This is a genomic window from Stenotrophomonas maltophilia group sp. SKK55 (assembly GCF_057179845.1).
On sequence record NZ_JBXUHP010000059.1, the window covers coordinates 506,616 to 618,557 of the forward strand.

Consider the following 111,942-nt stretch of genomic DNA (forward strand, 5'->3'; position numbering starts at 1 on the left):
CTTTTCCGTCTTAAGGGTGCCCATGAAGCTCTCTGCAACTGCATTGGGCCAGCATTTGCGAAGCGGCTCATGCTTTGGACCAATCCGCAGGACTGCAGAAGCTGGAGAAGCTCATTGCCCCAATCCTGCCCGCCGCGATCCGAAAAGGGAATCAATGCAGGCAGTCGCGAACGGAGGGCCCAGGCGTTGGCAAAGCTACGAGTACCAGTTCCCGGTCATTTGCTCGGAGACAGCGCAGCCCCGCAACTGCAGGGCCCGGACATTGATGACCACGGCCAGATTGCAGCCGTCGGCAAGTTCAGTGCTGAGCTTCGTTGTGTTGGTGGCCGTCGTTGTGGACATATTGGGCACCCCGGTACGGAGAAGGGCGCAGCTAAGCCGGGGTAGTTGGGAAGCGTCCTCGCGCACTTGCTGGTGCGCCGCGGTTCGATCCGGGGCGAAGGAGCGGAGAGCGCGAGAAGGGTGAGGTGAATCCGGATGCTAGTGCGAACGATTTGCATTTGGTATTATTTAACGCGAAATTAACGCCGCCGCAGCTGCCGCCTAGGGCGCACTTCCTACCGTAGGCCCTCCAATGTCCAAGATCACCCTTACCTCCCGAGTGCCCATGCGCACCCTGTTGTCCACTTCCGTTGCCCTGATGCTGGCGTTGCCGCTGGTGGGGCACGCTGAAGATTCATCACCGCAGACACCCGATGGCAGTGCCACCACGCTGGATGCCGTGCGGGTCAACGCTTATCGAACGACCACCCACACCTCCGGCGCGACCAAGACCGATACCCCTGTTGCCGAAATGGCCAAATCGGTTTCGGTCATTGCCCGCGAGGAGCTCGACGCCCGCGGCGTGCAGAACCTCAACGAGGCAATGCGCTACGTGGCCGGCGTTGTCCTGGAAAGCGGCGGCATCGACAACCGGGTCGACGACTTCCGCATCCGTGGCTTCGATGCCGGCAGCTGGAGCAACAACGTCACCATCGACGGCATGCGGGCGCCGCAGGGTGGCCAGTGGAACCGGACCATGGTGGACAGCTGGAACCTGGAGCGCGTCGAGGTGCTGAAGGGGCCGTCGGCCGTGATGTATGGCCAGGTGGCTCCGGGTGGCATGGTCAACCAAGTCAGCAAGACCCCGACCCCCGACCAGCAGCAGGTGCTGCAGTTGGGCCTGGACGGGAACGGTCAGTACAGCAGCGCGTTCGATGTGGGCGCAGCGTCGGACGACAAGCGCCATCTGGGTCGTCTGGTGGGCCTGTATCGCGACGGTGATACGCAGATCAAGCACACCCAGCAGGAGCATTGGTTCCTGGCTCCCAGCTATACCTTCCAGATCGCCGAGCGCACCCGTCTGACGGTGTTGGGCCTCTATCAGCGCGACGACGGCGGCTCGACCTACCAGTTCCTGCCGATGGACGGAACGCTCAAGGCCACCCCCTATGGGCGCATGAAGAACAGGACCTTCATTGGCGAACCGAACTGGAACACCTACGACCGCACGATCTGGACGGCCGGCTGGCTGTTCGAGCATGCCTTCAATGAGAACTGGACCCTGAGCCAGGGCGCTCGCCACACCAACGTTGAATCGACCTTCCGCACCGTAGTGACCAATGGCGGCCTGAACCCGGACGGACGCACCCAGAAGCGGCGCGCCACCTGGGGCGAGGGCGACTCCCAAGGCGACACGATCGACACCCGCATTACCGGCAAGTTCCAGACCGGCTCGGCCGAACACACGCTGCTGGTGGGTGTGGACTGGCAGAAGGCCGATTGGGATGCGGCGCGCGGTGCGATGCGTGATCCGGCGCCGATCGACATCTTCAATCCCATCTACACCGGCTATGTTCCGGTCACCAACAGCATCAGTTATTCCGGTGGCGTGAACCGCCAGACCGGCGCCTATCTGCAGGACCAGATCGCGCTGGACAAGTGGCGCTTCACCGTGGGTGGCCGTTATGACTGGACCAAGGACGATACCTGGACGCAGTCGTACACCGTCGCCACGGACCGCTACGGCGCACGCACGCCCAGCCGCATCAAGAACGAAGCCTTCAGCGGCAACGCGGGCATCCTGTTCGTGGCTGACAACGGCCTGACCCCGTATCTGAGCTACGCCGAGTCGTTCCAGCCGGCCGGCAGCACGGCTACCCAGTCCTTCGACCGGGCGCCCTTCGACCCGATCACCGGCAAGCAGTGGGAAGTGGGCGTGAAATATCAGCCGTCTGGATTCGATGGCCTGATCACGCTTTCGGCCTACGATCTGCGCCAGCAGAACATCCTGACCAACGATCCGGATCCTAGCCACAACACCTGTGGCACCACCGGGTCCAGCCAGTGCCAGGTGCAGGATGGCGAAGGTCGCGTGCGCGGCGTTGAACTGGAAGGCCGCATCACCCCGCTGGATGGATTCAGCGTGATCGGCGCCGCATCCTGGATGGACTCGGAAGTCACCAAGAGCAACAACGGCTATCAGGGCAAGCAGTTGGCGATGGTCCCGGACTGGACTGCCGCGCTGTGGGGCGACTACACCTTCCAGGGCGGGGCACTCGCAGGCCTGAGCCTTGCCGCAGGCGTCCGCTATAACGGCGAAAGCTACGGTGACAGCGCCAACGTCTACCTGATTCCGTCCTACACGATGTGGGATGCGGCCATCCGTTACGACGTGGGCGCGATCGGAAGCGTCGGCACGCAGTTCGCGCTCAACGTCAGCAACCTGACCGACAAGCGTTTCGTGACCACGTGCAGCGGTGTCTCCTCGTGCTTCTTCGGCACGGGACGTACCGTCACGGCCACCGCCCGGTTCACCTGGTAACCCTTCTGCCCCGTGACCGGCCAGCCAGGTCACGGGGCTTTCGTATGAGACTTCCACAATGTCAGTCGTGATAGCGTTGCTGGCTTCAGCCACGGGTGTGGCTGGGGCATGGCTGTTCTATCTGGCGTCACCGAAGCAGCAGTGGCGGCGCGCCGGACCTTGGCCTGTCCGCGGGAAATGGATTCCCGGCAGCACCTTGTCGCTGGTCTCGCTGGCGTTGTTCCTGTCTTTGATGGGAAGCGGTGCGGCCTTCTTCACCTGGTTGACGATCCTGATGCTGGTCTGGTCGGCCGCGCCCTTCCTGGGTGTCTGGCGCGCACGAAAGCGTGGAGGTGCCCATGGCCAGCCCTGACAAGCTGCAGAGCCGGCACTGGTTCGGAAAGACCTGCGCCGGCGTACTGCTGGGCTTCGGGCTCTCCCTGGCCTTGTCCGGCCTCTTTGCCTGGTTCGGGCCCGGCGGCATTGATGGCGGCGGTGGCAAAGCCCAGTTCAACATGTGGCTGGTTGCGCTGCTGTGGGCACCCATCCTGTCATTCGTTTTCCTTTTCCGTAGCAGCGCACGCGCCTGGCTGTGGCTGGGCGCTGCCAACGCTGTGGCCTTTGGCGCGCTCTGGCTGGCGCGAAGCCATCTGGGCTGAGACCTCACATGAAAATCCGCAACGACATCATCAAGGTCTACAAGGACGTGCACATCTGGGTCGGCATCCTTGCTGGCCTGATGCTGTTCGTTGCCTTCTATGCCGGCTCGATCACCATGTTCGAGAAGCCGCTGGAGCGATGGGCCACACCGCCTTCAACACTGTCTGCACCCGTGCCGATGGCACGCGCGCCGGACCTGTTGGTGGCCGTGCTGAAGGCGCACCCCGAGGCGGCGAAGAACTACAGCGTGATGGTGCAGACCTCGCCGGAGGCACCTGCCCGGGTGATCTGGCGAGTACGTGGCGACAAGCCGCGGCAGTTCACCGAATTTGGCGCAAGCTTCGACGCGAAGGGGCGGCTTCAGGTGGAGCAGCTGCGCAAGGCGCCCGTGGCGCAGCTTGTTGATACGCTGCACCAGTTTGTCGGCCTGCCGTTCCCGGATGCGGTTTCGCGCCCCATCATGGGCATCATTGCGCTGATGTATGCCGTGGCATTGATCTCCGGCGTCATCGTGCTGCTGCCAACGCTGGTGAAAGACTTCTTCGCCGTAAGGGTAGGCAGGAACATCAAGCGCATGTGGCTGGATGTGCACAACGCGCTGGGCATTGTCAGCCTGCCGTTCCACCTGATCATGGCTGTGACCTGCGTGGTATTCGCGTTCCACGATCAGATCTACGACATCCAGGACAAGGTGGTTTACCCCAACGGCATCCAATGGGGCGAGGAGCATGACGCCGGGCCCGCTCCGGGCGCCCAGCCTCTGCCTGCGCCGGCACTGCTGGAAAAGGTAGAGGCACAGCTGCCAGGTTTCGAGGTCTACAGCCTGGGCTTCCAGCAGAAGGGCAGTGTGGTCGAGGGGCGGGTCACCGGCCTGGATATCCGCTACGGCACCCGCGCCCGCACCTACATGAGCACTCATCTGGATCCTTACACCGGCGAGGTGGATGCGCATGATCTCCCCGGCCACATGGGCGGTTGGGATACGGCGGTCAATGCCTTCTTCATGCTTCACTTCGGCAGCTTTGGCGGAAACCCAGTGCGCTGGATGTACCTGCTGCTTGGGCTTGGCGGCGCGATCGTGTTCTACACCGGCAACCTGCTATGGATCGAGTCACGGCGCAAGAAGCAGCGCGATGCCAACCTGCCGGAGCAGAAGCGATCCACCCGGGTGCTGGGATCTCTGACCATCGGAGTGTCCCTAGGCTGTGTCATCGGCGTCTCGGCAACACTGGCCGCTACCAAGTGGCTCCCTGGGCTGGTTGCCAATGTCCCGGCATGGCACGAAGGCATCTACTATGTGGCCTTCCTGCTGGCAGTGGCCTGGGCATTCCTGCGTGGGGCCGCGCGCTCCGCTTATGAGCTGCTGTACGTTGGCGCGATAGTGACGGCACTGATCCCGGTCGGCAGCCTTGCGGCTTTGGCCGGCGTCCCCGGCACCTGGAACCATTCAAGTGCGGGGGTGGCGGTGGACGCGACCGCGTTTGTCGCTGCTGCCATTCTCTGGCAACTGGCGAGGCAATCCAGGAAGCGCGCAAAGGTCGGCCACAAGGACAGCGTTTGGGCCATCGAAGGGAATTCGCCCTAGGGCAGGGCGCGATCAAGTGACCGAGGATTAGATCGGCCTTCGGAACTATCTCCGAGGAGGGCAGGGTCGTTCTGCGGCCGCGTCAATCTGCTCAGCAACGAACTTGAGGCCTTGGCGTAGTCCATCGAGGTAGTCGTTGGTCGCTTCTCTACGCTCGTCGGCATGGCTCTCCACGACCATCGGAATCAGTTGCGCCCACGCGGCGCGCAAGGCCGCGGGATTGGAAGCGCTGGAGACAACCGCCCGCATGGCGCATTCCAATGCCCTGGTTCGGCCATCGGACTTTGCAATACGGCGCTCGCACTCCCTTACACGCAGCTCCAGCACCAGGAACGCGTCTTCCCCTCGCTTGAACATGGCTCCACTCCCCGTGGCGGGGGCCGACAGGCCCCTGTCACGATTGTCGCGCCAGACGATGGAAAATGTGAACCACGTCTCGTTCAGCTTCGGGGGTGACGGATATCTGATGGACAGGCAATCAGGCGGGCGTTGCTGATTGCTTGGCGCTTACCGCAGACGGGGCAGGACAACACGGTTCCCCCTTTGACATGCTCCATCTCTTGCTCGTTCCACACGCCGGCTGCCCCGCAGGCAGTGCAGGTGGCTTCAATCTGCAGGGCACGGGCCAAGCCACCCTCTGCGCCAAGCCTATAGGTGAGATCAGTGATCTTGAATATGCCGGTGTGACTCATCGGGGCATCGAAGTAGGTCTATTGCGGAAAGATACGGCTAAGGAGATATCGGGAACGTGGGCGTGATGTTGAGGCGCCGTAGCGCCGCCGCCTACTCGCTGCCCTGTGAGCTGAATTCCTCAAGCCTGGCACGACTGACCGACTGGTGGTTCCCGCAGCCAGGGCAGTCGAGAGCTGCAGCACCATTGAGGTCAACCAGTCCATGCCCGGGGGTCGCTCTGAACTGCCGTGAGCATTTCAAGCAGGAGCAATCAATGCGGGTTACCTGAAGCAAGGTGCCATCTGCACGGGTCACTCCTTCGACGCTTGTTACATAGAACTGTCCGATGTCGCGCATGAAGATGAACGAAGTCCTGAACGTGGGGCGCCCATAATGCGGCTTGCTCGGGCGTTAGGTTCGTTGATGGGAGCAGCAGATTCTGAAGAGTTAAGAATGCGCATCCCGGCCCCTACTTGTGCCGAGTGGTAGAGTGTGAATAGGTGCCGATGTGGCCCTCTTTCAAGGCAAAGACCATGCCCATTCGGGCCGTTGTATACGCAAGCGAAGCAGTTGAAGGTCTTTCGATTGATCAGCTGGAAGCGCTCGTAGCCGATGCTGCGAGGTTCAACAAAGTTGCAGGCGTGACGGGAGTTCTGCTGTACGACGGAGCTAGATTCGTGCAGTACTTTGAAGGCCCGGAAGATGGGGTCGCCAGCGTCTATGAGCGCGTGCTGCAATCGACGAGCCACACGGGCGTCGTAGAACTGGCGAGAGGCCGCGTATCTACGAGGCAGTTCCCCTACTGGTCAATGCATCGGCTTCCCGCCGATCAGCTGCTCGTGGGCAAGCTGGCAAGGGCCGATTGGTCGCGCTTCAAGAAGAGTGAGCCTGAGGAAATTGCTGGATCGGTGTGGGGAATTGATGTGCTGGCCGCAGCTGTAGCCCCCTACGTGCAGGCCGCATAGGTTCGACTCAGATCCGATCTCGACGATGCCCTTTCGGGGCGTCAACAGCGATGGGTGTGAACACCATCAACCGTTCGGTTGCACTGAGTGGGGAAGGCTCGTGCATGTAACAGTGGTCTTTCGTCTTGCTGCGCCATTCCTCGGCGCGGGTACATAGTGGAACAGGAGCCATTCACGGGTCAGTGAATGGCTCGTCGCCATTGTGTGATTTGGCCAGGACAGCGGCGGCTTCAGCCGGGACAGGCATGCCGTATAGCCATCCTTGGCCTACTGCAGAAGGCGCGATCTGCTGCAGCAATGCATCCTGCTCTGCAGTCTCCACTCCTTCCACGATCACCTCCAGGCCGAGCTGGCGAGCGATCTGGTATATGCCCGGCAACACCGGGCGCAAGGGTGATTCCTCGGTGATGGCCGATACGAACATGCGGTCAATCTTGATACCGATGAAGGGGGACTGGGCAAAGTGTGAGAAGTTGGAGCTGCCAGTTCCGAAGTCATCAATGAGGAATCGGAATCCCAATGCTGCCAACGCTGCCATGTGTGCGGTTACGCCAGGGCAGACCAGTTCCTCACGTTCGGTGATCTCGATCCTGACCTGATCCGGTAGAACACCGGCCTGCTGCGTGACGCTTACGACGAAACGAACAGTGTCCTCCGAAGCCATGTCAACGGGCTCAGCGTTTATGCTCAGGTATGGTGCATTCTCGCCGGCGAGGGCCGGTGCCATCTCTCTCAGCGCCTTCGACAGTACGTACCGGAAAAGATCTGAACTCAGGCCAAGTTGGCGGGCCATTGGTACGAAGATGCCAGGAGATATTTCGCCTTCGCCAACTGGGCTCCAGCGGCTTAGCACTTCGAACCCGACAAGGTGCCTATCCACAACGGTGTATAGAGGCTGATACACCAACTCGATCTCGTTTCGGCGCATGGCAAGGCTGAAGCGCTGCTGGAGCGTCTGCCTTGCGGTCCTGTTTCGACGAATTAGGAGGTACGAGAAGGTAATGCCAAGCGCGGCACCTATGCCGATGATGGTGTAGAGCAGAGAGGGGGCAAGGTCCCAGATGCCCCGCCGGGGCCGTGATACGAATGCACAGACGTTTGCCTTGTTGCTGCATCGGCTCAGCCGTATGCGGGATGATGTGGCTTCACTGGCGTCCGCTGCAGGCTCCACACTCCGGAACACATAGGAGCGATCACGCGTTTCGACAGTGAATGTGCTGGTTCTCGCCGGGTCCAAGCCATCGAAGGACGAGGGCGATGACACCGTGAATGTCCGGCCCTGGGCGATCAGGTTGGTGCCTCCGTAAGGCGAGCCAACGAGATCGGACGTATTCCATAGCTTGGTATCGCCCGATGAATAGTGCGGCGCAGGAAGCTTGAACGGAACGATCCTTCCCCAAAGCGCACTGCACAGCAGGTGATCATCCTGGATCCGGCCCACGTCACTCATATAACTGGAATCGAAAGCGACTTCCTTGAGTGCTCGAATGTCGGCGTCGGAACACAACGCGAAGGTAGACCTTAGCGCCGCGTCTGAAGCGACCCTTCTTGCCTGCGAGACAGTCTCTGCCCGGACCACGACGGCTTCAGCAATGGTCTCTGTGGACTCGCTGTCCTCCACGTAAAGAACGGCCTGGGCGACGATCAGCATCGCTAGCATGGACAGAGCTACAGGCCCTAGAATTGTCAACAGGAATCGAGTGCGGTTGCTGGTGGCGGTCAATCGGCTCCCCCTTGAACGGAACTGCCTCCGGCGCTGAATCAGAATCGCATTGCTGCTTAAGATGTATCGGCACTCTGTCACAGAACTGCAGAGATGCTTTGAAGAGCGCGGGGGCATGTATCGCTTACGAGGGCATCCCGCCGCAGTGGCCCGGGTAGAGCCGAGCCATAATCTGCCAAACATCGCGCGAGTCGCTTGCCATGGACAGCAGCGCTGTCATCAGCAGTAGAGAGCCAGTTGCCGGAGCGGGGAGGGGTAAGAAGACCAGGAAGCCTTACAGTATTGTCATGGCAAATCCTATGGCGACTCTCCAGCCAAAGGTGTCCACTTTGATGTTGCGGCGCACACAGAAGAGCACGGCCCAGCTAGTCCCATCCGGCTATAGGTCGCCAGCGCAACTCGACGCACACTTCCCCCCGTAGAGGCCGACGGGAGGGCGTGATATGAGTCTGCATGCGGGGAAGCTGCGCGGGCTGGCAGTGCTTCTGATCCTGCTGAATCCATTGCTTGCCGGCGCGGTGCCAGCGGCGCCGCCTGCACTGGCACCCGAGGTGGTTCCGCTGTGGCCGCAGGACCACTGGCAGCAACGCGCGCGTGGACCGGAACGGACCGGCGTCGAAGGCAGCGCGAAGGGCGCGGTCTCGGGAATCAGCGACGCGCGCATGGAGATCTACCGACCGCTGAAACCGAACGGAACAGCCGTGGTGATCTTCGGCGGCGGGGGTTACTTCCGCATCCAGATCGGCAGCGCCGCCAAGCCGACCGCGCAGTGGCTGCAATCGCTGGGTGTCACCGCAGCCGTGGTGTACTACCGGCTGCCTGCCGATGGATGGGCACCGGTTTCGCCGTTCCAGGATGGCCAGCGCGCCATGCGGCTGCTGCGCGCGCAGGCCGCAAGCCTGCGGGTTGATCCGGAGCGCATCGGCGCATTGGGCTTTTCCGCCGGCGGCAATCTCGCCGGGATCGTTGCCACGCGCTTCGATGCGCCGTTGTATCCGCCGGTGGATGCAGCCGACCAGCTGTCCGCGCGTCCGGACTTCCTTGGCATGATCTATCCGGTCGTTTCAATGCGCGCGCCGCTGGACCACACCCGGTCGAAGCGGGAACTGGCCAGCCAAGGCGACGCGCAGCAGGCCTATTCGGTCGAACAACACGTCCGCAAGGACATGCCGCCGGTGTTCCTGGCCCAGGCCGTGGACGATCGCACCGTCGATGTCGGCCACAGCGTGGCGATGTACCAGGCCACGCATGCGGCAGGCATTCCGGTGGAGCTGCATCTGTTCGAAGCCGGAGGCCATAGCTGGGGGCTGGGCAAGCCCGGAACATTGGTGGCGCAGTGGCCGCGGCTTTTTGCCAACTGGGCGCGCAGCCACGGCTACCTCGGGCCGCCGCTTGCGCGGCTGCAGCCGCACGATGCCAGCGCGATACCCGCCGCTGCAGCTCAGCTTGACGATGATGGCGCGGGCGACTGAGCCGCGCACCGTATTTCATTCGGGAGAACTGCATGAATTCACTGAATCGTGCCGCGCTTGGCGCGGCTGCCGGCGGCTGCCTGTTGCTGGCCTCCCCCTCTGTGCTGGCCGCGGCTGGCGATACCGAAGCCGGATTGCGTGCGCAGGTGCAGCAGCAGGCAAAGCAACTGCGCGAGCAGGCATCACTGCTGGAGCAGCTGAGCGCACGCCTGGCTGCACTGGAGGGGACCGCTCAAAGTACCGGCGCGGCACCCAGCAGCGGTGCGGGCGTCGATGCGCAGCTGGCTGCGGCCATCGCTGACACCCGCCAGGACGACATGGCCATTCTGCAGGCACAGGTGGCACAGCTCGCCGCAACCGGTGGAGGAGGGGGTGGCAATGTGCGCTGGCGCAAGGGCGGCCCTGAGTTCCGCAGCAGTGATGGCCAGTTCACCTTCCACCCCCGCGGCCGGGTGATGGTCGATTTCAGCAGTACCCACGGATCCGCGTTCGACGCACGCAACATCACCGGCACCGACCTGGCCAGCGGCCGCCTCGGTGCCGAAGGCCGGATGGGACCGCTGGGTTACAAGATCGATGCGGACTTTGCGGGCAACGATGTCTCGCTGAAGGACACCTATCTGTCCTGGGACACGCGGGTGAGTGGCCTGCCAACGGAAATCTACGTGGGCAACAAGCTCAAGGACCGTGGCCTCGATGGCAGCACCAGCGGCGTCAATACGCCTTTCATGCAGCGCAATGCGGTGGCGTCGGTCGGAGCCCAGCAGAGCGGGTACTACGGGCTGGGCGTCACCACGAAGGTGATCGGTGATGGCTGGCACGCCAGTGTGGCGGTGACCGGCGACGATATCGGCAATGACAGCACGGCCAGCGACACCGTTGCGTATCTGCTGCGCGCACACTGGAACCCACTACGCGGGCAGGCAGGCTTCGTGCATCTGGGGGGCTGGTACTGGTACGAGAATCTCGGCCAGGACGTGGGCAGCATCAACAAGACCTCTCCGATCGCGCTGGGCTGGAACGGCAACGTGCGCGTGTCGGCCAGCTCCATCGCCAACGTCACCGACAACCGCGCCTGGGGGCTGGAGCTGGGCGGAGTGTATGGTCCGGTCTGGGCCTTCGCCGAACAAACCACCCGCACCATCGAGTCACGTACGGTCGACTCGGTCGACCAGCGGGCGACATCGATCTACGCAGGCTGGCTGATCACCGGCGAGCGCCCCGGATTCAGCAGCCGCTCCGGGGTATGGGGCACCACACGGGTATTGCGCCCGGTGCAGGAAGGTGGCGTTGGCGCCTTCGAGCTGGCTGCGCGTTATGACCGCTACGACTTTCTCGATGCGGCCCGGGGCGGCGAGGGCACCGCATGGACGCTCGGGGTGAACTGGTACCTCAACAACTGGTCGCGCCTGATGCTGAACTATGTTCACTGGAAGACCGACAACAAGGTCGGCAACGCCCAGGGGCCTGATTCCGGCAATACCATGGGCGTGCGAGCGCAGGTTTCGTTCTGATGTGGATGGGTCAGCAGGGTCATGGCTGCGACTGAAGGGCTTCCAGCACCCTGCAATCGGCTACGCGGCCGCCCGGGCAATTGCCGATCATCCGCTTCAGTTTGCCCTGCAGCGCCTGCAGGTCGCGAATCCGGCGTGTGATGTCGGCGATATGCGCCTTCACCACGTCATCCACTGAACTGCACTCGTGCTCGCGCTGTTCACCAAAGGCAATCAACTCGCGGATCTGCTCGATGGAGAAGCCCAGTTCCCGCGCCCGGCGAACGAACGACAGGCGCCTCTGGTCCTGGGCGCCGTAGTAGCGGTAGTTGCCCACGGACCGTAGCGGCGGCTGCAGCAGGCCGATATTTTCGTAGTAACGGATGGTTTCGGCCTTGCTGCCGGTCTCGCGGGCCAGCTGGCCGATGGTTAGGTGGTTGGACATGGGCTTGACCTTGTAGTGGCTACAGGGTTGATAACGATGGTCCGAACCTTTCTCAAGCCAGGCCACAGCTTGGCGGGAGTCATCCATGGACCACTGCTGCGGCCACAAGCGCCAGGAACTGGAAGCCTTGGCTCTCCATAGTGCGCAGCGACGCGTACTAGTGGCGGTGCTCGTCATCAATCTGGTGATGTTCCTCATCGAGTTCCGCGCGGGCATCGTGGCGCGCTCCAGTACTCTGCAGGCTGATGCGGTGGATATGCTGGGTGACGCAATCGTATAGGGCCTGAGCCTGTGGGCGGTGAACCGGGGGGCGCGTTGGGAAGCTGGCGCAGTCCTCGCCAAGGGGCTACTGATCCTGGCCTTTTTTGTCTTCATCGTGGTGGAGGTGGTCAGCAAGCTGGTCCACGGCGTGCCGCCTTCCAGCGGCTTGATGCTGGGGTTCGGAGCCATCGCGCTGATGGCCAATCTGGTGTGCCTGACATTGCTGTGGCGGTTCCGCGCGCTCAACATCAACATGAAAAGCACCTTCGAGTGCTCCCGCAATGATGTCGCAGCCAACTTCGGTGTACTAGTGGCTGCCGTTGTCGTTGCGCTGACCGGACGCGGCTGGCCGGACATCGTAGCTGGCGCGGTGATCGCCCTGCTATTCATCAAATCTGCACTGGAAGTGATTGGAGAAGCATGGCCCGCGTGTCGTACAACGACGAAGGAGTGACGCGAGGGTAGTAAAGGTTGAAGCCCTCGCGCCATTTTAATGCTCGCCGCTGAGCGAGAGCGGACGTTGCCGGCCTCGTTGAGCCCTACGCTTTGGGTGCCTAGGGCATATTGCACTCGGCGCCGATCTGCTCAGTGAGAACTGTAAGGGATTGCTGAAATGCGGCCGCAAATTCCTGGCCGCCGTCTCTCTCGTGACTTTGAGCGATCGAGGGGAGCAATCTGGTCCACGTGTCGAGCAGAACCCCCGGATCTTGGTGTGTTAGAAACGAAACCCGCAGCGCATACTCCATTGCCTTTAGGTAGCCGCGGTGCATCTCAAGCACGGCCTCGCATGCACGGAGGCGATCAAGGATTTCTGTGATTTCGGAGGTCATGGCAGTCTGGACAGGAAGGGGAGTGGAAGGCGATAGTCTGCGAACATCTAAGCGAGCCCGCTATGAGCATCCTCAACCTTCTGCTCACTCGTGACCACCTTGTCGTCGCAGTGGATACCCTTGCAGAGGACGCGATCACAGGGGCACATTCCGCAGGGGCAAAGCTGCTGCTGATCCCTCAGCACAACCTAATGCTTGCTACGCGAGGTTCTACGCAATTCTTCCTCCGAATTTATGAACTGGTACTCCAGGCCAGCTTCCGGGCAGATTTCACAATGGAACAGCTATCTGCTGAGTTGGGGCTGGTGGTGGACCAGCTGTGGCCGAACTACGAGAGGGCGGCCGTCGAGGCGGGATTACCGATCGAGCAGCTCGGAACCGAGTTGGTGCTTGGTGGCTGGTCGCCGAAGAACCGTCGGATGATGGCAACGGCATATGCCAAAAATGACAGCCAGCGACCTTGCGTGGTCCAGTCGATCGGGGGGCAGCTGGCGTCGCCAGGCGAACCGCTCCGAGCCGTAACGCCCAGCATGGCCCAGACGGATCTCCTGGCCCATGCGCGTTTGCAGGCCAGCTACCTCAACGAGCAGTTGGGGAGGCAGGTGGCAGGAGGGCGGCTGCTCGTTGGATTCCTGCAGAAAGGGCAGGCCGTACTCAAGGATTTGGGAGGGATTTAGGTAGTGGCACCGCACTGGCTCGGGCTGCGATCCGGTCCTGCCTCACCCCATCTCTGCCGGAATCGTGGAACTGACCTCCAATGAAATAGTTGAGGTAACTCCTGGCGCGACCGATGTGCGGCCGGGAATGCGTTCCAAGTTAAGTCGTGACGCTAAGGGCATTTGGCCGCAGTGGCAGGCCTCACCCAGGCATGAGTCTAGGTAAAACCCCTTAATCGTATCGACCATCAGCAGTCAGACTCACGGGGCCGCCTATTCGGCCGAAAAATCGGGCAAAACAGCAATGGCAAACATCGCAACTTCGATCCACATCGAAAACAATGACTTGCTCTCTCTGTGCGAAGATTTCTATAGAAGCCTCGACCAGGTAGCCAAAGTTGCAATTGGCAGCACATACACGCAAGAACTTTTGTCGCTGGTCGAACTCAGCGGGTTCGCTAGGCTAAGCGACGATTTTCCTGATGGCTACACAACCATCATAAGCGCTGATGACCTCAGTGCGTATCTTCGAGGCGGAGAGTATGGCGAGATGGTACGCAGGCAGTGCGTTGTAAGCATCTGCGCATGCACAGAGGCTTTCGTAAGCTCGCTGTTCCCAATCATGGGGCTAGAAGAGTCAGATGGAGAAAGGTATGGCGAGTTCGCAAAGGAATTTAATGTTGATGTGCAAAACGGCAACAAGGTGCTCAGGAAGATCTATTACATCTACAAGCATCTCAAGCCGGCACTAAAGTTTGAAACGTCCAACTGGGAAACTACGCAGTGCCCACGCATGTTGGACGAGATGTTTACGATTCGGCACACCATAGTCCATTTCGGCGGGATGGTGAAAAAGCCGGCGCACCGCGAAAGAATTGGCAGGTTATTTAGGCCCGATGGCGACGAATTGTCGCTCAGCCCGAATTCAATTGACGACTTCATTCATCGTGCGACCATAAACCTTCATGGCCTTATAAGAAAAGTTGATGCATACATCACTCATATCAACAAGAATGAATGACAAAATGCTCAACTGGGCGCAAGTTCCGCTTCACGATTATTGCACGCCAGAAGTGCGGGCGTGACGGCGTTGCTCTAGAGGTGGCGAGCAGTCATGTCCGTAAGATCGCATAGGCAATTCGATGCCGAAGCCATAGCCTTGGTGCCTGTCTCAGTCAGTGCGACTGACCGGGGCTATAGTGAATGACGCTAGGGGCGCCCGATATGGCGCGGCACATTAGTGACTCAAGCAATGGGGCAGAAGGCATGAGGAGTCATGAGCACGTCCTGCTGGACGGGATCAGTCGAGCGAAGATCGGCCGTTACTTGGGGACTGCGGCAGCCGCCATTTCAGCGGGCATTGTCTACTTGGTCCTGCGGGTGATCGATCTGGCCGCAAGGTACGGCCTACCTGCGCACCTGACGCCCTCGGTAATGGCGCTCATCGGTGCGGGGGCCGTGTACCTGATCCTCTATTGGCTATTCGACCGCCACCTCTGGCGAATTCCTTGGCTGTCACGGCTGCTGAAAGTCCCCGATCTGCAGGGGCAGTGGCGCTGCGAGGGGACTTCGTATGGCGGGGCGGACGATGCGTCGGCGCGAGACTGGACCGGTACGGTGTCTATTGCCCAGAGCTGGGATCGATTACGAATTCGCTTGACCACCGAGCAATCCGGGTCCGATAGCGTGGTCGCGGCACTGATGCACGATGAAGCTGGTGGCTACCGGTTGTTTTATAACTATCGCAATGATGCGCGTATCGATCAACCTAATCTTGCCAATCACGTAGGCTTCTGCGACATGACTGTCAGCGCGGACCAACAGCAGGCCGAAGGTGACTATTTCAATGGTCGAGGGCGTGCGACCTACGGTCGAATGCGCTGGAGGCGCCAATCATGACCGCAATCGATCATCGGCTCCAGAAGCTGCGCGCCCGGCGATCGGGTGCTGACCGCTCCGCCGCAGTTGCCGCGGATCAACAGGTCGAGATCCTCCGCAAGCAGCTCTTGGGGGAGGCCTATGAGCGGCGGGCCGGGGGCAAACCATCCACCCGCTACGCCTTGGGCGCCATGCAGGAGGTCGATCCCGACTACACGCGCATCAGCGTCGAGACCGCCAGCCGGGTCGAGAACCAACTGCGACAGCGGTTGGCGGCCGAAGGACTCGGCACCACCTATCGTTTGCAGGGTTCGGTGCCATTAAATGTGCATATTCGGGGCGTCAGCGATGTGGATCTGCTGACGATTGGGCTGGGTTCGTTGTATTACGCGCCAGGCGGTGTTCGGGCCCAGCGCGGAGCTTACTCCCCGCCGGTTCGCGACACCCTGCTGTTGCTGCGCGATCTACGTCGCACGAGCGAGTCTGCCTTGCGCGCCGCCTTTCCGGCAGTCGACGTAGATGCGACCAATGCAAAGGCCGTCAAGCTCAGCGGCGGCTCGCTAGCTCGTCCTGTCGATGTCGTCCCTGCGGTGTGGTGGGATACGTTGCAGTACCAGCTTAGTGGACTGGAATACGATCGTGGCGTCTCTATCTACCACAAGTTCGACCACGTTACGATCGACAACTTGCCATTTCTCCATATTAAGCGGGTGTCAGACCGAGATATTGTGGCGTTCGGCGGCCTCCGCAAAGCGATCCGGCTATGCAAGAACGTCAAAGCCGACGCAGAAGAGGAGGGCACGATGATCGGCTTATCCAGCTTTGAGATCGCCGGCTTGCTCTATCACGCGGACCTGGCCGCACTGCGCGCCGGCGCGCAATGGGAGCTGGCAATCCTGACGGAGGCGCAACGGCACTTGGATTGGTGCTATCACAATCCCACCGAGGCTCAAGCGCTGATGACGCCCGATGGTTCGCGGCGCATCCTGGATACGCCCGAGAAAGCTGCCGCGCTGTGGCGACTATCAATGGAGATGGACAAGCTGTTGCGGCAGGTGGCGCGGGAACAGGATTCGACCCTGTACATGCAGGAATCCCCCAGCCTGGAGAACAGTCGACGCGCGGTGGAGCATGTGATCGTCCAATAGGAATTGCGCGCCCCAGTCGTAGTGGCATCGAGGACCAAGGGCCGGCCCGCGACTATCAAGCAGGCCCGCGGCCGCGTTGGTGTTGACGGCGCCGGCCCGGAGGTGGTCGACCGCTGACCGCAGCCCATGGTCGGTCATGGTCATCAAGGCGGGCGGGACGATGCCCTGACGGGCAGGGCGGCTTTCGCCGCGACTGCCAAGGCAGTCAATCCGAAGTTGACTTTATTGAGCGTTCCAGCATTCGGGCCGCCGGATTCGTTTCGGCTGCACCGGCTTGATAGTAGCCAATTACACTCACCACCGATCGGTGATCGGTCATTGCCATGATGGCTGGCAGGGCAATTCCTTGCCTAGCACCTTCCGTCACGAAACCCGATCGTAGGCTGTGACCGCCAAAGCTCCCCACCAACCCGGCAGCGCGTGCGCGATTCTGGATGATGGTGGCCACCGACTTCGGTGACAAGCCGGCCCCAACTTTCCCGCGTGTTAATTGGCGGAAGAGGGCACCCTCCTGCAGTCCAGCCGCTTCGATCCAGGTGCGAAGCGCTTCGGCCGGTGGACCTAACAAGGGCTTGTCCGGCGAGCCGCCTGCTTTGACGCCCTCCTGAAGCGTTTTACCGACATCCAGGTGGTAGAGGTACCCGCCGTCGATCGGCGCAAGCTTGCTCAAGGCGGCATGGGCCGTCTCGCTCCGCCGGCGCCCACCACTGGCGAAGGCAAAGTAGAGCAGGGCACGATCACGTTTCCCAACAAGATCGTCCTCACAGGTCGCAATCATCGCCATCAATTCGGTCGCAGTGATCGCCGTCTTCTTGCTCGGCCGCTCGCCGCGCTTATGTGCGGCGCGACGGCCCTTGGCCAACAGCTGCCGAACCTCGCTGCTTTCGCAGGGATTGGCCAGCTTGAGCAATTGATGGGCGCTGGAGAGCACCGCAACGCGGTGGACGATGGTCGACAGCTTGAGCGGTCCTTGGCGCTGCTTGAATTTGCCTTCTACCAAAAGCGCATCCAGTGTCGGCGGCAGCTCCCAGGTCAGGGCGTCGCCTGAGCGCCGGGCCAGATGATCGATGATGAACTGGATCACGCAAGACGCGTCGACCGGCATGGCGATGACCACTCCGTAGCGGCCTTGGTACCAGGCCGCCCAGTAGCGCAATGCGGTGGCGTAACTGCGCGTGGTGTTGGCCGAGGCCGCTTCGGCGAAGACTTCGCGTACCGCGTCCGCCGAGGACTGCGAGAGCTGCGCCACGGTCGGTTTGGCAGGAGCCGCGGTGGTCAGAGTTGGCAGGAGGTCGCTCATAAGTGATTGAAAATATAGCGCAAAAATCTCCCGAGTTCCGATAAATATATCTTATCGGAACCATCAAAGAATAGGGCGGGGCAGCCATTTTCGCGACGTGTATCACACTTGCTATGATCGCGCCGACACACTGAGTGTCACACTCGAAGGATCGAAATGGCCGTCTATGTAGTGACCTGGAACTTGAACCGCGAAGCGAACTACGAAGCAAAGCGGACAGCGTTTCTGAACCACCTGAATCGGCACGAAAACGTCGCCGATCCCGGCCTTGAGACCGTGCGATGGATCTCAACGAGCCTATCCGCCGACGCTCTATGCACCGATCTCAGGCAGCGTCTTGATGGGAACGACCGGATCTTTGTCACCCATGTCTACACAGGCAGCCACCAAGGCTACCTATCCAACACGACCTGGGCATGGATCAATCAGCGGCTGTGACCCTGAGGGACGTATTCAGTGGCGCCTCCCAAGGCACCACTATGGTCCTCGCCACAGCTGGAACTATCGCGATCCCGGCAAAAGAAGATGCTGGCCTTGGAGACTGCCGTAGCGTGACGTACATCTGCCATCAGTCATGCAGCCCCGAGCCCGCCATCGGACAAACTCAAAATCAAAGAGCGCGCCCCTGCAGATCTCGGTTTAATCAGGGCAGGAAGCGCGGGCCTGCAGGCCCAGATTAGCCGCACGCGGAGCGGCGCGCGATTTGCCAAGGCTTGCTCCCCCAGCGCCCAGAATCACCGATACGCAGACCGCGATCTTCGCCGGTGGCACAAGGGTTCACTCGCAGGTTAAATTGAGCAACCACCAACCGAGACTCTTGGGGCAACTTGTCTGCCGTTCGATCAAATCTGGGGCATCAGTTTCGTAGCTTCGTCGAATTAGGGGCGCCTTGATGGGAGTTCCGTCAAATGTGGGGCGACTTTCCGTAGAAAATGGGGCGACTTTTCGTAGTAGGTGGGGCGACTTCTCCCCGTCAATCAGATACGGTGGTGCGGGTCGAACTCAATCATGCCGCGATCTCATCCTTGGCCGGGGTCCCAGGGCGCAGGCAAGAGCCGAGCCAGAGGCCCAGCCATTGCCACGCGGAAGAGACGAAGGCTCGGATTCGGCCTGCCCAACATTTCGCATAATGTATATTATGTTCAAGATGCTGCGGGTGTGGCTGGCACGGCTCTTGCCTCGCCCCCTGTCCCTGTTGCGGCATGGAGCCTGATTGTGCGTGATCGGAACCTAACCGGCCCTTGGGCCGGTTTTTCGTTTAAGGCTGGACGACTGGTCACGCCCGAAGGCCGCGAACTGGAACCGCAGGATCTGGCATGGCTGTCGCTCACTGCTGCCCAGGCGCAGGAATGGCGCCGGATGATGGAGGCCGGCCGCGCGATCGGCAAGCCCCGGAAACCCTTGTCCTTCAACGCCGCCAGCGTGGTGAACCTCTCCGATGCCTTGGCACATCGCCGGGAAAAGCGGTCATCGGTGGCGATGGCTGGCCCCGACGCCGAGCCACCTGCGGCAGTCCTGCAGGTACCGGGGCCGAGACCTCGCCAGCGCGTGTAAGGCGCTTCCGTAGGGGCGCTGCCCCTACACCCCGGTGAGAATCGTTCCCACCGGCCAAACGCTACTTGCAGGCCGACCACACCATATCATCCATGCGGCGGCCGACCATGTAAGGCCGGTTGGAGCCGTACATGCGAAAAACACGCTCGCGCTCGGCCTTGGCGGCTTCGCACGCGTCCGGGTCCCTGTACTGGGAAATACTATGAAGACGAGCGCCGCCACCGCCATTCCGATAAACAGGCTGCGTTGGTGCAGACCGAGGCGCGATAGACGCTGAATTCTGCTGTCGAATGGCGTCGAGGCGGCGCTCATTCTCAATAACGCCCTCAGATCGAGGCGCGACCTCCACGGCCCACGTCTTGGCCGCCTCACCATTGGCGCACGGCGTTGACTGGTATTCGATCACGGCCTTGCTGACGCACTTGTAAATCTGCTGTGCGGCCGCAGGCGCGGCGAATGCACACAGCAGCAATCCGGCTGCAATCCTTGTGAACATGGCTTCCCCCTGATGCTGGGCGAAGCTTACCGCCTCGGCAGCGGCCGTGTCCTGGCTTTAGCGTCGGCTATACCGGTTGAACGCCCGATCCATCCATCGGGCCACCCAGTAATGCACATCAAGGTATTGGCGCAGGTTCATGGCGGCAGTATAAGCGCCACCAGCCCGAGGCAGGCAAGATGCCCCACGTAGTAGCCGTAGAACGCCCAGCGGCCACGCGGGACCAGCCACGCCACACGGGAAAGGCCCAGCGCCACCGGAATCGCCGCCAGCGCCCACTGGTTGCCGTTGAACCAGCAGATCGCGGCGAACGCCGGGACCAGTAGCCCGTACTGCCGCCGCCGGAAGGCCAGCCATGCCAGCAATACGAACCCTACCCCGGCCCATTGGTAATCCACGAATGCCGGCAGCACCACCGCGGCGAATGCCAGGAAAACCCACTTACGCTGGCCGGCTGCATAGATAGCAGCGGCACACAGGGCGAAGGTGAGCAGGATGTTCAACGGCAACCAGTACCCGAACGCCAAAGCATGCACGGGCTGCGCGATCAGGCCCCACATGCCGAGCCTGCGAACCGACTTCACCGCATCGGCGCCGGGCTGGGCGAGGTTGTAGGCCATCACCAGCGCGAACAGGGGAAATGCCACCCTGCCCGCCTCGCTAAGACCTGGCACATAGCCACCGTAGATGACCTTGGCAACGTGGTCGCACGTCATGAGAACCACGGCCAGCCACTTCATTACCTCGCGTGCGCTGCTGGTCATAGCTTGTTCGGCCCCGCCGCCGTGGTCATGTAACTGGTCGTCGCGTGAGGCGGTGATTCCGGGAATGTGCCCATAGCCCGCTCAACGTGCTGCAAGGCCACCCCGCCAGCCTCCTCGCGGATTCGCCGCGCTTCCTGCTGATAGTGCGCCGACTGCTGTAGGTCGTTCATGCGCCGGGCCTCCGCCTGATTGGTATCAAGGAAGGGCTCGTACTGCCCATTCACCGCGATCATGCGGCACTGCTCCTGATCCATCACGTACGTGGTGCCCTGCTCCGTCTTGCAGCTGCAACGCCCGATCTGATGGTCGCCGTTGGCATCGAGCCCATCGCCGGACGCCATGCAGTAGACCCGAGGCGGCTGATTGGTGGGAATCGACAGGCTGTCATACGCGGGTGCAGTCCACGGCTGGCCCTGAATTCGCGGCGTCACCCATGCCACGTAGTCGCTACTCCGGGTGACCGCCGGGGGTGCGGCTTGCGGCGCGGCTGCGACCGTCGCTCCCGCTCCGTTCTCCGCCGCTTGCTGCGCCTCTGCCTTGGGTTGCCCCGTTTCGAGCTCCCCCGATAGCTGGGCATGAACGCGATTCACGGACCACCATGCGCCTACGATGACCGCAAGCAACAACGCTGCCGCTGCCGGGTAATACCAGGGAATGGCCTTCTCGCTGGTATCCATTACGGTGGACTCATAGAGCCCCATCGGACGCTTGGGTAGCTTGACCCGCTTCAAGATCAGCGGGTGGCCCTTCTCCGGGTTCTTTTCGTAACGGTCGAAGATACGGAGATGCGCGAACGGCAAGCCGAATCGACGGCGCACATGCACGTGCCGCTCGATAAGGTCCTGCACGAAGTCGTCGCACTGTCGGTCAGGCGACTGGCTAACGAAGATGAAGTCCAAGCCGCGATGGCGATGCTTTGCCAGCTGCTCGACGTGATGAGGCACAGCGGAGCCGGGCCGACGCTTAGGCAACATGCCATGTTCGTATGCCTCATCGACCACGCACACCGCGCCATCGGGAAGGAAGTTGGGCCAGTCGCAGAACTGCTCCGGCGTCATCGGCAGCATGCGTGCTTCGTCGTGCTTGAAACCGCGCACGTTGCACACGTAGACCAAACGGCCCTCGTTACGGAAATCGATCGCGTGATCGATCGCATGCAGCGTTTTACCGTGTCCAGGCTGGCCCGTATACCAGTAGATCATTCCTTGGTCACTCCCAGCTGTTGAGCCTGCGCAGTGGGCATCGGAATGATCTTGAACATGAAGCGCACAGACAGCGCTGACAGGATCATGCTCATGAACACATCGAAGCCAACAGCGCCGATGAAGTTGTGCGCCCAATCCGGCAAGCCGCTGAAGTAGTCAGAGATAGCCGAACGCAGCTGCGGAAGGAGCTGGTTGACCGAAACCAAGGTAATACCGGCCGTTGAAAGGGCCTTGGTCACGATGCGCCCAATGCCACCAAAAAGGACGGTCCAGACAAGGTTCACGGCACGCGTGATCCATTCCCATATAGAACCCATCACGAATCTCCAAACACGATGCGGAATGAAATGAACATGCCAAGCAGAAGCATCACGGTGCGCAACGCTGAGATCAGCGGACACCACCACGTCTGGCCGTCAAGGGGGACCGTACCAAACCTGCCGAAGTCAATGGTTCCAAGCTGCGGGCAACTGCCGCCGCCGAAGCCAGTCTTGTCAATGAGCTTGTCGTCAAACTTCCATGTCCACTTGCCGGGGCCGTCCACGTCTTCCGCGCCCTGATGAGGGTCGCCGCCGGTGCCCTCGCCCGACCCGGGCTTCCCGGCGCACAGCTGTGCACGCTGCGCACGAAGCTGATTGGCCTGTATCGAGTCGCCCTCGACCGAGAAAGCCGCCTCGCAGTTGCCAACATCGCCTGTGACCTTGGCGGAGTTTGCCTTTTCAGTGGCACACCGCGTCGCCCAGGTCTGCATTGCAATCATGCCGAGAATTGGATCACCGCTGGTCGTAGGCGGTGCCCCGCAGTCGCCGCCGCCACTAGCACTATTACCGTTGCCCTCGCCCTCTTCACCATTCCCGTTGCTGCCGCCAGCCCCGGGGCCGGAGCCATCGCCGGGCGTGGGCTGGTTGCCATTGGGCGTGCCCTGATTGTTGTAGTTCTGCGTATTGGTGGTGTTACCGTTATTGTTGTTCGTGATGTTCGTGGTGCCACCACTAGGCTTCCAGTCCTCGCCAGGGCGATTGGTAGGCGGATTCGGCGGCGTGTTCGGCGCGCTGATGCTCGCAGCCTCAGTGCGCGGGTTGTTCGTTGCGGTGTGGCCTTTCTCGTTCGCCGTGTCACTCGCACAGGTCCGGAAGCCACTTGCAGTAGAGATGCAGGTTCTATCCTTTGACTTGCACACGGTGTAGCTGCCGGACTGATGGCAGTACTCATCCTTCTTTTCAGGCTTGGGCTGCGTATCGTCGGGGGTGCAGACCCCTCCGGTTGCTTTCCAGGTGCCAGACCGAATCGCAATAGCGTTCGGATTGTTGTTCTCGCGCAATGAGAAATTGACGGAAGGATCAAGGTTTGGTTGAACCTTGCAACCATTGTCACAGACGCCGCCGCTGTAAATGGTGCCGTTGATCATTCCCGCTTGACCATCAACGCGAGAAGAGCAAAGGCCCTTGTAGTAGAACCCTCCACGGGAGTACACGCCTCGCGGAGTGCCATCTGCAGCAAGACCACGATATGACAGGGTGTACATGCCTGTGGCAGAAGTGCCCGTAGTGCAGCTACGAGTAGTGACCTGAACGATATTTGAGTTCTCTGACAAAGGGTCGAATGCCATGCAGGCCAAATAGAAGGTCGGCAGGGATTCGTGAGAAAAACAGCCGAATCGTCTCTAACACCATGATTCAACGAGGAAACACCCCTCGACGTCAGGCAGTTCGTGGATTACAGACCTAGGCTTGATTGAACCAGAAGCCGCGTGACACAGGCATTCCTGGAGTACTGCTCAGGCACGCGTGCCCTTCTTGAATATTGGATTCAAGAGTTTCCACGCTCCTGACCCAACGGAAACCTTCAAGAAGGCTCTGACCGTCGCCTGATCCATTGCAGTAGTTCCTCGTGCGGGATCGTACGTCCAGCGTCGACGTCGGCCATACCCTCGCGGGTCCGCCGTTCCTTCTCTTCCTCGGTCAATCCCGGAAGGAGTGCTAGTAGCTTATCTTCAGGGCTCATAGGCCGATGAGCTGTGCTCAAGTTGGCTTGATTCTCGTGAAAAAATATGGGCAGGATCTGGGGATCATCCAAGCCCGCCGGCAAAGGCAGCGATACGTCGTGGACCGCCAAGTCGATGATGACGTCCAAATCTGAGCATAAGGGCTGTATGGCGGTGGTCACCAGACGAGCCGCCCGCTCGGCGAAAGCCAGGTCCACCACCAGCCAGATCAACAGACCGGGAGGCTGTTCGACGCCCCCTGACGAGTGAGTTTCCAGGAGATAGGCCGACGAGACGAAGTCGGCGTGCTCAAGGCTGCCGCTGATGGCCGGAGCGAGCCAAGCCGGCGCGGCCTGGGCAGGTCTCACCGCGAACTCCGCCGGCGCCAGACGTTCCACCCTGGCCAGAAAGCCCGTATCCAACAATGTCGCAACCTCTTCCGGGTACAGGACAACGCCGCCGTAGTTGGGATTGAGCATCAACGTCGCGCCGCGAGTACCGGTTAGCAGCTCACGGCCTGAAACTCCCAGAATTCTGACAGCAGACGAGCTGGCCGCCTGCGCCTTGTCGAGCGAGGTAAAGAAAGGGATCGCATCGAAACCGTCAGGATGGCGGAACTGGACCAGCCGCAGTGTCTGCGCGTCGTCCGAGATGGGCGCATGCACGTACACGATCGCATCCATCAGTCGCTTGAAGAATGCGCGTTCCTCGGCCGCACTGTCGCGGGCCCGTTCAAAGGAAGCCTCCAGCGCTGTCTCCGCAGACGTAGTCCCTCTTCCACGCGGCCTGCTCGGTTGCTTCATGGTCAGATGCGATGAGGGCCAAGCGGGTACCCGGAGAACCAATCCGCCTCGATCTCGCTGCTCAGGTAGGGTCGTACGAAGGCCGACTGGGTCAGCGCTCGCAGCCGCTCTTCGTGCTCAGCAATCGCCTCGATGTCGCTGACGGTTGGATAGTGCCGCAGCAGTCAATATGCCTCTTGCCGCACCTCTTTAGGCACGGCTTGGCTGGCCGCTAGCTGCCTGAGGAACGCGCCCGCCTGCAGCACATTGCGGGTGCGCTCAGATGGCATCGTCATGACATCAAGAATGACTAGCACTAAGGAATGCTTAGCTTATCGCGTTTGTGGCCGGCCAGGGCACGGTGCAACTACAGACCTTGCGATTCCTGTATTAATGTAATATAATCAATAACTTAATTCGCATAAGTGAGCGTTATGTCCATGGAGTGAGGGCCAATAGGAACGAGCAGGTAGCCTGAGCCTTCCCATGATGGGAAGGTCAACAACGCGGGACGGATTACCACTCAACTTGCCTGTCGTTTGACCTTCCCACCGTGGGAAGGCTCATCGTCACGCCGTCGGCAAACCGCCGATGCTTTTGGAGGGTTGTCCATGAATCTCGTTGTTGAAGGTATGACCTGTGGTCACTGTGTCCGAACGGTCACCCAAGCCATTCAGGCCCTTGACCCCCACGCCCAGGTGGACGTCGATCTGGGCAGTGGCGTGGTCAAGATCGAGGGCCTGCTTGCCGTAGAACAGGCGGTTGAGGCTATCCAGCGGCAAGGCTATGTGATCGCTGCGGTGCTCCCTTCTGAGGCTGGTACGCCGGCCGCCCCGGCCGTCGCATCCTCCTGCTGCGGCGGATGCCACCGCTGAGTCCGCGCGAGGGCTTGATCCTGATCAATGACAGTCGGCCCCAAGAGGGCTAGACTGGCCATCATGAGAGCTCGCACGTCCCCTGCCCTGATCTGCCCAGCGTCCGCAGGCGCTGCTTCGGGCGTGCGGGAGCTGTCATGGTGAGGCTGCTGAGGCGATGGCGGCGACCCCGTTCTCGTGCCCGACTGGCATGGCTGGGACTGTGGGCGCTGCTGCTGCAGCAACTCGCGCTGGTGGCTTACGCCTGTCCGCTGGAATCGGTGGAAGCTGGACAAGCGACCCTGATGGTCGGTTGCGAAGAGATGTCCACGCCGGATCCCGATGCTCCGGCGTTGTGCGACCAGCATTGCCAGCGCGATCACATCGCCACGGCCGATGCGAAGGCCCCTCAAGTGCCTTACCAGCCCGCGCTGGCCGCCTTCGCGCTGGTGCAGGCTCTGTTGCCACCGGTACACGCGCAGTTGTATCGGGATGTTCCGGTGTGCGTGTCCGATCCGCCTCCCCTGCAGCGCTTCTGTAGCCTGCTGATTTAAGCCCCCTCCTGGATTGACCCGTGCTCGTGCTGCATGCGTTGCAGCGCGCTCGTTGTCGTTTCCCGGAGGTCTTATGGAGATGTCTTTCTTCTTGCGTGCAAGGCGCAAGATGGCGTGTGGGTTCGTGTTTGCCCTGGCGCTCAGTGGTCCTGTGCTGGCGGCATCGCCCGCTATCCCGATCAGCTACACAGAAGCCCTACAACGGGCGCTTGCTAACGCCCCAACCCTGCAGGTGCGCCGATCGCAGATCGATGCCAGTACCGAAGAAGCCGCGCGTGCTGGCGCGCTTCCCGACCCACGTTTGATCGTGGGGCTGGCGAACTGGCCCGTCAGCGGACCCGATGCCTTCAGCTTGCGGGCCGATGAGATGACCACCCAGCAAATCGGTCTGATGCAGGAGTTTCCTGCGCGTGCGAAACGACGTGCCGAGCACGCGTTGGCGCAAGCGACGCTGGCGCAAGCGCGCTCACTGTCGATGGCCGAACAGCAGATGGTGGCCCAAGCGGCCGCGCTGGCCTGGATCGAGCTGTGGAGTACGCAGCAAGCCGTAGATGCGTTGGAAGGTCTGCGCGAGCCGGCCCGTATAGCCGAGCGTGCGGCGCGTGCTCGCTTGGCAGGCGGCACGGCCGGGGCCAGTGATGTGCTTGCCGCCCAGGCCGCCCTACTGCAGTTGGACAATCGCCTGGAGCAGGTACATGCGGAGCACGCCGCCGCGCAGGCCGGCCTGGCGCGGTGGTTGGGTATTGCACCAGAGGCGATCTTGGCCAGTGGTGCGGCACCGGATTTTTCGCAGTTGCCATTGGAGCCCACCCAACTGCTGGCCAAACTGGACCAACACACGCCACTACTGGGCTGGGAGGCACGCGAGAGCTTAGCCCAGGCCCAGGTGGATGCGGCCGTGGCCGAAACCCGCCCGGATTGGAGTGTGGAGCTCACCTACGGACGTCGCGAGCGCGCACCCGACGGCATGGCGCGCAGCGACATGCTCATGGTGGAAGTGGGTGTGGGCCTGCCGCTGTTCCAGAAGAACCGCCAAGCACGAGGCATCGCGGCACGGCGGGCCGAGCTGGAGGCGGTGTCCGCAGAGCGCGATGAGGCCCGGCGCATCCAAGCCGAGTCGGTGCAACGCGCGATAGCGCGATGGCGCGGGTTAACCGGCCAGTTGGAGCGCCAGAACACGCAGAGCCTGCCTTTGGCGCGCGATCGTGCACGCACGGCGTTGGCCGCCTACGGCGCCGGTGCCGACCTGCAGCCGTGGCTGGAAGCGCGGCGCGATGAGATCGAATTGCACCTGGAGAACGCCCGTCTGCTGGGCGAACAGGGCCGTGCCTGGGCGGCACTGGCCTATCTGCTACCCCATGAGGAGAACACGCCATGAGCCCGACCAAGACGCGTCTCACACAGCTCGCCGTGGCCCTCGGGTTGCTGGCGCTCGGCTTTGCCGGCGGCTACGCCTGGATGACTCGAACCTCTGATACCACCCCGCCCCCCGGCACGAGCGTCGCAGATCAAGCACGCAAGGTGCTGTACTGGTACGACCCCATGGCGCCGGAGCAGCGATTCGACAAGCCGGGCAAATCTCCGTTCATGGATATGGAGTTGCTGCCCAAATACGCAGATGAGGCCATAGGGGGCGGAACGCAGATCGATCCGCGCCTGCAGCAGAACGTGGGCATACGCACTCAGGAAGTGACGGTAGAGTTACTAGGGACTGCCGTACGCGTGCCGGGCACACTGACGTGGGATCTGACCCAGGAAAGCGTGATCAGTGCGCGCATGGAAGGCTTGATCACCCACGTGCAGGTAAAGGCGCCGTTTACCGAGGTTCGTCGTGGTCAAACGCTGGCCACCGTGCAGGCCCCGGCATGGAACGCGGCCATCGCCGAAGCACATGCCCTGAGCCAAGCTCAGTCCGCGGGCGCGCGTGAGCTGCAGGGTGCGGCGCAACAACGGTTGCGTTCGTTGGGTGTTCCTTCTGGCGCCTCGGCCAGAAGTGGCGTCGTGCTTAGCGCAGACCACAGTGGTGTCGTGACCGAGATCCTGGCACGCGAGGGACAGACGGTGATGCCCGGTACGCCACTGTTCAAGATCAATGGGCTGGACACGTTGTGGCTGGAGGCCTCGGTACCCCAGGCAGCGCTGGGCACCTTGCGGCCGGGGACCTCAGTGCAGGCCACGGTCAGTGCCTGGCCGGCAGAGCGCTTTGCCGGACAGATCCAGGCGTTGCTTCCCCAGGTCGACATGGCTAGTCGCACGCAGCGGGCGCGAATTGTGCTGCGCAACCCGCAGCGTCGGCTGGTGCCGGGCATGTTCGCCGAGGTTCTGGTGCAGCCCGACGCCGAGCAGGCCCTGCCAGTCGTTCCCACGGAGGCGCTGATCGCCACCGGGCGGGACAGCCGGGTCATCGTGCAGGATCCGGACGGGAGCTTCCGGCCAGTGCGGGTGAGTGTGGGACGTAGCGTGCAAGGGCGCACGCAGATCGTGGCAGGCTTGGCCGGTGGTGAACGCGTGGTCGTCTCGGGTCAGTTCTTGCTCGACTCCGAAGCCAGTCTCTCCGGTGCGTTGGAGCGCCTGGGTGCTGCACAACCGACACGCCCTGCCAGCGCATCAGGTGTGCACGAGCGCCATGACGCCGGGCACGAACCACGCACTGTCGTGCCGTCACCGTCCAGACAGCCGGCGCCTGTCGCGCCAGACACCTCCACCTCTACGCCGCCGCGCTGCCCGGTGCAGTACTGGTATGACCCGATGGTGCCGGAGAAGCATTTCGACAAGCCGGGCAAGTCACCGTTCATGGATATGCAGTTGGTACCCAAGTTCGGCCCCGCCGCAGCCGCTGATTGCCAGGCAAGCGAGGTCATGTCCGAAGCGATGGAGGGCACACCATGATCGCGCGCCTGATCCATGCTTGCATCGCCAATCGCGTGCTGGTGCTGGTTGCCGCCGCGCTGCTGGCGGTGGTCGGTATCTGGTCGGTAAAGAACACGCCGCTGGATGCGCTGCCGGACCTGTCCGATACCCAGGTCATCATCCGCACGCAATGGGCGGGGCAAACCCCGCGCATCATCGAAGACCAGGTCACCTACCCGTTGGCCACCACGATGTTGTCCGTGCCGGGCGTGAAGGCGGTACGCGGCTTCTCCTTCTTCGGTGATTCATTCGTCTACATCCTGTTTGACGATGCCACTGATCTTTACTGGGCGCGCTCTCGAGTGCTCGAGTACTTGAGCCAGGTACGCGATCGACTTCCGCCGAATGTGAATCCGGCGCTGGGTCCTGATGCGACAGGACTGGGCTGGATCTACCAGTACGCCTTGGTGGATCGGACAGGTCAACGTGATGTGGGGCAGCTGCGTGCGTTGCAGGACTGGTTTCTTCGTTATGAGCTAAAAACCGTGCCGGACGTGGCTGAAGTAGCCAGTGTGGGCGGTGCGGTGCGCGCCTGGCAGATCCAGCCCGATCCGCAGGCGTTGGCGGCCCGTGGACTGACGGTGGCCGAGCTCATCGAGGCGGTGGATGCGGCCAACGGCGCTACCGGGGGCTCGGTGATCGAACAAGGCGAAGCCGAACTGATGGTGCGCAGCGAAGGCTACCTGCGCACACAGGAGGCGTTCGAACAGGTGCCGGTAACCGGCAACGACGGCATCCCCGTCCTGCTCGGCGAGGTGGCCACGATCAGTCGCGGGCCGGTCTTCCGTCGTGGTATCGCAGAGTTGGATGGTCAAGGTGAGGTGGCCGGCGGCGTGATCGTCCTGCGGACCGGCAAGGATGCCTTGGGGGCCATTCGGAACGTCAAAGCGCGACTGCAGGCGTTGCAATCCAGCTTGCCCGAGGGCGTGGAAGTGGTGCCGGTGTACGACCGCTCCGAGCTGATCCAGGATGCGGTACGCAACCTCACCCACAAGCTTGGCGAAGAGTTTCTGGTCGTAGCGCTGGTATGCCTGCTGTTCCTGTGGCACCTACGCTCGGCGTTGGTGGCCGTCATCACCCTGCCTTTGGGTATCCTGGCGGCCTTCATCGTGATGCACGCCCAGGGGATCTCCGCCAACTTGCTGTCATTAGGCGGCATCGCCATCGCCATTGGTGCGATGGTCGATGCAGCGGTGGTGATGATCGAAAATGCACACAAGCATCTGGAGCACTGGCGGGAGGCGCACGGCCGGGAACCTCAGGGTGAGGAGCGCTGGCAGCTGATGGCCCGCTCGGCGGCCGAGGTCGGACCGGCCCTGTTCGCCAGCTTGCTGGTCATCACCCTGTCTTTCGTGCCGGTTTTTGCCCTGCAGGCGCAGGAAGGGCGATTGTTCTCGCCTCTGGCCTACACCAAGACCTACGCGATGGCCGCCGCAGCAGGGTTGTCGGTGACCTTGATCCCCGTCTTGATGGGCTACCTGATCCGCGGCCGCATCCGCCCGGAACAGCAGAACCCCATCAATCGCATCCTGATCGCTGGCTATCGGCCCATCCTGCTGTGGGTCCTCAAACATCCCGGTGTCACCTTGCTGCTCAGCGGCCTGCTGCTAGTGCTCACCTTGATCCCCTTTAGCCGGTTGGGCAGTGAGTTCATGCCGCCCTTGGAAGAAGGCAGCCTGTTGTACATGCCCACGGCCCTGCCCGGCCTGTCCGCCGACAAGGCCCGTCAGTTGCTCCAGCTCTCGGGCCGGATGATCAAGACCGTACCGGAGGTTGAGCACGTGTTCGGCAAGGCGGGCCGTGCCGAAAGTGCGACCGATCCGGCACCGATCGAAATGTTTGAGACCACCGTGACCTTCAAGCCGCGGGATCAATGGCGCCCGGGCATGACCCCCCAGAAGCTACGCCAGGAGTTGGACGCAGCGGTCAAGATTCCCGGTCTGACCAACCTATGGGTCCCGCCCATTCGCAATCGCATCGATATGTTGGCCACCGGCATCAAGAGCCCGATTGGGATCAAGGTCTCCGGACCCGATGTGGAGCAGATCGAGCGCCTGAGCCAGCAGATCGAGCAGGTGGCCAAGACTGTGCCCGGCGTGAGTTCGGCACTGGCCGAACGCGTCACGGGTGGGCGCTATGTCGATGTACAGGTGCGCCCGGAAATCGCTGCACGTTACGGATTCACTCAAGGCCAACTCCAGCAACTGATTGCCACGGTCGTTGGCGGTGATCCAATCGGGGAAACGATCGAGGGGCGCGAACGCTATCCCATCGTCTTGCGCTACCCCCGTGGCCAGCGTGACTCGTTGCAGGCCTTGCAGGATCTGCCGCTGATCGCGCCAGGCGGTGTGCAACTGACCTTGAGCCAGGTGGCGGAGCTGTCAATCAGCCCAGGCCCGCCGATGCTCAAGAGCGATAACGGCCGGTTGGTGGGCTACATCTACGTGGATGTGGCCGATCGCGACTTGGGATCGGTGGTCCAGGACCTGCAAGCCGCGGTGCAGACCCAGGTGAGTTTGCCTGCCGGCTATGGTCTGGCGTGGTCGGGGCAGTACGAGTATCTGCAACGGGCTTTGGCACGCCTGCAATGGGTGGTGCCCGCGGCGTTGGCGATCATCTTCCTGGTCATCTGGATGGTGTTTCGCCGGCTTAGCGATGTATCCATCATCCTGCTCAGCTTGCCCTTGGCGTTGGTGGGCGGTTTCTGGTTGATCTGGGGGCTGGGCCATGCGATTTCGGTGGCCAGCATGATCGGATTCATCGCCCTGGGCGGCGTTGCGGCTGAGTTCGGCGTCATCATGCTGCTGTACCTGCGTCATGCCTGGGAGCAGCGCTTGGCCAGCGGTGCGCCGGAAGATGTGTCTACCCTGCAAGAGGCTATCTACGAAGGCGCCGTGCAACGGGTGCGCCCGAAGGCGATGACGGTAGCCGTCATCCTGGCCGGGTTGTTTCCGCTTTTCGTCGGTGCCGGTGCCGGCTCGGAGGTCATGCAACGTATCGCCGCGCCGATGCTGGGTGGCATGCTCACCGCACCGGTGCTCTCTATGGTGGTGATTCCCGCAGCGTTCTATCTAGTGCGGCGACGTGGATTGCGCGCGGCGCGGGGCGACCAATGAGAGACAGACTGAGCACTTGAGGTAAGTCCCCACAAAAAGACGCCAGTCATGGAAGAAGTCATGACTGGCGTCAAAGGGGAGAGTACCGCCTACATGCTTACTTATCAGTGCCCGGCGTGCGGGGAAATCTCAAAGCTCAGCGACGCCCGATCCGACACAAAATCCAAACCCTTTTGTGTAGAGGGCACCATGTGATTGGTGTGGATGTACCAGGTCTTGGCGGTGGTCACCTGGAAACTGGCTTGGCCTTGGGCATCGGTGCGCAGGAGCGTAGCGCTACCGTGCCCACCCTTGACCGGTGCGTCAGCACGATGACCGACGTACACGCGTAGGTTGGGCACTGGCGTGCCCTGCTGCAGCACCTGGAACGACAGCTGTTCGCCGACCTTCACGCTTCCAGGATTGCGGGCCAAGCGGATCTCCAGCGGATAGCCCAGCGAGGCAGCGAAATCGTCGGTCAGTTTTGTGCCCACCTGTCCAATGGTACGAGCATGCTTGGTATAGCTATAGGTGACCCCTTTGGGAAACTTGCTCGCATCATAGGTGGCCAGGGTATCGGGCAAGTCTTCCAACTCCAGGTACTTGCCGAACTCGCTGGCCGTACGCGTGCTGGTGGAGGCCATCGTCGAGACCCCCAGCAGATAGGTGCCCTCGCCCGCCGGATGCACGGTGAGCTGGCTCTGCTTGCCGACCTCTTTCCAACTGGCCAAGTCCGGTGCAGCCTTAGCGCCGCCCTGACTCAGCGAAACGTCCTGTAGACGCGCTCGGGTGACTGCACCTGCACTTTCATCGAAGGTGCCATTGTTCACCAACGCTGTGTTCGCCTCGCCCGCTGCGGTGCCAGGCTTGGAGAAAGCGACAAACAGGTCGTGCGCACCGGCACTGCCGGCCACAGCGAACAGCAGTAGTGTGGCGGATAGTTGCGTGTTTCTCATGATGTGTAGCTCCTCGTGATCGTGGCTTACCAGTGGTAACCAAAGCGGACATTCCAGCGACGACCCAGCAAGTCGTACGTCATGGTGTCGGTGTCGGTGTTGGGGTTGTTCTTCACGAACGGCGCCTTCTTATCGAGCACTTTTTCAACGCCGGCGGAGATATCCCACTTCTTCTTGATGCCGTAGCTCAGTTGCAGGCTGTGGTACACCACGCTGGACACATGCGAGCCGATCGTGTCGGGCACGGCGATGATGTCGTCCGCGCTGCCGATGTACTGCGCCGAATAGACGCCGGTCCAACGGTTCTTGCCCATACGCAGTGAGCCCAAGCCACGCCACTGGGTGTAGCTACCCAAGCCGCTGGTGATCTTGCCGGCGTACTCAATGGTGGTGGCCCCGGGCGTGAGCGCCCCCAACCCACGCGGGGTGAGTCTGGAGGTCCTGGAAGCCCTGCTGGATCTGGTCATGGCCTCGGGCAAGGTACGTGTGGTCGACGTGGCGGAACTGTGTCCGCCCCTGGATCCGGATCAAGCCACCGCACGTGTGGCCGCGCGTTTGATCCACCGAATGGTCAGTGCGCAGGCTCAGTGAAGTGATATCGGCTGGCAAAAGGCAGTGAGCTAATGGGAACGCTCAGCCAGCAACTGCTTCATTTGCGCGATCTCCTGTGTCTGCGAGGTAATAATGTCCTGGCAGAGCTTCACCAACTCAGGATCCTTCAGACGATTCTCCTCACACATCAGGATGGCGCCAGCGTGGTGGGGAATCATCGAACGGATGAACTGTTTGTCAGTGACCGCTGCTTGAGTGCGAATGCCCCACCAGCAGAACAGCATGAACGCCACCGTCAGACCAGCCAGAATCAGATTGCGTCGGCGATCGGGGTACATGCTGGACATTAGCCACAGCTCGATCAGCAGCATGGGAGCGGCCATCAGGCCCGCCATGTAGAACTGGTTCACGTTGTTATAGACGTTAGCCCACTGATCGACCATTGCGTACATCAATGCGTACATGGCCACGAAAGACAGGCCCATCATCAACAACAGGCGGCCGTAATGGCCTTGATGCCCTTGTTGTGCCTGGTGGGCAGGTTGGTGTGAGGCGTGCGGTTTTGCGTGCTGGGACTGCGGGTCTTGCGCGTTTTCGTGCGTACCGTGCGAAGAGGACATAACAATCTCCGTGGGAATGGCAGAACGGCGGAAGAACCCGGGAACTGTTGGAACAGCTCCCGGGCTGAGAACACTTACATACCCTTGCCGGCAGCGAATTCCTGCGGGCTCAGCTTGCCATCTTTGTTGCTATCGAGCATGCCAAAGTGCGGCGCCAGCTTGTGCTTGGCCAGTTCTTCCTTGGACAGCGAGCCGTCCTTGTTGGCATCGAGCTTGGTGAAATCGGCATCGGCCGCCGCCGGCTTGTGCTGACCGTGGTCGGTGGTGGGCGTGGTGGTCTGGCCGCCGGCGAAGGCCGCGCCCGCCATCAGGAACAAGGCCATCATCGAGAGGGAGGCATAATGCTTCATTGCAGTACTCCTTGTGGGATATGAGCCATCAGTGACAGGAATGGCCGCGCGCAGGCTCATCGGCGCGGTCAGGGTGGGGGGTGGCAACAACGGTGGAGCCGGACAAACGCAGGGCATTGGTGACCACCGAAACCGAGCTCAGGCTCATGGCCAGGGCCGCCATCATCGGACTGAGCAAAAGGCCGAAGCTGGGATACAGCAAGCCGGCGGCGATAGGCACGCCGATGGCGTTGTAGACGAAGGCGAAGCCCAGGTTCTGCTTCATATTGGCCACCGTCAAAGACGAGATGGCACGGGCTTGCACGATGCGCCTCAAATCACCCTTGACCAGGGTGAGCTGGGCGCTGGACATGGCCACATCCGTGCCCGTCCCCATCGCGATGCCCACATCGGCTGCCGCCAGGGCCGGCGCATCGTTGATGCCATCGCCAGCCATGGCCACGCGACGACCCTGGGCTTTGAGTTGCTGGACCAGGTCGGCCTTGTCCTGCGGCTTGACGCCACCACGCACATCCTCGATGCCCAGCGTGCGCCCCACGGCCTCGGCCGTCGCCTGTGCGTCACCGGAGGCCATCACCACGTGCAGGCCATCGGCACGTAGCAGGTTCAAGGCAGGCAAGGTCGTGGCTTTGATGGGATCAGCCACCGCAATGGCGCCGGCCAACCGACCATTGACCGCCAGGAACATCACGCTAGCGCCTTCTTTCCGAAGACGCTCGGCGCTGCTTTGCAAAGGTGCTACATCGGCGCCAACCGACGCCATCAGGCTTTGGTTGCCGAGCACGACATCCTGATCGGACACGCGCCCGCGGACGCCTTGGCCGGTGAGCGAATCAAAATCTTGGGCGGCCACCAGGTTCAAGCCACGTCGCTGGGCTTCAGCCACGATGGCCTCGGCCAAGGGGTGCTCACTGCCCTGCTCCAAGCTGCCGGCCAAACAAAGGATCTGATCGGCGTCGAAGCCGGCGTTGGAGAGCGTGTCGCGAAAGGCTGGACGCCCCTCGGTCAACGTACCGGTCTTGTCCACGATCAACGTGTCGATCAGACGTAGCTGCTCGATCGCCTGAGCATCGCGGAACAGGACCCCGACCTGCGCAGCGCGGCCAGTGGCGACCATGATCGACATGGGGGTAGCCAAACCCAAGGCACACGGGCAAGCAATGATCAGAACCGATACGGCATTGAGGACGGCAAAGGTCCAGGACGGTTCGGGTCCAAACAGACCCCATCCGAAGAACGTGAGCACCGCCGTGGCCAGCACGGCCAGGACAAACCAGTACGCCACCTTGTCCGCCATACGCTGCATCGGCGCGCGGGAGCGCTGGGCTTGGGCTACCAACTGCACAATCTGCGCCAGTACCGTCCCGGATCCGACTTTGTCCGCCCGGATGACTAAGGCGCCCGTCCCGTTGAGCGTGGCGCCTATAACGTGATCACCGACAGCCTTCTCCACCGGAATGGGTTCACCGGTCAGCATCGACTCATCGACACTGGCGCGGCCTTCGATGACTTCCCCATCGACCGGCACCTTCTCGCCCGGTCGTACGCGAAGCAGATCACCCACGTGCACGTGATCCAGCGCAACGTCCTCTTCGCCCCCATCGGGTTTGACGCGGCGAGCCGTCTTGGGCGCCAATCCCAGCAGGGACTTGATGGCCGCCGAGGTTTTGGAACGCGCCCGCAGTTCCAGCAGCTGTCCGAGCAGGGTGAGCGAGACGATGACCGCTGCCGCCTCGAAGTAGACCCCTACCCGTCCATGCTCGCGGAAAGAGTCCGGAAACAGGTCCGGTGCCACGGTGGCCACCACGCTGTAGCCAAACGCGGCGGCCACGCCGATGCCGATCAGCGTCCACATGTTGGGGCTGCGATTGCCGATGGACTGTAGGCAGCGCTCAAAGAAAGGCCACCCCGCCCAGAGCACCACCGGGGCGCTCAGCACGAGCTCAATCCAGGTGCGCGCCTGCGTGGACAAGCCGGGCAGACGGTGTCCCAGCATGGCCAAGACCAGGACGATCAACGTCAAAGGCAACGTCCACCAGAACCTTCGGGTGAAATCGCGTAACTCTGGATTGTCGTCCTCCTCCAGCGAGGGCATCTCCGGCTCCAGCGCCATGCCGCAGATCGGACAGGTGCCGGGACCTGGCTGACGAATCTGCGGATGCATCGGGCAGGTGTAGACCGTGGCGTGGGTACCGCTGGGTTGGGCCACCGCTGCTGGGGCGGTCACTTCAACTTGCTGGGGAGCATCGTCCGTATAGCGGACGGGATTGGTGATGACCCGTCCATCCGCAGCCTCGACAGGGGCTGCGCCTGCAGAATGGTGATGGTCATGGGACGACGGTGAGTTCATGCCGATGCTCGCTTTAGTGGGGATGGACTGCCAAGGCAGTGTGCCATTGCGGGTTACACAGCTATTCGGGGCTGAGCGTCCCGAGCACTGAAACAACAATCAGGATCAAGATGGCCAGCGCGGCCTCAGCCGTAACACTCTGCCGCAAAGCCCGCACCTCCTGCGCGGGATCTCCGCTGGTCAGCGCTCGTTCCAAGCGCGGCACCAGCGTCCATCGGTGCAGCGCTCCCAAACCCAGCATTCCAGCGAACAGGGCCAGTTTGAAAAGCAGCAACTTCCCGTAGGTGCTCTGGAACAGGGCCGAAAACGACCACGCGGTGAGATCCCCGTAGTGCGCGATGCCGGACACGATGAGCGCACCAACGAAGATCGTTCCCAGCGTCGAAAAACCATGCAGAAAGTCATGCGTTGATCGCAGACGCCCGCTGCCGTTCGTCTCTTTGCCGCGCAGCAGCATGGCAAGGAACATCAGGACCGCTGCGATCCAGCCGCCTGCCGCGAGAAGATGGACGATGCCTGCAGCAAGCCGGACCGCGCCTGCCAAGCCCTCGCCAGCGGCGGCGTGGCCGTTCCATGCCAGCGAAGCGAGTGCGCCGCCCGCCAGCATCGCCCCCAGCGGGAAGGCGGTCTCCACCTTCCCGCGGCGACGATGCCATCCGAGCACGAACATCAGGGCGACCAGCAGCGCGCCTCTCGCCATGGCTGCCCGGCCCGCGGACGTCTCGAGCAGATACCAGCCAAGCGATGCGCGATCAACCTCGGCAAGCGGCATTCCCATGATGCCCGCGGTCTTGAAGACGACATCGAGCCCGGTGAGCACGAGACCGGCTACGGCACCCGCCAATAGAACGCCCATGAGTGACCACCCGGCCAAGGCGTCGGCGAGTGCCGATCGACGCGACCCGTACCAACCGAAGAGTGGAACCCCGAAAAGAACCATGATGACAAGGTATTCCAAGAATCTCAGTGCATAAGCCGACAGGTCGAACATTCGCGACTCCTCAGCGCACCGTGAAGCTGAAGCTGCCCGGCATGGGGTGGTTGTCACCACCGACGGCGCGGTATTCCACGGTATAGACGCCCGGAGCCAGCGGTCCAGGCAACTTGGCACGCAGGGTCTTGCCGTTGTTGACGATCTCGGTCGTGAAATTCTCGATCGGCATGGTGGAACTGCCGTGCTTCATGAGCAACTTGAGACGCGACGCCCGCGGAATCAATGTCTCGTTGAACACGAGATCGATCTGGCCTGGCGAGGCCACCACCGCATTTGCCGCCGGTGTGGACTGCTGCAGCGCGGCGTGGGCGTGCGCGACCTGCAGCGAAAACTGCCCGGCCGCGATTGCGAGGACGAGCGCGAAGGAGCGAATGACGTTGGACGACTTCATATGGATAAATCCTCATTGGAATGTGATGCAAAGCCCGTTCGGGAGGGGCCGCGCTGTGTTCGATGCGACAAGCGTTAGATGTCGGACTGTCACTGAAACCACGATTTGTCGGATTTTCTTGATACTTCCGCTTTCGCGAGACGAGGATCCCACCGGCTCAGGCGGGATCCTCGACGCATTACGCTGCCATGGCGCTGCAGCTTTCCGCGCAGCGGCGACAAACTTCGGCGCAGCGCGTCATCTCAGGGTCGTTCATGGCGTCGCATGCATCGGCGCACTGGCGGCAGATCTCCGCGCAGGCACCGCAAACCACGTCGTGAACGCTGGCACCGCGCAGCATCGCGTCGGCACTGGTTGCGCAGGTATCGGCACACGTCGCCAACAGGGCGATGTGCTCCGGGGCCGCGTGAACACCTCCTTTGGTCAGGCAGTAGTTGATGGTCTCCAGGCAGATCGCATGGCATTGCGTGCAGTTGTCGATGCACTCGTTCATGGCCTGGGGCCGGTGTGCTGCGGAATGGTGAGTCATGTAGTTCTCCTTCTTCCTCGCGGGCGAGAATCGGCGCGCCCGCAACACCGTCCCCTGTTGCTGCGACGGATCAGTGCTGTGCGAACGGTTCAGTGGTTCCGTCGCGATGTATCAGCTCGACCGTGAACGGCTGCTGGCGTCCCTCCGGGACCTCCATGCCCGGAGAACCAAGCGGCATCCCTGGGAGGACCAGGCCGCGTGCGTTCGGCTTTTCTTCGAGGAGACGCTTGATGTCCGCGGCCGGAACGTGGCCTTCGATGACGTATCCGCCGATCTCGGCCGTGTGGCAGGAGCCCTTTGCATAGGGGACACCCAACCGCTCCTTGACCAGACCCAGGTCATCCATGTCGTGCACATCCACGGTGAATCCCGCCTTCTGCACGTGGTCGATCCAGACACCGCAGCACCCGCAGGTCGGGGTCTTGTGGACGGTCATGCGTGGCAGGGCTGCTGGAGTCGCGTCGGCTGATTGGACGACAACCTGTGCGGAGGGCGAGGTTGTGGGTTGCGCGGATGAAGCATCCTGGGTGCAAGCACCCAGACCAGCCACGGCAAGGACCACAAAAGTCAGACGGTGCAATGTGAGCGTAGTCATTTCAATCTCTCGACTCAGCGCTTGGTCCGCGAGGACCAGTGGATGTGGACGATCCGCCAGCCGTCCGCGGTCTCCTTCAGCACCATCGTCTCGTCGCTCTGGACGGTCAGTGGCTGGCCGTCCTTCTGGGCATGCAACTCGCTTTCGGTTCCGACCCACGCGAACTCGCCAGCGGCTCGTGCGCGCTGACGGAGCAGCTGGCGATGGGCGCCCTTGAGGAACGCCGCATCGCTGACTGCGTGATGGCCCATGTATTCCTCGCGGCTGCGTTCGGCGCCCCCGGACTCGAGGATGAGAACGTCGGCAGCGAGCAGGGCTTCGACCGTGGCCAGATCGCCGCTAGACAGGGCCCTGTTGAAACGCTCCGCTACGGCGACCGCGGCCTCTGCAGTGACTGGGACGTCGACGTCCGCAGATGCCGCGGCAGCGGGGTGATGTGCGTGCGGCTGTGTCGCCTGCGCCATTGCGGGGGACACGACGGCCAGTGCCAGTGCGAGGGTGAACGAGATTGCTGTTGCGTTCATTGCGTGGGCTCCAAGGAGATCAATGGGGGTGCGCATGGCCGTCATCGGCCACGGGCGTGTGTGGTGCAGGGTGCGACTCCACCTTGCCGTCGGGATGGCCGTGGCTCACCAACCCGACTTCCGTGTCGCTGGGTGTCGGGCCGTGGTGATCGTCGTCCACGCCCGGCGGGTGCGCATGCGGCATGGAGTTGTTGCCCGGCTCGAATAAGGCAGGGTGATCCTCGGCCTTTTCGTCGTCATGGTGGCCTTGCGTCTCGCCGCCGCCATGCGAATGGCCCTCGCTGCTGTCGACAAGTTCCTTGTACGCAGTCGCGTCCAGCGTGGGCAACTTCTGCAGGAAGGCCGACATGTTCCATATGAACTCATCGTCCATGCTGCCGCCCCAAGCGGGCATGCCGCTGGCCTTGATGCCGTGCTTGATCACCCAGAACGCCTCAGCTGGAGCGACCGGCTGTTTGCTTAGGTTCGGTGGCGCGGGGTACAGGCCCTTGCTCATCTCGGTGGCCGCCGCGTCTGGTGAAAGATGGCAGGTCACGCACATGGCGTTGTAGTTGCCCGCACCCTGGCGGATACGCTCAGGATCATCAAGGTTCGTGGGTAGCTGAAGCTTGGCGGCGCGCACCTCAATGGAACGCTCGCGCGCCGTTTCAAGTAGCGCATACACCGGGCGACTATGCGGATCGTCGGCGGCCACGTTGTACACGCCCAGAGAGAGCGTGGCGGTTGCGACCACCGCAACCAATGCCACGCCGGCACCGAGCCATACCCACATCTTTTTGTTGGATTTCATTGTCAGTTCCCCTTAGAACCAGGTACGAAGGCCGATGACCAAGCGCGTGTCTTCAAAGGACTCGCCATGCTCGCGTCGCATGTCTGCGGTATTGCCAAACGCGCGCTCGTACACCACGCCGATGTAGGGAGCGAACTTTCGGGTGAACTCATAGCGAAGTCGTAGCCCCGCCTCAGCGGCACTCAGACCCGAACCTATCCCGCGCAATGGATCGTTCTTGCCATAGGCGGTGACTTCCACCAGCGGCTGCAAGATCAGCCGGTTGGTTAGCAGCAATTCGTACTCGGCCTCGACATTGGCGGCAGTCTGGCCCCCTTCGCCGAGATAGGCTGTGGCGGACACTTCGAACTTCATCGGCGCCAAGCCCTGTACACCGATAGCGGCGAAGTTCTGCGATGCCCCAGGCTTGAAGTCATGACGCACACCGGCCACCACATCCCACCACGTGGAGATACTGCGGCCGTAAAGCACTTCCAGATCAGCCGACTCGGTCTGACCATCCGTGCGTTCGCCTTCACTGCGGAGCCAGACGCGATTGAGGTCCGTACCGATCCAGCCCTGGCCCTCCCAGCCCAGCCCGGTGCCCGGATCGGCATCCCAGGTTTCCAGGCGATTGAGCAGCACGTAGCTCTTGATCGAGTTGTCATGCACCGGATGCGCGTGTTCCGGCGCGATGGCCGCCTTGCGATCCGCGTCCGTCACCGCGGGAATCGGGGTGCGCGGCTGCGTTGGCGCTGCAGGCCCGTGTCCCATCTGACTGTGGTCCATGCCCTCCATCGATTGCATTCCCGCTTCTGGTGTAGCGGGCGCGGGCGAATCATGGCCCATCTGCGAATGGTCCATCCCCTGCATCGCAGGCGTGGCCGTGCCGGAGGTGTCGGCTGCAGCGGGCTGTGCCATCTGACTGTGATCCATGCCCTGCATCGACTGCGCCTGCGCTGTGGGCGCCGCAGGTGTGCTCGCGGGCGAGCCGTGCCCCATCTGCGAATGGTCCATGCCCTGCATGGCAGGCTCGGCTGCGTTAGCCTGCGGCTCGGCGTGGCCCATCGCCGCATGATCGATCGTCGCTTCGCTCGTCTTGGCCGGTGTTGCAGGCTTTTGGGCTGGCGCAGGTTTTGATGTCGGTGCCTGATGTGCAGAGTGATCCTGAGTCTGGGTCTGCGCGCCCTGCTCCATCTGCATGGAGCCGTGCTGCATAGATTGGGCGCTGGCCGCATTGGCCAGGGCCAGCGAGATAGCCGTCAGCGCAGTCAGGGTGGTATCGCGTCTATTGATGTTCATTCGTCGACCCTCACCGTGCGCATCATTCCGGCTTCCATGTGATAAAGCAGGTGGCAATGGAACGCCCAGCTGCCCAACGCATCGGCACGCACGCGATACGTGCGTCGGCTACCTGGCGGCATATCCACCGTGTGCTTGCGCACCATGAAGTTGCCGTTGTCGTCCTCCACGTCACTCCACATGCCGTGCAAATGGATGGGATGGGTCATCATCGTGTCGTTAACCAATACGATGCGCATACGCTCGCCGTAGTTCAGCCGCAGCGGCTCGACATCGGAAAACTTCTGACCGTTGAAGCCCCAGGAGAATTTCTCCATGTGTCCGGTCAGATGCAGCTCGATCTCGCGACCGGGGTCGCGTCCGTCAGGGTCTTCAAAGGTGCTCTTGAGCATGGAATACGTCAGCACATGACGGCCGTTATCGCGCAGGCCATTGCCCGGATCATCCAAGCGCGAACTCACGCTCATGGCTTGGTTGTCCAACAGGGGATTGTTGGTCTCGCTAGCAGGGTGTGATTGCATGCCCCCGTGCTGCATGCCTGCCATGGCACCATCGCCGGCGGCGGGCATCGCATGGCCTGCATGGGCCGAGGTCGCGTTACCGCTGACAGATGGGGTCATGCCAGGCATGCCCATGGCCGCACCACAGCCGCCTTCCATGCCCTTGCTGCCGCCAGACATATCCATCGACCCATGATCCATGCCCATGTCTGCCATCGTCAGCAGCGGCCGGGGATCCACAGACGGAACGGGCGCGCGTAATCCTTCGCGCACAGCGAGCGTGCCGCTGATGTAGCCGGTGCGACCGGAGTCTTGGGCAAAGATGGTGAATGCGTCCTGCCCGGAGGGCTCCACGATCACATCGAAGGTTTCTGCTACCGCGATGCGGAACTCGTCGACGGAAACCGGATGGACATACAAGCCATCTGCCGCCACCACGGTCATCTTCAGCCCCGGAATACGCACATCGAAGTACGTCATGGCAGAGCCATTGATGAAACGCAGGCGCACCTTCTCGCCACTGCGGAACAAACCGGTCCAGTTGCCCAGTGAGGTCGTGCCGTTCATCAGGTAGGTGTAGGTGTTGGCGTTGACGTCGGACAGGTCCGTGGGCGTCATCCGCATCACGCCCCACATCTTGCGATCTTCCAACGTGGCCGACAGGCCGTTGCGCTTCACATCGCGCGCAAAATCGCCGACCGTGCGCTTGTAGTAATTGTCATGGCCCGGCATCTTCTTCAAACGATCGAACAGGGCCGTCGGGTCCAGGTCTGTCCAATCGCTCAGCATCACGACGTAGTCGCGATCGAAACTGAAGGGCTCCGGCTCCAATGGGTCGATGACGATCGGGCCATAGAGCCCGGCTTGTTCCTGGAACCCTGAGTGGCTGTGGTACCAGTAGGTTCCGCCCTGATGCAGGGTGAACCGGTAGTGGTAGGTCTCACCACGTCCGATACCGTCAAAGCTCAGACCCGGCACGCCGTCCATGTTGGCCGGCAAAATGATGCCGTGCCAATGGATGGAGGTGTCCGCGCCATGGATGGAGTTAGCGGGCAATGCATTAGAGACGCGCAAGTTGACCGTGGTGCCTTCCCGCCACCGCAGCAACGGCGCCGGAACGGACCCGTTGACCGTGATCGCGGTGCGGGTCTTGCCGGTGAAGTTCATCGGCGTCTCGCCAATGGTCAGGTCAAACTCAGTGCCCGATAGTACGTTGGGTTGTCCCGGCCCCTTGAGCGCCCAACTGGCTTTGGGCCAGAAACCTAATCCTGCGACTGCGCCTCCCAAGGCCAAGCCTTGGACAAATCGCCGCCGCGAAGGCAGCAGCGGTCCACCGCGTGGACCACGAAAATCATCATGCGACATGAAAATGCTCCAAGCGTCGTGTTGCCACCGGCGGGCGGTGGTACAGAGCGGGCGGCTGGCCTAAACAGGCATGCAAGCCACACCAACGGCGCCATTGCGGCGCCTAGGGACGCTTAGCCGATCGGTGGTCGGATCAGATGAGGCAAGGCAGGTGCCGCATGCCCTAGGGGCAGCGGCATGACATCCAGGCCCAAGGCCAGTTGCACCGAAACATGCAGGCGCGCAGGAAGTGCGCTCGCGCAAGCGTGTACGCAGGCGCACCGGCACGCAGAAGACTTGCAACAGTCGGGACCGGCATGGTCGCCATGCCCAGTGCCAGCCTTTTCAATCGATGTGGCATCGGGATGATGCTCAGCACTGTGATGGGCGAAGCAGTCTTCGTCGACTTGCACCGCGGCAGCCACTTCGCTGGCCTGCTCTTCCATGACCGGGTTCATACTGACGGACGCAAACGCCGACCACGCGCCGTTAAGCACGAGCATGGCGATCAGGAACAGTCGCAGTAGAAGTGAGGAGGCTGACACGGGCGACATGGTATATCACTTGAGACAAGGCGCGTGTGTATCGGTCGTGAACAAAATCTCAAGTAAGCCTGAGATGTCGCGACTTGTCAGTCGCACTAGCCGCGGACACTGCAGCTCCCTCCAGAAGCGCCCAAAGGGCGGGTTGAGGCGAAGAGTTGCCCATAGGGCGAGCGCTTGTTCGGTTTACTTCTCGGGCGTGGCCTCGATCAGCTTCACCAACTCGCGCTTCTGCTGCTTGCTTAGCGAGCCCCAGCGCAGGAGCAACTTGGCCAGCAGATCATCGTCGGTGTAAAGGAAGGCGGCGGGGATCCCCAACGCTTGGGCCAACCGCTCAGCAATCTCCAGCATGGGCTCGTGCTTGCCACGCTCGTACTGGTTGATTCGGGGGCTGGCCACGTGAGGATCCAGACCGGCCCGGATGCCCAACTCCTTCTGCGACAAACCCGTGTGCAGGCGGGCTTGTTTGAGGCGTCGAGCGAAGGTCGGTGTTGAGTCGACGGACAAAGTCACGCGCGCACCCCATGGAGACCCCATAAGGATGGCGGATGTACCCTGCCTTGCATACTAAGATATTCTTAGCTTTGAGGCAACCGGCGACACCGGTAGCGCCGCCCCCCCCCCCCCCCCCAGGAGCCACGCCGCTCCCTCATCCCCGGAAACCGCATGCCCGGAACCTCGTCAATGACGCCATCTGGGGTCGCCAGCATCGAGGAGTTGGGCCTTCGTGGCACCCTTTTCCTAGCCGCACTGTTAGCCGCGCAGCTACGACGCCTACCGGTGGCGCCCACACGCCGCTCCACCTTGCTGGTGCTGGACACGCTGCGAGACTTGGCCTTGATCCAAGTTCCCTGGCCAGCGGATCGATGGCAGATCCGCCCCGATGCCGAGGTCACGCCCATCGAAGATCTGCAATGGGCTTTCGCCTGGTCTACCCACGAGCGCAGGCACCTGCTCCCGGTGCTGGAAGACCAACTCGGCGATATGGCACACGATGTAGACTTGGCGGACGCGAAACTGGAGCTGTGGGATGAACTTGCACTCTGGGAGACCGAGCAGTTTCTGGAGCAGCAATTGCTCAAACATCACTTCGACCCAGGCTGGGCACGTGATGTGGGGTTCGTCTTTCAATCCGGACCGCGGGGCTTGCCGATCGCGCGGTGGCGTTACTGCTGCTGGGCGGCGGTACGCCAAGGTGCCTCGGTGGCGATGCGTCTTGGCGTGCACGACAGCGCCCATGTGCGGGAAGCCATCTTTCAGGAGGTCCAGAAGCGCCTGCGCTACCTGATGACCAGTTCGCCCGAGCAAGGCATGTTCAAGCCCTATCATTTGGCACCGGAGTCCTCAGTAGCCAAACTGTTTGTAGATTGGGTCGTCCCTATGGAATGGGCGTACTGGACAGGTGAGCGCCACCCCAGCCGCTAGCAGACAAACGAGCAGCCTCGTCAGTCGGCTCCCCCATCTTGCGCATGGCCGCGCCGAGTTTTCTTCACCGCATTTTGTGCTGGCGTCAGTTGATTCAGTAGAGGCTCTAGCGCTTCAAGACGTGCATTGGCACGCAACGCATCGGCTTCAGCGCTCTCGCGGCGCTCACGCTCCCGCGCAAGGGTGTCTTGAACTTGAGCTAGCTCGTTGCGCATGGTATCCAAGGTCTTGGCGTCAGTCTTCCAGCGCTCCTGCAGTGCCAAATAGTCCGTCGCGGTCTGGCGCAACGCCACGACCTCGCTGTGTTGGCCTTCGTGGGCCTGTCGTAGCTGGGCAAGCTCACGCTCAATCCGCCCGTGGCGCTCCAGCCATTGACCATTGTCGCGGTTCAGCACCAACAGCTCCTGATTCTTCGCGCCCAAGGCTTCATTGGCCTGACGTAAGGCTACTTGCAGCTCTTGGACCTGATGCTCGTGACGGCGAAGCTCTTGCTCACGCTGCTCTTTGGTTGAAGTGCGGTAGTGCTCAAGCGCTTCCCGGGCATGGGCATGCTTGTCCTCCAGAGAACGCGTATGCGCCTCATGATCAGCCAGCCGCACCGTCATGCCAGCGATGCGCTCGTTCAACTGGGCGATTTCCGCGATCCTGTCACCTAGATTCTGTTGAAGGAGGGCGTGAGCAGCTTGCTCTTGGTGCAGGCTTGCTTCGGTGCGCTGCAGCCGACTGCTCAAGGCGGCAGCCTCCTCTTGGGCACCGGAAAGCGCCTGTTGCCGACTGTGGAGCTCAGCCTGATGGCGCTCACGCTCCTGGGTGAGGATGGCCTCTGCTTCCTCCTGGAGCCGCGAGGCCAAGCGCGCAACCAAGTCCTGCAAAGCATCACTAACGGCTACCGTCCTCGCCGGACCGCCGCCTTCCTCTCCTTCCAGTTCACGCAAGTAGCGGTGGATCGTGGTCTTGGAGCCCGTGTTGCCCAAGGCCACTCGCACCGCGTCGACTGACGGCTTCTTGCGTTGGGCCAGCAGCGCGTCGCGCGCCTTCTGGACGTCACTCTTATAGAGTCCTGCGCGCGCCATCGTGCCACCTCACTTTATTTCGTAATGTATTACATACCATGTAATTACATACTATTAAAGCAGGTAGACGACCGCTCGTCGGCGAAAATAGTTATACGGGATAATATTGAATTATCCCGCGTAAGGCGGATTCTGACCCTTCCCCGCGTCCCAAGCAGTACGAAACCGCCCAGGGCCGGCGATCGCTGGGTAGTATGGCCCAGAGCGGAAAGGAGGCCAGCCAGGGTGCAGGCAGGCTCCGCCACCGAGCCCGTTGGCCATCAAAGGACTGTGCATGCCGATCGAACGTATCGTCATCGACAACTTCAAGTCGTTTCGCCATCTGGACCTGCCCCTCAATGCCCACATGAACCTGGTGGTGGGCGACAACGAGGTCGGTAAATCCACCCTGCTGGAGGCCATCCACGCGGTGGTCACCGGCCAGCTGCATGGGCGCAATCTTGCCTACGAGCTCACGCCCTACCTGTTCCACCAGCCCATGGTGCAGGAGTACTTGGGAGCGCTTGCCACGGGCACGCCGGCCTCGCCGCCACGGATCTCCATCGAAGCCTATTTGGGCGCCGACGCCGCGCTGGCGTCGTTACGCGGCACCAACAACTCCCTGCGTCTGGATACCGCCGGCATCCGGCTGCTGGTCGAGCTCAACGACGACTACCGCGAGGAGTTCAACGCCTACCTGCAGCAGCACCAGGGCGCGGTCAGCCTGCCGGTGGAGTACTACACGGTGCGCTGGTACTCCTTCGCCAACAATGGCGTCACCGCCCGTAGTATTCCGTTCGACTCGACCATCATCGACACGCACGGCATCAAGACCTTGTCCGGTGCCGATCGCTATATCGCCGGCATCATCGAGCAGGCACTGACGCCTGCGCAGCGCGTCTCGCTGTCGCTGAGCTTCCGCCGCATGCGGCAGAGCTTTTCCGAAGAAGCGGATGTGGCAGCGATCAATGCCTACTTGACCGAGCACACCGGGGACATCAGCCACAGGGCATTGACGGTAGGCGTGGACACATCGCCGCGCTCAACGTGGGAAACCAGCCTGTCACCCTACCTGGATGAGCTCCCGTTCACCCAGGCCGGCAAGGGCGAGCAAAGCGCGGTGAAGATGAAGCTGGCGATGCACGCGGCCGGCGCGGCTCACGTGCTGCTGATCGAGGAGCCGGAGAACCATCTGTCCTATTCCAGCATGACCCAGCTGATCGACAAGATTGCGGCCCTCTCCACCGCCCAGCAGGTGATCATCGCCACCCACAGCAGCTTCGTGTTGAACAAGCTGGGCGTGGACAACGTGATCCTGTTCAGCGCGCAAGGCCAGATGAAGCTGGACCAGCTGCCCAGCGATACCCACGACTATTTCATGAAGCTGCCGGGCCACGACACGCTGCGGTTGATCCTGGCCAAGCAGGCGATCCTGGTGGAAGGCCCTTCCGACGAACTGATCGTGCAGCGTGCCTACAGTGACCATCACGGCGTGGCGCCGATGGCTCACGGCGTAGACATCATTTCGGTCAAGTCGTTGGCATTCAAACGCTTCTTGCAGATTGCCGATCGACTGAGGATTCAGGCCAAGGTGATCACCGACAACGACGGTGATATCGCAGTTGTGCAAGAGCGCTATGCCGAGCACATCAACGCGATCTATTACGATTCCGACGAGAGCGCCCCTTCGCTGGAAGAGCAGCTGATCAAAGCCAACTCGCTGGCCGAACTCAATACCGTGCTGGGCAAGGCCTTTGCCGATGAGGTGGCGCTGCTCAAGTACATGAAGGGCCATAAGACCGATACGGCCTTGGCGATTTTCAATAGCCCGCACTCGATCAGGTTCCCGGACTATGTCCAGCGTGCCATCACCTAACCGGGTCCTGCTCTCGGCAGCCGGCTCGGGCAAGACCACGTTGCTGGTCCGGCAGGCCTTGGAGCGACCTGGGCGCCGCATCGCGATTGTCACCTACACGCTGGAAAACCTGGAAGAGATCCGGCGCTCGTTTGAGGCCCACGCAGGCGCGGTCCCCGCGCATGTCACCTTGCACAGCTGGTATGGCTTTCTGCTGCGCCAGTGCATTCGCCCGTACCAAGCTGCGCTTTGCCCTGAGCCTCGCATCGAGACCATCCTGTTCGTAGAAGGTGTCACCAACAACCGCGCCCCACGCACCCAGGTGGCGCGCCACTACCTGGCGGGCAACCGGATGTATTCGGACCGAGCGGCCGATTTCGCTGTGCGCTGCGATGAGCTGACCCAAGGCCAGGTCGTGGCGCGATTGGCGGCGATGTACGACGAGCTCTACATCGACGAAGTCCAGGATCTGGCCGGCTTTGATCTGGATCTGGTCGAACGGCTGTTGAAGAGCGAGATTGCCATCACGTTGGTAGGCGATACGCGCCAAGCCACGTATGCCACCAACTATGCGCAAAGGTACAGCCAATACCGTGGTCCGAATCTGGCAGCGCTGTTTCAGATTTGGGAGGCCGACGGCTTATGCCGGCTGGATCACCGCCTCACCAGTCTGCGCTGCGTCCAGGCCCTGTGCGATATGGCTGACACGCTCTATCCGCAGATGCCGCGGACCCAATCAGGCAATGGCGAGGTCACCGGACACGATGGCATCTACCTCGTCGCTCCAGGGGATGTGGCCGCGTACATGCAGGAGTTCGCCCCCACCGTGCTCCGGCATGACCGGCGGCAGGCGTGCGACGGACTGCCGGCGGTGAACTTTGGGCAGTGCAAGGGCCGCACCTACAGTCGGGTCCTCATCTTTCCGAACGGGCCGTTGACGCAGTACCTGCGCACGGCCGATGCAGCGCGTATCACCGCGCCGCCGAAATACTACGTGGCCTTCACCCGGGCGCGGCAAAGCGTGGCCTTTGTGTATGCCGGCGCGTGCGCGTTGCCGGGTCATCAGCTCTATGCGCCTGCCAGCGCAGACGCATAGAGCCAGGGGCTGCGATCACATCTTCTTTAACGGCGCCGCGGTGGGCGGCGGCGGTACCGGGCCCGGGTCGTTGAAACACAGCATGATCTGATCGATGCCGAATTGATCGGCCAGGACCTGGGCAATCACAGCATGCACCAGGTCCAGGTCGACCGAGGGCGCCGCGACCGTGATGGTGGCCGCGATCGCACGGCCATGCTCACCGGCGACCAGGCGCAGGTCGTCCACCGCTTTCACGCCCGGGTCGGTAAACATCGCCGCACGGACCTGTTCCAGGTTGAGCTCGTTCATAGGGACTCCAAAGCAGTGCTACCGGCGCGGGGAGCTCGGTCGCGATGCAGCCAACGATAGAGCACCGGCAGCACCAACAAGGTCAATGCGGTGGATGAGACGATGCCGCCGATGACGACAGTGGCCAGCGGCCGCTGCACTTCCGAGCCAGCACCGACATTCAAGGCCATGGGTAGGAAGCCCAGCGAGGCTACCAGGGCGGTCATCAACACCGGTCGCAGGCGTCCAAGGGCGCCGTCGCGCACAGCGTCGTCTAGCGGATCGCCCTGTTCGCGCAGACGGCGGATGAAGGCGATCATGACCAGCCCGTTGAGTACGGCCACGCCCGACAGCGCGATGAAGCCCACACCGGCAGAGATCGACAACGGAATCCCGCGCAGAGCCAGTGCCAGCACACCGCCGGTCAGCGCCAGCGGCACGCCACTGAACACAATGGCCGCATCCTTGGCCGAGCCGAAGGCCATGAATAGCAGAGCGAAGATCAACGCCAGTGTCACCGGAACGACCACGCCCAGGCGTTGGGTGGCCGAGATCAGCTGCTCGAAGGTGCCGCCGTAATCGATCCAGTAGCCCTCTGGAAGCGCGGCATCCTGGCCGATGCGTGTGCGCAACTCGCCGACGAACCCGCCCAGATCGCGCTCGCGCACGTTGGCGGTGATCACCACGCGGCGCTTGCCGTTCTCGCGGTTGATCTGATTGGGCCCGCGCTCTACCTGGATCTTCGCCACTTCCCGCAGCGGCACCGTGCGAGGCCCCCCATTGGCGCCGGCGGCCAGACGGCTGGACTCATCGACACTGGTGCTTGCCGGCAGCGGAATGGGCAGATCTGCCAGCACAGCGGGGTCTTGGCGCTGCGCTTCGGGCAGGCGCACGACCAGGTCGAAGCGGCGGTCGCCCTCGATCAACTGGCCGGCAACACTGCCCCCAATGGCGGTGGCCACCGTTTCCTGCACATCGCCCGGGTTCAGGCCATACCGTGCCAATGCCGCCGGATCTGGCGTGATGGTCAGCAGCGGCAGGCCGGAGACCTGCTCGGCCTTGACGTCTTCGGCGCCGGGGACGCTACGCATGACCCGCTCGACCCGGCTGGCCAGGCGCGTCAACTGGTCAAGGTTGTCGCCGTAGACCTTGACCGCCACGTCCGAACGGACGCCGGAGATCAACTCGTTGGTGCGCATCTGGATGGGCTGGGTGAACTCGTAGTTGCTGCCCGGGATTTCCTTGGCCGCCGCCTCCAGCTCTTCCACCAGCTCGGCCTTGGGCTTGCGCGGGTCGGGCCACTGGTCGCGGGGCTTGAGCATCAGGAAGGTGTCGGCCATCGACGGCGGCATAGGATCGGTGGCCACCTCGGCGGTGCCGATCTTTGAGAAGATGTTGGCCACCTCCGGGAACTGGGCCAGGCGCTTCTCCAGCGTTTCCTGCATGGCCACCGACTGCTCCAAGCTGGTGCCGGGAATACGCATGGGCTGCAAGGTGATGTCGCCCTCATCCAGGCTCGGCACGAACTCCGAACCCAAGCGGGTGGCCAGCACGCCACAGCCCACCACCAGCACGGCCGCGCCGGCCAGCACCACCACGCGCCGACGCAGGGCCCAATCCAGCAGCGGCGTATAACGGGCACGCGACCAGCGCATCAGGCGGTTGTCGTGCTCAGCCACACGGCCGCGCAGGAAGCTGGCGATCGCCGCCGGCACGAAGGTCAGCGACAACACCATGGCGCCGGTCAGGGCCAGCACCACCGTGATCGCCATCGGGTGGAACATTTTTCCTTCTACCCCGGACAGCGCGAAGATCGGCAGGTAGACCGCGGCGATGATGCCCAGGCCAAACAAGCTGGGACGGATCACCTCGGCGGTGGCCGAGGCGGTCAGGTCATAGCGCTCTTCATCGTTGAGCTGGCGGCCCAGCGCGTGCTGCGCCTCGCCGAACCGGCGCAGACAGTTCTCGATGATGATCACCGCCCCGTCCACGATCAGGCCGAAGTCCAGCGCGCCCAGGCTCATCAGGTTGCCCGACACGCCGCCACGCACCATGCCGATGATGGTGAACAGCATCGCCAACGGGATCACCGCCGCGGTGATCAACGAGGCGCGCACATTGCCCAGCAGCAGGAACAGCACCACCACCACCAGCAGCGCGCCCTCGATCAGGTTCTTGGACACCGTGCCGATGGTGCGATCCACCAGTGCGGTGCGGTCATAGACGGCCTTGGCATGGACGCCGGCAGGCAGGCTGGCGTTGGCGGCATCCAGCTTGGCCGCGGCCGCCTGGGAGACTTCCCGGCTGTTGGCGCCGAACAACATGAAGGCGGTACCGACCACGACCTCGTGGCCATTCTGGGTGGCCGCGCCCGTGCGCAGCTCCTTGCCTTCGCCCACGCTAGCGACGTCGCGCACCCGAATGGGCACGCCATCGCGCCGGTCCAGCACGATGTTGCCGATTGCCTCCAGATTGGCTAGCTGGCCCGGCACGCGCACCAGGAACTGCTGTCCGTTGCGCTCGATGTAGCCGGCGCCGATGTTCTGGTTGTTGCGCATGACCGCGGCGACCACGTCGTTCAACGTGAAGCCCAGCGCCACCAACTGAGCTGGATCGGGAGTGATGTGGATCTGCCGCTCGAAGCCGCCGATGGTGTTGACCTCGGTGACGCCGGGCGTGGTGCGCAGCTGCGGCCGGATCACCCAGTCCTGCAGGGTGCGCAGGTCCGTGGCCGTGTACGGGGTGCCGTCGGGCTTGCGAGCGTTGGGCTCGGCCTCCACGGTGTACATGAAGATCTCGCCCAACCCGGTGGAGATCGGCCCCATTTCCGGGTCCAACCCTTCGGGAAGCTGGGAGGCGATCTGCTGCAGGCGCTCGGCGACCTGCTGGCGGGCAAAGTACAGGTCGGTGCCGTCCTTGAAGACGACGGTGACCTGCGAAAGCCCGTAGCGCGACAGCGAGCGGCTGTAGTCCAGCTTGGGCAGACCGGCCATGGCCGTTTCGATGGCAAAGGTGACCCGTTGTTCGGCCTCCAGCGGCGAGTAACCCGGGGCCTGGGTGTTGATCTGGACCTGGACGTTGGTGATGTCGGGTGTGGCGTCAATGGAAAGGTGACGGTAGCTCCACACGCCCAGCGCAACCAGCGCAGCGGTGAGCACTAGCGTCAGCCAGCGATGGCGGATGGACAGCCCAATGAGGCGTTCGAGCATGGCGGGCCTCATTCTTCTTCCACGGTGGACTTTTCGATGTCGGCCTTGATCAGGAAGCTTTGGGCCACCACCACCTGTTCACCGGCCTTGAGGCCTTCCAGCACTTCGGCGCGTTCGGCGTCGCGGCGCCCCAGCTTCACCGGCCGGGTGTGGTAGGTTTCGCCCTGCTGCACGTAGACCACGTCCTGGTCTTCTGCGGTCTGCAGCGCCGTGATCGGCACCACCAACGCTGCCGATTGGCGATCCACGGTGACCCGCGCCTTGACCGCCGACCCCGGCCGCCACAGGCCATCGGTGTTGGCCACCGTGCCGCGCGCAATGGTGCTTTGGCTGGCGGTGGCGGTGCCGGGCAGGACGCGCTCCAAGGTGGTCTGTGCGGTGACGCCATCGCTCAAGCGGGTAACCGTCACCGGCACGCCAGCACCGATGTGCTGGGCGTCGGCGCCGAAGATGTGCAGGTCCACCCACAGCGTGGACAGGTCGGCGACCTCAAACAGCGGCGCGCCCTCAGCGGCGGCCATGCCTACGGCGGCCGTGCGCGCCATGACCACGCCACTGATCGGCGCGGTGACGGTATAGGTGGTCAGGCTCAGGTTGCTCTCTACCGTGGCCAGTGCCTGGCCGGCCCGTACCTGATCACCCACGCCCGCACGCACGGAGCGGACCGGTCCGGGGAAGCGTGCCGTGACCTGCGCGATGCGACCGTCAATCGGGGTCAACAGCCCTTGCACCTCATGCTCGTCAGCAATCTCACCGGGGCCTGCCGGTGCGACCTGGATACCCGCTGCCTGCGCAGCTTTGGCGGCAATCTTGGTTTCCAGCGGCGCTTCCTCGTGCTCGCCGTGCTCTTCGCCCTCAGCGGCGGCGCCGCCTTCGGACGCTTCGTTGGGGGCCGACGCGTTGCAGGCGGCCAGCATCATCAGGGCCATGCCCAGTGCGGTCCAGGAAAAGCGATTCATGGGGTCTCTCCGGTGGAAGCAGCCGCCGGCGGCGCGACAAGCGCCTGGCCGGTCAGGCGTTGAATTTCGATCAGGGCGCGCTGCGCATCGAGCGCCACGTCCAGCTGCTGCTGGGCCATGGCCGTGCGTTCGGACTGCAGCTGTGCCCATTCCAGGTAGCTGATCGCGCCGGCGCGATAGGCGCGCTCGGCGGCCTGCTCAGCCCGGGCCAACTTCGGCAGCACCTCGCCTTGCAGCCGTGCCACCTCGGCCTGCGCCACGGTGTAGCGACCATGGGCTTCGACCAGCGTGGAATACAGCGACAGGCCCTTGGCCTCGCGCTCGACCGTCAGAACCTCCAGCTCGGCTTCGCCGGCGCGGATCTCCGGCTGCGCGCGGCTGCGGCTGCCCAGTGGCATGGACAGGCTGGCCACCAGCGCGGTGTCGTCAGTCTCCTGCAGGCGGCGCACGCCCAGCTGCCACGACAAGTCCGGCGAGGCCGCCGAACGCGCCAGCTGCAGTCGTGCCTGCGCGATCCGGCGGGCATCGGCAAACTGCGCCAACTCGGGAGTGCGCTCCAATTCCTCGGCCAGCGACTGCATGGACGCGATCGCCGGCAGGGTCATGGGATCCGCCGCGGCCACCTCGAAGCTCGGAGCACGTTCGCCCCAGAGGGCAGCAAGGTGCTGCCGGGCGGCAATGCGCTGCTGCTCGGCCCGATCACGGGTCAATTCTGCTCTCGCCAGTGCTGCTTGTGCGGTGAGCATCACCGATTCGGGAGACGCGCCAGCCTGCAGGCGCTGCCGGGCAGCGGCGACGGTCCGCTGGCGCTGGCCGACATCCATGTTCGCCAGGCTGCGTTGCCGGTCGGCACCGACAACGGCCAAATAGCGCTGCGCCGTCTCGGCGAGCAGGTCCAGCCGCCCGGTCTCGCGCTGCACGGCCAGTGCATCAATCCGGCTTTGGGCCAAGGTGCGGCGGGCGTCGAGCTTGCCGCCGCGCTCCAGGACCGAGCTCAGGCTCAAGGTCAACTCCGCGCTGTCCAGGCCACGGGCCGCGCCCGTGCCCAGCGCATTTTCAACCTCCGCCCCCAACGTCCACGGTGGCCGCTGCACGGCCTGGTCGCGCTCGGCAGCGAGCACCGTGGCTCGCGCATCGACCAGGCGCAGCTCGGGGTGGGTTTGGGCCACGCGTGCAAACGCGTCGTCCAAGGTCATCAGCTCTTCTGCTGTCGCCGGCGTTGCCGCCGCGCTCAACAGTAGCCACGCGGCCAGGGCCGCCAATCGCACATGCATGAAGTACTCCAGAATTTTCGATAGCCAACAGGGATCCGGCGCACGCCGGCGCGCATCACCCTGCGATCGGCGGCCGGAACGGCGCGAGCAGGTGCTCATGCCGATATCTGTCCGCATGGGCTGTCGCCGACGGCCAATGCCGGCCGATATGAGCAATGGCCAACACTATTTCTGGAGCCGGCGCGGCCTGGCTACAGCACAGCACCAGCTGCTGTAGCCGGTGCAGCGCGGCGTCTACGCCACGCTCGGAAGCTGGTGATGCCACTGCCGGGTCATGGTCGGCCGCGGCCAGATGGGTTTGAGCATGGAGCTCGCCAACCACTGCCAGCACCGGCTGCGTCACAAGGCCCACGGCCAAGTGCGCCAGCAGCAGCCAGCGCAGGCCACAGCTCAGCCGGCCAAGCGCTGTCATGCAGGCGTTTTGCGCGCGTCGGCACGCGCCCGGCGAGCATCACCCAAGATCTCGAAAGCCTCCTTGATCACATACAGGCCGATCAGGGCGCCGATCACGAAATCCGGGTAGGGGCTGGCCAGCCACCACACCAACAGGCCGGCCAGAATCACCCCAACGTTGGCCACCACATCGGCGCGGGTAAACAGCCAGGTCGCTCGCAGATGCACTTCGCCAGACTTCAAGGGGGCGAGCATACGGAGCACCTTCAGGTTCACGGCCAGCGAGACCAGAGCGGTACCGATCATCCAACCGCTGACCGGCTCGGCGCCGTACATCACCCGGCGGCCGACTTCGACCAGCACGCCTACGCCCAGCACCAGCAGCACGCTGCCACTGACCCACGCGGCGTTGGCCTTGAAGCGCGCCGTGCGCCCGATAGCGACCAGGCCAATGGCATAGGCGGTGGCGTCAGACAGCATGTCCAGCGCGTCAGCCAGCAGCCCGGTGGAATGGGCAATCCAGCCGGCAATGCCGCCGATCACGGCCATCGCTGCATTCAGGACCAAGGCGATCCAGAGGATGCGTCGCTCCTCCTTGTTCTTGGCTTCGTGGTGGCACCCGCAATCACTCATGTCTTGGTCCTCTGCTGTGTTGTTTCATTGCTTGTTTGCGCCTGGCTGTCTACGCACACCGGAACGGGCATTGGCGAGGAACCCCACGATGGCGGCGGTGCCTACCAATACCTGCGCCAGCAGCGACTGCCAGGTGGGATACAGGCCGATCCACTCGATGCGCGGCAACGCGAGCGGTGTTTGAGAGATCCAGCCCGCTTCCTGCAACGCGGCCACGCCTTTACCGATCAGGATGACCGCCATCACCGCGATGAGAATCGAGCTGATCGAAAAGAACCGGCCAATCGGCAGCCGCCTGCTCATGCGCAGCATCCAGTACGCCACCGCAGCCAACACCGCGATTCCCGCCACCAGGCCTGCGAGGATGGCGGTGGACGCCTGATCGCTCCACATCGCGATGTAGAACAAGATCGTCTCAAACACCTCGCGGTACACCGCGACAAAGGCCAGCATGAACAGGAAAACAGCCGAGCGCCGTGTCAGCGCAGTCGTCAGCTTGGCGTGCAGGTACTCCTGCCACCGCCCTGCAAGCCTCTTTTGGTGCATCCAGATGCCTACGCTGAGCAGGACAGCGGCAGCGAACAAGGCCGAGACGCCCTCAGTGACTTCCTGGTTCGCACCGCTGATATCAACAAAGTAAGTGGCCACTGCCCAGGTAGCTGCGCCTGCCAACAACGCGCAGATCCAACCCGCATGCACATACGGCAACACATCAGACCGCTCGGCTTTACGCAAGAACGCCACGATACCAATCACGATCAGCAGCGCTTCCAGTCCTTCGCGTACCAAGATGGTAAAGCTGCCTAGAAACGCGGTGCTGGCGCCTATTCGGGTGTCCTGCAGCGCCACGTCCGCGCGATCAAACAGCTGGGCAATTTGCGCTGCCTGCCCGGCAACGTCAGCCGCGGGCGCATGCTGATCCAGCTGCGCGCGGTAGCCTGCCATGGCCGTCTCGATCTCTCGCAGCAATGACGGATTGCGCGTGGCCAGCGTGGGTTCAAGCGGCTCTACACCATCCAGATAGGACGAGAGCGCAAGCTTTTTGGCTTGAGCCAGGTCCTCATCAGCGTAAGCGCGCTGGCTGGCGGCCAGTCGCTGCCGCGCCACCGCAAAGCGATCGGCTCCTGGTACCGCTTCGTTTACTGCCTGTGGCTGCGAACGCAGGTAGGCGATGATCGCGTTTGCCTGATCGGCGGGCATCGTGGTGGCAAGATCGGCCTCTCGCGTGCGTGTCAGCGCTTCGAGCGAGGGAATGTGCGTATGGGCCTCGGCACTGGTGCGCCATAACGCCTCACCTTGAGCCTTGGCTTGCGAGGAGTACCCCAAGCTGCCCACATAGAATGCCAACGCCCAGCGATCACTTTCTGACAGCCCAGAGAAGCTGACCATGCCGGTACCCGGCACACCCTGGGAAATGACCTCGTACAACGACAGCGGCGTTCGCTGCGCGGCGCGAGTGGCATCGGTGAACGCGATCGGCGGCGGACTTAACGCTTGCGCGGCGGGGCCATCACCGTGACCTGTGGGGCCGTGACAGGCCGCGCACTGCTGGCTGTAGATGGACGCGGCCTGGGAGGTCTTCGGCGCGCTCGCCGGAACAGCGCCGATCGGGTAGCGGGCCAACAGCGTCGTGCCGAGCCCGCGCGCCAACGTTGCCACTTGCGCCGGGTCGGCCTTCTCTGCCACCGCCTGGACCAGGCGGTCGGCCTGGGCCGTCAGCTCCTGCTGGTTCTGGCCACCGGGCAATGCTGCCAGCTGACTGCGCACGGCGCCGGCAAACTCGCTCATTTCGGCGTATTCGTTGGGGGCAATTACGCGACCGGCCTGGACCGCGCCGGGGTAGTCGACCGCGATGTAATCGAGCATCTGCCAGGTTTGGCGCAGGTCTGCTGCGGCAGGCTCCGCCTGAGCAGAAGCGGGCAGAACCCAGCCGATCAGCAAGGCAATCAGGCAGTAGCGAATCAAGGCGATGGGCAGTGGCATGGTCGTCACATGCAGCGCCGCGGCCGGAGTGGCGGCGGATACGGGTTCAGCGTAAAGTCCGTAGCTACTACGGAGTCAAGCGTACTACGAATGAAAATCAGTGAGGCTGCCGACGCCAGCGGATGCCACTTGGAGACGATTCGCTATTACGAGCGGATCGGGTTGCTGCCGCGCCCGGGGCGCACGGGCAACGGCTACCGGGTCTATGGCCCGGCCGACATCGAGCGGCTGCGCTTCATTGCGCGTGGCCGGGACCTGGGCTTCAGCCTGGAGGAGGTCCGCAGCCTGCTGCAGCTGGCCGGCGATGAGGAGCTTTCGTGCGGGGACGTGGACCGGTTGGCCCGCAGCCATCTGGCCGACGTGCGCGCCCGCATGGCCGACCTGCAGCGCATGGCCAGCGAGCTGGAACGGGTGATTGCCAGTTGCCATGGCGGGCAGCGGGCGGAATGCACCATCCTGTCGACGCTGCGCCAGACGACCTCGGTGGAGGCCACGCGCCAGTGACCGAACTGGACCGCTACCTCGATGCGGCCACGCGCCAGAACACGGTGCGCAGCTATGCGTCGGCGCTGCGGCACTTCGAGGTTGAATGGCAAGGCCACCTCCCAGCGACACCTGACAGCGTGGCCCGGTACCTGGCCGCTTATGCGCAGACCTTGGCGACCAGCACCCTCCGCCAACGTCTGGCGGCCATCGCCTCTTGGCACCGCGACCACGGCTTTGTCGACCCGACCCGATCGCCGCTGGTGCGCAAGGTGCTCAAAGGCATCCAGACCCTGCACCCGGGCCAGGTCAAGCAAGCCGCGCCGCTCCAGATTCGGCGGCTGGTCGAGCTCGATGACTGGCTGGCCGCGGCGATCGCTGCGGCACATGCCCGGGGCGATGGGCCGGCGGCGCTGCGCCATCAACGAGACCGAGCGCTGGTGCTGCTCGGGTTCTGGCGGGGATTCCGTGGCGATGAACTGCTGCGTCTGGACGTGGCCCATCTCACGCTGGTGCCGGGACAGGGGATGACCTGCTTCTTGCCACGCAGCAAGGGTGATCGCCAGGCAGCCGGCGTCACCTACAAGGTGCCGGCGCTGTCGCGGTTATGTCCGGTGGAGGCGACCCAGGCGTGGCTGCAGGCGGCCGACCTGCAAGAAGGGCCGGTGTTTCGGGCAGTCAACCAATGGGGCCAGGTGAGCGCCGAAGGCCTGCATCCCAACAGCTTGGTGCGCCTGCTGCGCGAGTTGCTGACCAGTGCCGGCTTTGCCGATGCGGGGCTCCACAGCAGCCATTCGTTGCGCCGCGGCTTTGCCAGCTGGGCCAACGACCAAGGCTGGGACATGAAGGCCTTGATGGAGTACGTGGGCTGGCGCGATGTGCAGTCGGCCATGCGTTACCTGGACGGGCGTGACCCGTTTGCCCGGGACCGCATTGAAGCAAGCCTGCCCAGTCCAACCGTGCCGGTACCGGCGATGGCACTGCCGGCGCCGGAGGGCAAATCGGCCCTGCAGCTGCGCCTGCGCATGGTGCTGACCCCGTTTGCTCGCACGGGCCGCGGCGCGGCCAAGGCCCGAGGCCGAATTGAAGAGATCTGCTTGGCCCCGTTCCAGGCTGTGCGCCTGAACACCGCCAGCAGCGAGTACCAGTTGACTGCTCCCACCGATCCCGAAAGGGATCTGGATGAAATCCTGGCCACGTTGCTCGATGACATGCACCGCATGGCCGATACGCACCAGTGCTTCCTGGAAGCGTCGCTCAGTACAGACGACGGCCGGCACTGGGACTGATCCCCCTCACACCCTCCGGATCCAATGGCTACCCTTCACGAGACCGCCTACCCGCGACTGAAGCCTGATCCCACCGCCAAGGAACTGGAGGAGATCTATACCCCGACCGCCGCTGAGATTGCATTCGCCAAGCAGCTGACCACCCAGCCGGGTCCGCAGCTGGCGGTACTGATTCATCTCAAGCTCTTCCAACGCTTGGGCTACTTCACGCTGTTGGCCGACGTACCCGAGCGGATCCGGAAGCACATCGCCAAGGCCGCCCGACTCGGGCGCGTATTGGACACCGACCAGCTCGAACGCTACGACGCTTCCGGCAGCCAGCGCCGGCATATGCCGCAGCTTCGGCAATTCATCGGGGTACGTCCCCTGGATAAATCGGGCTTGGCTTGGCTGGACACAGTGGCCACCGGAGCAGCCCAGACCAAGCACACCATCCCGGACATCGTGAACGTCCTGCTCGAAGAGCTGGTGCACCATCGCTACGAACTGCCCGGTTTCCGCACTCTGGAGCTGGCCGCCATCGGCGCCCGTGAGCGGGTCAATCTGGGCTACTACCGCAGCATCAGCCACGCGCTGACGCCTGCCACGCGCACGCTCATCGACGAACTGCTGCGCGCACCGGAAGGGTCCAGGTTCACCGGCTGGCAATCACTCAAGCGCGAGCCCGGCCGGCCCACCAACAAGGAAGTTCGGTTCTACCTGCAGCACATCCGCATGCTGCAGCAGTTGGCCGACCAGCTGCCTCCCATCGATGTGCCGGTGCCCAAGCTCAAGCAGTTCCGTGCAATGGCTCGGGCCTATGACGCCAGCGAGCTGGCCGAACTGGCTCCGGACAAGCGCTATGCGCTGGCCACCATCTTCATTCGCGCCCAGCATGCCAAGACACTGGATGATGCAGCCGAGTTGTTCATCAAGCAGGTGCGCGGGCTGGAGAACACGGCCCAGCAGAAATTGCTGGCCTACCAGCTCGAACATGCCAAACGGGCCGACTTCCTCATCGGCCAGCTCAAGGAAATCCTGCAGGCCTATCAGCTAGACGGCAGCGATAGTCAGCGCGTGGATGCCATCGACAACAGCCTGGAAGCGGAAGTGTCGACCTTGCTGGCCGAATGCGAAGAACATATGGCCTACGCCGGGAAGAACTACCTGCCTTTCATGCTGCAGCCCTATGGCGCGGTCAGGCCGCTGCTGTTCAATGGGCTGGAGCTGATGAAACTTCGGGCGACCAGCCACGACGCCGGCATGGAGCCGCTGATCGCAGCGGTGCTCTCGCTGCGCAACCAGCGCCGTGAGCTGATCGAGGTCGCCTCCCTCGGTTTGGACCCGGAAAAGGACTTTGACTGGATGTCCAAGCTCTGGTGTCAGCACGTGTTCGGCAAGCGGGCCAGTGCAGCCGGCGCCGGCTGGATGCACCGTAAGTACTTCGAGCTGGCCGTGCTGGTGCAGGTCAAGGACGAACTGAAGTCCGGAGATCTCTTCATTCCCAGCAGCGAACGGTTTGATGACTACCGTGAGCAGCTGGTCGATGAAGCCACCTTGGCCCAGGAACTGGAAGCCTACGGCCAGGTGTCAGGCCTGCCCACCGACGCCGAGTCTTTCGTGGCGGGATTACGTGCACAACTGACCTCCCTGGCCGATGAGGTCGACGCGCGTTTCCCGGAGAACGTACATGCGGACATCCTGGATGGGCGCCTGGTGCTGCGGAAGGGGCAACGCGCCGAAGTCTCCAGCGCGATTACCACGGTGGATCGCCTCATCGCCGAACGGCTTCCAGAATCCAGCATCGTCGATGTCCTGATCGATGCCAGCCAATGGCTGGATCTGCACCGTTTCTTCCGCCCGATCGCCGGCACCGAGAGCCAGGTCGAAGATCTGCCCCGACGTGTGATCACCACGCTATTCTGCTATGGCTGCAACCTGGGGCCGACGCAGACGGCGCGGTCGATCAAGGGCTTCAGCCGGCGCCAAGTCGCTTGGCTCAACCTGAAATACGTGACCGAGGATGTGCTTGAGAAGGCCATCGTGGAGGTCATCAATACCTACAACAAATTCGACCTGCCTGGCTATTGGGGCAGCGGCAAGAGCGCATCAGCTGATGGCACGAAGTGGAGCGTCTACGAGGACAACCTGCTGTCGGAGTATCACATCCGCTACGGCGGCTACGGTGGCATCGGCTACTACCACGTGTCCGACAAATACGTAGCGCTGTTCAGCCACTTCATTCCCTGTGGCGTGCACGAGGGCATCTACATCCTCGACGGTCTGTTGGCCAACACTTCCGACATCCAGCCTGAGATCGTCCATGGCGACACGCAGGCCCAAAGCTATCCGGTCTTCGGCCTGGCCCACATGCTGGGCATCCAGCTGATGCCCCGGATCCGGAACATCAAGGACCTGACATTCTTTCGGCCCGAACCGGGTAGGGCTTATAAGAACATCCAGGCACTGTTCGGGGACAGCATCGACTGGCAACTGATCGCCACCCATCTCCACGACATGCTGCGGGTGGTGATCTCAATCCGATTGGGCAAGATCACCGCGTCCTCGATCCTGCGCCGGCTGGGCACCTACAGCCGGAAGAACAAGCTGTACTTCGCCTTCCGGGAACTTGGCAAGGCCGTTCGAACGCTGTTCTTGCTGCGCTACATTGATGACAATGAGATCCGCAAAACGATCCATGCTGCCACCAACAAGAGCGAGGAATACAACGGCTTCGTGAAATGGGTGTTCTTTGGCAGCCAGGGGATCATTGCTGAGAACGTCCAACACGAGCAGCGCAAGATCATCAAGTACAGCCAGCTGGTGGCCAACATGATCATCCTCCACAACGTGGAAGGCATGAGCCGGACCTTGGCCGAGATGAGGAAGGAGGGGATTGAACTGACGCCCGAGATCCTGGCCGGCCTGTCGCCTTATCGGACCAGCCACATCAATCGCTTCGGCGACTACCACCTGGATCTTGAAAGGGAAGTGGCGCCGCTGAGCTACACAGCCAAGGTGCTTGAACAGACCCCATAGATGGGGAGAACCTGATCGAGAGACGAGCAATCAACTTTGAAATTCAGTCGCTTAGGCAGCTTTTGGCCCTGTACGTAATGATTCCCTGCCGACCCTCATCGAAGGCAGCACCGTGGACATTCCGGCCGCCGAAGCCGTGGCCGAAGTCGCGGGCGTACGACTGGCGGGCACGGCCAGCGCCCATGGCGAACTGAAGGCCGGCAGCCCCAGCCAGGCACAGCTGGCTGTCCGGCTGCCACGATTCACTGCTCGGCCAACCGATGCCAAGGACGTGCGCCTGTTCGACGGCCGTGATCTGGCCCTGGACCTGACCGGTGATGGTCGCCTGCAGGAGCTGCGCAAGGGTGTCCGCGCGCACCTGCGCTTCAGCCAAGCAACGATTCCCGACCTGGCCGCCTACAACCGCTACCTGGACTCGCCGCAGGTGCGACTGCTCCGTGGCACCGGCAGCCTGAGCGGCGATGCCACGCTCGACACCGATGGACGCGTCGGCCACGGCACTGCCCGGCTGCTGGGGCGCAATGCCAGCGCCAAGGTGGCAGGGCTGGACATGGGCGGCGACGTCGACGTGAAGGCAACGCTGCGCCGCGGTGACTTCAATCAGCGTCATTTCGATCTGTCCGGCACCACCGTCGAGCTGCGCAATGTGCAGGTGGCGGATACAGAGCAAACAAGCGCATGGAAAGGCCGCGTGGCCTTCAGGCGTGGCCGCATCGACGCGCAGTCGCCCTTCCAGGTCGATGCCGCCACGGATCTGGATCTCAGCGATGCCCGCCCGTTGCTTGCACTGTTCGCAGAGCGTACCGACTACCCGCGCTGGACCCTGTCGCTGTTGGATTCCGGCCAGGTGCAGGCCCGGGCGACGCTGCGCTGGCGCCCGGGCCATCTGATCATCGATGGATTGCAGGCCGAGAACGATCGGCTTTCGGTACGCGCGCGGCTGGATCTGCTCGACCAGCGCAAGCGCGGTGATCTCTACCTGCGCTGGGGGCTGCTGGGTGCGGGCATCGAGCTGGACGGTGACCAGCGCCAATGGCACCTGGCCAGGGCACGCGAGTGGTTTGACCAGCGACCTTCCCTGTTGCCAGCGAGCCAGGGAGCCGGTGCCGTCGGCTCTTCAGATTGAAGGCCGACAGCCTGCATCCATTCGCGGCCCCTGTGCGTAGACAGGCCGCATACGTATCAAGGAGCTGCACGGTATGAAGCGGAGTTCACAGGTTTCCGGACTTCTGGGATGGGTGGCGATCACCTTCGTTGCGGCAAGCCTGGGGGCGTGGGCGTCCACATCCGCGGCAAGCTTCTACGCCAGCCTTGCCCTCCCCGCATGGGCACCACCGGCCAGCGTCTTTGGCCCGGTGTGGACACTGCTCTACGCCATGATGGCGGTTGCCGCGTGGCTGGTCTGGCGCGAACGCGGTTGGCGCGGCGCACGGCCCGCGCTGCTGCTCTATCTGGTGCAGCTGGCCGTCAACGCGCTATGGAGCTGGCTGTTCTTCGGCTGGAAGCTGGGCGCGCTTGCCTTCGCCGACATTCTTGTATTGATCGTGTTGGTGTGCGCGACGATCGTCATGTTCGCGCGCATCCGCCGGCTTGCGGCGGTGCTGCTGCTTCCTTACCTTGCCTGGATTTCGTTCGCCTCGGCGCTCAACTTCGCCGTCTGGCGGGCCAATCCCGGGCTGCTGTGATCTCTGCTGCTCACGCCTGGGTCACGGCCTGCGGGCGCCAGGTCCGCAGCAGGGCCGGCTTGAACGCCTGCTGCCCGCAACCGGTGGGGCACCGCACTACCCGCGCCGCGGTATGGCTGACCAGGCCCTGCCCTTCTTCTGCCTTGAAGATCGTCTCGCAGGAAAGGCAACGCGCTACCAGCGAGTACAGGTGCAGCAGCCGGCCGCTGGCGGGATCCTGTAGTGCATCCACATCCAGCAGTTCAAATTGGCAGCTGTCAGGGAGCATGCGGTACTCGGGCGCGGATGCGGTCTGCAGGTTCACGGGCGTGGCATCTGTTGGAAGTGCAGTCACCGTAGGGCAGTCCCTGTCTAGCCGGCGTGCAGCGCAGATGTGCTGGCCGCGAAACCTGCACCGGCCTCCGCATCGAAATCTGCTAGGGTGCGCGCCGATGCCTACATCCATATTGCCAGCACAGCCCGATCACCCCATTGCCCTCAGCGCCGCCCTGAAAGCGCACACCCGAACGGCCCACGATCGCCTCGACCAGCACCTGTTGCAGCAACACATCTTCGCGTCGCGCCAGCGTTACCTCTGCTTCCTGCGCGTGCAATGGCACTTCCATAGCGCCGTTGCGCCGCTGTACCGGATGCAGGATCCGGGCGCGACCCGCTTGCCGCTGATCGAGGAGGATCTTCGCGACCTCGGCGCTTCCATCCCGGTACCCCATGCCTGGCAACCGCAGCCTCAAGCATTCTCGAAAGCGACCGTTCTGGGCTGGCGCTACGTGGCGGAGGGCTCGACGCTGGGAGCGTCCGTGCTGTTGAAGATGGCCGCTGCGTTGCAGCTTCATGCCGGGTACGGGGCGCGCCACCTGCGCCCTTCCAACCTCGGTGTGGCCGAGTACTGGAGACGCGAGCGGGAGGAGCTGGATGCGCTCGTTTTAAGTGGCCAGGAGCGCGCACAGGCATGCAGGGGCGCGACAGACGCCTTCCAGTTCATCCGTCGCTGCGTAGATGAAGAATTCAGGTTTGAATGAAAGCCCCTTCACATTCACGTGGTGGTATGCGGCGGCACGCTTTTGCTTCACCATCCATGCACACCGGATGCAGTGCTGGGCTGTTCCAGCCATCCACGAATCATGAGTCCCGCCCTTGACGCCTCCTGCCGAATCCGTGCACGACACTGCCTTGTCCCGTTGCGCGCGCGAACCGATCCACACCCCCGGCGCGATCCAGCCCTACGGTGTGCTTCTGGTCGTTGAACCGCAGTCCCTGCAGGTACGCGAGCGCGCCATCAGCCACCCCGGGCTGCTGAAACAGTTCGGCGAACCGTTGATGAAGCACGTCAGTGAGGTGCTGGGCGGCGTGCTGGCACCGTTCCAAGGCGCGTTGCAACAGGCGACGGTGGGCAGCAGCGCGCATGTCGGTGCCGTGCACCTGGATGGGCACGGCCGCCATCAGCTGCTGGTGCACCGCTCCGCCACGGACCTTCTGGTTGAGCTGGAAGCACCGGTTCCCGGCCAGCCCGGCTCGCTGGAAGAACTGTATCCAGCCATCCGCGAGCTGATGACCGGCATTGAATCGGCAGCGACGGTGGAAGACCTGTGCAGGCTTGCGGCCGCGCACATGCGGCGGCTCACCGGCTTTGACCGCACCCTGGTCTATCAATTCGATGCCGGCTGGAATGGCATCGTGGTGGCCGAAGATGGCAATGGCCTGTTGCCATCCTACCTCGACCTGCGCTTCCCGGAGTCGGACATTCCCGCACAGGCCCGCGAACTCTACCGCCGGAACCGGGTGCGCCTGATCGCGGACAACAACTACACCCCTGCCCCGCTGATGCGGGCCGAAGACCACCGCGAGGCGCCACCGACCGACCTGAGCCTGGCTGTGCTGCGCAGCGTGTCCCCCGTGCATCTTCAGTACATGCGCAACATGGGGACCGGGGCGTCGATGTCGGTGTCACTTGTACATGAGGGGCGGTTGTGGGGCCTGATGTCCTGCCATACCGTGCAGCCACGCCGCCTGCCCTACCACGTGCGTACCGCCTGCGAGTTCATGGGCCAGATCCTGTCGCTGCAGATCGCGCTGAAGGAGCGCGCCCGTGCAATCGAAGAGCGCGTGGCCCGGCGTTCGGTGCTGGTCAAGCTCTTGGCACGCATGGCCGGTGATGAGGACTTCATGGCTGCACTGCGCCACGACGAGGCCAGCCTGCTGTCGCTGACCGGCGCGGCCGGTGCGGCCATCGTACACAAGGGCGACTGCATGCGCGTGGGTGAGTGCCCACCGGCCAGCGACGTGCTGGCCCTGGCCGATTGGCTGGCTACCCGGCAGGCCGGGCAGGAAACCTACTGCACCGACCACCTTGCCGCCCACTGGTCGCCTGCCGCACACCTGGCCGATGTAGCCAGCGGCCTGCTGGCAGTGTCCATTTCGCAGCTGCATGACAGCTACCTGATGTGGTTCCGGCCGGAGGTGGTGCGAACCGTGCGCTGGGGGGGAGACCCCCGCAAGACCGCAGCGCCCGGCGTGGCACTGTCCCCGCGGAGCTCCTTCGATGCCTGGAAAGAGACCGTGCGGCAGCGCAGCCTGCCGTGGAATGATGCTGATTGCGATGCGGCGCACGAGATGCGCACAGCCATCGTCGATATCGTGCTGCGCAAGGCCGAGGAGATGGCGGAGCTGAACGAGCAGCTCCTGCGCAGCAACAAGGAACTGGAGGCCTTTTCCTATTCGGTCAGCCACGACCTGCGCGCCCCCTTCCGCCACATCGTGGGCTATTCGGAGCTGCTTGGCAGCTCGGCGGGCGAACGCCTCAACGAGACCGAGCGCCGCTTCCTGGATACGATCGTCGATTCGGCAAAGTCCGCCGGCACACTGGTGGACGACCTGCTCAGCTTCTCGCAGATGGGACGCTCCACGCTGGGGCGGGTGCGTCTGGACATGGCTGCGCTGGCCGAGGACGTGCGCCGGAGCCTGGCGCTGGATTACGACGGCCGCGACGTGCAGTGGACGCTCGCGCCGCTGCCGGAGGTGGAAGCCGACCCGACGATGCTTCGTCTGGTCTGGCAGAACCTGCTGGCCAACGCGATCAAGTTCACCCGCGAGCGCGAGCACGCGATGATCGAGATTGGGCACGACCGCAGCGACGACGAAGATCACTTCTTCGTGCGCGACAACGGCTGCGGCTTCGACATGCGTTACGTCGACAAGCTGTTCGGTGTGTTCCAGCGCCTGCACCACGTGGAAGAATTCGAAGGCACCGGCATCGGTCTGGCCAACGTACGCCGCATCATCGGCCGCCATGGCGGCCGTACCTGGGCCGAGGGCGAGCCCGGCAAGGGCGCCACCATTCACTTCACCCTACCCCGCTCCACAGGAGAACACCCATGAGGGACCTGCGGCCGATCCTCCTGGTGGAGGACAGCCCCAAGGATGCAGAGCTGACGATGGCCGCGCTTGCGCGCTGCCAGCTGCTCAACGATGTCATCCATGTACGCGACGGCGCCGAAGCGCTGGACTACCTGCGCTGCGAAGGCAAGTTTGCCGGCGCCATGCACGGCGGTCCGGTGGTGGTGCTGCTGGACCTCAAGCTGCCCAAGGTCAATGGCCTTGAAGTACTGGAACAGGTACGCGGCGATGCGAATCTGAGCAGCACGCCGGTGGTGATGCTGACCTCCTCGCGCGAAGAGCAGGACCTGGTGCGCAGTTACGAACTGGGCGTCAACGCATTCGTGGTCAAGCCGGTCGACTTCAAGGAATTCTTCGACGCAATCCAGGGCCTGGGCATGTTCTGGGGCATCACCAACCAGCCGCCACCGCATCGGCCCAACGGTTCGGGGCAGCGCAATGCGTGATGGATCGCGCCGCAGCGAGCGCCTGCGCATCCTCATGCTGGAGGACAGCGCGCTTGATGCGGAGCTGATCAGCGCCCAGCTGCAGCGTGCCGGCCTCGATTTCGAGGCCGAGCGCCTGTGGACCCGCAACGCGTTCATCGAGGCCATCGAAAACCGCCCGTTCGACGTGATCCTCGCCGATCATGTCCTGCCAGGCTTCGATGGTGACGCAGCACTTGCCCTGGCGCGCGAGCGCGTGCCGCAGACGCCTTTCATCTTTGTTTCCGGCACCCTGACCGAGGAACTGGCGGTACAGGCACTCACGCGCGGTGCCCGCGACTACGTGGTGAAGCAACGCCTGCAACGCTTGCCCGATGCGATCCGACGCGCCCGCCAGGAGGCGCACGAGCGTACCCAGCTGGCCAATGCGCAGGCCGCGCTGAACGAAAGCCAGGCCCAGCTGCAGATGGTGACCGATGCCGTCCCGGCGCTGATCGCCCAGTTGGACAAGGACCATCGCTACCGGTTTGCCAACAAGGCGTTCCTGGACTGGCATGGATTCAGCCTTGCAGAACTGCTGGGTCGGCCGGCTCGGGATGTCAGCGGCATTTCTGCCTTCGAGCACGCCCTGCCCAGCCTGGAACGGGTACTGCAGGGCGAGCGCACCCGCTTCCAGGTCGAACTGATCCATCGCAGCGGCGAATCACGATTCGTGCAGATGGACTGCGTGCCTGAGCATGCCGCCGATGGCAGCGTGGCCGGGTATATCTGCCTGGGCAGCGACGTCTCGCTGCTGAAACAGGCCGAGCTGGCCCTGCGCGAAGACAACCAGCTGCTCGAGCAGCAGGTACAGGCACGCACGGCCGAGTTGCGCGCCAGCAAGCGGCGCCTGCAGGCGATCTTCGAATCCAGTTTCCAGCACCAGGTGCTGCTGGATCTGTCCGGACGCGTGGTCGATGCCAATGACGCGTCACTGGCCGCGGTGCTGGCAGACAAGAAGGACGTCGTTGGCCAACGCTTCGCCGAATCGGTCTGGTTCGGCACCACCGAGGGCATGGCAGCGCTGATCGATCGGGCCGTGGCCGCAGCGGTACAGGGCCGCAGTTCACTGCATGCGCTGGAACTGGAACTCCCGACCGGGCGGCGCAGCTTTGATTTCTCGTTCCGTCCACTACTCGATACGGAGGGCGTGGTCACCGCTGTGGTCTCCGAGGCCGTGGAAACCACCGCGCGCGTGCACGCTGAGCATGCCCTGCGCCAGTCGCAGAAAATCGAGGCGGTCGGCCAGCTCACCGGCGGCATCGCACATGATTTCAACAACATCCTGACGGTCATCTCAGGCAACGTCGAGCACGCCATGCTGCTCAGCGAGCGCGCGGGCGAACCCGGAGCGATGGTGAGCCGTGCGCTGGACAATGCACTGAAGGGTGTCGGCCGTGCCGCCAGCCTGACCCAGCGCCTGCTGGCGTTTGCCCGCCGCCAGCCGCTGCGCAGCCAGGCCGCCAACCTCAACGAGCGCTTGCTGGACATGCACGACATGCTGCAGCGTGCGCTGGGTGAGCTGGTGCAGTTGGAGATCCGCAGCGCCGAGGACATCTGGTGCGTCGAGATCGACGTCAGCCAGCTGGAGGCCTCTGTACTGAACCTGGCGGTGAATGCCCGCGATGCGATGCCGCACGGCGGCAGGCTGGTGATCGAGGTCGACAACAGCCACCTCGACCACGACTACGCCGCACTGTTCCCGGACGCAACGCCGGGCGAGTACGTGATGCTGCGGGTGCGTGACAACGGCCACGGCATGGACGCGGCGACGCTTGCCCGGGTCTTCGAACCCTTCTTCACTACCAAGCAGGTTGGCCGTGGCACCGGCCTGGGCCTATCGATGGTGCATGGCTTCGTCAAGCAGTCCGGGGGCCACGTGCTGATCGATTCGGTGGAAGGCGGCGGCACCAGCATCACCATGATGTTCCCGCGCTCACCGCTGGCCCTGCCCTCCGAAGCGCGCACCCCGCAGACCGGCCTGGCGGGCTACTCGCCGCGCGAGGAAACCATCCTGGTGACCGAGGACAACGACGATGTCCGCGCCTACACGGTGGATGCACTGCGGCTGCTGGGCTACCGGGTATTGGAAGCCCACGACGGCCCCTCCGCGCTGCGGCTGCTGGAACGCCCTGATACCAAGGTGGACCTGCTGTTCTCTGACGTGGTGATGCCCGGCATGTCGGGCTGGGAGCTGGTGCGTGAAGTCCGTGAGCGCTGGCCGGAAGTTGCCGTCCTGTTCACGTCGGGCTATCCGCGCGACCACGACCAGGTGGGCAGCAAGGGCCGGGCCGTTGCGCTGCTGCCGAAGCCGTTTACCCGCAGTGACCTGGCGACTGCGGTGCGCACCGCGCTGGAGGCGATGCCACACTGAGATCAGGACGCCGGATCGCGCGCGCCAGCGGCGATCCGATTGATGTCCGCGCATTCCACCGTGCCCGGCGGATGCTCCCTGGCGGCCAAGGCAACCATCGCCTGGCCCAGCGCCAGATTGCTCGTCACCAGCGAAGGCGCAACCGCGCCGGCCAGTTTCATCAATGGCGCACCGCCCCAGTACAGCGGCTTCAGCAGTGCATGACGGGTGCCGGTACCCGGGACCGGGCGAACGCCTCCGGGGCGCAGCATCACCGTGCGCACCGGCAGGGCCTGCAATGCCACTTCGGTCTCGCCCTTGACCCTCAGCGGCATTACCCGGCTCTGCGGATCCGCACCCGCACCGGATACATATAGAAAGCGCCCCTCGGGATTCGCCGCCGCCCAGGCGCGTGCGACCGCCAGCGTGATGTCCAGGGTCACGCGTCGATACTCGGCCTCTGCTGTGCCGACCGGTGGCGCACCGGCACAGTAGAAGCATGCGTCGAAGCCTGCCAGTTGCTCATGCCGGCCTTGCATATGCAGAAAATCGGGGACGATCAGTTCGCTGCCAGGCCCGTTCAGGCTGCCCGGCCTGCGCACCAGGGCAGTCAGGTGGGCCACCTGCGGCGAGCGCTGGCAGGCCAGCGCAACACCCTGCCCCACCAGGCCCGCAGCACCGGTCAACAGAATCCTCAACGCACCTTTCCCGGTCATGGTCGCACCACGCTAGAGTTTCACGAAACGCTGGATCTTCCGCGCCAACCAGCCACTGAACACCAACGGCGCGTCCAGCGCTGACACGCAGACGCAGGGAACACCGGGTGCAGTTACCGGTTGATGCTCCACCTCCTCGTCCAGGTCCGCCACGTCGCCCGGCGCGAACAGCCCCAGCGCGTCGTTGTACGAGCCTCGAAGGATCTGGGTCAGTTCGCTGCGGCCATGGCTGTGCATCGGCAGGCACTTGCCCGGGGCAATCTTCAGCATGATCAGCGAGGGCATCTGCTCAGCCCTGATGCAGTGCACGCCGGGCGCCATCCAGCGCCAGCGCAGGGCACTGAGCGAAGCGCCGAAGTAAGGATGCAACGAGGCGGGCAGATGGTCCGGATCGGCCTCGGGCCGCTCCCTCGGCACCGGGCGCCTGGTTCCGGTGATGGCGCTCGGCGCGTCCGAGGCCAGCTGCATCAGCATGGCCTCGCGCAACTGCTCGCGACGCGCGTCGGCCGCGGGCGGTTGGGTCTGCTCCAGCAGCACCGAGCCGATCGCCTCGGCATCGCGCAGGCGCTGGCGGCAGTGGGGGCAATGCTCAAGGTGGGCACCGGCCACGATGCTCAACGGCGCCGGCAGCGCGCCGGCGGCATAGCTCATCAGCGTGGATTCGTGCAGGTGGTGATGCGGATTCACAGCGCACCTCCCACTTTGGCCTGCAGTTGCAGGAACGCACGTCGCAGGTGTGACTTTACCGTTCCAAGCGGCATGCCCAGCGCCTGGGCAATCTCGCTGTGGCTCTTCGCCTCGAAATAGGACATCCGCACCAGCCTCGCCTGCACGGCGGGCAGCTCGTTGATGCGCTGGCGAAGGCGCGCCTGGTCGGCGAACTGCTCGGCGCTGCTGCGCTCGATCATGTCCACGGCCGCGGCGTCTTCCACCGCTGCCTGCACCTGCATCCAACTGCGCTCTCGACGGATGCGGTCGATATGCAGGTTGCGCGCGATCCGGTACAGCCAGGTACTCAGCGCGCCTTGGGCCGCATCATACTCGGCCGCCCGCAACCACAGGCGCAGCAGGCACTCCTGCGCCATTTCCTCGGCCACGGCGTCGGGTGCCCCCAGGCCACGCAGATACACGCACAGCCGCGGCATGAAGTAGTCATAGATCCGCATGAAACAGTCACGGTCGCGCAGCCGCGCCACACTGTCCATGTCATCGGCCCAGTTCGTCGGCTCGCTGCTGGGCTGCTGGGAACTGGACACGGTGCGTGCGGTATCGAAGTTGAGGAGGGTGCTGGCAGCGTCAGGGTACATCTGCGTGAGCGGCGGGCAGGTGAAGGTCTGTCCTCTCTACGCGCAGGGGCGGCCATTGGATGCAGCAGGCACTGTGCATCCAAGCATCCGCGCCCGCCGTATGACCTGAGCCCCCCTACCGGATGAACACCATGCGCACTGCCTGGCTGCTGCTGTGCCTGCCCCATGCCGCGCTGGCGGCGCCCTGGCTGCGCAACGAGGGCGTGGCCACCTCGGCGCAGGGCGACCTTCTCTATCGTGAAGTGCACTGGCGGCGCGGCCCATCGGAGGGTGCCGAGCGCTGGGTGCTCTATCAGTGCCCGGATGGCCGCCCCTTCGCCCGCAAGCATCTACCGGCCAGCACCCGCCCGCAGGCCCGGGGTTATTCGCTGCAGGACAGCCGTAGCGGGCAAACCGCTGAAGTCGACGCGAGTGGCGAGTCGGTGTCGATCGCCTGGAAAGAAGATGCCGCCAGCGAGCTGCGTCAGCGTCGGCTTGAGCTGGCACCGGATGCGGTGATCGACACGGGCTTCGACGCCGCGGTGCGCCAGCATTGGCCAGCGCTGCTGCGAGGTGAACGCATCAGCCTGCCCTTCCTGGTGCCGGGGCGGCAGCGCTTCTTCCCGGTGCAGGTGCGGCGTACCGGCCCTGTTCGCTGGCAGGGCATCGACGCCCAGGCCATCGAGGTCAGTCTGGACACGTGGTACGGCGGCATCGCGCCGCGCCTGTCGCTGGTCTATGCCAGCGCCGACCGCCGCCTGCTGGAATTCCGCGGAACCAGCAACCTGCGCGATACCCGCGGCACCTACCCACAGGTCACGGTGCGCTTCAGTTCGCCGGTGGCCGAGCGGCCCGCCAGCGAATGGCAACAGGCCTGGGCGCAACCGCTGGTCGAACGCTGCAGCGTGATGCCCAAGTGAAGCCGGAATTTTCCACAGTCGGCCGCATCCATTGCGCGCACTGCTGCGTAGAGGAAGACACGACACCCGCCGAGATCCGCCATGTCCTCTGTAGCGCCCCTCCCCCGCCGACGCTGGCGCCTGCTGCGCACCCTGAAGCGCTGGGTCGACACCGGCAGCGCTGCAGACCACGCCACTGGCGAGCCCGGACGCATCGACTGGCTGCGCGCCGTACCGTTCGCGTTGATGCACCTGGCCTGCATCGCGGTGATCTGGGTAGGCATCTCGTGGACGGCAGTGATCGTCGCCGCAGCCCTCTACGCAGTGCGCATGTTTGCGATCACCGCCTTTTACCACCGCTACTTCTCGCACCGGACGTTCCAGGCATCGCGAACGGTGCAATTCGTGTTCGCGGTGATCGGCGCATCCAGCGTGCAACGTGGGCCGCTGTGGTGGGCGGCCCACCATCGCCATCACCATCGGCATGCCGACCAACCGCTGGACCCGCACTCGCCGCGCGAAGGCGGCTTCTGGCGCAGCCACATGGGCTGGTTCCTCACCCGCGAGGCATTCGCCACGGATCTATCGCGCGTGCCTGACCTGGCGCGCTTCCCCGAGCTGCGCTGGCTGGACCGCTTTGATACGGCGGTGCCGGTACTGCTGGCCGCCGCGCTGTACGCACTCGGCGCCGGCCTGGAGCGCTGGGCGCCCGGACTGCACACCTCTGGCCCGCAGTTGCTGGTGTGGGGCTTCTTCATTTCCACCGTGGTGCTGTTCCACGCCACCGTCACCATCAACTCGCTGGCCCATCGTTTTGGCCGGCGGCGCTTCGAGACCCGTGACGACAGCCGCAACAACCTCTGGCTGGCGCTGCTTACCTTCGGTGAAGGCTGGCACAACAACCACCATTTCTTCCCTGGGACCGTCCGCCAAGGGTTCCGCTGGTGGGAGATCGACCTGACCTGGTACGGGCTGCGCGCAATGGCGGCCATGGGCCTGGTGAGGGGGCTCAAGCCCATCCCCGAGTGGGTACTGGCCAAGGCGAGGTACTGACATGCGCATCGCGATCATCGGCTCCGGCATTGCCGGCCTGGCCAGTGCCTGGTGGCTGGACGGCGAACACGAAGTGACGCTGTTCGAGGCCAACGATTACCTGGGCGGACATACCCACACCCAAGACGTGCAGGTGGACGGCACGCGCATGGCGGTGGATACCGGTTTCATCGTCTTCAATCCCCTGCACTACCCACTGCTGACGGCACTGTTCGAAGAACTGGGTGTGGCCTCGCAGCCGACCACCATGAGCTTCTCCATGCACAGCGAGCGAAGTGGCGTCGAGTACAACGCCACTTCGCTGGATGGCCTGTTCTGCCAACGTCGCAATCTGGTTTCGCCACGTTTCTGGGGAATGCTGGCCGACCTGCGCCGGTTCTACCGGGATGCGCCGCTGCTGCTGGCGGAAGACGAAGGCCCGACACTGGGCCAGTACCTGCGCAGCCAGCGCTACGGCACCGCTTTCATCGACGAGCACCTGCTGCCGATGGCTTCGGCACTGTGGTCGTCACCGACCGCCACGGTCATGCAGTTCCCGGCCCGCTACCTGGCCCAGTTCATGGCCAACCACCAGATGCTGCAGATGACCGGGCGCGCCCCCTGGCGGGTGGTCAGCGGTGGCTCGGCACGCTATGTCGATGCCCTTCGCGCCCGCTGGCGGGTGCGTGAGCGGCTGGAATGCCCGGTTCACTCGGTCGAACGCATGCCGTGGGGCGCGCGCGTGCACAGCGCGGCCGGCGTGGAGGGGTTCGACGAGGTCATCCTGGCGTGCCACAGCGACCAGGCGCTTGCCCTGCTGCGTGACGCCGATCAGGTCGAACGCGAAGTACTCGGCGCCATCCGCTACCAGCCCAACGAAGCAGTACTGCATACCGATGCATCGTTGCTGCCGCGCAACCGCAAAGCATGGGCTGCATGGAATGCACACGTTCCCAGGGATCCAGGCGCGCCCTGTACGGTCAGCTATTGCATGAACCTCCTGCAGGGCCTGCCCGGTGACACCCCGCTGGTCGTGACCCTCAACCGCAGCGAGGCGATCGATCCGGCCAAGGTGCTACGCAGGCTGCACTATGCCCACCCGGTGCACGATCATGCCGCTATCCGCGCCCAGCAGCGCTGGGCAGAGCTGCAGGGCCGCCGCCACACCTGGTTCGCCGGCGCATACTGGGGCTGGGGCTTCCACGAAGACGGCATCCGCAGCGCCCGCCGCGTGGTGGACGCGATGCGCGAGTGCACCGCGCACCTTGACAGCGTTGCGCCCGGCGAGGTGGCAGCGTGAGTGCCAGCGCACTCTACTTCGGGCAGGTGATGCACCGACGGCATCATCCGCAGCCCCACGCGTTCCGCTATCCGATCGCGCAGCTGCTGCTCGATCTGGACGAGCTGGAGACCGTGTTCGCCGGGCGCTGGCTGTGGTCGGTCAATCGCCGCAACCTGGCCGAGTTCCGCCGCAGCGATTACTTCGGCAATCCCGCACAACCGCTGGCCGATGCGGTGCGCGATCATGCTGCGGCTACCCTGGGCTATCGGCCTGCCGGCCCGGTACGCCTGCTCACCCATCTTCGCTTCGGCGGGCACGTATTCAACCCGGTCAGCTTCTACTACTGCTACCAGTCCGATGGCAGCACCCTGGACTGCATCGTCGCCGAGATCACCAATACGCCCTGGAAGGAACGGCACGCCTATGTGCTGCCAGCCGCCACGGCCACCCACGAAGGCGCCTCGCTGCGCTGGCGGTTCGACAAGCGCTTCCATGTCTCGCCGTTCATGCCGATGGATTGCCACTACGACTGGCGGTTCAACCGCCCGGATGATGATCTGCGCGTGCACATGCAGGTCTGGCGCCAAGGCGTTCGCCAGTTTGATGCCACCCAGGCCATGCAGCGACACGCCCTGGACGGCCGCGGGCTGGCCCGGGTCCTGGCCTGCTATCCCTTGATGACCCTGCAGGTGATGGCCGCCATCCACTGGCACGCGCTGCGGCTGTGGCTGAAACGCAACCCCGTGCATGACCACCCTGCCCTTGCCGAGAAACCGCGATGAACTCGATGACTCCCCTGGTCGCCCTGCCACGTCCCGGCGCCTTGGATGCCTTCCTGCGCCGCCGCCTGCTGCAACAGCTTGCCCCCATGCGCGACGGCCGCCTGTGCGTGCGTGATGCACTCGGCGAAGTCTGGCTGGGCGATGCCCATGGCGAGCTGCATGTGACCGTCACCATCGATGACCCGGCGTTCTACCGCAAGGTTGCAGCGCAAGGCAGCGTGGGCGCAGGTGAAAGCTACATACAGGGGGAATGGCACTGCGATGACCTGGTGGCGCTGATCCGGCTGCTGGTACGCAATCGCGACCTGCTCGACGGCATGGAGCGCGGCCCGGCCCGCGTGGGTGGCTGGCTGCTGCGCGGCTGGAACCGCCTGCGCCGCAACAGCCGTGAAGGCAGCCGCCGCAACATTGCCGCGCACTACGACCTTGGCAACGACTTCTTTGCCCTGTTCCTGTCGCCGGACCTGATGTATTCCTCAGCCCTGTTCGACACAGAAGACGAGTCGCTGGAATCCGCCTCCCGGCGCAAGCTGGACCGCATCTGCCAGCAGCTCCAGCTCAAGCCGGGCGATCGCGTGGTGGAGATCGGCACCGGCTGGGGTGGTTTTGCGCTGCACGCCGCGCAGCACTACGGCTGCCACGTCACCACCACCACCATCTCCGCCGAGCAGCACGCGCTGGCTGCCCAGCGCGTGCAGGCAGCTGGCCTGCAGGACCAGGTCACGCTGCTGATGCAGGACTACCGCGACCTGCAGGGCCAGTTCGACAAGCTGGTGTCGATCGAGATGATCGAAGCCATCGGCGCGGAATACCTGGATACCTACATGGCCACGCTGCAGCGCCTGCTCAAGCCTGATGGCGTTGCCCTGCTGCAGGCCATCACCATCGAGGACCATCGCTACGAGCAGGCCCGGCGCAGCGTCGACTACATCAAGCGCTATGTGTTCCCCGGCAGCTTCATTCCGTCGATCAACGCGATCATGGCCGCCAAAACGCGCTCCAGCGACCTGCAGCTGATCGCCCAGCAGGACTTCGGTCACTCCTACGCGCTGACCCTGCGCGCCTGGCGCCAGCGCTTCCTCGCCCGGTTGCCCGACGTGCAGGCGCAGGGCTTCGATACGCGCTTCAGCCGCCTGTGGGAGTTCTACCTGGCCTACTGCGAGGGCGGCTTCCTGGAGCGCTCGATCGGGGTCTCCCATCTGCTGATGGCGCGCCCGGGGCATCGCCCGGGCGCCTCATCGGGCCAAGGCAGCTGAGATGCGCAGGTTCTGGCCCAATCTGCTTGGCAACCAGCTGGTCTGGCTGTGCGCCGTAGCCGGCGCCGGGCGCGGCTGGCAGTGGCCGGCGTTGCTGGCAGCCTCTCTCTACATCGGCAGCCAGCTGCTGACGTCGCCGCAACCACGGCTGGACCTTCGGTTGATGGTGTTGGCACTGGCCTGCGCATGGCTGGTCGATGCCAGCGCCGCCGCCAGCGGCACCGTGCGCTACGCCGCCGCCCCGCTGGGCTGGGTGCCGCCCCCCTGGATCATGGCGCTGTGGGCCGCGTTCGCGATGACGCTGACCACCTCAATGCGCTTCCTGCTGCGCCACCCGGCCTTGCCGGCTCTGTTCGGCCTGCTGTTGGCACCGCTGGCCTATCTCTCCGCAGCGCGCGGTTTCGATGCGGTCCGTTTCGCCACACCCACGTGGCAGGGCCTGCTGGTGTTGGGTGCGGGCTGGAGCATCGCGCTTTCGCTGCTGTGCGTCACCGCTCGTCGCGGCTCTCGCACCACCCCGCCCTCCCTGGCCGGAGCATCGTCATGATCAATCTGCTGTGGGTACTGCTGTATGCCGTGCTGGTGATGAGCTGGGGCTGGGCCTGGCAGCGCCGCCACCAGAACATCGGCGTTGTCGACGTGCTCTGGGCCAAGTGCGTGGGTGCCTCGGCCCTGCTGCTGGCGCTGCTCGGCGATGGCGCGATGTTGCCTCGGGTTGCGTTGGGCCTGCTCGGCGGCCTGTGGGGCGGCCGGTTGGCGCTGCACCTGTGGCGCCGGGTCCGTAGTGAACCCGAAGACGGGCGCTACCGTTATCTGCGCGAACACTGGCAGAGCCACCAGGGCAAGATCTTTGGCTTCTTCATGGCGCAGGCGCTGCTGGTCGTGCTGTTCGCTCTGCCCTTCGTTGCGGTGGCAGCCAATTCCCATGCCGGCCTGACACCGTGGACAGTCGCCGCAGCACTGGCCTGGCTGTTGAGCGTCGGCGGCGAGAGCCTGGCCGATCGCCAGCTCGCACGTTTCCGCGCCGACCCGGCGAACAAGGGCCGCACTTGCCGCGAGGGGCTCTGGCGTTATTCACGCCACCCCAACTACTTCTTCGAGTGGCTGCACTGGTTCACCTATGTGCTGCTCGCCGTCGGTTCCCCCCTGTGGTGGCTGGCGTGGGCCGGGCCGCTGCTGATGTATCTGTTCCTGCGCTATCTCAGCGGCATCCCCTTCACCGAGAAGCAGGCGTTGCGCAGCCGCGGCGACGACTACCGTGCCTACCAGCGCAGCACGCCGATGTTCTTTCCCTGGTTCCCCCGTTCTTCCAAGGAGCATTCCGCATGAGCGCGATCCCGTCACTGAATCCGGCTGAAGATGCGGAAACCGGGCTGATCGCCTGGGCCGAACGCGGGCTGGTTCCCGATGCGGCGCTGCGTGCCGGCATCCGGCGCCTGTGCGCGCAACGCCTGCACGAGGAATCGGCGGGAGGTATCGAGGCACAGTCCGCACGCTTCAGCCGTCGCATCGCAGAACTGACCGACAGTCCGCTCGCATTGCATACCGACGCGGCCAACCGCCAGCACTACGAAGTTCCCGCGGCGTTCTTCCAGGCCTGCCTGGGCAAGCGGCTGAAGTACAGCAGCTGCTACTACCCTACCGGGCGCGAAACGCTGGACCAGGCTGAGGAAGCGATGCTGGAACTGTATGGCCAGCGCGCCGGACTTGCCGACGGCCAGCAGATTCTCGAACTGGGCTGTGGCTGGGGTTCGCTGACCCTGTGGATGGCCGAACGCTATCGGCAGGCCAACATCACTGCGGTGTCCAACTCGCACAGCCAACGCCAGCACATCATGGCGCAGTGCCAGGCCAGGGGCCTGCACAACGTCGAGGTACTGACCTGCGACGTCAACCAGCTTGAGCTGCCCACGGCACGCTTCGATCGCTGTGTCTCGGTGGAAATGTTCGAACATGTGCGCAATTACCAGCGACTGCTGGCGCACATCGCGCAGTGGCTGAAGCCCGACGGCGCGCTGTTCGTGCACATCTTCGCCCATCGCACGCTGATGTACCCGTTCGAGACCGAGGGCGGCGACAACTGGATGGGCCGTCATTTCTTCACCGGTGGACTGATGCCGGCCGCCGACACGCTGCTGCATTTCCAGCACGACCTGCGACTCGATCAGCGCTGGCTGCTGGACGGCACCCACTACCAGCGCACCGCCGACCATTGGCTGGCCAACCAGGATGCGGCCCGCGAGGCGGTGATGCCGGTACTGGTCGCAACCTACGGCCAGGCGGCGGCGAAGATATGGTGGCAGCGCTGGCGCATGTTCTGGATGGCCTGCGCCGAGCTGTTCGGCTACGACGATGGCCAGCAGTGGCTGGTTGCCCACTATCTGTTCCGTCCCCGTTGAGGTGTGACATGCGCATGCGCTCCCTGCTTCCCCTGCTGGCCTTGAGCCTGTTCGGTTCCGGCTGCAGCTCCAGCGATACCCGTCCCCTGCCCCGCCCGCCCTCGGTGGACGTGCCGCGCTTCATGGGCGACTGGTATGTGATCGCCCACATACCCTCATGGCCGGAGCGCGAGGCCTTCGACGCGGTGGAGAGCTATGCGCTGCAGCCGGACGGGCGCATACAGACGACCTTCACCTATCGCAAGGGCAGTTTCGACGCCCCGCAGAAGTCCATGCACCCGGTTGGACGGGTCGAGAAGAACGGCAATGGCGCGATCTGGGGCATGCAGTTCATCTGGCCGATCCAGGCCGAGTACGTGATTGCCTGGCTGGACGACGACTATGGCCAGACCATCGTCGCACGCAGCAAGCGCGACTATGTCTGGTACATGGCACGTACCCCGCACGTATCGGACAGCGACTACCAGCACGCCGTGCAGCGCATCGCGGCCATGGGCTACGACACCGGCAGGCTCAGGCGCGTGCCGCAGTCGGTGCGATAGATTGCGCTACCGCCCACTACTCGGCTCGCGGGTGACCGGGCACGCCGGCGTGACGCGTCACATTGATGTCCTGCCAAAGGGTGCCGGCAGCCCTGCAACCCAGGCCAGCTGTACCCAGCGAGAGCGCGCCAGGGCACTGGGTCCCTGCGGCTTTCAACCCGACGATATGTCCCGCCCATGGATCAGCACTTATCGATGGAGCTCATCCATCGATCTTTAGGAATAGTCGTAAAAACGCAACAAATTCGATGTTCGACGCGACAGCGGCGCCAGAATGGTGGCCACGCCCATGGGCGCTGATCACCTCCCGCGCATGAATGGATTTCCTGCACCGCGCCGGCTTCGCCTGGCGCTCCTGGACGACCATGAAGTCGTCCGTCGCGGCACCGCCCTGCACCTGTCAGGCGATCTCCGGTTCGACATCGTCGCCAGCCATGGTTGCAGCGACGCGCTGATCAACAGTCTGCACCGCATGCCCGTGGATGTAGCCATCATCGATCTCACGCTCGCCCGTGGCGACCTGGGCGGCATCGAGCTGGTTTCGTTGCTGTGCCGCGAATTCCCGCGCACGTCAATGCTGGCCTTCGCCACGCTCTGCCCCACCACGAATCTCAACAGCCTGATCGATGCCGGACTCAGTGGGTTCGTCAGCAAGGCCGAACCCCTTGCGGCATTGTCCGACGCCATCGTGCGCGTCTTCCAGGGCCTGATCCGGATTCCGCCGGACGTCAGGCTGGCCGGCGATCGTGGCGAGCTCAGCCGCAACGAGCGGGAGGTACTGGAGCTGCTGCTGGAAGGCCTGACCGTATCGGAGATCGCGCTGCGCCGGCACCGCAGCATCAAGACCGTCAGCACACAGAAGGTCGCGGTGCTGCGCAAGCTGGGATTGCGCAGCGATGTGGAGATCTATGCGCTGCGTGAACGGCTGGAGTCGCCGTGAGGCGCCATGCGCCATTGCGTCCGTGCCTGCTGATCCGGGGGTTGCTGGTACTGCTTCTCCTTCCCGCCGCGTCGGCGGAAGATATCCGGTCAGCACGCTGGCTGCCGGGCAGCAGCGTGCGGGTCTCCACCGCTCCGTCCCTACGCCCCGTGCCCGCGGCGATAGCCGATCCGTCATCACCGCCGACGCTCGCCCATGGCTACGCCAACCTGGTGGCGCGTCACGCCCAACTCAGCTTCCTGGAACACCCCTATCCGACGACCGCCGCATCAATCCTCGCTGTATGTCATCACGAGGTCGACCTGGTCATGGTGTTTGGCGGCGCGAGACACCAGAAGCTGCCCTGCCCCGACCTCGCCGCGTCCAGCCGCTTCCGGGGTGGCGCCACCCTGCTGGCAGGGCGCGCCGGCGAATGGCTGCCACGGGAGATACGCGAGCTCGACGGCCGGGTGGTGGCCGTCGTTGAAGGCGGGCCCTACGCCGGCTGGCTGCGCGCGCATCATCCTCAGATCCGGCTGCAGCACCTGCCTGATCGGTACGCAGCATTGACGGCAGTTCAATCCGGCCTGGCCGACGTGGCGATTGGCCTGGAATCCACGCTGCGCCCGCTGGTTCGACGCCATTTCAACGGCAGCCTGCGCCTGCAGCCATTCGACAGCGACTTCTCCACCGACCTCTACTTGCTCGTCCGCCAGGAAGACCAGCAGCTGCTTGAACGCATCGGACAGGCGTTGCGGGAGATCACGCTGGAGGAGCATGCGAGCCTGCTCCACCTGTGGGCAGGCCAGACCCTGCCAGCGGCGGCGGGAAACGCACTGGACTGGATGCAGGCCTCGCCCCCGCGCGGCTGGCTGCTGCTGCCCCCTCTGCTGGTCGCCCTGTTGCTGTGGCCCATGACCCGTCACCTGCGGGTACGCGGCGATCGCCGCAGCGCGCAGGCCATCGGGATGATCAGTCACGAGATGCGCAATTCGGCACAGGCCGTACTGGCCTCGATCGAGCTGCTTGGACAATCGACACTGCCGAAAGGCGAGCGCGATCTGCTCGCCGCTGCCAGCAGCGCCGGCCAATCCCTGCGCGGCCTGTTGAATCGCGCACTGGACTTTTCGCGCCTCGCCAGCGGCGCTTTCAGGCCGCATGCACAAGCCTGTGATGCGACCCAGCTTTGCCGGCAGGCACTGGAGGCCATTCGGCCACAGGCGCAACAGAAAGGCCTGCAACTGCATCTTGATGCCCCGACCGAACCTTCGCCGATCATTCGGGTGGACATTGATGCGCTACGCCAGATTGCCAGCAATCTGCTGGCCAATGCGGTGAAGTTCAGTGATATCGGCGGCATCGAACTGCGCCTGCGGCTGCTTCCAGCAGCGCGGCCGCAAGAGCTGCTGCTGGAGGTGATCGACAGCGGGATCGGGATCGCGCCAGCACAGGTAGCCGAACTGTTCCAGCCTTTCCGTCAAGGCAGCGGTGGGCATCAGCGTGGCGGTAGTGGCCTCGGGCTTTCCATTGCGCGCGAGCTGGCACGTGCGATGGGGGGCGATCTGACCGTGCACAGCGTCCTCGGTCGCGGCAGCCGCTTCATCCTGCGCCTGCCGGTATGCGCTGCTGACTCTGCCGAGAGTGTCCGGGACATGCCCGTGGAGGGCACGCCACTGGCCGAGCTGCAACTGCTGCTGGTGGAGGACCACGCACTCAATCGCCACGTCATTGCCGAACAGTTGCGGCGCTGGGGCGCCGAGGTATGTGCCCTGGAAGACGCGGCCAGCGCGCTGGCCGAACAGATACGCCACCCCCGCCCAGCCGCACTGATCGACATTGGGCTGCGTGGCATCGATGGCTACGCATTGGCACGCGAACTGCGCGCCCGTAGCGGGCATCCGGTCCGCCTGATCGCCTTGTCTGCCCGCAGCGGGCGACGTCACCACGCACGTAGCCGCCGCTCGGGTTTCGACGCGGTGCTGGCCAAGCCGCTGCGCGCCGCCGAGCTGCTCGCTGCGCTGGGCATTCCGGAGCCGCAGAGCCTGGACGCGCTTGAGCAGGCGACTGAAATGGACGCGGCCTACAGCGCCGACATCTGCGATGAACTCGGCAGGATCGAGCGGATTGTCGATCATGCAGACGCATCGGCGCTCGGTCATCACGCGCACCGATTGCAGGGCGCGCTACAGATGCTGGGTCAATGCGAGCACGCCGCCATCGCGGCCGAGCTGGTCGATCTGGCGCAGGACGCCACGCCAGACTGGACCGACGCACGTCGCCTGCTGGGCGTACTGCAGGCCGGACAGGGCGCCCGCGTCGCGGGAACCCTGCCCACCCCCTTGATCACGCGGCCAGGCGCTCGACCTGGCGACGGGTCAGGTCATTGAAGCGACCCAGCGACATCAGGTGCTGATGGATCAGCGCCAACCAGCCGCTGCGGTGCCACTCGACCACGGTCGCTTCCGGCAGCGCCACGAACTTCTCCACGTCCACCACCAGGAAGCCGTTGAGATTGAACTCGCGGCCATCCGGGGTACGCACGGTGGCGTTGCGCTCAACCAGCAGGCCGTTGTCGATCAGGGCCTTGGAGAAGGCCTGGGTCTGTTCATGCTCGCGGGTGTACTGGCCGCAGAACTCCAGCGCCTGCTGCACCATGTCGGTGGCCTTGCCATCAACGAACAGCGGCTGGCCTTCTTCGCCACCCTTGACCACGCGCGGGCTCTCCTCGTCGATGCCCAGCAGGAAATCATTCTCCGCACCGGTGTCGATGAAGATGAAGGGGTGGCGGCGCAGGTAGGCGGGAATATAGGCCTCGTCTTCCCACAGGCCATCCTTGATGAACAGGTTCTGGTCGGACACGCCCACGGCAGCCATCGGAACCGCGCTCGGGCCGGCAAACAGGATCGGGAAGTGGTGCAGGGCCAGCGAGAACTCGCCCAGCACCAGCGGAATGGCATTGTTGCCGGCGGCGAACTCGAGCTTGCCCGGCAGGATGCGCAGATCGGCATGCACATCGGCCTGCAGCGGCACCGGGCGGGTATAGAACAGGGGGGCGCCGCTCGGCGCCGCTTCGGTGGTGGTGTCGCTGGTGGTGGTCATGTTGGGAACCGTTCAATCATGCGCGCCTGCCATCCCGGGCGCGCCAGCGGGAACAACCTGAATCCCGCATTATCAACAAGCTCGATGACAACGGCCACCCCACCGGCGAACTATTTCAGCTGCAGGGGGTAGCGCTGCCAGAGTACGTGGACCAGGAAACCGGCCAGCTCGGTGTCGCGGGCACTGACCGCCGCACGGATCTTGTCCAGCAGCACCATGTCACTGCAGGAACGCACGTCGGCATGGTTGGCCTGCCCTGCCCTGCGCGCACGATAGCGCGCCGCCCGCTGCGCATCGCTCATCGCGTACCCGAACTTGGGCGGACGACCGCGCTTGCGCGGCAGGGTCAGCTCCAGGGTTCCGGGGTCTTTGTCATCACGCATGAGAGGGGTGCGGGCGGCGGCGAGCAACGGGGGGTGCGCAATTTATCGTGAGGCATCACTTTAATCCAGCTTTTTCTACAGATTTGGTGCGATGCAGCGCCAATGTTGCCGTGTCGGTGCGGATCCATCCACGCATGGCGTGGATCTACTGCAGAGCTCGCGACCCGGTCACCCGGTAGATCCACGCCATGCGCGGATACGGAAACCCGGACAAAAAAATGGGAGCCCGCGAACGGGCCCCCTTGCCTTCTTCATGCCGCGCGTACTGGCTCATAGCCGTGCAGGTGCGCCTCACTGCTGGCCCGCCCCTGGCTGAGCGAACGCAGCGAGGTGGTGTACCCCACCAGCTGCGCCAGTGGCGCGAAACCACTGACCTCGGCACGACCGTCCTGGTCCTCGATGCGGGCGATGCGGCCATGGCGCCGGTTGAGGTCGCCGACCACATCACCCACCGACGCCGACGGCGAATGCACCGTCACCGCCATCACCGGCTCCAGCAGCTGCGTTCCACCCTCGGCCAGCGCCGCCTTGATCGCCTCGGCGCCTGCGCGATGGAACGCCATCTCCGAAGAGTCCTTGGCATGGGTCTGGCCATCGACAAGACTGACCTCGATGCCGACCACCGGATGACCCTGCGGACCTTCCGACAGCGCGGCACGCACGCCCTTCTCCACCGCCGCGATGAAGCTGCGCGGCACCACGCCACCGACGATGCGGTCGTTGAACACGACAAGGTCGTCGTCGCGCGGCGCCACATCCAGCACCACGTGCGCAAACTGGCCCTGGCCACCGGTCTGCTTGACCAGCCGCCCGACGACACCGGTCATCGGGCGCATCGGCGTCTCCTGGTAGGCCACGCGTGGCGCACCTACGGCCACCTCGACCTTCCATTCGCTGCGCAGGCGCTCGACCATCACTTCCAAGTGCAGCTCGCCCATGCCCCAGACCAGGGTTTCACCCGTTTCCCGGTCCGTTTCCACACGGAACGAGGGGTCTTCCTGGGCCAGGCTGGCCAGCCCCTGCGCCATCCGGATCAGGTCCGCCGCACGCGCCGGCTCCAACCGCCAGGCCAGCACCGGCGCCTGAGCCTGGATGTTCTCCAGGCGCAGCGGCTGCGCACGGCTGCTCAGCGTCTCGCCACTGACCGCATCCTTCCAGCCCAGTACCGCGACGATGTCACCGGCCACGGCCTGCTCGATGTCATGGGTCTGGTCGGCCTGCACCCGCACCAGGCGACTGACACGCCGCCCTTGCGGATGCTGCGAACTGGCCACCGCGTCGCCCACCTTCAAGGTGCCCGAGTACAGCCGCACGAAGCTCAACGCGCCGTGCTGCTGGTGGGTGATCTTGAACAGCAGGCCTGCCAGTGGACCGTCCGGATCCGGCGGCAGCATCACCTCGCCCTCATCGCTTTCGGCGCTGACAGCAGGGCGATCCAGCGGCGACGGCAGGTAATCGACCACGGCATCCAGCAGCGTCTCGATGCCCTTGTCCTTGAACGCAGCACCGGCCAGCACAGGCACGCCTGCACCTGCCAGCGTCGCCCGGCGGATTGCCGCGCGCAGCGCCCCGGCATCGATCACGCGACCTTCCAGCCAGGCATCGGCCAGTTCTTCGTCATGATCGGCCACAGCTTCGACCAGCGCATCGCGCTGGGCCTGCCATTGGGCCCGCGCCGCTTCGTCCCACGGGGTCACCGTGGTTGCGCCGTCCTCCTGCCACTGCAGCACGCGCTCATCGACCAGATCGACCCAGCCATTGAAGCCGCTTTCGCTGCCCAACGGCACGCCCAGCGCCCACGGCCGCGCGCGCAGCTTGTCCTGCAGCTGCACCAGCACGCGTTCAAACGAAGCGCCTACGCGGTCCATCTTGTTGACGAAAGCGATCAGCGGCACGTGATGGCGACGCGCCTGGCGCCACACCGTCTCGGACTGCGGCTGCACGCCATCCACGGCCGAGAACACCGCCACGGCGCCGTCGAGTACCCGCAGGGATCGCTCGACTTCGATGGCGAAGTCGATGTGGCCGGGGGTGTCGATCAGGGTCAGCCGATGCGGCGGCAGATCACGCGGTGCCCACTGCGCCTGCACGGCGGCCGCGCCAATGGTGATGCCACGTTCGCGCTCGATCGCCGAGAAGTCGGTGGTCGCATTGCCGTCGTGCACTTCGCCGACGCGATGGATCTCGCCGCTTTTCCACAGCAGGCGTTCGGTCAGCGTGGTCTTGCCGGCGTCGATGTGGGCAATGATGCCAAGGTTGCGACGGCGGGAAAGGACTTGGGTGTTCATGAGATAGGTTCCTGCAAAGCCAACTACGGGGGCCGCGCACCCCGGTTGGCGACAGGGTGCGCGGCTAGCGTTCGGTCTCGGCGATCTGGTGCATGGCACGTTCTCCTTGCGGTACGTCGGGTTAGGGAAATGAAACTGCAGAAACGAAAAGAGCGCCCCGAAGGGCGCTCTGTGGATGATCCAGCGATAGCCGCTTCAGCGGCCCTGTGGAGCTCCAGGCAGACACGCCCGTTCCGCACTTGCGCGGGTCAGGGTGAAAAACTTCAGGAGCGGCATCCGGTTCATGGGGCGCATTCTAGACCTGCCAATCTGGCGCGCAAGTGAATATTGCGCACATAAATGGAACGATGAGGCCGACAACGATCGGGGTCAGATCCCTTTGCCCCTAGCAAAGGGATCTGACCCCTGGCAGCCCTCACTTGCAGCCGTGCAGCTTGCGCGCCTCGGCCACTGTTGCAGGCTGGTCATCCCCCATCGACATCCAGCCCTTCAACGAAATCGCCGGGTCCACGTGCGGCAGCCGTGGGCCACCATGAATCACGACCTCGATCCAGCTCCCCACCGGCGCCAGCTCGGACAGGCGTGCCGCCTGATCATCCTCGGTGCTGAATGTGTCGTCCGGGCCCGCCGGCGGCGTGGTATTCACGGTTTCCGTCTTACGGGTTCGGACCCGAAGAGCACCATCCGGCAGCCGCTGACTGATCACGTCGTAGCGCTCGATACCGTATGCCCAGCTGTTCTCGCCAACACTGCGGGTCTCGCTACCGTCATCCGCCACGGTCACCACCTCGCCTGCCGGCCCGGCAACGCCCGCGACAGCCCCCAAGCCGGACATCAGTGCCTGATAGACGATCATCTGCCGCTGCTCGGTAGTCAGCGCTCCGGCCTTGAGCTTGGCGGCAGGAATCTGCAGATACGCCGCTTCACTGCACAGCACCAGCACCTGCTGGTCGTCCCAGCTCACCGACATTTCCTCGTTGGCAAAGTACTGCGTCTTCATCGACGTCACTGCGGCACCGTCGCCACTGGAATGCCGGGTTTCGATCAGCGAGGCATTCTCGGCCGCGTTGGTCAGCGAAACCTGGGAGGTCGACGCTGCATGGGCTGCGTAAACGGAAGCAATCATCGCGGCAAGCAGCACGCTGCGGGTAACGGTGCGGAACATGGCATCAGTCCATTGAAGAAAACGAAGCCGCCATGATACCCGGAGCAACCGGGCGGACTTTCGCTCAGGCCACCACCACCAGCGGCACCCCGCGCCGCGGATGCTCCAGCACCACCACGTCCTGCTGGTAGACGCGCCGCAGGTTGTCTTCGGTCAGCACCTGCAACGGCGTGCCATCGGCCGCGACCCTGCCCTGCTCCAGCAGCACGATGCGGTCGGCATAGCCCGCGGCCAGATTGAGGTCGTGCAGCACCACGATCACGCACGCACCGGCTTCGGCACAGGCACGCACGCTGCGCAGCGTGCGCTCCTGATGGCGCAGGTCCAGCGCAGCAGTGGGCTCATCCAGCAGCAGCAATGGGGTGTCCTGTGCCAGCACGCGCGCGAACGTGGTCCGGGCGGACTCGCCACCGGAGAGCTGCTGAACCTCGCGCAGGCGCAGCGCCTGCAGTTCGGCGGCATCGATGGCCGCTTCCACCCGGGCATCGTCCGTGATCGGGTCCGGCGGGTGCGGCAACCGGCCCATCGCCACCACCTCCTCCACGCTGAAGGCGAAACGCACGCCGTGCTCCTGCGGCATTACCGCGCGCTCGCGCGCCAGCGGCCCCGCCTTGTAGCTGGCCAGCGGCCTGCCCAGCAGGCTCACCTCGCCCGCATCGGCGCGCAGGTCGCCGGCCGCGACCGCCAACAGCGTGGACTTGCCCGCACCGTTCGGGCCCACCAGTGCGGTCACCGTACCTGGTTCGAACGCCAGCGAAATGCCGTGCAGGATCTCGCGTTGCTGGCGGCGCACCACCACATCGTGCAGCTTCAGCAGCACACTCATGGCACCGCCTTGCGGCGCTGCTGCAGCACCAGCCAGAGGAAGAACGGCGCACCCAGCGCGGCCGAGAACAGGCCCAGCGGAATCTCCGCGGGCGGATCCAGCGTGCGCGCGGCCGTATCCGCCACCACGATCAGCAGTGCACCAAGCAGGCCGGACAACGGCAGCAACCAGCGATGGCCGGGACCCACCAGCAGGCGCGCCACGTGCGGCACCACCAGGCCGACGAAGCTGATCGAGCCCGCAAACGCCACCGCCGCCCCGACCAGCAGCGCGCTGAACGCCACCAGTCGACGCCGCGTGCGGGTCACATCCAGCCCCAGATGCTGGGCCTGGCGCTCGCCCAGCGCCAGCATATCCAGCGGCGTTGCCAACCGTTGCAGCGCCAGCACACCGATGGCAAACAGCGGTACCACGGCGGCCACGTCGGCCCAGTTGGCACGTGCCAGCGAGCCCATCTGCCAGAACACCAGCGACTGCAGCTCACTTTCGCTTGCGATATAGGTGAGAAAACCGATCAGCGCCGAACAGAAGGCCGCCATCGCGATACCGACCAGCAGCAGCGTCGCATTGCCACTGCCCTTGCCAGGCCGCGCCAACGCATACGTCAGGCCGATCGCCAGCGCACCGCCGACGAACGCGGCCACCGGCACCAGCCAGCCCGCCGCACCGGCGGCGCCCAGCACGATGGCGGCCACCGCACCCAGTGCAGCACCCTGGCTGACACCGACGATGCCGGGGTCGGCCAGCGGGTTACCGAACAGGCCCTGCAGGCTGGCACCGGCCATCGCCAGCGACGCACCGACCATCGCGCCCAACAGGGCACGCGGTATGCGCAGCTGCCAGACCACCGCCAGATCGCGGCTGCTGACCGCCTGCGGATCGAGCAGGCCCAGCTTCACCGCCAATGCCTGCATCACCTCCAGCGGCGGCAGCCGCAGCGGGCCCACAGCGAACGAGGCCAGCACCGCACCCAGCAGTGCCAGCAACGCCACCAGCAACATTGTCCGCCCGCGACGGCGGCGCCGATCCGCCGGACTCATGCCTTGGGCAACGCCGCCAGGGCCTTGGCCAGCGCCAGTGCGCCAGCACCGGAACCGACACTGGTGTACTTCAGCTGCACATCCGGCATCACCCAGACCCGATTGGCCTGCCCAGCCGGGGTCTGCTTCAGCGTCGGGTACGCCTTCCACAGGCCTTCGGCACCGCCGAACAGCTGCAGGTCATGCTCGGTCACCAGGATCACTTCCGGTGCCGCCGCGACCACGCCCTCATTGCTCAGCTGCGAGTAGTTCTTCACCCCGGCCTCGGTACCGAGGTTGATGCCGCCCGCCAGGGCGATCAACTGCGCCGACGCGCTGTCGGCACCTGCAACAGTGGGCGAGCCGCCAGCGCCGGTTGCCGAGACGTGGATCAATCGTGGCGCATGGCCCAGGCCCTTGCCAATCGCTGCAGCCTCGTCGAGCTGACGCTGCACCTGCGTGGCCAGTGTTTGCCCCGCTTCGGCCAGCCCTAGTGCGGCGGCGACCTTGCGCACCTTGTCCGGCGCCGGCTGCAGGTCATCGATGACCACCGCCGGCTCGCCCACCTCGCGCAGCTTTTTCGCCAGCTCGGTGTGGCGGCGCAGGCTGTTGCCGAGGAACAGCGAGCCCTGCAGGCTCAGCACGCCCTCCACGCCCGTGGTGCGGTTGAACAGGAACTGGTGCGGCGCGGCCAGGCCGGCCTGCGTGGTGGTGTTGGTCGGTGCCGCGTACACCTGCTGGCCCAGGCCCAGTGCCTCGATCACTGCGATGACGTCGTCGCCCCCGGCGATGATGCGGCTGGTGTCGGCAACCTCGACGTCTGCACCATCGTCGGAATGCACCTGGGCCGGCAGCACGGCCTTCTGGCCGTGCACGGAGGGCAGTTCGGCACCGGCCACGCGCTGCCAGCCTGCCGGCAACGCGGTGTCCGCAGCGGCGGTTGCGGCGGGCGGCTCGGCGGCCTTGTGGCCATCCGACGGCGTTGACGAGCCACTGCAGGCAGACAGCGCCAGCGAAACAGCCAACGGAAGCGCACACAGGCGCAGACGGGACGCGATGTTCATGCTCGTTCTCCTTGCTGGCAGGGCGACGTGCAGGCCGCCCTGCCCTGTGACTTACTGCTTCGGGGTGATGCGGGTGATGCGGTCACCCTTCGGATCTTCGGCGCCACGCGACTTGTTCACCGCAAACACGTTGCCCTTGCCATCGGCACGCACATGGTTGGGAAGGGTGCCGCCATCGAGGTTGGCAACCACCTTGCCGTCGCCGTTCACCACGGTGACCGTACCGGCGCCGCGATTGCTGACATAGGCCAGGCCGGAGGCATCATCGAAGGCGACGTTCAGCGCGCCGGCACCGACCGGCACGTCATGCAGCACCTTGCCGGAAGCCACATCGACGATCAGCAGGTTGTCGGTGCCCTGCGAGGCCACGTACAGGCGGTTGCGTGCTGCGTCGAAGGCCACGCCCGAGGCGCTGATCGAATTGCCCAGGTCGATGACCTTGTCGACCTTGCCGCTGGCCACATCGATCACCGCCGCCTCCGGCGTGCCGATGCTGACGGTGAACAGCTTGCCACCCTTCTCGTCCAGCACCAGGCTCATCGGCGTGAACTTGCCATCATCCACGCCGGACTCCAGCGTCACCGGCGGCAGCTCCTTGAACGTCTTCGCATCGAACACCGACAGGTGGTCCTCACCCGTGGCCGAAGCGAACACCTTGCCGTGGGTGCCATCGACCACCACGTCGCGCGCATGCGGCACGGTGTCGACAGGGAACTGGTGGACCAGCGAGAGGTCCTTCTGGCGATAGACCGCAATCGAATTCTGGCGGGTATTGGTCACCCAGACATTGCCATTGATGTCATCCACGCCCACACCGTAGACCGCATAGACCGCGCCGTTGGTGCTGCCCGGCACCTGCGCCGGGGTGATCGCCCTGGTCACCTTCAGCGACTTCGGGTCCAGCTTCAGCAACTGCGACTGGGTCACCGGCGGACGGCCCACCGCCGAGGTCACGAACACCGCATTGCTGGCGGCGCTGTAAGCGGACTGGTACAGGCCCGGCACCAGCTTGTTGGACTGGGTGGCGAACTGCGCCTGGCCGGACAGCGGCAGCTGCGGCGACACGCGCAGCTTCAGCACGGTGGCCGCAGCCGGCTGGCTGGCGCGCACCACCACCGGGTGGGTGCCCGGCACCGCATCGGCCGGAATGCTCAGCTGGGTCTTGAAGTTGCCATCGGCATCGACCTCCAGCGGCTGCGTGTTGAGCACGCTGTCGCCACGCAGCAGGCTGACCTTCTGGCCCGGCACGAAGCCACGACCAACTACGTCGGCAGTGCTGCCGGGCACCACGTTCTCACCGCGCGAGACAACCTCACCCTTGAAGGTGGCGTTGGCCGGCTGGTCGAACACCGGCTGCGCGGTGGCGGTCACCGCCAGCAGCAGACCGGCGGCGAGAGAGGTAAGGCGGAAAGACGGACGGAACGACATGGCAGGCTCCTTGCACACGTAGGCCGCGCCGCGTGGCGCGGGATTCATCGGTTGCCTGGGCCGCTGCACGCCGGCAGCCTCGCCTGGGTAGTGGGGTCGCACGGCATGGCGTGCGAAGGCATTCATTCGGCGGCACTGTCCCCGCCACTGGGCGCGCCGTCGCCGGCGCTGCGGTCGGACACGCCATACAGTTCATGCAGCGCAGCGTGGAACGATGCCGGCAGCATCGGGCCGTGGCCGAGGCCATCGAACTCGCGGTACTGCACGCTCAGGCCCGGCACCCTGCCCAGCCGCTCGGACAACTGCATCGCCGCATCCGGCGTGGCACCGCCAATGCGGCGCAGGTGCGCGACTACACGTGGATTGCTCAGGTCGCGCTTGCCACGATCACCAACACGCTCGGCACCGCCCAGCATCAACCAGAGCTTTGCCGGCTGGCCATGCACGTTCTGCACGAACTGCTGTTCCGGATCACCCAGCGCCGCGCCCTGGCTCCACCACAGCGAGGGACTGGCCGCCAGATAGGACTGGAAGGCGGCGGGACGGGTGTACAGCGCATTGAGCACGAACAACCCACCCAGCGAGTGGCCCCACAGCGCCTGCTGCTGCGTATCGATGCGTGCGCGACGCTCGACCTCCGGCTTGATGCGGCGCTCGATCACATCCAGGAAAGCCGCAGCGCCGCCGCCGACGGCCTGGGTCGTGCCGCTCTCGTCGTCGGCACGGTCGATCCACGCGGTGTAGTCGCGGGTACGCGCCTTGGAATCGATGCGCAGGTCGTTGTCGTAGCCGATCAGCACCAGCACCGGCGGCGCCTTGCGCGCGGCCAGCTCGGCCAGCAGCGGCTGGTCCAGCACCATGGCCACGGCATTGCCATCCAGCGCGTACAGCACCGGGGATGGGGTCTTGCCGGCCCTGGCTGGAATCGCCAGGTTCACCCGCCAACGGCGCTGCTGGTCCGGGCTGTCCACCACGAAACGTTCAAAGCGATAGCTGGCCGCCGGCTCGTCCAGCACGGTGTGGCCGATCTTCTGCAGCGGATTGCGCTGCTGCGCATTGGCGTACGGAGTGGCCAGGAGCAGACCCATCATCAAGGCAACCATGCCGCGGGCCAGTGGACCACGGCGCAAAGGCGGGACGAAATGCTTCATCAGCGGCGGCAGGAGCGGCCGATGGCCGCCGGTTCACAGGGGACCGCAGTCTACCTTAAACGCGAATGATTATCACATCGATCAAACGTCACACTGTGTATCACGCGCGCGCATGCCCGGCTTGCGCAAGGGGCAGCACTTCCCCTATTTTGCGGCCCATCGGGGCATTGGATCGCCCCGCTTCCAGCGCAGCCATGGATGGCGGGTACTTGCCGCCATCCGGGTCGCGTTCATCTGCACACAAACACCATGGGATTGGATCCCATGATTGTGAGAACCCTTGAAGCACAACGCACTGATCGCCCTTACCCTCGGCCTGCTCGCCCCGCTCGCCGCCCACGCCGCACAGGACCTGCCAACGCTCTACCAGGCCTTTGAAGAAGCCGGCAATTCGTCACTGGGTATGGACCAACTCAACCAGACGGTGACATTCACTGCCGTTGCACTGGGCGTTTCCAGCAACCTGGCGGGCGAGCCGCTGATCGAGGCCGGCGACGACCAGGGCAATGTCCTGGCCCGACTGACCACGGACGATGAACAGCAGGCCGCCAAGCTGGGCGCACTGGAAGAAGGCGCAACCTTCACCGCCAGCTGCACGCTGCAGTTCAGCTCGGGCACCGATTACCTGTCCTTCGGCGATTGCACCATCAAGTAAAGATGAAGCCGGCAAGATGCCGGCTTCTTTTCTTTGCCTCTGTAGCGTCGAGCCATGCTCGACTCACGCAACGTCACGGCCCCGAAGGCACCGGACCATAAACGTTCTCCTGCGGCGTGCCCGGCAGCAGCGAGAAGATCATGATCACGATCCCGCCGCCTGGCACCAACGCCAACAGGAACAGCCAGCCCGACTGGTTGCAGTCATGCAGGCGGCGTACGGTCACCGCGATCAGCGGCACGATCGTGACCAGCCACATCACACATAGCAGTACCACCATGCCGATCAGGATGCCGGCCAGCGCATCGGCACTGTTGCGCAGCAGGATCGCCAGCACGCCGGCCAGCAGCATCACTGCCGTTGCGACCAGGAACAGGAACAGCTGGTACATCCAGTACTCGCGACGGTTGGCACGGCCCTCGAACTGGGCGTAACGCTTCAACGGCAGAATCATTTCCTGCACGGCATCAATCCTTGAAAAAGTAGCCGCGCAGTGTGCCAAATGAAGGCGCGCAGGACAATGTGGCGACGAACCATGCTCGAATGCCTTACCGGGGGCCTCTTCAAGCGACCCATTTGTTCCTCACGGGGCATTTGCGTCAACGCCATTTGACCAGCTCAGCAACATCACTACGCTAGGCAAATGAAGAGCATCTTTATCGCGTTACTCCTGACGTCCACACCGCCCTCAGCAGAACCCGGACACATAGAGCCCGGCTACATAATGGGCAGCCTCAAGGCAAACCCGTCTCCGATGCCTGCCGCGCTCAAAGCAATGGATGCGAAATGGGAAATGGACTACAAAACGCTGCGCCGTTTCCTGTTAAAGGCTGGATGGGTCGCGACGCCACGCGAGTATTCTCACCCTACCGTCTACGGATTTCCCGAGGTCAATTGTGGCCAAGGTTGGCAGGCGGTCTGCTCGTCCGGCTTTCACAAAGGCAAGCAGGAAGTCTTTCTCTGGCTTCATCCAACAGACACCAACCTGATCCTAATCGGCGCAGATTGACGTATCCGCCACATGCACGGGCTCAGCGACCCTTAGCGGCCCTTGCCGCCTCACGCTCGGCGCGCAGCCGATCCAGCTTTTCCTTCAACTTGATTTCCAGCCCGCGCGGCACCGGGTTGTAGTACACCCGTTCGCCCATCGCATCCGGGAAGCCGGTCTGGTCCAGCGCGATGCCACCTTCAGCATCATGGTCGTACTGGTATTCGGCGCCATAGCCCAGCTCCTTCATCAGCTTGGTTGGCGCATTGCGCAAGTGCAGGGGCACCTCTTCGGTACCGCTCTGGCGCACGTCGGCCTTGGCCTGGTTGAACGCGGCGTAGCCCGCGTTCGACTTGGCGGTGCTGGCCAGGTACAGCACCAGCTGGGCGAACGCGAGCTCGCCTTCCGGGCTACCGAGCCGCTCGTAGATGTCCCAGGCTTCCAGCGCCATGCTCTGCGCGCGCGGATCGGCCAGGCCGATGTCCTCGATGGCCATGCGGGTCAGCCGGCGCGCGAGATAGGACGGATCGCAACCGCCGTCCAGCATGCGGGTCAGCCAGTACAGCGCAGCATCGGGGTTGGAGCTGCGCACGGACTTGTGCAGCGCCGAAATCTGGTCGTAGAACTGCTCGCCGCCCTTGTCGAAGCGACGGGTACGGTCGGCCAGCACCTGGGTCAGGGTCTGCGGGGTGATGCGACCGCCCTCCCCGCCCGCCAGCTCGGCGGCGATTTCAAGAAGGGTCAGTGCGCGGCGCACGTCACCATCAGCGGCAGTGGCGATTTCCAGCAGCAGCTCGGGCGCAACCTCGATGCCCTCCTCGCCAAGGCCGCGTTCGCGGTCGCCCAGCGCACGTTCCAGCGCTTCGACGATATCGGTTGGTGATACCGCTTCCAGCACGTGCACGCGGCAACGCGACAGCAGCGCCGAGTTCAGCTCGAACGACGGATTCTCGGTGGTGGCACCGACGAACAGGATCGTGCCGCGCTCGATGTGCGGCAGGAACGCATCCTGCTGCGCCTTGTTGAAGCGGTGCACCTCGTCCACGAACAGCACGGTGCGCCGGCCCTCGGCGAAGCGCTGTGCGGCCTCTGCCAGCACCTGACGCACTTCCGGCAGCCCGGACAGCACGGCGGAGATGGCACGGAACTCGGCATCGGAGTACTCGGCCAGCAGCAGTGACAGCGTGGTCTTGCCGCAGCCCGGTGGCCCCCACAGGATCATCGAGTGCACACGTCCGGATTCGACTGCACGGCGCAATGCGCTGTCCGGCGCCAGCAGGCGCTTCTGCCCGACCATTTCGTCGAGGGTGCGCGGGCGCATGCGCTCGGCCAGCGGGCGCAGGTGCTCCCGATCAACGCTCAGCAGATCGGGGCCGGGGAAGGAAGTTGAACGATGTCTTGCCACCCGCACATTGTACCGCGACAGGGTGACGACGATTCCGGTAGTGCCGGCCGCTGGCCGGCAACCCCAGAATCTGTCGGAAATGAGCCGTAGCTGCGCAAGCACATCGTCGATAAGTCACTGATTCAACAGGAATCCATACTGGGCAGTTCCGCCTACTGTTTCCAGCGACTGAAAATTCGAGAGACCCAGCTATCCAGGACCCAAGCGTGCGCGATCCCGAATCCAATCTCCTTGAGTTCATTGCTGGCTGCGCTGTCGACGAGGACATCTACTATCTGGCTGCCGCCCTTGGCCCCGGGCATGACTACTACGACCCGGATCCCAGCCCACCCACCCGCATGTTCGTCTTTGGCCGCACCCCCAAAGAGGAGTGGTTCTACCATGACCTGCAGGACTTCCAGGTCATGTCCACAGAGCTTGTCCCAGAGGAAGAAGGCGGTCGCCCCCGTCGTGTGCTTGCGCTGGATTTCTATGGGCAGCTGGAAGATTACTCCCGTGCTGGGGCCACGATCGAGTACGTTTCGGCTGAAGGCGCCGACTTCCCCGGAGGTCTTACCCGTTTGCGACTGCTTGGCGACGCCCTTTTCTGCGCGGGCACAAGAGGACAGATCCATCATCGGGGCGACGGCGGATGGCGGCAGCTTCCAACCCAATTCGCGACTGCCTTCTGCGAGGAGGACGAAGACGAGTCGGATCTGGATGACTTCGACAGTTGGCTCGAAGATTTCGGCCACCTGCTCGAACTGGGCGATGCTCCAGCACTTCCTCGAGATCCGATGGAACGCGACGCAGAGCTTCGCCGGAGATTCGCCGATTGGCGCGCCCACATGATCCATGTCCGGGAGGATGAGCGATTCAACCAGCTACTCGCTGAGTTCCGCGTGGGCAGCGTGAACGACCTCTGCGGAACGGGCTTTGCTGACCTCTACGCAATCGGCTCCCAAGGCCTGATTGCACACTGGGATGGCTCGTGCTGGACCCTGCCCGAACAAGTCACTACTGCGGAGCTGCTTCATGCTTGCAGGACCGACCAGGGCCGCCTCGTCCTTGTAGGAATGCACGGCACCATCGTTACGGGCGACATCTCCACTGGATTCGAGTGCCTGCACCACGAGGTCGGCGAAGGCATCAACTTCAACTCTGTGTGCCAGTACAAGCAACAGGTTTACATCGGCTCGGAGAGTGGCGGCCTCTACGTGTACAGTCTAGAAACCGGCCTAGTTGAACCCTTGCTGGAAGGCATCCCCGAAGAACTGAGAGATGCAACGATTGTTGATATCAGTTCCGTCGGTAGCGTGCTGTGGGTGCTGACGCCCTGGGACCTGATTCGATTTGATGGCACCGCGTGGCAGGTGATCGTTCATCCGGACAACGGATGAGCCGGCCGCTGGCCGGCATATCCCAAGCGCCAACCAACGGTTGGCACCCATCAGAGCAGGCAGCGCCGGGCCATGCCCGGAACCCGGATTAGTTACCGATAACGTCGGTGCCCTTCGGCGGGGTGAAGCTGAAGGTGCCGGCAGCAAAGCCTGGATTGCGCTTCCAGCCACTGAAGCTGATCACGGTGCGCTGGCCAACCGCATCGGTGATTTCCATCTTGGCCAGGCCCTGCGCATTGAAGCCCAGCGCGGCGTACTGGAAGCTGGCCTCGGTCTCGCGCTTCGGCGACAGCGACAGCCACTGCAGGCCGTCGCGCTGCGCGGCCTCTTCGCTGACGTCGTACTGCTGTTCCAGCAGCGCCGGGTTGATCAGCGCGGTCAGCGGGCTGTTCTGCTCTTCCTTGCCCTGCTCGCGCACGGTGGCCTGCTCCAGATCCGGCTCGTACATCCAGACTTTTTTACCGTCGGCCACGATCAGCTGTTCGTGCGGGCGCACGTATTCCCAGCGGAACAGGCGCGGCGCCGACAGGGCCACGCGGCCACTGGTCGATTCCTTCACCTTGCCGCGGCTGTCGAACACCTGCTGGCTGAACTGTCCGTCCAGGCCCTTCAGGCCACTGGTGAAGGTCTTCAGGTCATCGCGAGCGCCAGCCCAGGCACTGCCGGCGGCGGCGCAGGCCACGGCCAGCGTGGTGGTGGCAAGGAAACGGCGGAAGCGGAAGTTCATACGGAAATCCTGTGGGCGCGGGCGCCAGGAAAGGTGGTTGCCAGTGTGCCCGGAGAAAGATGAATGGGCGATCAGGGCGACATTATGCCGCCCTGAACGTCCATCGGCGATTCAGCCGCCAGATGCCGGCAGCTTGCCGTACAGCACCTGGCCGCGGAAACCGCGACGCACTTCGCGGTACAACGCGCGGAACGCGGGGTAGTCCTGCGGCTGGCACAGCGCCTCCGGCCCACGCACCGCGTTCTGCCGCAAGCGGTGGTGCACGATCACGTCCTGGCCCTCGCGGCTCCAGTCCACCCGGTATTCGCCAGCGGCATTGGCAAAGCGCTGGCTGGCCGGAATGGCGATGATCGGCGCATTGGCCGGGAACTGCAGGCGATAGGTTTCCTCGCGCAGGCTGGCATTGCAGTAGAACGGCGTCTCGTTGGCCGGCGCCGAGGCGGTGGCGTACAAGCCACGCACCGACTCGCCACCCGGCGGGTCCGGCACGGCCATGCCGCCGGCCACGCTGAAATCGGCGTAGTCCTCGGCCTGGAACGCCATGCGGTAGCCGAACGGCCGGGTCAGGTCGACCGGCACGCCCTGGATCTGCAGCTGCCCTCGCCCATCGAAACCGGACGAGGCCATGATCTGCTCTTCAGCGCGCGCACGGTTCTGAGCGTTGAGCTGGGAGAACTGCGCACGCATGCCGATCTCGGCGTTCTCGCCAAGTTTCGGAATCGTCTCGCCGCGCAGGTTGCCGTCGGCGTCGAAGGTGAATCGCACTTCCATCGAGGTGGCATTGCGCTCCGGCGTGTTGGCCGGGGTACGCGCCAGCGTAGCATCACGGGTACGCATCACCGGCGCACCCAGGTCACCTTCCGGCAACTGCCCGAAGCGCGCCCACGCGGTGGTCGAATCCAGGTAAAGATCAAACTCGGGGATGTAGGTGATGGCGTGGTTAAAGCGGCCCAGCACCGGAATCTTCGGCAGCGTCGGGCCGCCCCCCGCACCGATCAGCACCGGCGAGCTGGCGATGCCCTTGGCCGCCAGCAGCGCCTCGAGGATCGTCACATGGTCCTTGCAGTCACCGTAGTGGTTGTCGAGGATGCTCTGCGCGCTGTTCGGCTCCAGGCCGCCGTTGCCCAGGTACACCGCCACATAGCGGATGTTCTGCGCCACCCAGCGATACAGCGCGTCAGCCTGCTCGCGGCGGTCACTGATGCCGGCGGTGATCTCATCAGCGAGCGCCTGCAGCGCCGGGGTCACCTCGGCCGCCGGGCCCGCCTTGAGCTGGTAGGCGCGCCCCATCTGCGACCAGTCACGATACGTGCTGGCCATGATGTTCGGGCCGAACTCCCAGCCCGCCGCCGACCAGTTCTGCGCCGGCATCGCCTCGCGGCGCTGGTAGCGCCAGCGCCATTGCGCCTGGCCATTCTTCACTGTCGGCCGGTCACTGCCCTGCACGCCGCGGCTGTCGACGAACATCGGCAGGTTGGCCGGCGCACTCAGGGTGACCTCGGCGTCCTCGTACTCGGTGAAGACGTTGAAGGTCTCCCACAGGCCGAAATAGCCCGGGAAGTACGGCGTGGCCTGGGTGCGGCGCACCTGGTAGTACAGGCGCGTGCCCGGGGCCAGGTTCGGGAACACGATCACCCGCACCTTGCGGTCGGCATACATCGCCGCCGAAGCGCTGGAGTAGCTCTCCTGCGTGTAGATACGGTCGGCCGGAACGTCGCGGCGCTGGCCGTCGGCAGTGATGGTGTAGGCGCCGAGCACTTCCAGCGTTTCCATCTTCTCGCTGTAGCTCAGCCGCACCTGGCTGAACTGCTCGACGGAGGCCTTGGTCTTGAGCAGGACTTCGTAGGTTTCGGTCTGCACATTGCCCGCATCGGGCCGCACCTGGTAGTCGGCGCGGTAACGGACAATGCTGAAATTATTGCTGGCTTCGGTATCGCCGCTGGTGGAAGGCGGCGCCGTGGCGGGCGCGGAGGTGGCGGTTTCTGCCAGTGCCGGGCCGGCAGCCATCAGGGCTGCCAGCCCCAGCGCCAGCGCGCTTGGTACGGGGTGAAGCATGCGTCGGTTCCTTGGACGTCGTGGGGGATACGTCGGGTCTTACTTCGGCGGCGGCGGTGCCAGCACCGTGCGGTCGCCGTTGTGCTCGGGCGGGCTGACCACGCCGGCCGCTTCCATGGCCTCGATCAGTCGCGCTGCACGGTTGTAGCCGATCTTCAGCCGGCGCTGCACGCCGGAAATCGATGCACGACGGGTCTCGGTGACCACCCGCAGCGCTTCGTCATACAACGGGTCGGACTCGTCGCCGGCCGCACTGGTCTCGGGCAGGCCAGTGGCGCCGACGACCACGCCGTCGCCCATCGTCTGCACTTCGTCCAGCACGCCGTCGACATAGTCGGCCGGGCCCATCGCCTTGAGGTGCTCGACCACGCGATGCACTTCGTCGTCGGACACGAACGCACCATGCACGCGCTCGGGCAGCGCAGTACCCGGCGGCAGGTACAGCATGTCGCCGTGGCCGAGCAGGGTCTCCGCGCCGGACTGGTCGAGAATGGTGCGCGAGTCGATCTTGGAGCTGACCTGGAAGGCGATACGGGTCGGAATGTTGGCCTTGATCAGGCCGGTGATCACATCCACCGACGGGCGCTGCGTGGCCAGGATCAGGTGGATGCCGGCCGCACGCGCCTTCTGTGCCAGGCGCGCGATCAGCTCTTCCACCTTCTTGCCGACGATCATCATCATGTCGGCGAATTCGTCGATGAAGATGACGATGAACGGCAGCGTTTCGAGCGGACGCGGTGCCTCGCCCAGCTCCGGGTTCGGCTTGAACAGCGGGTCCATCAGCGGCTGGCCGGCGTCCTGGGCTTCCTTCACCTTCTTGTTGAAGCCGGCCAGGTTGCGCACGCCCACCGCGCTCATCAGCTTGTAGCGGCGCTCCATCTCGGCCACGCACCAGCGCAGGCCGTTGGCGGCCTCCTTCATGTCGGTGACCACCGGCGCCAGCAGGTGCGGAATGCCCTGGTAGACGCTCAGCTCGAGCATCTTCGGGTCGATCATCAGCATCCGCAGGTCTTTCGGCGAGGCCTTGAACAGCAGGCTCAGCACCATCGCGTTGACCGCCACCGACTTGCCCGAACCGGTGGTACCGGCCACCAGCAGGTGCGGCATGCGCGCCAGATCGGCCACGGTCGGGCGGCCGGCGATGTCCTTGCCCAGCGCCAGGGTCAGCACGCTGGCCGACTTGTCATATTCCTTCGAGCGCAGCAGCTCGGACAGGAAGATCATCTCGCGGGTGACGTTGGGAATTTCCAGGCCGATCACCGACTTGCCCGGGATGACGTCGACCACGCGCACCGACTTCACCGACAGGCCGCGCGCGATGTCCTTGTCCAGCGAACTGATCTGGCTGACCTTGATGCCCGGTGCCGGCTCGATCTCGAAGCGGGTGATGACCGGGCCAGGGTTGGCGCCGACCACCTGCGCATCGATGCGGAAGTCCTTCAGCTTGAACTCGATCTGCCGCGACAGCGTTTCCAGCGTTTCTTCGTCGTAGCCCTTCGGCTGCGGCTTGGGATCATCCAGTAGCGCCAGCGGCGGCAGGTCGGAACCATCGCCGTTGACGCCACGGAACATCGGAATCTGGGTATCGCGCTTGGCCCGATCACTCTTCTCGATCACCGGCTCCGGACGCGGCTCGATCTTCACCGGCTCGCGCTTGGCGCGCACCTCGGCGTCGGCCTTGCGCACTTCCTGGCGCTCCTCGCGCATCACCCGGGTCTGCTTCCACTCGGTGACTTCTTCCTTCTTGCGTTCCAGCAACGGCGCCAGCGACATCACGCCACGGCCGATCTTCTCCATCACCGTAAACCAGGACAGCCCGGTGGCCAGGGTGATCGAGGCCAGCAGCAATACCAGCACGAACAGGTTCGCGCCCAGCGCGCCGAAGCCCACCGTGAGCGAATTGCCCACCAGCTTGCCGAGGATGCCGCCAGCGCTGGAGACGTCGCCACTGAACAGGCGCACGTGCAGGAAGCCGGTGCCGGCAATCAGGAAGCCGACCAGGCCAACCAGGCGCAGCGCCGGGTCCAGATCGTTGTCACCCTTGCTCTCGCGCTTGAGGCCGAACATGGCGATCCACGCCAACGCGCCGAGCACCACCGGCAACAGGAAGGCGATGTAGCCGAACAGCTGCAGCAGCACGTCGGCGATCCAGGCGCCGGCGCGGCCACCCAGGTTGTGCACTGGCGCGACCACGCTGCCGGTATGCGACCAGCCCGGATCAGTCGCTGAATAGGTGAAAAGACTGGCCGCCAGATACAGCAGGGCCGGCGCGATGGCGATCAGGCCCAGGTCGCGCCACAGGCGCTGGCGGCGTGGATTGTCGGTCGTCGCCGCCGCGGCCGTGCGACGTGACGCCTTGCTGTCGTCGGACTTGGAGCGTTCGGGGACCTGCTTCGCCACCTTAGACCATACCTTTGGAATGCGCTGTTAGTGATTGATAATAAATGAGACGGCGTCAGTTTTCAGTTATGCGACTTCTGACCGGGCCCGGACAGGGCCGAAACCACCGCTGGATGACGGCGTTCTGTTCATCGGCTTGAATCGCCCTGCCCCAGCCGCCACTCTATGACCTGCCGAGGATGCTGCGCAAACGTCGCCAGCGCCTTGCCCCATCTACCTTTTCGCGAGTTTACATGAGCACCAGCCTGCCCTCCCGCCACCAGCGCCTCGTCATCCTCGGTTCCGGACCGGCCGGCTGGACCGCCGCCGTCTACGCCGCCCGTGCCAACCTGAAGCCGGTCGTCATCACCGGCCTGCAGCAGGGTGGCCAGCTGATGACCACCACCGAGGTGGACAACTGGCCGGGTGACGCCCACGGCTTGATGGGCCCGGACCTGATGGCGCGCATGCAGGCCCACGCCGAGCGCTTCGAAACCGAGGTCATCTTCGACCATATCCACACCGCCGACCTGTCGCAGCGCCCGTTCAAGCTGATCGGCGACAGCCACGAGTACACCTGCGACGCGCTGATCATCGCCACTGGCGCCACCGCCAAGTACCTGGGCATCCCGACCGAAGAGACCTTCAAGGGCCGCGGCGTCTCCGCCTGCGCCACCTGTGACGGCTTCTTCTACCGCGACCAGGACGTGGTCGTGGTCGGCGGCGGCAACACCGCCGTGGAAGAGGCGCTGTACCTGTCCAACATCGCCCGCAAGGTCTACCTGGTCCACCGCCGCGACACCCTGAAGGCGGAAAAGATCATGCAGGACAAGCTGTTCAGGAAGGTGGCCGAGGGCAAGATCGAGACCGTCTGGCACCACCAAGTGGAGGAAGTGCTGGGCAACGACGCCGGCGTGACCGGCGTGCGCGTGAAGTCCACCCTGGACGGCAGCACCCGCGACATCGACGCCCACGGTTTCTTCGTGGCCATCGGCCACCACCCGAACACGACCCTGTTCGACGGCCAGCTGGCGATGAACAACGGCTACCTGGAAATCCGCTCGGGCCTGGGCGGCAACGCCACCCAGACCTCGGTGGAAGGCGTGTTCGCCGCCGGCGATGTGGCCGACCAGCACTACCGCCAGGCGATCACTTCGGCCGGCTTCGGCTGCATGGCCGCGCTGGACGCCGAGCGCTACCTGGACGCACAGGGCAAGGCCAGCTGAGAAGCGAACCTGCTTCTGTAGAGTCGAGCCATGCTCGACTAAGGAAAACGGGCGCGCAAGCGCCCGTTTTCGCAACCCCACTACCCGCTCCAGGCACCACTCAGGCCCGGACACAGGACTGGGTGAACGCCACCGGCGCCGCGACGACATCGTCCGCATCGCGCATCAGGACATTCCAGCGGACTGAGCCGGGCTCCGTGGAGGAGCAGCTCACTCCGAACTTCACCGGCGCATCCGGATCCTCAAAGCGGCCCTTCCACGGCGTGCAGTATCCGGGCCGATCACAATCTGCCACGACCACTTCAAGCTCCAGGGGGTACTGGGGATTGCCCGCGAAAGCCACTGTCAGCTCGCGCATCGCCTGCAGCGGAACCTCGACATCGGGGATAGGGTGGAGCATCAAAGGCTCACAAGCCTTGCCCTGTGCCCACAGGCGATAGCCCTTCTCGACGCCTTTCATGGAGGCGGTGCGGAAGACGGGATCCTGGAGGGCCTTGGCATCATCCGGATTGGTATGAAAGGCCGTCTCAACAATGATTGACGGCATCTTTGCCTCACGATTCTCCCCTTTGTTTTCAGCGTGGGGAGCTGGGGCTACCGCAAAATCGGCATACACCGGAACCGAGTGAATCAGCTCCTTCATAGAGCACAGGACGCTCTGTGCAAGGGCAGCATCCATCGGCCTACCAGGTTGCACGATCACACGAGTACCGCGCGCGGCCCCCGTGGGTTCTCCATTGCTGTGCAGATGAATCGCCACCTCAGCGCCGTGGTGGTTTGCAAGAAGCGGCCGACTATTGATGTCTTCGCGCTCCTCCCGATCCCAAAGCGTACTGCCTGCGTACGTATTCCATATCTTTGTCTCGGCCGGATACTGCTCCGCAATTGCGTAGCGCGCAGCTATGGTCCACCACTCCTCACCACTCGGCGGATGAGTCGTCCCCGTGATCTGAACGCGCGGACGGACGACAGGCATTTGGCTCCTTTGCTCGATCATCGCCTTCAGGTCTGCGGCGTACGACGGAGTCAACAGCCCCTCGGAGACGCCATTCCATTCATCCCTTGAGGTCACCCACCGGTTGTCCTTGTAGCTGTAGAAATACCCATGCCCGGCTGCGACAAATGCCATCCCGGACCCAGGCGTTCCACGCATCCGCCGCAGCGCCTCCCCCGCTTCCCGCGCCGCATCGTCCGCAGCCTTTATCTCAGGAAAGTAGTATTCGATCTCTTTCCCGTCATACAGAAAAACGACACGACTGAACGGCGCCATCTGCTCGGCCCAATGCAGTAGTCCAAAGCTGATCTCACTTCGCTGATCCTCGAACGACGGCCCGTAATCGGCAGGAAGGAAGTCCCGATCCAGCGCCACGGTCAGTACACCGTTGGCGATATCTGCTGATACCTCAACCCGGCGACTGCGAGCTTGGCCATCCACAAGACGAACGCGCTCCAGAATGTCGCGCGCCTTCTGGGTCAAGAGGATGTCGAGCCCAGTGTCCTGCTCCACCGCACGAGGAGCGTCAACGGCCTGCGCGGGGCTGATCAACAGTCCGCCGCCCAAGAGAGACAGCAGAACAGAAAGGGATCCAAGGCTAAGCTTCTGGTTCATTTTGGCTACTCCATGCAGAGAGTGAATGCACCGCTCCAGCGGCGCAGCTCACTCTGTCCTTTCGCATTCAGGCATTCCGCAACACAGCGCACACGGATGGAGAATTCAAATTTTCCTCACCACCAACCGAAACAAACCAACCCAGCCCCGCCAACACCGTTCGCGATCCACCTGGCCTATCCTTGCCAACCATGCCCTCCACCCGCTTCCTCGACTCCCTGCAGTCCATTCCCGCCACCGACTGGGACGCCCTGCACGACGGCCAGAATCCGTTTATCAGCCACGCCTTCCTTTCAGGCCTGGAACAGCACGGCTGCCTGCGCGAGGACTGGGGCTGGCAGCCCCGGCACTTCACGCTGTGGGAGGGCGAGCGCCTGATCGGCGCAATTCCGGGCTACCTGAAGACCAACTCCCACGGCGAATTCGTGTTTGACCATGCCTGGGCGAACGCCTATGCCCGCCATGGCCGCGACTACTACCCGAAGTGGCTGGGCGCGGTGCCGTACTCGCCGGTCACCGGGCCGCGCCTGCTGGCCCGTCACGATTCAGAGCGCACCACGCTGCTGTCGGCGTTGCGCGATGCACTGCCGGCACTGGCCGTGTCATCGGCCCATATCAATTTCCACACCGCAGCGGACGAGGCGCTGTTCGGCGATGACTGGCTGCTGCGCGAGGACGTGCAGTTCCAGTGGCAGAACCCGGGTGACTGGGCGACATTCGACCAGTTCCTTGGCGCGATGAACCACAAGCACCGCAAGAACATCCGCCAGGAACGGGCCAAGGTCGCCCGCCAGGGCATCACCTTCCGCGTGGTGCATGGCGACGACGCCGGCCGCGCCGATCTGCAAGCGATGTATCGCTTCTACCTGCAGACCTTCCTTGAGTACGGCAATGCCCCGGCGCTGACCGAGGCTTTCCTGCGCCATCTGGCCATTTCATTGGGGCGTGGGCTGGTGCTGTTCCTGGCCGAGCAGGAAGGCCAGCCAATCGCCGGCGCACTTTGCCTGCGCGGTGGTGACACGCTGTACGGTCGCTACTGGGGCGGCGCCACATTGCCCGGCCTGCATTTCGAAGCCTGCTACTACCAGGGCATCGAATACTGCCTGCGCGAAGGGCTGAGCCGTTTCGAGCCGGGCGCACAGGGCGAGCACAAGCTGGCGCGAGGCTTCCTGCCGACGCTGGTACGCAGCCGGCACTGGGTGGCCGACGCGGATTTCTCCGAGGCGTTGCAGGAGTGGTGCCGGCAGGAACGGCGTGATGTGCGTCGGTACCGGCAGGAGCTGCTGGGGCACAGCCCATTTCGCGCGGACGGGTGACCAGCCAACCAAGGTTGGCAGCTACCGCGGCATTCGCGCGGGGCCGCGACGACTACAATGCCGGCATGACCCGCCAGCTGCCCTGGCGCCTGGCCGATGCGCCGGACGCTGCCTTCCCTCCGGCCGAGACCGCCCTGCGCCAGCCCGACGGCCTGCTCGCCGTGGGCGGCGACCTGCATCCAGCGCGCCTGCTCAACGCCTACGCCGGCGGCATCTTTCCGTGGTTCAGCGAGGGCGAGCCGATCCTGTGGTGGTCGCCCGACCCGCGCATGGTGTTCCGCACCGATGGCGTGCACCTGTCCAGCCGCTTCCGCCGCCAGCTGCGCGGCAGCACGTGGGAGGTCACCGCCGACACCGCCTTCAGCCAGGTGATGCGCGCCTGTGCGGCGGCACCTCGGCCCGGCCAGGACGGCACCTGGATCAGCCCGGCGATGGTCGAGGCCTACAGCCAGTTGCACGACCTCGGCTTCGCCCATTCGTTCGAAGTCTGGGACCGTCAGTCGCTGGTCGGCGGCATCTACGGGGTGGCCATCGGGTCGATGTTCTTCGGCGAGAGCATGTTCAGTGGCGCCAGCGGTGGTTCCAAGATCGCGCTGGCGGCACTGGCGTCCACGATTCACGGCTGGGGCTGGGAGCTGATCGACGCCCAGGTGGAAAATCCGCACCTGCTGCGCATGGGCGCCGAACACCTGCCGCGCGCGGAATTCCTGCAGCACGTGCGCCAGGCCGTGCGCCATGACGGCCGTGAAGGACCTTGGACGCGGGCGGTGGGACGCCTGCCGGCACGGGATTTGGCAGGGGGTTAACACAAACTTTGCAAGCAGCGCCGGTCACGCGTAAAATACCGCGCCTTAGGCCCAGCGTGGCCGTTTTCTGAACCGCACAGGACTACATGTCGAAAGACGATTCCATCGAGTTCGAGGGCACCGTCAGCGAGACGCTGCCGAACACCACTTTCCGCGTTCGTCTGGAAAATGGGCACGAAATCATCGCCCACATCTCCGGCCGCATGCGCAAGAACTACATCCGCATCCTCACCGGTGACCGGGTCAAGGTTGAAATGACCCCGTACGACCTGACCAAGGGTCGTATCACCTACCGCATGAAGTAAGCGGTCGGCGCGCTGCGCCACTTCGACAAGGCCAGCCCTGGTTGCTGGCCTTTTGTCATGCCTGCAATCCGGCCCTGCCGGAGGTCATCGTGACCGAACTCACCGTGACGTCGGTCAGCCCTGCTTGCGGCAGATTCGCATCTGCATCCGTAGCGGCATCGTGGGACCCGGTCCAGTCCGGATCGCCATCCCCCTGCCCTGCCATGAACATGCTCCCGCTGACCGTTCTGCTCGTCGCCCTTGCCGTGTCCGCCAGCGCAGCGCCCGTGCACGCCGCCGACACCCTTTCCACCCCCAGTGACTGCGTCCAGCTGGGCAGCGACCAGCAACTGGTGCGCGCCGGCGCCTCGCGCAACGTCCTGCTGCGCAATGGCCAGGACCACTACGTCGTGCATTTCCAGGACGACTGCTCGGCGGCAGGCTACTCGCGGAAACTGAGCTTCGCCACGGACGGCCAGCAGGGCCTGCTGTGCGTTGCCGGCCGCAGCCAGCTGAACACCGATTCCAGCCGCTGCATCGTGTCGCAGATCGAGCCAGTCGACGAGGCAACCTTCAAGAAGAAAGCCCGCCAGCGCAGCCGCTGACGGCGCACATGACAAGGGCGGCCGAAGCCGCCCTTGTCATTTCAGGTCCGCCGAAACCGGCCGGGGGTCAGTTCATTCCACCGTGACCGGCAGCAGGCGCTCCGGTTCGGCCTGGGTTTCGACCACCAGCTCGTCGTCGCGCACATCGATGCTCACCTTGCCGCCGTTGACCAGCTTGCCGAACAGCAGCTCGTCGGCCAGCGGACGCTTGATCCTGTCCTGGATCACGCGGGCCATCGGACGCGCACCCATCAGCGGGTCGAAGCCGTGGTGGGCCAGCCAGTCGCGTGCAGTTGGCGTGGCCGACAGGCTGACGTGCTTGTCCTGCAGCAGCATTTCCAGCTCGATCAGGAACTTGTCGACCACGCGCAGGATGTGCTCGAAGCCCAGCGCCTGGAACTGCACCACCGCATCGAGGCGGTTGCGGAACTCCGGGGTGAAGCTGCGGCGGATGGTCTCCATCGCGTCGGTGGCATGGTCCTGCTTGGTGAAGCCGATCGAGCGCCGCGAGGCCTGCGCCGCGCCGGCATTGGTGGTCATCACCAGCACCACGTTCTTGAAGTTGGCCTCGCGACCGTTGGTATCGGTCAGCACGCCGCGGTCCATCACCTGCAACAGGATGTTGAAGATGTCCGGGTGCGCCTTCTCGATCTCATCCAGCAGCAGCACGCAGTGCGGCGTCTTGACGATCTTCTCGGTCAGCAGGCCACCCTGGTCGAAGCCGACGTAGCCCGGAGGGGCACCGATCAGGCGGCTGATCGAATGCGGCTCCATGTACTCGGACATGTCGAAGCGGACCAGCTCGATGCCCAGCTGCAGCGCCAGCTGCTTGGTCACCTCGGTCTTGCCGACACCGGTCGGGCCGGCGAACAGGAAGTTGCCGATCGGCTTTTCCGGATTGCCCAGGCCCGAACGGGCCAGCTTGATCGCCGAGGACAGCGTCTCGATGGCCGGGTCCTGGCCGAAGATCACCATCTTCAGGTTGCGCTCCAGATGCTGCAGCACGTCCTTGTCGGTGGCACTGACCTGCTTGGTCGGGATGCGCGCCATCTTGGCCACGATCGCCTCCACTTCCTCGACGTCGATCAGCTCCTTGCGCTGCCCTTCCGGCAGCAGGCGCTGGCGGGCACCGGCCTCGTCGATCACGTCGATGGCCTTGTCCGGCAGCAGGCGGTCGCCGATGTGCTTCACCGACAGGTCCACTGCAGCCTGCAGCGCCTCGTCGGAGTAGGTCACGCTGTGGTGCAGCTCGTACTTGGACTTCAGGCCCTGCAGGATCTCGTAGGTCTCGCCCACGGTAGGCTCGACGATATCGATCTTCTGGAAGCGGCGGGCCAGCGCCCGATCCTTCTCGAAGATGCCGCGGTATTCCTGGAAAGTGGTCGAACCGATGCAGCGCAGCTCGCCGGAGGCCAGGGCCGGCTTGATCAGGTTGGACGCATCCATGGTGCCGCCCGACGCCGAGCCGGCGCCGATGATGGTGTGGATCTCGTCGATGAACAGCACTGCGTTGGGCACCTTCTTCAGCGCGGTCAACACACCCTTCAGCCGCTTCTCGAAGTCGCCGCGGTACTTAGTGCCGGCCACCAGCGCGCCCAGGTCGAGCGAGTAGATCACCGCGTCGGCCAGCACGTCGGGTACCGAGCCCTCGACGATGCGGCGGGCCAGGCCCTCGGCGATGGCGGTCTTGCCCACGCCGGCCTCGCCCACGTACAGCGGGTTGTTCTTGCGGCGTCGGCACAGGACCTGGAT

At 64.1% G+C, this 111,942-nt stretch carries 102 protein-coding genes and 2 pseudogenes (1 of these 104 cut by a window edge); 51 read left to right on the forward strand and 53 right to left on the reverse strand.

Going from position 1 to position 111,942, the window contains the following annotated elements:
* The first annotated feature begins 607 nt into the window (after positions 1-607).
* The 5 genes from AC2A1N_RS20450 to AC2A1N_RS20470 all read left to right on the forward strand — a co-directional run bounded on the left by AC2A1N_RS20450 (position 608) and on the right by AC2A1N_RS20470 (position 6,664).
* Complete coding sequence (locus AC2A1N_RS20450) at positions 608-2,803, forward strand: TonB-dependent siderophore receptor (RefSeq protein WP_005413331.1); 2,196 nt, start codon at positions 608-610, stop codon at positions 2,801-2,803.
* A 196-nt stretch (positions 2,804-2,999) separates the two neighbouring features.
* Positions 3,000-3,155 (forward strand): hypothetical protein, encoded by a 156-nt coding sequence (locus AC2A1N_RS20455; protein WP_005413330.1) that lies wholly within the window; start codon positions 3,000-3,002, stop codon positions 3,153-3,155.
* Entirely contained in the window at positions 3,142-3,441 is a 300-nt protein-coding gene (locus AC2A1N_RS20460) for a hypothetical protein (RefSeq protein ID WP_005413329.1), read from the forward strand. Before AC2A1N_RS20455 ends, AC2A1N_RS20460 begins: the two co-directional genes overlap by 14 nt.
* A gap of 8 nt (positions 3,442-3,449) precedes the next feature.
* A complete protein-coding gene (locus tag AC2A1N_RS20465) occupies positions 3,450-5,027 on the forward strand; it encodes a PepSY-associated TM helix domain-containing protein (protein WP_005413328.1) in 1,578 nt (525 codons plus the stop codon).
* A gap of 1,205 nt (positions 5,028-6,232) precedes the next feature.
* A complete protein-coding gene (locus AC2A1N_RS20470) occupies positions 6,233-6,664 on the forward strand; it encodes a BLUF domain-containing protein (RefSeq protein WP_032966734.1) in 432 nt (143 codons plus the stop codon).
* A 172-nt stretch (positions 6,665-6,836) separates the two neighbouring features.
* Here AC2A1N_RS20470 and AC2A1N_RS20475 read toward each other — a convergent pair whose 3' ends face one another.
* Entirely contained in the window at positions 6,837-8,324 is a 1,488-nt protein-coding gene (locus AC2A1N_RS20475; RefSeq protein ID WP_232418984.1) for an EAL domain-containing protein, read from the reverse strand.
* A 506-nt stretch (positions 8,325-8,830) separates the two neighbouring features.
* On the opposite strand from AC2A1N_RS20475, the gene AC2A1N_RS20480 reads away from it, so the two are divergent.
* The gene (locus AC2A1N_RS20480; protein WP_005413325.1) at positions 8,831-9,859 is read left to right on the forward strand and encodes an alpha/beta hydrolase; all 1,029 of its coding nucleotides are present in this window, start codon (positions 8,831-8,833) and stop codon (positions 9,857-9,859) included.
* A 32-nt stretch (positions 9,860-9,891) separates the two neighbouring features.
* Positions 9,892-11,373 carry a porin gene (locus tag AC2A1N_RS20485; RefSeq protein ID WP_005413324.1) on the forward strand — a complete coding sequence of 494 codons (1,482 nt, stop codon included), beginning with the start codon at positions 9,892-9,894 and terminating at the stop codon, positions 11,371-11,373.
* Between the two features lie 19 nt (positions 11,374-11,392).
* Here the strand turns inward: AC2A1N_RS20485 and AC2A1N_RS20490 are convergent, their stop codons facing one another.
* Positions 11,393-11,884 carry a MerR family transcriptional regulator gene (locus tag AC2A1N_RS20490; RefSeq protein WP_232418982.1) on the reverse strand — a complete coding sequence of 164 codons (492 nt, stop codon included), beginning with the start codon at positions 11,882-11,884 and terminating at the stop codon, positions 11,393-11,395.
* Here AC2A1N_RS20490 and AC2A1N_RS20495 point away from each other — a divergent pair.
* The 5 genes and pseudogenes from AC2A1N_RS20495 to AC2A1N_RS20515 all read left to right on the forward strand — a co-directional run bounded on the left by AC2A1N_RS20495 (position 11,883) and on the right by AC2A1N_RS20515 (position 16,570).
* Positions 11,883-12,512, forward strand: a pseudogene (locus AC2A1N_RS20495) (cation efflux transmembrane domain-containing protein). The gene AC2A1N_RS20490 and the pseudogene AC2A1N_RS20495 sit on opposite strands and share 2 nt — an antisense overlap.
* Before the next feature lie 438 nt (positions 12,513-12,950).
* Entirely contained in the window at positions 12,951-13,565 is a 615-nt protein-coding gene (locus AC2A1N_RS20500) for a hypothetical protein (protein WP_032966728.1), read from the forward strand.
* 283 nt (positions 13,566-13,848) lie between these two features.
* Positions 13,849-14,565, forward strand: coding sequence for a hypothetical protein (locus AC2A1N_RS20505; RefSeq protein WP_484373332.1), 717 nt, complete (start codon positions 13,849-13,851; stop codon positions 14,563-14,565).
* A gap of 245 nt (positions 14,566-14,810) precedes the next feature.
* A complete protein-coding gene (locus tag AC2A1N_RS20510) occupies positions 14,811-15,443 on the forward strand; it encodes a Cap15 family cyclic dinucleotide receptor domain-containing protein (protein WP_484373334.1) in 633 nt (210 codons plus the stop codon).
* Positions 15,440-16,570 (forward strand): hypothetical protein, encoded by a 1,131-nt coding sequence (locus AC2A1N_RS20515; protein ID WP_032966722.1) that lies wholly within the window; start codon positions 15,440-15,442, stop codon positions 16,568-16,570. Before AC2A1N_RS20510 ends, AC2A1N_RS20515 begins: the two co-directional genes overlap by 4 nt.
* A 205-nt stretch (positions 16,571-16,775) precedes the next feature.
* Here AC2A1N_RS20515 and AC2A1N_RS20520 read toward each other — a convergent pair whose 3' ends face one another.
* Positions 16,776-17,870, reverse strand: a complete 1,095-nt coding sequence (locus AC2A1N_RS20520; RefSeq protein ID WP_050557867.1) for a site-specific integrase — start codon at positions 17,868-17,870, stop codon at positions 16,776-16,778.
* Positions 17,871-18,026: 156 nt separating this feature from the next.
* On the opposite strand from AC2A1N_RS20520, the gene AC2A1N_RS20525 reads away from it, so the two are divergent.
* Together AC2A1N_RS20525 and AC2A1N_RS20530 are read left to right on the forward strand one after the other, a co-directional pair.
* Positions 18,027-18,308 carry a hypothetical protein gene (locus AC2A1N_RS20525; RefSeq protein ID WP_032966721.1) on the forward strand — a complete coding sequence of 94 codons (282 nt, stop codon included), beginning with the start codon at positions 18,027-18,029 and terminating at the stop codon, positions 18,306-18,308.
* Positions 18,309-19,085: 777 nt separating this feature from the next.
* Positions 19,086-19,424 carry a DUF3653 domain-containing protein gene (locus AC2A1N_RS20530; protein ID WP_484373337.1) on the forward strand — a complete coding sequence of 113 codons (339 nt, stop codon included), beginning with the start codon at positions 19,086-19,088 and terminating at the stop codon, positions 19,422-19,424.
* Between the two features lie 61 nt (positions 19,425-19,485).
* On the opposite strand, the gene AC2A1N_RS20535 is transcribed toward AC2A1N_RS20530, so the two are convergent.
* From AC2A1N_RS20535 to AC2A1N_RS20565, 7 genes are all read right to left on the reverse strand, one after another.
* Positions 19,486-19,920 carry a DUF4124 domain-containing protein gene (locus AC2A1N_RS20535; RefSeq protein ID WP_484373339.1) on the reverse strand — a complete coding sequence of 145 codons (435 nt, stop codon included), beginning with the start codon at positions 19,918-19,920 and terminating at the stop codon, positions 19,486-19,488.
* 137 nt (positions 19,921-20,057) lie between these two features.
* Positions 20,058-20,684 carry a TraX family protein gene (locus AC2A1N_RS20540; protein ID WP_484373341.1) on the reverse strand — a complete coding sequence of 209 codons (627 nt, stop codon included), beginning with the start codon at positions 20,682-20,684 and terminating at the stop codon, positions 20,058-20,060.
* Positions 20,681-21,886, reverse strand: coding sequence for a zonular occludens toxin domain-containing protein (locus AC2A1N_RS20545; protein ID WP_484373343.1), 1,206 nt, complete (start codon positions 21,884-21,886; stop codon positions 20,681-20,683). The genes AC2A1N_RS20540 and AC2A1N_RS20545 overlap by 4 nt, the downstream gene beginning before the upstream one ends.
* Entirely contained in the window at positions 21,883-22,173 is a 291-nt protein-coding gene (locus AC2A1N_RS20550) for a DUF2523 family protein (RefSeq protein ID WP_484373345.1), read from the reverse strand. The genes AC2A1N_RS20545 and AC2A1N_RS20550 overlap by 4 nt, the downstream gene beginning before the upstream one ends.
* Before the next feature lie 32 nt (positions 22,174-22,205).
* The gene (locus tag AC2A1N_RS20555; protein ID WP_484373347.1) at positions 22,206-23,297 is read right to left on the reverse strand and encodes a hypothetical protein; all 1,092 of its coding nucleotides are present in this window, start codon (positions 23,295-23,297) and stop codon (positions 22,206-22,208) included.
* Positions 23,298-23,734: 437 nt separating this feature from the next.
* Positions 23,735-24,676, reverse strand: a complete 942-nt coding sequence (locus AC2A1N_RS20560; RefSeq protein ID WP_049401588.1) for an SseB family protein — start codon at positions 24,674-24,676, stop codon at positions 23,735-23,737.
* Between the two features lie 164 nt (positions 24,677-24,840).
* Positions 24,841-24,951: a BPSL0761 family protein gene (locus AC2A1N_RS20565; protein ID WP_311184678.1), complete on the reverse strand. Its 111-nt coding sequence runs from the start codon at positions 24,949-24,951 to the stop codon at positions 24,841-24,843.
* Positions 24,952-25,287: 336 nt separating this feature from the next.
* On the opposite strand from AC2A1N_RS20565, the gene AC2A1N_RS20570 reads away from it, so the two are divergent.
* The 5 genes from AC2A1N_RS20570 (at position 25,288) to AC2A1N_RS20590 (ending at position 32,089) form a co-directional block, all read left to right on the forward strand.
* On the forward strand, positions 25,288-25,530 hold the full coding sequence (locus AC2A1N_RS20570; RefSeq protein WP_224482004.1) for a heavy-metal-associated domain-containing protein: 243 nt from the start codon (positions 25,288-25,290) through the stop codon (positions 25,528-25,530).
* Between the two features lie 137 nt (positions 25,531-25,667).
* Positions 25,668-26,063: a hypothetical protein gene (locus AC2A1N_RS20575; protein WP_005413404.1), complete on the forward strand. Its 396-nt coding sequence runs from the start codon at positions 25,668-25,670 to the stop codon at positions 26,061-26,063.
* 73 nt (positions 26,064-26,136) lie between these two features.
* Positions 26,137-27,441 carry a TolC family protein gene (locus tag AC2A1N_RS20580; RefSeq protein WP_170935783.1) on the forward strand — a complete coding sequence of 435 codons (1,305 nt, stop codon included), beginning with the start codon at positions 26,137-26,139 and terminating at the stop codon, positions 27,439-27,441.
* Positions 27,438-28,952 (forward strand): efflux RND transporter periplasmic adaptor subunit, encoded by a 1,515-nt coding sequence (locus tag AC2A1N_RS20585; RefSeq protein WP_005413406.1) that lies wholly within the window; start codon positions 27,438-27,440, stop codon positions 28,950-28,952. Before AC2A1N_RS20580 ends, AC2A1N_RS20585 begins: the two co-directional genes overlap by 4 nt.
* Positions 28,949-32,089: an efflux RND transporter permease subunit gene (locus tag AC2A1N_RS20590; RefSeq protein WP_005413407.1), complete on the forward strand. Its 3,141-nt coding sequence runs from the start codon at positions 28,949-28,951 to the stop codon at positions 32,087-32,089. Before AC2A1N_RS20585 ends, AC2A1N_RS20590 begins: the two co-directional genes overlap by 4 nt.
* 104 nt (positions 32,090-32,193) lie before the next feature.
* Here the strand turns inward: AC2A1N_RS20590 and AC2A1N_RS20595 are convergent, their stop codons facing one another.
* Positions 32,194-33,024: a DUF4198 domain-containing protein gene (locus tag AC2A1N_RS20595; protein ID WP_049452571.1), complete on the reverse strand. Its 831-nt coding sequence runs from the start codon at positions 33,022-33,024 to the stop codon at positions 32,194-32,196.
* A gap of 26 nt (positions 33,025-33,050) precedes the next feature.
* Entirely contained in the window at positions 33,051-33,491 is a 441-nt protein-coding gene (locus tag AC2A1N_RS20600) for a TonB-dependent receptor (protein WP_229298439.1), read from the reverse strand.
* Between AC2A1N_RS20600 and AC2A1N_RS20605 the strand changes: the two genes are divergently transcribed.
* Entirely contained in the window at positions 33,409-33,615 is a 207-nt protein-coding gene (locus tag AC2A1N_RS20605) for an arginase family protein (protein WP_005413410.1), read from the forward strand. The two genes, AC2A1N_RS20600 and AC2A1N_RS20605, sit on opposite strands and share 83 nt — an antisense overlap.
* A 29-nt stretch (positions 33,616-33,644) precedes the next feature.
* Here the strand turns inward: AC2A1N_RS20605 and AC2A1N_RS20610 are convergent, their stop codons facing one another.
* The 13 genes from AC2A1N_RS20610 to AC2A1N_RS20670 form a co-directional block, all read right to left on the reverse strand.
* Entirely contained in the window at positions 33,645-34,196 is a 552-nt protein-coding gene (locus tag AC2A1N_RS20610; RefSeq protein WP_031269107.1) for a DUF305 domain-containing protein, read from the reverse strand.
* A gap of 74 nt (positions 34,197-34,270) precedes the next feature.
* On the reverse strand, positions 34,271-34,546 hold the full coding sequence (locus tag AC2A1N_RS20615; protein WP_311184594.1) for an EF-hand domain-containing protein: 276 nt from the start codon (positions 34,544-34,546) through the stop codon (positions 34,271-34,273).
* 28 nt (positions 34,547-34,574) lie between these two features.
* The gene (locus AC2A1N_RS20620) at positions 34,575-36,710 is read right to left on the reverse strand and encodes a copper-transporting P-type ATPase (protein WP_024957401.1); all 2,136 of its coding nucleotides are present in this window, start codon (positions 36,708-36,710) and stop codon (positions 34,575-34,577) included.
* Between the two features lie 247 nt (positions 36,711-36,957).
* Positions 36,958-37,887 (reverse strand): copper homeostasis membrane protein CopD, encoded by a 930-nt coding sequence (copD, locus tag AC2A1N_RS20625; protein WP_017354978.1) that lies wholly within the window; start codon positions 37,885-37,887, stop codon positions 36,958-36,960.
* 10 nt (positions 37,888-37,897) lie between these two features.
* Entirely contained in the window at positions 37,898-38,281 is a 384-nt protein-coding gene (gene copC, locus AC2A1N_RS20630; RefSeq protein ID WP_005413416.1) for a copper homeostasis periplasmic binding protein CopC, read from the reverse strand.
* Between the two features lie 178 nt (positions 38,282-38,459).
* Positions 38,460-38,810, reverse strand: a complete 351-nt coding sequence (locus AC2A1N_RS20635) for a four-helix bundle copper-binding protein (protein ID WP_012480213.1) — start codon at positions 38,808-38,810, stop codon at positions 38,460-38,462.
* 70 nt (positions 38,811-38,880) lie between these two features.
* On the reverse strand, positions 38,881-39,405 hold the full coding sequence (locus tag AC2A1N_RS20640; RefSeq protein ID WP_012480214.1) for a DUF411 domain-containing protein: 525 nt from the start codon (positions 39,403-39,405) through the stop codon (positions 38,881-38,883).
* Positions 39,406-39,419: 14 nt separating this feature from the next.
* Positions 39,420-39,929, reverse strand: a complete 510-nt coding sequence (locus AC2A1N_RS20645) for a nuclear transport factor 2 family protein (protein WP_031269112.1) — start codon at positions 39,927-39,929, stop codon at positions 39,420-39,422.
* 19 nt (positions 39,930-39,948) lie between these two features.
* Positions 39,949-40,719, reverse strand: a complete 771-nt coding sequence (locus AC2A1N_RS20650; protein WP_005413420.1) for a c-type cytochrome — start codon at positions 40,717-40,719, stop codon at positions 39,949-39,951.
* Between the two features lie 12 nt (positions 40,720-40,731).
* Positions 40,732-42,000 carry a copper-binding protein CopB gene (locus AC2A1N_RS20655; RefSeq protein ID WP_005413421.1) on the reverse strand — a complete coding sequence of 423 codons (1,269 nt, stop codon included), beginning with the start codon at positions 41,998-42,000 and terminating at the stop codon, positions 40,732-40,734.
* Positions 41,997-43,865, reverse strand: coding sequence for a copper resistance system multicopper oxidase (locus AC2A1N_RS20660; protein WP_311184595.1), 1,869 nt, complete (start codon positions 43,863-43,865; stop codon positions 41,997-41,999). Before AC2A1N_RS20660 ends, AC2A1N_RS20655 begins: the two co-directional genes overlap by 4 nt.
* Positions 43,866-43,978: 113 nt before the next feature.
* Positions 43,979-44,398: a transcriptional regulator CopL gene (gene copL, locus AC2A1N_RS20665; RefSeq protein WP_012480218.1), complete on the reverse strand. Its 420-nt coding sequence runs from the start codon at positions 44,396-44,398 to the stop codon at positions 43,979-43,981.
* A gap of 174 nt (positions 44,399-44,572) precedes the next feature.
* Positions 44,573-44,923: a helix-turn-helix domain-containing protein gene (locus tag AC2A1N_RS20670; RefSeq protein WP_043033515.1), complete on the reverse strand. Its 351-nt coding sequence runs from the start codon at positions 44,921-44,923 to the stop codon at positions 44,573-44,575.
* Between the two features lie 129 nt (positions 44,924-45,052).
* Between AC2A1N_RS20670 and AC2A1N_RS20675 the strand changes: the two genes are divergently transcribed.
* A complete protein-coding gene (locus AC2A1N_RS20675; RefSeq protein ID WP_223224790.1) occupies positions 45,053-45,811 on the forward strand; it encodes a hypothetical protein in 759 nt (252 codons plus the stop codon).
* A 20-nt stretch (positions 45,812-45,831) separates the two neighbouring features.
* Here AC2A1N_RS20675 and AC2A1N_RS20680 read toward each other — a convergent pair whose 3' ends face one another.
* Positions 45,832-46,884, reverse strand: coding sequence for a DNA-binding protein (locus AC2A1N_RS20680; RefSeq protein WP_021201903.1), 1,053 nt, complete (start codon positions 46,882-46,884; stop codon positions 45,832-45,834).
* A 274-nt stretch (positions 46,885-47,158) separates the two neighbouring features.
* Here AC2A1N_RS20680 and AC2A1N_RS20685 point away from each other — a divergent pair, with 274 nt between their 5' ends.
* Positions 47,159-48,739, forward strand: a complete 1,581-nt coding sequence (locus tag AC2A1N_RS20685; RefSeq protein ID WP_021201904.1) for an ATP-dependent nuclease — start codon at positions 47,159-47,161, stop codon at positions 48,737-48,739.
* The gene (locus AC2A1N_RS20690; RefSeq protein WP_012480224.1) at positions 48,717-49,814 is read left to right on the forward strand and encodes a UvrD-helicase domain-containing protein; all 1,098 of its coding nucleotides are present in this window, start codon (positions 48,717-48,719) and stop codon (positions 49,812-49,814) included. The genes AC2A1N_RS20685 and AC2A1N_RS20690 overlap by 23 nt, the downstream gene beginning before the upstream one ends.
* A gap of 15 nt (positions 49,815-49,829) precedes the next feature.
* Here AC2A1N_RS20690 and AC2A1N_RS20695 read toward each other — a convergent pair whose 3' ends face one another.
* From AC2A1N_RS20695 to AC2A1N_RS20725, 7 genes are read right to left on the reverse strand one after another with little or no spacing between them, the layout of a single operon-like run.
* On the reverse strand, positions 49,830-50,105 hold the full coding sequence (locus tag AC2A1N_RS20695) for a hypothetical protein (protein ID WP_019184735.1): 276 nt from the start codon (positions 50,103-50,105) through the stop codon (positions 49,830-49,832).
* On the reverse strand, positions 50,102-53,293 hold the full coding sequence (locus AC2A1N_RS20700) for an efflux RND transporter permease subunit (protein ID WP_484373358.1): 3,192 nt from the start codon (positions 53,291-53,293) through the stop codon (positions 50,102-50,104). Before AC2A1N_RS20700 ends, AC2A1N_RS20695 begins: the two co-directional genes overlap by 4 nt.
* A gap of 8 nt (positions 53,294-53,301) precedes the next feature.
* On the reverse strand, positions 53,302-54,252 hold the full coding sequence (locus AC2A1N_RS20705) for an efflux RND transporter periplasmic adaptor subunit (protein WP_021201906.1): 951 nt from the start codon (positions 54,250-54,252) through the stop codon (positions 53,302-53,304).
* Positions 54,249-55,526 carry a TolC family protein gene (locus AC2A1N_RS20710; RefSeq protein ID WP_478447025.1) on the reverse strand — a complete coding sequence of 426 codons (1,278 nt, stop codon included), beginning with the start codon at positions 55,524-55,526 and terminating at the stop codon, positions 54,249-54,251. Before AC2A1N_RS20710 ends, AC2A1N_RS20705 begins: the two co-directional genes overlap by 4 nt.
* A gap of 55 nt (positions 55,527-55,581) precedes the next feature.
* Positions 55,582-55,938 (reverse strand): hypothetical protein, encoded by a 357-nt coding sequence (locus AC2A1N_RS20715; RefSeq protein WP_012480228.1) that lies wholly within the window; start codon positions 55,936-55,938, stop codon positions 55,582-55,584.
* Complete coding sequence (locus AC2A1N_RS20720; protein WP_005413376.1) at positions 55,935-56,552, reverse strand: cation efflux transmembrane domain-containing protein; 618 nt, start codon at positions 56,550-56,552, stop codon at positions 55,935-55,937. The genes AC2A1N_RS20715 and AC2A1N_RS20720 overlap by 4 nt, the downstream gene beginning before the upstream one ends.
* A 24-nt stretch (positions 56,553-56,576) precedes the next feature.
* Positions 56,577-58,535, reverse strand: a complete 1,959-nt coding sequence (locus AC2A1N_RS20725; protein WP_484373360.1) for an FTR1 family protein — start codon at positions 58,533-58,535, stop codon at positions 56,577-56,579.
* 90 nt (positions 58,536-58,625) lie between these two features.
* Between AC2A1N_RS20725 and AC2A1N_RS20730 the strand changes: the two genes are divergently transcribed.
* The 5 genes and pseudogenes from AC2A1N_RS20730 to AC2A1N_RS20750 all read left to right on the forward strand — a co-directional run bounded on the left by AC2A1N_RS20730 (position 58,626) and on the right by AC2A1N_RS20750 (position 65,010).
* Positions 58,626-59,039, forward strand: coding sequence for a MerR family transcriptional regulator (locus tag AC2A1N_RS20730; RefSeq protein WP_012480230.1), 414 nt, complete (start codon positions 58,626-58,628; stop codon positions 59,037-59,039).
* Positions 59,036-60,307, forward strand: a complete 1,272-nt coding sequence (locus AC2A1N_RS20735) for a site-specific integrase (protein ID WP_005413373.1) — start codon at positions 59,036-59,038, stop codon at positions 60,305-60,307. Before AC2A1N_RS20730 ends, AC2A1N_RS20735 begins: the two co-directional genes overlap by 4 nt.
* A gap of 24 nt (positions 60,308-60,331) precedes the next feature.
* On the forward strand, positions 60,332-63,325 hold the full coding sequence (locus AC2A1N_RS20740; RefSeq protein WP_005413372.1) for a Tn3 family transposase: 2,994 nt from the start codon (positions 60,332-60,334) through the stop codon (positions 63,323-63,325).
* Between the two features lie 94 nt (positions 63,326-63,419).
* Positions 63,420-64,451 (forward strand): annotated as a pseudogene (locus AC2A1N_RS20745) (hypothetical protein); the annotation flags it as partial.
* Between the two features lie 73 nt (positions 64,452-64,524).
* A complete protein-coding gene (locus AC2A1N_RS20750; protein WP_154350764.1) occupies positions 64,525-65,010 on the forward strand; it encodes a TspO/MBR family protein in 486 nt (161 codons plus the stop codon).
* A gap of 10 nt (positions 65,011-65,020) precedes the next feature.
* Here the strand turns inward: AC2A1N_RS20750 and AC2A1N_RS20755 are convergent, their stop codons facing one another.
* Entirely contained in the window at positions 65,021-65,278 is a 258-nt protein-coding gene (locus AC2A1N_RS20755) for a hypothetical protein (RefSeq protein WP_278252468.1), read from the reverse strand.
* Positions 65,279-65,441: 163 nt separating this feature from the next.
* On the opposite strand from AC2A1N_RS20755, the gene AC2A1N_RS20760 reads away from it, so the two are divergent.
* The 4 genes from AC2A1N_RS20760 to AC2A1N_RS20775 all read left to right on the forward strand — a co-directional run bounded on the left by AC2A1N_RS20760 (position 65,442) and on the right by AC2A1N_RS20775 (position 71,241).
* Positions 65,442-66,029 carry a biliverdin-producing heme oxygenase gene (locus AC2A1N_RS20760; protein ID WP_484373363.1) on the forward strand — a complete coding sequence of 196 codons (588 nt, stop codon included), beginning with the start codon at positions 65,442-65,444 and terminating at the stop codon, positions 66,027-66,029.
* A gap of 115 nt (positions 66,030-66,144) precedes the next feature.
* Positions 66,145-68,385: an ATP-binding protein gene (locus AC2A1N_RS20765; RefSeq protein ID WP_331275680.1), complete on the forward strand. Its 2,241-nt coding sequence runs from the start codon at positions 66,145-66,147 to the stop codon at positions 68,383-68,385.
* Positions 68,382-68,849, forward strand: a complete 468-nt coding sequence (locus AC2A1N_RS20770; protein WP_049414761.1) for a response regulator — start codon at positions 68,382-68,384, stop codon at positions 68,847-68,849. The genes AC2A1N_RS20765 and AC2A1N_RS20770 overlap by 4 nt, the downstream gene beginning before the upstream one ends.
* Complete coding sequence (locus AC2A1N_RS20775) at positions 68,842-71,241, forward strand: hybrid sensor histidine kinase/response regulator (protein WP_242892656.1); 2,400 nt, start codon at positions 68,842-68,844, stop codon at positions 71,239-71,241. Before AC2A1N_RS20770 ends, AC2A1N_RS20775 begins: the two co-directional genes overlap by 8 nt.
* Before the next feature lie 2 nt (positions 71,242-71,243).
* On the opposite strand, the gene AC2A1N_RS20780 is transcribed toward AC2A1N_RS20775, so the two are convergent.
* From AC2A1N_RS20780 to AC2A1N_RS20790, 3 genes are read right to left on the reverse strand one after another with little or no spacing between them, the layout of a single operon-like run.
* Positions 71,244-71,936 carry an NAD-dependent epimerase/dehydratase family protein gene (locus AC2A1N_RS20780; RefSeq protein ID WP_134968277.1) on the reverse strand — a complete coding sequence of 231 codons (693 nt, stop codon included), beginning with the start codon at positions 71,934-71,936 and terminating at the stop codon, positions 71,244-71,246.
* Between the two features lie 12 nt (positions 71,937-71,948).
* Entirely contained in the window at positions 71,949-72,623 is a 675-nt protein-coding gene (locus AC2A1N_RS20785; protein WP_242892651.1) for a ChrR family anti-sigma-E factor, read from the reverse strand.
* Positions 72,620-73,243 (reverse strand): sigma-70 family RNA polymerase sigma factor, encoded by a 624-nt coding sequence (locus AC2A1N_RS20790; protein ID WP_049414756.1) that lies wholly within the window; start codon positions 73,241-73,243, stop codon positions 72,620-72,622. Before AC2A1N_RS20790 ends, AC2A1N_RS20785 begins: the two co-directional genes overlap by 4 nt.
* Positions 73,244-73,374: 131 nt before the next feature.
* Here AC2A1N_RS20790 and AC2A1N_RS20795 point away from each other — a divergent pair, with 131 nt between their 5' ends.
* From AC2A1N_RS20795 to AC2A1N_RS20845, 11 genes are all read left to right on the forward strand, one after another.
* Positions 73,375-74,142, forward strand: coding sequence for a hypothetical protein (locus AC2A1N_RS20795; protein ID WP_242892646.1), 768 nt, complete (start codon positions 73,375-73,377; stop codon positions 74,140-74,142).
* Between the two features lie 81 nt (positions 74,143-74,223).
* Positions 74,224-75,174, forward strand: a complete 951-nt coding sequence (locus tag AC2A1N_RS20800) for an acyl-CoA desaturase (protein ID WP_154350759.1) — start codon at positions 74,224-74,226, stop codon at positions 75,172-75,174.
* A gap of 1 nt (position 75,175) precedes the next feature.
* The gene (locus AC2A1N_RS20805) at positions 75,176-76,453 is read left to right on the forward strand and encodes an NAD(P)/FAD-dependent oxidoreductase (RefSeq protein ID WP_242892642.1); all 1,278 of its coding nucleotides are present in this window, start codon (positions 75,176-75,178) and stop codon (positions 76,451-76,453) included.
* A complete protein-coding gene (locus AC2A1N_RS20810; RefSeq protein ID WP_061478666.1) occupies positions 76,450-77,217 on the forward strand; it encodes a DUF1365 domain-containing protein in 768 nt (255 codons plus the stop codon). Before AC2A1N_RS20805 ends, AC2A1N_RS20810 begins: the two co-directional genes overlap by 4 nt.
* A complete protein-coding gene (locus AC2A1N_RS20815) occupies positions 77,214-78,473 on the forward strand; it encodes an SAM-dependent methyltransferase (protein ID WP_242892628.1) in 1,260 nt (419 codons plus the stop codon). Before AC2A1N_RS20810 ends, AC2A1N_RS20815 begins: the two co-directional genes overlap by 4 nt.
* Before the next feature lies 1 nt (position 78,474).
* Positions 78,475-79,020 carry a DUF2878 domain-containing protein gene (locus AC2A1N_RS20820; protein ID WP_180867940.1) on the forward strand — a complete coding sequence of 182 codons (546 nt, stop codon included), beginning with the start codon at positions 78,475-78,477 and terminating at the stop codon, positions 79,018-79,020.
* On the forward strand, positions 79,017-79,802 hold the full coding sequence (locus tag AC2A1N_RS20825) for a DUF1295 domain-containing protein (protein ID WP_088497490.1): 786 nt from the start codon (positions 79,017-79,019) through the stop codon (positions 79,800-79,802). Before AC2A1N_RS20820 ends, AC2A1N_RS20825 begins: the two co-directional genes overlap by 4 nt.
* Positions 79,799-80,872 carry an SAM-dependent methyltransferase gene (locus tag AC2A1N_RS20830; RefSeq protein WP_242892626.1) on the forward strand — a complete coding sequence of 358 codons (1,074 nt, stop codon included), beginning with the start codon at positions 79,799-79,801 and terminating at the stop codon, positions 80,870-80,872. The genes AC2A1N_RS20825 and AC2A1N_RS20830 overlap by 4 nt, the downstream gene beginning before the upstream one ends.
* Before the next feature lie 8 nt (positions 80,873-80,880).
* The gene (locus tag AC2A1N_RS20835) at positions 80,881-81,414 is read left to right on the forward strand and encodes a lipocalin family protein (protein ID WP_134968283.1); all 534 of its coding nucleotides are present in this window, start codon (positions 80,881-80,883) and stop codon (positions 81,412-81,414) included.
* 313 nt (positions 81,415-81,727) lie between these two features.
* Positions 81,728-82,354 (forward strand): response regulator transcription factor, encoded by a 627-nt coding sequence (locus tag AC2A1N_RS20840; RefSeq protein ID WP_242892624.1) that lies wholly within the window; start codon positions 81,728-81,730, stop codon positions 82,352-82,354.
* A complete protein-coding gene (locus AC2A1N_RS20845; protein WP_484373369.1) occupies positions 82,351-84,720 on the forward strand; it encodes an ATP-binding protein in 2,370 nt (789 codons plus the stop codon). The genes AC2A1N_RS20840 and AC2A1N_RS20845 overlap by 4 nt, the downstream gene beginning before the upstream one ends.
* Here the strand turns inward: AC2A1N_RS20845 and AC2A1N_RS20850 are convergent.
* From AC2A1N_RS20850 to AC2A1N_RS20890, 9 genes are all read right to left on the reverse strand, one after another.
* Positions 84,677-85,432: a SapC family protein gene (locus AC2A1N_RS20850; RefSeq protein ID WP_242892583.1), complete on the reverse strand. Its 756-nt coding sequence runs from the start codon at positions 85,430-85,432 to the stop codon at positions 84,677-84,679. The two genes, AC2A1N_RS20845 and AC2A1N_RS20850, sit on opposite strands and share 44 nt — an antisense overlap.
* Before the next feature lie 110 nt (positions 85,433-85,542).
* Positions 85,543-85,815, reverse strand: coding sequence for a hypothetical protein (locus tag AC2A1N_RS20855; protein ID WP_005409616.1), 273 nt, complete (start codon positions 85,813-85,815; stop codon positions 85,543-85,545).
* Between the two features lie 251 nt (positions 85,816-86,066).
* Positions 86,067-88,103 carry an elongation factor G gene (fusA, locus tag AC2A1N_RS20860; protein ID WP_154350753.1) on the reverse strand — a complete coding sequence of 679 codons (2,037 nt, stop codon included), beginning with the start codon at positions 88,101-88,103 and terminating at the stop codon, positions 86,067-86,069.
* 415 nt (positions 88,104-88,518) lie between these two features.
* Positions 88,519-89,268 (reverse strand): hypothetical protein, encoded by a 750-nt coding sequence (locus tag AC2A1N_RS20865; protein WP_242892580.1) that lies wholly within the window; start codon positions 89,266-89,268, stop codon positions 88,519-88,521.
* Positions 89,269-89,332: 64 nt separating this feature from the next.
* Positions 89,333-90,094: a heme ABC transporter ATP-binding protein gene (locus tag AC2A1N_RS20870; protein ID WP_061478677.1), complete on the reverse strand. Its 762-nt coding sequence runs from the start codon at positions 90,092-90,094 to the stop codon at positions 89,333-89,335.
* Positions 90,091-91,134 carry a FecCD family ABC transporter permease gene (locus AC2A1N_RS20875; RefSeq protein WP_154350752.1) on the reverse strand — a complete coding sequence of 348 codons (1,044 nt, stop codon included), beginning with the start codon at positions 91,132-91,134 and terminating at the stop codon, positions 90,091-90,093. Before AC2A1N_RS20875 ends, AC2A1N_RS20870 begins: the two co-directional genes overlap by 4 nt.
* Positions 91,131-92,177, reverse strand: a complete 1,047-nt coding sequence (locus AC2A1N_RS20880; RefSeq protein WP_242892577.1) for a heme/hemin ABC transporter substrate-binding protein — start codon at positions 92,175-92,177, stop codon at positions 91,131-91,133. Before AC2A1N_RS20880 ends, AC2A1N_RS20875 begins: the two co-directional genes overlap by 4 nt.
* A 51-nt stretch (positions 92,178-92,228) precedes the next feature.
* Positions 92,229-93,605 carry a YncE family protein gene (locus tag AC2A1N_RS20885; RefSeq protein ID WP_134970209.1) on the reverse strand — a complete coding sequence of 459 codons (1,377 nt, stop codon included), beginning with the start codon at positions 93,603-93,605 and terminating at the stop codon, positions 92,229-92,231.
* A 122-nt stretch (positions 93,606-93,727) separates the two neighbouring features.
* Positions 93,728-94,756, reverse strand: a complete 1,029-nt coding sequence (locus AC2A1N_RS20890; protein ID WP_242892569.1) for an alpha/beta hydrolase — start codon at positions 94,754-94,756, stop codon at positions 93,728-93,730.
* Positions 94,757-95,036: 280 nt separating this feature from the next.
* Here AC2A1N_RS20890 and AC2A1N_RS20895 point away from each other — a divergent pair, with 280 nt between their 5' ends.
* Positions 95,037-95,411 (forward strand): hypothetical protein, encoded by a 375-nt coding sequence (locus tag AC2A1N_RS20895; RefSeq protein ID WP_242892564.1) that lies wholly within the window; start codon positions 95,037-95,039, stop codon positions 95,409-95,411.
* Between the two features lie 73 nt (positions 95,412-95,484).
* Here AC2A1N_RS20895 and AC2A1N_RS20900 read toward each other — a convergent pair whose 3' ends face one another.
* On the reverse strand, positions 95,485-95,874 hold the full coding sequence (locus tag AC2A1N_RS20900) for a DUF805 domain-containing protein (RefSeq protein ID WP_010485830.1): 390 nt from the start codon (positions 95,872-95,874) through the stop codon (positions 95,485-95,487).
* Between the two features lie 261 nt (positions 95,875-96,135).
* Here AC2A1N_RS20900 and AC2A1N_RS20905 point away from each other — a divergent pair, with 261 nt between their 5' ends.
* A complete protein-coding gene (locus AC2A1N_RS20905) occupies positions 96,136-96,420 on the forward strand; it encodes a hypothetical protein (protein ID WP_134968258.1) in 285 nt (94 codons plus the stop codon).
* Between the two features lie 22 nt (positions 96,421-96,442).
* Here the strand turns inward: AC2A1N_RS20905 and AC2A1N_RS20910 are convergent, their stop codons facing one another.
* Positions 96,443-97,720 carry a replication-associated recombination protein A gene (locus AC2A1N_RS20910; RefSeq protein WP_227836677.1) on the reverse strand — a complete coding sequence of 426 codons (1,278 nt, stop codon included), beginning with the start codon at positions 97,718-97,720 and terminating at the stop codon, positions 96,443-96,445.
* 290 nt (positions 97,721-98,010) lie between these two features.
* On the opposite strand from AC2A1N_RS20910, the gene AC2A1N_RS20915 reads away from it, so the two are divergent.
* Positions 98,011-99,183, forward strand: coding sequence for a hypothetical protein (locus AC2A1N_RS20915; protein ID WP_242892561.1), 1,173 nt, complete (start codon positions 98,011-98,013; stop codon positions 99,181-99,183).
* Positions 99,184-99,271: 88 nt separating this feature from the next.
* On the opposite strand, the gene lolA is transcribed toward AC2A1N_RS20915, so the two are convergent.
* The 3 genes from lolA to AC2A1N_RS20930 all read right to left on the reverse strand — a co-directional run bounded on the left by lolA (position 99,272) and on the right by AC2A1N_RS20930 (position 104,365).
* On the reverse strand, positions 99,272-99,910 hold the full coding sequence (gene lolA / locus AC2A1N_RS20920; RefSeq protein WP_005413289.1) for an outer membrane lipoprotein periplasmic chaperone LolA: 639 nt from the start codon (positions 99,908-99,910) through the stop codon (positions 99,272-99,274).
* 111 nt (positions 99,911-100,021) lie between these two features.
* Complete coding sequence (locus AC2A1N_RS20925; RefSeq protein ID WP_242892559.1) at positions 100,022-101,965, reverse strand: DUF3857 domain-containing protein; 1,944 nt, start codon at positions 101,963-101,965, stop codon at positions 100,022-100,024.
* A gap of 39 nt (positions 101,966-102,004) precedes the next feature.
* Entirely contained in the window at positions 102,005-104,365 is a 2,361-nt protein-coding gene (locus tag AC2A1N_RS20930) for a DNA translocase FtsK (RefSeq protein WP_061478684.1), read from the reverse strand.
* A gap of 233 nt (positions 104,366-104,598) precedes the next feature.
* Here AC2A1N_RS20930 and trxB point away from each other — a divergent pair, with 233 nt between their 5' ends.
* A complete protein-coding gene (gene trxB / locus AC2A1N_RS20935) occupies positions 104,599-105,570 on the forward strand; it encodes a thioredoxin-disulfide reductase (RefSeq protein ID WP_005416486.1) in 972 nt (323 codons plus the stop codon).
* Between the two features lie 100 nt (positions 105,571-105,670).
* Here trxB and AC2A1N_RS20940 read toward each other — a convergent pair whose 3' ends face one another.
* Positions 105,671-107,179: an N-acetylmuramoyl-L-alanine amidase family protein gene (locus AC2A1N_RS20940; protein WP_242892557.1), complete on the reverse strand. Its 1,509-nt coding sequence runs from the start codon at positions 107,177-107,179 to the stop codon at positions 105,671-105,673.
* 191 nt (positions 107,180-107,370) lie between these two features.
* Here AC2A1N_RS20940 and AC2A1N_RS20945 point away from each other — a divergent pair, with 191 nt between their 5' ends.
* The 4 genes from AC2A1N_RS20945 (at position 107,371) to AC2A1N_RS20960 (ending at position 110,190) form a co-directional block, all read left to right on the forward strand.
* A complete protein-coding gene (locus AC2A1N_RS20945) occupies positions 107,371-108,495 on the forward strand; it encodes a GNAT family N-acetyltransferase (RefSeq protein ID WP_242892555.1) in 1,125 nt (374 codons plus the stop codon).
* 65 nt (positions 108,496-108,560) lie between these two features.
* A complete protein-coding gene (gene aat, locus AC2A1N_RS20950) occupies positions 108,561-109,301 on the forward strand; it encodes a leucyl/phenylalanyl-tRNA--protein transferase (RefSeq protein ID WP_061478734.1) in 741 nt (246 codons plus the stop codon).
* 86 nt (positions 109,302-109,387) lie between these two features.
* The gene (gene infA, locus AC2A1N_RS20955) at positions 109,388-109,606 is read left to right on the forward strand and encodes a translation initiation factor IF-1 (protein WP_005409596.1); all 219 of its coding nucleotides are present in this window, start codon (positions 109,388-109,390) and stop codon (positions 109,604-109,606) included.
* Between the two features lie 89 nt (positions 109,607-109,695).
* The gene (locus AC2A1N_RS20960; protein WP_484373377.1) at positions 109,696-110,190 is read left to right on the forward strand and encodes a hypothetical protein; all 495 of its coding nucleotides are present in this window, start codon (positions 109,696-109,698) and stop codon (positions 110,188-110,190) included.
* Positions 110,191-110,262: 72 nt separating this feature from the next.
* Here AC2A1N_RS20960 and clpA read toward each other — a convergent pair whose 3' ends face one another.
* On the reverse strand, positions 110,263-111,942 hold the 3' portion of the coding sequence (gene clpA, locus AC2A1N_RS20965; RefSeq protein WP_061478688.1) for an ATP-dependent Clp protease ATP-binding subunit ClpA. The gene runs 606 nt beyond the window's last position; 1,680 of the gene's 2,286 nt are visible here — the last part of the coding sequence; its start codon lies beyond the right edge, outside the window; its stop codon occupies positions 110,263-110,265.

What these genes read in the sequence shown, in the direction of transcription:
- AC2A1N_RS20460 (WP_005413329.1), top strand. Translation starts at nt 3,142, where the DNA reads ATGGCCAGCCCTGACAAGCTGCAGAGCCGGCACTGGTTCGGAAAGACC.
- AC2A1N_RS20760 (WP_484373363.1), top strand. Translation starts at nt 65,442, where the DNA reads ATGCCTACATCCATATTGCCAGCACAGCCCGATCACCCCATTGCCCTC.
- AC2A1N_RS20825 (WP_088497490.1), top strand. Translation starts at nt 79,017, where the DNA reads ATGATCAATCTGCTGTGGGTACTGCTGTATGCCGTGCTGGTGATGAGC.
- AC2A1N_RS20515 (WP_032966722.1), top strand. Translation starts at nt 15,440, where the DNA reads ATGACCGCAATCGATCATCGGCTCCAGAAGCTGCGCGCCCGGCGATCG.
- trxB (WP_005416486.1), top strand. Translation starts at nt 104,599, where the DNA reads ATGAGCACCAGCCTGCCCTCCCGCCACCAGCGCCTCGTCATCCTCGGT.
- AC2A1N_RS20865 (WP_242892580.1), bottom strand. Translation starts at nt 89,268, where the DNA reads ATGTTCCGCACCGTTACCCGCAGCGTGCTGCTTGCCGCGATGATTGCT.
- AC2A1N_RS20600 (WP_229298439.1), bottom strand. Translation starts at nt 33,491, where the DNA reads ATGACCAGATCCAGCAGGGCTTCCAGGACCTCCAGACTCACCCCGCGT.
- AC2A1N_RS20715 (WP_012480228.1), bottom strand. Translation starts at nt 55,938, where the DNA reads ATGACAGCGCTTGGCCGGCTGAGCTGTGGCCTGCGCTGGCTGCTGCTG.
- AC2A1N_RS20660 (WP_311184595.1), bottom strand. Translation starts at nt 43,865, where the DNA reads ATGTCGCATGATGATTTTCGTGGTCCACGCGGTGGACCGCTGCTGCCT.
- AC2A1N_RS20655 (WP_005413421.1), bottom strand. Translation starts at nt 42,000, where the DNA reads ATGAACATCAATAGACGCGATACCACCCTGACTGCGCTGACGGCTATC.
- AC2A1N_RS20465 (WP_005413328.1), top strand. Translation starts at nt 3,450, where the DNA reads ATGAAAATCCGCAACGACATCATCAAGGTCTACAAGGACGTGCACATC.
- AC2A1N_RS20835 (WP_134968283.1), top strand. Translation starts at nt 80,881, where the DNA reads ATGCGCATGCGCTCCCTGCTTCCCCTGCTGGCCTTGAGCCTGTTCGGT.
- AC2A1N_RS20580 (WP_170935783.1), top strand. Translation starts at nt 26,137, where the DNA reads ATGGAGATGTCTTTCTTCTTGCGTGCAAGGCGCAAGATGGCGTGTGGG.
- AC2A1N_RS20780 (WP_134968277.1), bottom strand. Translation starts at nt 71,936, where the DNA reads ATGACCGGGAAAGGTGCGTTGAGGATTCTGTTGACCGGTGCTGCGGGC.
- AC2A1N_RS20720 (WP_005413376.1), bottom strand. Translation starts at nt 56,552, where the DNA reads ATGAGTGATTGCGGGTGCCACCACGAAGCCAAGAACAAGGAGGAGCGA.
- aat (WP_061478734.1), top strand. Translation starts at nt 108,561, where the DNA reads ATGACCCGCCAGCTGCCCTGGCGCCTGGCCGATGCGCCGGACGCTGCC.
- AC2A1N_RS20905 (WP_134968258.1), top strand. Translation starts at nt 96,136, where the DNA reads ATGGGCAGCCTCAAGGCAAACCCGTCTCCGATGCCTGCCGCGCTCAAA.
- AC2A1N_RS20790 (WP_049414756.1), bottom strand. Translation starts at nt 73,243, where the DNA reads ATGTACCCTGACGCTGCCAGCACCCTCCTCAACTTCGATACCGCACGC.
- AC2A1N_RS20750 (WP_154350764.1), top strand. Translation starts at nt 64,525, where the DNA reads ATGAAGCGGAGTTCACAGGTTTCCGGACTTCTGGGATGGGTGGCGATC.
- AC2A1N_RS20775 (WP_242892656.1), top strand. Translation starts at nt 68,842, where the DNA reads ATGCGTGATGGATCGCGCCGCAGCGAGCGCCTGCGCATCCTCATGCTG.
- AC2A1N_RS20595 (WP_049452571.1), bottom strand. Translation starts at nt 33,024, where the DNA reads ATGAGAAACACGCAACTATCCGCCACACTACTGCTGTTCGCTGTGGCC.
- AC2A1N_RS20480 (WP_005413325.1), top strand. Translation starts at nt 8,831, where the DNA reads ATGAGTCTGCATGCGGGGAAGCTGCGCGGGCTGGCAGTGCTTCTGATC.
- AC2A1N_RS20450 (WP_005413331.1), top strand. Translation starts at nt 608, where the DNA reads ATGCGCACCCTGTTGTCCACTTCCGTTGCCCTGATGCTGGCGTTGCCG.
- AC2A1N_RS20710 (WP_478447025.1), bottom strand. Translation starts at nt 55,526, where the DNA reads ATGCATGTGCGATTGGCGGCCCTGGCCGCGTGGCTACTGTTGAGCGCG.
- AC2A1N_RS20925 (WP_242892559.1), bottom strand. Translation starts at nt 101,965, where the DNA reads ATGCTTCACCCCGTACCAAGCGCGCTGGCGCTGGGGCTGGCAGCCCTG.
- AC2A1N_RS20890 (WP_242892569.1), bottom strand. Translation starts at nt 94,756, where the DNA reads ATGAAGCATTTCGTCCCGCCTTTGCGCCGTGGTCCACTGGCCCGCGGC.
- AC2A1N_RS20470 (WP_032966734.1), top strand. Translation starts at nt 6,233, where the DNA reads ATGCCCATTCGGGCCGTTGTATACGCAAGCGAAGCAGTTGAAGGTCTT.
- AC2A1N_RS20755 (WP_278252468.1), bottom strand. Translation starts at nt 65,278, where the DNA reads ATGCTCCCTGACAGCTGCCAATTTGAACTGCTGGATGTGGATGCACTA.
- AC2A1N_RS20820 (WP_180867940.1), top strand. Translation starts at nt 78,475, where the DNA reads ATGCGCAGGTTCTGGCCCAATCTGCTTGGCAACCAGCTGGTCTGGCTG.
- AC2A1N_RS20640 (WP_012480214.1), bottom strand. Translation starts at nt 39,405, where the DNA reads ATGACTACGCTCACATTGCACCGTCTGACTTTTGTGGTCCTTGCCGTG.
- AC2A1N_RS20505 (WP_484373332.1), top strand. Translation starts at nt 13,849, where the DNA reads ATGGCAAACATCGCAACTTCGATCCACATCGAAAACAATGACTTGCTC.
- AC2A1N_RS20815 (WP_242892628.1), top strand. Translation starts at nt 77,214, where the DNA reads ATGAACTCGATGACTCCCCTGGTCGCCCTGCCACGTCCCGGCGCCTTG.
- AC2A1N_RS20490 (WP_232418982.1), bottom strand. Translation starts at nt 11,884, where the DNA reads ATGGATGACTCCCGCCAAGCTGTGGCCTGGCTTGAGAAAGGTTCGGAC.
- AC2A1N_RS20485 (WP_005413324.1), top strand. Translation starts at nt 9,892, where the DNA reads ATGAATTCACTGAATCGTGCCGCGCTTGGCGCGGCTGCCGGCGGCTGC.
- lolA (WP_005413289.1), bottom strand. Translation starts at nt 99,910, where the DNA reads ATGAACTTCCGCTTCCGCCGTTTCCTTGCCACCACCACGCTGGCCGTG.
- AC2A1N_RS20830 (WP_242892626.1), top strand. Translation starts at nt 79,799, where the DNA reads ATGAGCGCGATCCCGTCACTGAATCCGGCTGAAGATGCGGAAACCGGG.
- AC2A1N_RS20615 (WP_311184594.1), bottom strand. Translation starts at nt 34,546, where the DNA reads ATGAAGCATTATGCCTCCCTCTCGATGATGGCCTTGTTCCTGATGGCG.
- AC2A1N_RS20510 (WP_484373334.1), top strand. Translation starts at nt 14,811, where the DNA reads ATGAGGAGTCATGAGCACGTCCTGCTGGACGGGATCAGTCGAGCGAAG.
- AC2A1N_RS20700 (WP_484373358.1), bottom strand. Translation starts at nt 53,293, where the DNA reads ATGCTCGAACGCCTCATTGGGCTGTCCATCCGCCATCGCTGGCTGACG.
- copD (WP_017354978.1), bottom strand. Translation starts at nt 37,887, where the DNA reads ATGTTCGACCTGTCGGCTTATGCACTGAGATTCTTGGAATACCTTGTC.
- copL (WP_012480218.1), bottom strand. Translation starts at nt 44,398, where the DNA reads ATGTCGCCCGTGTCAGCCTCCTCACTTCTACTGCGACTGTTCCTGATC.
- AC2A1N_RS20585 (WP_005413406.1), top strand. Translation starts at nt 27,438, where the DNA reads ATGAGCCCGACCAAGACGCGTCTCACACAGCTCGCCGTGGCCCTCGGG.
- AC2A1N_RS20850 (WP_242892583.1), bottom strand. Translation starts at nt 85,432, where the DNA reads ATGACCACCACCAGCGACACCACCACCGAAGCGGCGCCGAGCGGCGCC.
- AC2A1N_RS20645 (WP_031269112.1), bottom strand. Translation starts at nt 39,929, where the DNA reads ATGAACGCAACAGCAATCTCGTTCACCCTCGCACTGGCACTGGCCGTC.
- infA (WP_005409596.1), top strand. Translation starts at nt 109,388, where the DNA reads ATGTCGAAAGACGATTCCATCGAGTTCGAGGGCACCGTCAGCGAGACG.
- AC2A1N_RS20545 (WP_484373343.1), bottom strand. Translation starts at nt 21,886, where the DNA reads ATGATCTACTGGTATACGGGCCAGCCTGGACACGGTAAAACGCTGCAT.
- AC2A1N_RS20770 (WP_049414761.1), top strand. Translation starts at nt 68,382, where the DNA reads ATGAGGGACCTGCGGCCGATCCTCCTGGTGGAGGACAGCCCCAAGGAT.
- AC2A1N_RS20855 (WP_005409616.1), bottom strand. Translation starts at nt 85,815, where the DNA reads ATGCGTGATGACAAAGACCCCGGAACCCTGGAGCTGACCCTGCCGCGC.
- AC2A1N_RS20675 (WP_223224790.1), top strand. Translation starts at nt 45,053, where the DNA reads ATGCCCGGAACCTCGTCAATGACGCCATCTGGGGTCGCCAGCATCGAG.
- AC2A1N_RS20650 (WP_005413420.1), bottom strand. Translation starts at nt 40,719, where the DNA reads ATGAAATCCAACAAAAAGATGTGGGTATGGCTCGGTGCCGGCGTGGCA.
- AC2A1N_RS20875 (WP_154350752.1), bottom strand. Translation starts at nt 91,134, where the DNA reads ATGAGTCCGGCGGATCGGCGCCGCCGTCGCGGGCGGACAATGTTGCTG.
- AC2A1N_RS20555 (WP_484373347.1), bottom strand. Translation starts at nt 23,297, where the DNA reads ATGATCAACGGCACCATTTACAGCGGCGGCGTCTGTGACAATGGTTGC.
- AC2A1N_RS20520 (WP_050557867.1), bottom strand. Translation starts at nt 17,870, where the DNA reads ATGAGCGACCTCCTGCCAACTCTGACCACCGCGGCTCCTGCCAAACCG.
- AC2A1N_RS20840 (WP_242892624.1), top strand. Translation starts at nt 81,728, where the DNA reads ATGAATGGATTTCCTGCACCGCGCCGGCTTCGCCTGGCGCTCCTGGAC.
- AC2A1N_RS20910 (WP_227836677.1), bottom strand. Translation starts at nt 97,720, where the DNA reads ATGCGCCCGCGCACCCTCGACGAAATGGTCGGGCAGAAGCGCCTGCTG.
- AC2A1N_RS20535 (WP_484373339.1), bottom strand. Translation starts at nt 19,920, where the DNA reads ATGTTCACAAGGATTGCAGCCGGATTGCTGCTGTGTGCATTCGCCGCG.
- AC2A1N_RS20795 (WP_242892646.1), top strand. Translation starts at nt 73,375, where the DNA reads ATGCGCACTGCCTGGCTGCTGCTGTGCCTGCCCCATGCCGCGCTGGCG.
- copC (WP_005413416.1), bottom strand. Translation starts at nt 38,281, where the DNA reads ATGAAGTCGTCCAACGTCATTCGCTCCTTCGCGCTCGTCCTCGCAATC.
- AC2A1N_RS20500 (WP_032966728.1), top strand. Translation starts at nt 12,951, where the DNA reads ATGAGCATCCTCAACCTTCTGCTCACTCGTGACCACCTTGTCGTCGCA.
- AC2A1N_RS20570 (WP_224482004.1), top strand. Translation starts at nt 25,288, where the DNA reads ATGACCTGTGGTCACTGTGTCCGAACGGTCACCCAAGCCATTCAGGCC.
- AC2A1N_RS20565 (WP_311184678.1), bottom strand. Translation starts at nt 24,951, where the DNA reads ATGACGATGCCATCTGAGCGCACCCGCAATGTGCTGCAGGCGGGCGCG.
- AC2A1N_RS20800 (WP_154350759.1), top strand. Translation starts at nt 74,224, where the DNA reads ATGTCCTCTGTAGCGCCCCTCCCCCGCCGACGCTGGCGCCTGCTGCGC.
- AC2A1N_RS20610 (WP_031269107.1), bottom strand. Translation starts at nt 34,196, where the DNA reads ATGTCCTCTTCGCACGGTACGCACGAAAACGCGCAAGACCCGCAGTCC.
- AC2A1N_RS20870 (WP_061478677.1), bottom strand. Translation starts at nt 90,094, where the DNA reads ATGAGTGTGCTGCTGAAGCTGCACGATGTGGTGGTGCGCCGCCAGCAA.
- AC2A1N_RS20730 (WP_012480230.1), top strand. Translation starts at nt 58,626, where the DNA reads ATGAAAATCAGTGAGGCTGCCGACGCCAGCGGATGCCACTTGGAGACG.
- AC2A1N_RS20705 (WP_021201906.1), bottom strand. Translation starts at nt 54,252, where the DNA reads ATGAATCGCTTTTCCTGGACCGCACTGGGCATGGCCCTGATGATGCTG.
- AC2A1N_RS20670 (WP_043033515.1), bottom strand. Translation starts at nt 44,923, where the DNA reads ATGGGGTCTCCATGGGGTGCGCGCGTGACTTTGTCCGTCGACTCAACA.
- AC2A1N_RS20680 (WP_021201903.1), bottom strand. Translation starts at nt 46,884, where the DNA reads ATGGCGCGCGCAGGACTCTATAAGAGTGACGTCCAGAAGGCGCGCGAC.
- AC2A1N_RS20475 (WP_232418984.1), bottom strand. Translation starts at nt 8,324, where the DNA reads ATGCTAGCGATGCTGATCGTCGCCCAGGCCGTTCTTTACGTGGAGGAC.
- AC2A1N_RS20695 (WP_019184735.1), bottom strand. Translation starts at nt 50,105, where the DNA reads ATGAACGAGCTCAACCTGGAACAGGTCCGTGCGGCGATGTTTACCGAC.
- AC2A1N_RS20885 (WP_134970209.1), bottom strand. Translation starts at nt 93,605, where the DNA reads ATGTCGTTCCGTCCGTCTTTCCGCCTTACCTCTCTCGCCGCCGGTCTG.
- AC2A1N_RS20605 (WP_005413410.1), top strand. Translation starts at nt 33,409, where the DNA reads ATGGTGGTGGCCCCGGGCGTGAGCGCCCCCAACCCACGCGGGGTGAGT.
- fusA (WP_154350753.1), bottom strand. Translation starts at nt 88,103, where the DNA reads ATGAACACCCAAGTCCTTTCCCGCCGTCGCAACCTTGGCATCATTGCC.
- AC2A1N_RS20940 (WP_242892557.1), bottom strand. Translation starts at nt 107,179, where the DNA reads ATGAACCAGAAGCTTAGCCTTGGATCCCTTTCTGTTCTGCTGTCTCTC.
- AC2A1N_RS20880 (WP_242892577.1), bottom strand. Translation starts at nt 92,177, where the DNA reads ATGAACATCGCGTCCCGTCTGCGCCTGTGTGCGCTTCCGTTGGCTGTT.
- AC2A1N_RS20690 (WP_012480224.1), top strand. Translation starts at nt 48,717, where the DNA reads ATGTCCAGCGTGCCATCACCTAACCGGGTCCTGCTCTCGGCAGCCGGC.
- AC2A1N_RS20620 (WP_024957401.1), bottom strand. Translation starts at nt 36,710, where the DNA reads ATGCATCCGCAGATTCGTCAGCCAGGTCCCGGCACCTGTCCGATCTGC.
- AC2A1N_RS20685 (WP_021201904.1), top strand. Translation starts at nt 47,159, where the DNA reads ATGCCGATCGAACGTATCGTCATCGACAACTTCAAGTCGTTTCGCCAT.
- AC2A1N_RS20590 (WP_005413407.1), top strand. Translation starts at nt 28,949, where the DNA reads ATGATCGCGCGCCTGATCCATGCTTGCATCGCCAATCGCGTGCTGGTG.
- AC2A1N_RS20740 (WP_005413372.1), top strand. Translation starts at nt 60,332, where the DNA reads ATGGCTACCCTTCACGAGACCGCCTACCCGCGACTGAAGCCTGATCCC.
- AC2A1N_RS20725 (WP_484373360.1), bottom strand. Translation starts at nt 58,535, where the DNA reads ATGCCACTGCCCATCGCCTTGATTCGCTACTGCCTGATTGCCTTGCTG.
- AC2A1N_RS20560 (WP_049401588.1), bottom strand. Translation starts at nt 24,676, where the DNA reads ATGAAGCAACCGAGCAGGCCGCGTGGAAGAGGGACTACGTCTGCGGAG.
- AC2A1N_RS20575 (WP_005413404.1), top strand. Translation starts at nt 25,668, where the DNA reads ATGGTGAGGCTGCTGAGGCGATGGCGGCGACCCCGTTCTCGTGCCCGA.
- AC2A1N_RS20540 (WP_484373341.1), bottom strand. Translation starts at nt 20,684, where the DNA reads ATGACCAGCAGCGCACGCGAGGTAATGAAGTGGCTGGCCGTGGTTCTC.
- AC2A1N_RS20945 (WP_242892555.1), top strand. Translation starts at nt 107,371, where the DNA reads ATGCCCTCCACCCGCTTCCTCGACTCCCTGCAGTCCATTCCCGCCACC.
- AC2A1N_RS20525 (WP_032966721.1), top strand. Translation starts at nt 18,027, where the DNA reads ATGGCCGTCTATGTAGTGACCTGGAACTTGAACCGCGAAGCGAACTAC.
- AC2A1N_RS20805 (WP_242892642.1), top strand. Translation starts at nt 75,176, where the DNA reads ATGCGCATCGCGATCATCGGCTCCGGCATTGCCGGCCTGGCCAGTGCC.
- AC2A1N_RS20635 (WP_012480213.1), bottom strand. Translation starts at nt 38,810, where the DNA reads ATGACTCACCATTCCGCAGCACACCGGCCCCAGGCCATGAACGAGTGC.